At 70.0% G+C, this 114,796-nt stretch carries 104 protein-coding genes and 1 pseudogene (2 of these 105 only partly in view); 65 read left to right on the forward strand and 40 right to left on the reverse strand.

Going from position 1 to position 114,796, the window contains the following annotated elements; translation table 11 throughout:
* The 5 genes from OHB49_RS31450 to OHB49_RS31470 all read left to right on the forward strand — a co-directional run.
* Positions 1–188, forward strand: partial view of an MHYT domain-containing protein gene (locus OHB49_RS31450; RefSeq protein ID WP_329164324.1) — the final stretch only. 700 nt of this gene lie to the left of the window's left edge; 188 of the gene's 888 nt are visible here — the last part of the coding sequence; the start codon falls outside the window, past its left edge; its stop codon occupies positions 186–188.
* Between the two features lie 40 nt (positions 189–228).
* Positions 229–2,349: an excinuclease ABC subunit UvrB gene (uvrB, locus tag OHB49_RS31455; protein WP_329164325.1), complete on the forward strand. Its 2,121-nt coding sequence runs from the start codon at positions 229–231 to the stop codon at positions 2,347–2,349.
* A 132-nt stretch (positions 2,350–2,481) separates the two neighbouring features.
* Positions 2,482–3,060, forward strand: coding sequence for a TerD family protein (locus OHB49_RS31460; RefSeq protein ID WP_030919738.1), 579 nt, complete (start codon positions 2,482–2,484; stop codon positions 3,058–3,060).
* Between the two features lie 172 nt (positions 3,061–3,232).
* Positions 3,233–5,194, forward strand: a complete 1,962-nt coding sequence (locus OHB49_RS31465; RefSeq protein WP_329164326.1) for a TerD family protein — start codon at positions 3,233–3,235, stop codon at positions 5,192–5,194.
* A 253-nt stretch (positions 5,195–5,447) separates the two neighbouring features.
* Entirely contained in the window at positions 5,448–6,449 is a 1,002-nt protein-coding gene (locus OHB49_RS31470) for a TerC family protein (protein WP_030974724.1), read from the forward strand.
* A 49-nt stretch (positions 6,450–6,498) separates the two neighbouring features.
* Here the strand turns inward: OHB49_RS31470 and OHB49_RS31475 are convergent, their stop codons facing one another.
* Entirely contained in the window at positions 6,499–7,155 is a 657-nt protein-coding gene (locus OHB49_RS31475; RefSeq protein ID WP_313936733.1) for an MBL fold metallo-hydrolase, read from the reverse strand.
* A 10-nt stretch (positions 7,156–7,165) separates the two neighbouring features.
* The gene (locus tag OHB49_RS31480; RefSeq protein WP_030974721.1) at positions 7,166–7,855 is read right to left on the reverse strand and encodes a maleylpyruvate isomerase family mycothiol-dependent enzyme; all 690 of its coding nucleotides are present in this window, start codon (positions 7,853–7,855) and stop codon (positions 7,166–7,168) included.
* Positions 7,856–8,030: 175 nt separating this feature from the next.
* On the opposite strand from OHB49_RS31480, the gene uvrA reads away from it, so the two are divergent.
* Together uvrA and OHB49_RS31490 are read left to right on the forward strand one after the other, a co-directional pair.
* The gene (gene uvrA, locus OHB49_RS31485; RefSeq protein ID WP_030974719.1) at positions 8,031–11,054 is read left to right on the forward strand and encodes an excinuclease ABC subunit UvrA; all 3,024 of its coding nucleotides are present in this window, start codon (positions 8,031–8,033) and stop codon (positions 11,052–11,054) included.
* A gap of 255 nt (positions 11,055–11,309) precedes the next feature.
* A complete protein-coding gene (locus OHB49_RS31490) occupies positions 11,310–11,735 on the forward strand; it encodes a Rieske (2Fe-2S) protein (protein ID WP_030974717.1) in 426 nt (141 codons plus the stop codon).
* Positions 11,736–11,776: 41 nt separating this feature from the next.
* Here the strand turns inward: OHB49_RS31490 and OHB49_RS31495 are convergent, their stop codons facing one another.
* Together OHB49_RS31495 and OHB49_RS31500 are read right to left on the reverse strand one after the other, a co-directional pair.
* Positions 11,777–12,703, reverse strand: a complete 927-nt coding sequence (locus tag OHB49_RS31495; protein ID WP_329164329.1) for a hypothetical protein — start codon at positions 12,701–12,703, stop codon at positions 11,777–11,779.
* A gap of 130 nt (positions 12,704–12,833) precedes the next feature.
* Positions 12,834–14,072, reverse strand: a complete 1,239-nt coding sequence (locus OHB49_RS31500; RefSeq protein WP_329164330.1) for an IS256 family transposase — start codon at positions 14,070–14,072, stop codon at positions 12,834–12,836.
* A gap of 364 nt (positions 14,073–14,436) precedes the next feature.
* On the opposite strand from OHB49_RS31500, the gene uvrC reads away from it, so the two are divergent.
* The 10 genes from uvrC to pgi all read left to right on the forward strand — a co-directional run bounded on the left by uvrC (position 14,437) and on the right by pgi (position 25,494).
* Entirely contained in the window at positions 14,437–16,473 is a 2,037-nt protein-coding gene (uvrC, locus tag OHB49_RS31505; protein ID WP_329164332.1) for an excinuclease ABC subunit UvrC, read from the forward strand.
* Positions 16,470–17,480 carry an RNase adapter RapZ gene (rapZ, locus tag OHB49_RS31510; protein WP_329164334.1) on the forward strand — a complete coding sequence of 337 codons (1,011 nt, stop codon included), beginning with the start codon at positions 16,470–16,472 and terminating at the stop codon, positions 17,478–17,480. Before uvrC ends, rapZ begins: the two co-directional genes overlap by 4 nt.
* On the forward strand, positions 17,477–18,511 hold the full coding sequence (locus OHB49_RS31515; protein ID WP_030974710.1) for a gluconeogenesis factor YvcK family protein: 1,035 nt from the start codon (positions 17,477–17,479) through the stop codon (positions 18,509–18,511). Before rapZ ends, OHB49_RS31515 begins: the two co-directional genes overlap by 4 nt.
* A complete protein-coding gene (gene whiA, locus OHB49_RS31520; protein WP_030919772.1) occupies positions 18,502–19,491 on the forward strand; it encodes a DNA-binding protein WhiA in 990 nt (329 codons plus the stop codon). The genes OHB49_RS31515 and whiA overlap by 10 nt, the downstream gene beginning before the upstream one ends.
* 261 nt (positions 19,492–19,752) lie before the next feature.
* A complete protein-coding gene (gene gap, locus OHB49_RS31525) occupies positions 19,753–20,760 on the forward strand; it encodes a type I glyceraldehyde-3-phosphate dehydrogenase (protein WP_030919775.1) in 1,008 nt (335 codons plus the stop codon).
* Between the two features lie 108 nt (positions 20,761–20,868).
* Positions 20,869–22,080 carry a phosphoglycerate kinase gene (locus tag OHB49_RS31530; RefSeq protein WP_329164336.1) on the forward strand — a complete coding sequence of 404 codons (1,212 nt, stop codon included), beginning with the start codon at positions 20,869–20,871 and terminating at the stop codon, positions 22,078–22,080.
* Positions 22,081–22,086: 6 nt separating this feature from the next.
* A complete protein-coding gene (tpiA, locus tag OHB49_RS31535; RefSeq protein ID WP_030974707.1) occupies positions 22,087–22,863 on the forward strand; it encodes a triose-phosphate isomerase in 777 nt (258 codons plus the stop codon).
* A gap of 123 nt (positions 22,864–22,986) precedes the next feature.
* Complete coding sequence (gene secG, locus OHB49_RS31540) at positions 22,987–23,223, forward strand: preprotein translocase subunit SecG (RefSeq protein WP_078852826.1); 237 nt, start codon at positions 22,987–22,989, stop codon at positions 23,221–23,223.
* A 109-nt stretch (positions 23,224–23,332) separates the two neighbouring features.
* Positions 23,333–23,668 carry an RNA polymerase-binding protein RbpA gene (locus tag OHB49_RS31545; protein ID WP_078852825.1) on the forward strand — a complete coding sequence of 112 codons (336 nt, stop codon included), beginning with the start codon at positions 23,333–23,335 and terminating at the stop codon, positions 23,666–23,668.
* 155 nt (positions 23,669–23,823) lie between these two features.
* Positions 23,824–25,494 (forward strand): glucose-6-phosphate isomerase, encoded by a 1,671-nt coding sequence (gene pgi / locus OHB49_RS31550; RefSeq protein WP_329164339.1) that lies wholly within the window; start codon positions 23,824–23,826, stop codon positions 25,492–25,494.
* 257 nt (positions 25,495–25,751) lie between these two features.
* Here the strand turns inward: pgi and OHB49_RS31555 are convergent, their stop codons facing one another.
* The 6 genes from OHB49_RS31555 to tkt all read right to left on the reverse strand — a co-directional run bounded on the left by OHB49_RS31555 (position 25,752) and on the right by tkt (position 32,777).
* Positions 25,752–26,111 carry a VOC family protein gene (locus OHB49_RS31555; RefSeq protein ID WP_030974701.1) on the reverse strand — a complete coding sequence of 120 codons (360 nt, stop codon included), beginning with the start codon at positions 26,109–26,111 and terminating at the stop codon, positions 25,752–25,754.
* A gap of 80 nt (positions 26,112–26,191) precedes the next feature.
* Complete coding sequence (gene pgl / locus OHB49_RS31560) at positions 26,192–26,974, reverse strand: 6-phosphogluconolactonase (RefSeq protein ID WP_030974700.1); 783 nt, start codon at positions 26,972–26,974, stop codon at positions 26,192–26,194.
* Positions 26,971–27,987: a glucose-6-phosphate dehydrogenase assembly protein OpcA gene (opcA, locus tag OHB49_RS31565; RefSeq protein WP_329164342.1), complete on the reverse strand. Its 1,017-nt coding sequence runs from the start codon at positions 27,985–27,987 to the stop codon at positions 26,971–26,973. The genes pgl and opcA overlap by 4 nt, the downstream gene beginning before the upstream one ends.
* Positions 27,984–29,516, reverse strand: a complete 1,533-nt coding sequence (gene zwf, locus OHB49_RS31570) for a glucose-6-phosphate dehydrogenase (RefSeq protein WP_030974690.1) — start codon at positions 29,514–29,516, stop codon at positions 27,984–27,986. Before zwf ends, opcA begins: the two co-directional genes overlap by 4 nt.
* A 5-nt stretch (positions 29,517–29,521) precedes the next feature.
* Complete coding sequence (gene tal / locus OHB49_RS31575) at positions 29,522–30,640, reverse strand: transaldolase (protein WP_329164344.1); 1,119 nt, start codon at positions 30,638–30,640, stop codon at positions 29,522–29,524.
* Positions 30,641–30,674: 34 nt separating this feature from the next.
* Positions 30,675–32,777, reverse strand: a complete 2,103-nt coding sequence (tkt, locus tag OHB49_RS31580; RefSeq protein ID WP_030974685.1) for a transketolase — start codon at positions 32,775–32,777, stop codon at positions 30,675–30,677.
* A 400-nt stretch (positions 32,778–33,177) separates the two neighbouring features.
* Between tkt and OHB49_RS31585 the strand changes: the two genes are divergently transcribed.
* Entirely contained in the window at positions 33,178–34,131 is a 954-nt protein-coding gene (locus OHB49_RS31585; RefSeq protein ID WP_329164346.1) for a heme o synthase, read from the forward strand.
* A 95-nt stretch (positions 34,132–34,226) separates the two neighbouring features.
* Positions 34,227–34,586 carry a hypothetical protein gene (locus OHB49_RS31590; RefSeq protein WP_030974683.1) on the forward strand — a complete coding sequence of 120 codons (360 nt, stop codon included), beginning with the start codon at positions 34,227–34,229 and terminating at the stop codon, positions 34,584–34,586.
* Positions 34,587–34,836: 250 nt separating this feature from the next.
* Here OHB49_RS31590 and OHB49_RS31595 read toward each other — a convergent pair whose 3' ends face one another.
* The 4 genes from OHB49_RS31595 to OHB49_RS31610 form a co-directional block, all read right to left on the reverse strand.
* Complete coding sequence (locus OHB49_RS31595) at positions 34,837–35,259, reverse strand: hypothetical protein (protein ID WP_329164348.1); 423 nt, start codon at positions 35,257–35,259, stop codon at positions 34,837–34,839.
* A 209-nt stretch (positions 35,260–35,468) separates the two neighbouring features.
* On the reverse strand, positions 35,469–36,476 hold the full coding sequence (locus OHB49_RS31600) for a COX15/CtaA family protein (RefSeq protein WP_329164349.1): 1,008 nt from the start codon (positions 36,474–36,476) through the stop codon (positions 35,469–35,471).
* Between the two features lie 79 nt (positions 36,477–36,555).
* Entirely contained in the window at positions 36,556–37,323 is a 768-nt protein-coding gene (locus OHB49_RS31605) for an ABC transporter permease (RefSeq protein WP_030974677.1), read from the reverse strand.
* Positions 37,320–38,246: an ABC transporter ATP-binding protein gene (locus tag OHB49_RS31610; RefSeq protein WP_329164351.1), complete on the reverse strand. Its 927-nt coding sequence runs from the start codon at positions 38,244–38,246 to the stop codon at positions 37,320–37,322. The genes OHB49_RS31605 and OHB49_RS31610 overlap by 4 nt, the downstream gene beginning before the upstream one ends.
* A gap of 136 nt (positions 38,247–38,382) precedes the next feature.
* Between OHB49_RS31610 and OHB49_RS31615 the strand changes: the two genes are divergently transcribed.
* From OHB49_RS31615 to OHB49_RS31655, 9 genes are all read left to right on the forward strand, one after another.
* Positions 38,383–39,123, forward strand: coding sequence for a helix-turn-helix transcriptional regulator (locus OHB49_RS31615; protein WP_329164353.1), 741 nt, complete (start codon positions 38,383–38,385; stop codon positions 39,121–39,123).
* Positions 39,120–40,541 carry a Fe-S cluster assembly protein SufB gene (gene sufB / locus OHB49_RS31620; RefSeq protein WP_030974671.1) on the forward strand — a complete coding sequence of 474 codons (1,422 nt, stop codon included), beginning with the start codon at positions 39,120–39,122 and terminating at the stop codon, positions 40,539–40,541. The genes OHB49_RS31615 and sufB overlap by 4 nt, the downstream gene beginning before the upstream one ends.
* A gap of 59 nt (positions 40,542–40,600) precedes the next feature.
* Entirely contained in the window at positions 40,601–41,782 is a 1,182-nt protein-coding gene (gene sufD, locus OHB49_RS31625; protein WP_329164356.1) for a Fe-S cluster assembly protein SufD, read from the forward strand.
* The gene (locus tag OHB49_RS31630) at positions 41,782–42,099 is read left to right on the forward strand and encodes a bifunctional 3-phenylpropionate/cinnamic acid dioxygenase ferredoxin subunit (protein WP_030919832.1); all 318 of its coding nucleotides are present in this window, start codon (positions 41,782–41,784) and stop codon (positions 42,097–42,099) included. Before sufD ends, OHB49_RS31630 begins: the two co-directional genes overlap by 1 nt.
* 7 nt (positions 42,100–42,106) lie before the next feature.
* Entirely contained in the window at positions 42,107–42,871 is a 765-nt protein-coding gene (gene sufC / locus OHB49_RS31635; protein ID WP_030919835.1) for a Fe-S cluster assembly ATPase SufC, read from the forward strand.
* Complete coding sequence (locus tag OHB49_RS31640) at positions 42,868–44,124, forward strand: cysteine desulfurase (protein WP_030974668.1); 1,257 nt, start codon at positions 42,868–42,870, stop codon at positions 44,122–44,124. Before sufC ends, OHB49_RS31640 begins: the two co-directional genes overlap by 4 nt.
* A 10-nt stretch (positions 44,125–44,134) precedes the next feature.
* Positions 44,135–44,590 (forward strand): Fe-S cluster assembly sulfur transfer protein SufU, encoded by a 456-nt coding sequence (sufU, locus tag OHB49_RS31645; protein ID WP_037852851.1) that lies wholly within the window; start codon positions 44,135–44,137, stop codon positions 44,588–44,590.
* Positions 44,587–44,925 carry a metal-sulfur cluster assembly factor gene (locus OHB49_RS31650; RefSeq protein ID WP_030974666.1) on the forward strand — a complete coding sequence of 113 codons (339 nt, stop codon included), beginning with the start codon at positions 44,587–44,589 and terminating at the stop codon, positions 44,923–44,925. Before sufU ends, OHB49_RS31650 begins: the two co-directional genes overlap by 4 nt.
* A 374-nt stretch (positions 44,926–45,299) precedes the next feature.
* Positions 45,300–45,665, forward strand: coding sequence for a VOC family protein (locus OHB49_RS31655; protein WP_329164357.1), 366 nt, complete (start codon positions 45,300–45,302; stop codon positions 45,663–45,665).
* A gap of 55 nt (positions 45,666–45,720) precedes the next feature.
* Here OHB49_RS31655 and OHB49_RS31660 read toward each other — a convergent pair whose 3' ends face one another.
* Positions 45,721–46,743: a hypothetical protein gene (locus OHB49_RS31660; protein WP_329164358.1), complete on the reverse strand. Its 1,023-nt coding sequence runs from the start codon at positions 46,741–46,743 to the stop codon at positions 45,721–45,723.
* A 275-nt stretch (positions 46,744–47,018) separates the two neighbouring features.
* Here OHB49_RS31660 and OHB49_RS31665 point away from each other — a divergent pair, with 275 nt between their 5' ends.
* A complete protein-coding gene (locus tag OHB49_RS31665) occupies positions 47,019–47,339 on the forward strand; it encodes a DMT family transporter (RefSeq protein WP_030974663.1) in 321 nt (106 codons plus the stop codon).
* On the forward strand, positions 47,339–47,875 hold the full coding sequence (locus OHB49_RS31670; protein ID WP_030974662.1) for a TetR/AcrR family transcriptional regulator: 537 nt from the start codon (positions 47,339–47,341) through the stop codon (positions 47,873–47,875). Before OHB49_RS31665 ends, OHB49_RS31670 begins: the two co-directional genes overlap by 1 nt.
* 83 nt (positions 47,876–47,958) lie before the next feature.
* Here OHB49_RS31670 and OHB49_RS31675 read toward each other — a convergent pair whose 3' ends face one another.
* On the reverse strand, positions 47,959–48,828 hold the full coding sequence (locus OHB49_RS31675; protein ID WP_329164360.1) for a winged helix-turn-helix transcriptional regulator: 870 nt from the start codon (positions 48,826–48,828) through the stop codon (positions 47,959–47,961).
* Between the two features lie 99 nt (positions 48,829–48,927).
* Between OHB49_RS31675 and OHB49_RS31680 the strand changes: the two genes are divergently transcribed.
* Both OHB49_RS31680 and dapD read left to right on the forward strand, forming a co-directional pair.
* A complete protein-coding gene (locus OHB49_RS31680; RefSeq protein ID WP_329164361.1) occupies positions 48,928–50,175 on the forward strand; it encodes an MFS transporter in 1,248 nt (415 codons plus the stop codon).
* Positions 50,176–50,266: 91 nt separating this feature from the next.
* Complete coding sequence (dapD, locus tag OHB49_RS31685; protein WP_329164363.1) at positions 50,267–51,253, forward strand: 2,3,4,5-tetrahydropyridine-2,6-dicarboxylate N-succinyltransferase; 987 nt, start codon at positions 50,267–50,269, stop codon at positions 51,251–51,253.
* Here dapD and dapA read toward each other — a convergent pair.
* Complete coding sequence (gene dapA / locus OHB49_RS31690; protein WP_329164364.1) at positions 51,250–52,134, reverse strand: 4-hydroxy-tetrahydrodipicolinate synthase; 885 nt, start codon at positions 52,132–52,134, stop codon at positions 51,250–51,252. The two genes, dapD and dapA, sit on opposite strands and share 4 nt — an antisense overlap.
* Before the next feature lie 285 nt (positions 52,135–52,419).
* Between dapA and OHB49_RS31695 the strand changes: the two genes are divergently transcribed.
* A complete protein-coding gene (locus OHB49_RS31695; protein WP_329164365.1) occupies positions 52,420–52,977 on the forward strand; it encodes a DUF4232 domain-containing protein in 558 nt (185 codons plus the stop codon).
* 15 nt (positions 52,978–52,992) lie between these two features.
* Here OHB49_RS31695 and OHB49_RS31700 read toward each other — a convergent pair whose 3' ends face one another.
* Complete coding sequence (locus OHB49_RS31700) at positions 52,993–53,436, reverse strand: GNAT family N-acetyltransferase (RefSeq protein WP_329164367.1); 444 nt, start codon at positions 53,434–53,436, stop codon at positions 52,993–52,995.
* Positions 53,437–53,600: 164 nt separating this feature from the next.
* Between OHB49_RS31700 and OHB49_RS31705 the strand changes: the two genes are divergently transcribed.
* From OHB49_RS31705 to OHB49_RS31725, 5 genes are all read left to right on the forward strand, one after another.
* Entirely contained in the window at positions 53,601–54,308 is a 708-nt protein-coding gene (locus OHB49_RS31705; RefSeq protein ID WP_329164369.1) for an antibiotic biosynthesis monooxygenase, read from the forward strand.
* Positions 54,309–54,610: 302 nt separating this feature from the next.
* A complete protein-coding gene (locus tag OHB49_RS31710) occupies positions 54,611–56,068 on the forward strand; it encodes a hypothetical protein (RefSeq protein ID WP_329164370.1) in 1,458 nt (485 codons plus the stop codon).
* A gap of 196 nt (positions 56,069–56,264) precedes the next feature.
* A complete protein-coding gene (locus OHB49_RS31715; RefSeq protein ID WP_030974647.1) occupies positions 56,265–57,734 on the forward strand; it encodes an alkaline phosphatase PhoX in 1,470 nt (489 codons plus the stop codon).
* A gap of 488 nt (positions 57,735–58,222) precedes the next feature.
* Positions 58,223–59,803 (forward strand): TROVE domain-containing protein, encoded by a 1,581-nt coding sequence (locus tag OHB49_RS31720; RefSeq protein WP_329164372.1) that lies wholly within the window; start codon positions 58,223–58,225, stop codon positions 59,801–59,803.
* Positions 59,804–59,881: 78 nt separating this feature from the next.
* On the forward strand, positions 59,882–60,112 hold the full coding sequence (locus OHB49_RS31725) for a hypothetical protein (RefSeq protein WP_014156926.1): 231 nt from the start codon (positions 59,882–59,884) through the stop codon (positions 60,110–60,112).
* A gap of 120 nt (positions 60,113–60,232) precedes the next feature.
* Here OHB49_RS31725 and OHB49_RS31730 read toward each other — a convergent pair whose 3' ends face one another.
* The 3 genes from OHB49_RS31730 to OHB49_RS31740 form a co-directional block, all read right to left on the reverse strand.
* Positions 60,233–61,426, reverse strand: a complete 1,194-nt coding sequence (locus tag OHB49_RS31730) for a TerD family protein (protein ID WP_329164373.1) — start codon at positions 61,424–61,426, stop codon at positions 60,233–60,235.
* 64 nt (positions 61,427–61,490) lie between these two features.
* A complete protein-coding gene (locus tag OHB49_RS31735) occupies positions 61,491–61,724 on the reverse strand; it encodes a hypothetical protein (RefSeq protein ID WP_329164374.1) in 234 nt (77 codons plus the stop codon).
* Between the two features lie 49 nt (positions 61,725–61,773).
* Positions 61,774–62,583 carry an NAD-dependent epimerase/dehydratase family protein gene (locus tag OHB49_RS31740; protein WP_329164375.1) on the reverse strand — a complete coding sequence of 270 codons (810 nt, stop codon included), beginning with the start codon at positions 62,581–62,583 and terminating at the stop codon, positions 61,774–61,776.
* A 263-nt stretch (positions 62,584–62,846) separates the two neighbouring features.
* On the opposite strand from OHB49_RS31740, the gene OHB49_RS31745 reads away from it, so the two are divergent.
* Positions 62,847–63,824 carry a 5-dehydro-4-deoxyglucarate dehydratase gene (locus tag OHB49_RS31745; protein WP_030974637.1) on the forward strand — a complete coding sequence of 326 codons (978 nt, stop codon included), beginning with the start codon at positions 62,847–62,849 and terminating at the stop codon, positions 63,822–63,824.
* Positions 63,821–65,002 (forward strand): hypothetical protein, encoded by a 1,182-nt coding sequence (locus tag OHB49_RS31750; protein ID WP_329164379.1) that lies wholly within the window; start codon positions 63,821–63,823, stop codon positions 65,000–65,002. Before OHB49_RS31745 ends, OHB49_RS31750 begins: the two co-directional genes overlap by 4 nt.
* Here OHB49_RS31750 and OHB49_RS31755 read toward each other — a convergent pair.
* Positions 64,985–66,217: an MFS transporter gene (locus OHB49_RS31755; protein WP_329164381.1), complete on the reverse strand. Its 1,233-nt coding sequence runs from the start codon at positions 66,215–66,217 to the stop codon at positions 64,985–64,987. The genes OHB49_RS31750 and OHB49_RS31755 overlap by 18 nt on opposite strands.
* Positions 66,218–66,443: 226 nt before the next feature.
* Between OHB49_RS31755 and OHB49_RS31760 the strand changes: the two genes are divergently transcribed.
* From OHB49_RS31760 to OHB49_RS31810, 11 genes are all read left to right on the forward strand, one after another.
* On the forward strand, positions 66,444–67,103 hold the full coding sequence (locus tag OHB49_RS31760) for a GntR family transcriptional regulator (RefSeq protein WP_030974630.1): 660 nt from the start codon (positions 66,444–66,446) through the stop codon (positions 67,101–67,103).
* Positions 67,104–67,135: 32 nt separating this feature from the next.
* The gene (locus OHB49_RS31765) at positions 67,136–68,038 is read left to right on the forward strand and encodes a dihydrodipicolinate synthase family protein (protein ID WP_030974628.1); all 903 of its coding nucleotides are present in this window, start codon (positions 67,136–67,138) and stop codon (positions 68,036–68,038) included.
* Positions 68,035–69,771, forward strand: coding sequence for an L-arabinonate dehydratase (gene araD / locus OHB49_RS31770; RefSeq protein ID WP_030974626.1), 1,737 nt, complete (start codon positions 68,035–68,037; stop codon positions 69,769–69,771). The genes OHB49_RS31765 and araD overlap by 4 nt, the downstream gene beginning before the upstream one ends.
* Positions 69,772–69,903: 132 nt before the next feature.
* Positions 69,904–70,833, forward strand: a complete 930-nt coding sequence (locus OHB49_RS31775; protein ID WP_030974624.1) for a carbohydrate ABC transporter permease — start codon at positions 69,904–69,906, stop codon at positions 70,831–70,833.
* Entirely contained in the window at positions 70,830–71,741 is a 912-nt protein-coding gene (locus tag OHB49_RS31780; protein WP_329164385.1) for a carbohydrate ABC transporter permease, read from the forward strand. The genes OHB49_RS31775 and OHB49_RS31780 overlap by 4 nt, the downstream gene beginning before the upstream one ends.
* 111 nt (positions 71,742–71,852) lie before the next feature.
* Complete coding sequence (locus OHB49_RS31785; protein ID WP_329164386.1) at positions 71,853–73,028, forward strand: Gfo/Idh/MocA family protein; 1,176 nt, start codon at positions 71,853–71,855, stop codon at positions 73,026–73,028.
* Positions 73,025–73,864 (forward strand): PmoA family protein, encoded by an 840-nt coding sequence (locus tag OHB49_RS31790; RefSeq protein ID WP_329164387.1) that lies wholly within the window; start codon positions 73,025–73,027, stop codon positions 73,862–73,864. The genes OHB49_RS31785 and OHB49_RS31790 overlap by 4 nt, the downstream gene beginning before the upstream one ends.
* Positions 73,861–75,441: a glycoside hydrolase family 43 protein gene (locus OHB49_RS31795; protein ID WP_329164388.1), complete on the forward strand. Its 1,581-nt coding sequence runs from the start codon at positions 73,861–73,863 to the stop codon at positions 75,439–75,441. Before OHB49_RS31790 ends, OHB49_RS31795 begins: the two co-directional genes overlap by 4 nt.
* The gene (locus OHB49_RS31800; RefSeq protein ID WP_329164391.1) at positions 75,438–76,781 is read left to right on the forward strand and encodes an ABC transporter substrate-binding protein; all 1,344 of its coding nucleotides are present in this window, start codon (positions 75,438–75,440) and stop codon (positions 76,779–76,781) included. Before OHB49_RS31795 ends, OHB49_RS31800 begins: the two co-directional genes overlap by 4 nt.
* Positions 76,782–76,993: 212 nt before the next feature.
* Positions 76,994–78,316, forward strand: coding sequence for a pectate lyase family protein (locus tag OHB49_RS31805; RefSeq protein WP_329164392.1), 1,323 nt, complete (start codon positions 76,994–76,996; stop codon positions 78,314–78,316).
* A gap of 87 nt (positions 78,317–78,403) precedes the next feature.
* A complete protein-coding gene (locus tag OHB49_RS31810; RefSeq protein WP_329164394.1) occupies positions 78,404–79,468 on the forward strand; it encodes a pectinesterase family protein in 1,065 nt (354 codons plus the stop codon).
* 354 nt (positions 79,469–79,822) lie between these two features.
* Here OHB49_RS31810 and OHB49_RS31815 read toward each other — a convergent pair whose 3' ends face one another.
* From OHB49_RS31815 to OHB49_RS31825, 3 genes are all read right to left on the reverse strand, one after another.
* Positions 79,823–80,668, reverse strand: a complete 846-nt coding sequence (locus OHB49_RS31815) for a pectate lyase (protein WP_329164396.1) — start codon at positions 80,666–80,668, stop codon at positions 79,823–79,825.
* A gap of 93 nt (positions 80,669–80,761) precedes the next feature.
* Positions 80,762–81,472 carry a hypothetical protein gene (locus OHB49_RS31820; protein WP_329164398.1) on the reverse strand — a complete coding sequence of 237 codons (711 nt, stop codon included), beginning with the start codon at positions 81,470–81,472 and terminating at the stop codon, positions 80,762–80,764.
* Positions 81,472–82,038, reverse strand: a complete 567-nt coding sequence (locus OHB49_RS31825; RefSeq protein ID WP_329164399.1) for a SigE family RNA polymerase sigma factor — start codon at positions 82,036–82,038, stop codon at positions 81,472–81,474. Before OHB49_RS31825 ends, OHB49_RS31820 begins: the two co-directional genes overlap by 1 nt.
* 233 nt (positions 82,039–82,271) lie before the next feature.
* Here OHB49_RS31825 and OHB49_RS31830 point away from each other — a divergent pair, with 233 nt between their 5' ends.
* Positions 82,272–83,696 carry an NCS2 family permease gene (locus tag OHB49_RS31830; protein ID WP_329164400.1) on the forward strand — a complete coding sequence of 475 codons (1,425 nt, stop codon included), beginning with the start codon at positions 82,272–82,274 and terminating at the stop codon, positions 83,694–83,696.
* A 123-nt stretch (positions 83,697–83,819) separates the two neighbouring features.
* Here the strand turns inward: OHB49_RS31830 and OHB49_RS31835 are convergent, their stop codons facing one another.
* From OHB49_RS31835 to OHB49_RS31845, 3 genes are all read right to left on the reverse strand, one after another.
* Complete coding sequence (locus tag OHB49_RS31835) at positions 83,820–85,271, reverse strand: peptidoglycan D,D-transpeptidase FtsI family protein (RefSeq protein WP_329164401.1); 1,452 nt, start codon at positions 85,269–85,271, stop codon at positions 83,820–83,822.
* Positions 85,272–85,376: 105 nt separating this feature from the next.
* Positions 85,377–85,898: a GNAT family N-acetyltransferase gene (locus OHB49_RS31840; protein WP_329164402.1), complete on the reverse strand. Its 522-nt coding sequence runs from the start codon at positions 85,896–85,898 to the stop codon at positions 85,377–85,379.
* A 3-nt stretch (positions 85,899–85,901) separates the two neighbouring features.
* Positions 85,902–86,672 (reverse strand): IclR family transcriptional regulator, encoded by a 771-nt coding sequence (locus tag OHB49_RS31845; protein WP_030919961.1) that lies wholly within the window; start codon positions 86,670–86,672, stop codon positions 85,902–85,904.
* 155 nt (positions 86,673–86,827) lie between these two features.
* On the opposite strand from OHB49_RS31845, the gene OHB49_RS31850 reads away from it, so the two are divergent.
* From OHB49_RS31850 to OHB49_RS31885, 8 genes are all read left to right on the forward strand, one after another.
* Entirely contained in the window at positions 86,828–88,348 is a 1,521-nt protein-coding gene (locus OHB49_RS31850) for an aldehyde dehydrogenase (NADP(+)) (RefSeq protein ID WP_329164404.1), read from the forward strand.
* Positions 88,345–88,947: a DUF1349 domain-containing protein gene (locus OHB49_RS31855; protein WP_329164405.1), complete on the forward strand. Its 603-nt coding sequence runs from the start codon at positions 88,345–88,347 to the stop codon at positions 88,945–88,947. The genes OHB49_RS31850 and OHB49_RS31855 overlap by 4 nt, the downstream gene beginning before the upstream one ends.
* Positions 88,948–89,166: 219 nt before the next feature.
* Complete coding sequence (locus tag OHB49_RS31860) at positions 89,167–89,637, forward strand: GNAT family N-acetyltransferase (RefSeq protein ID WP_329164406.1); 471 nt, start codon at positions 89,167–89,169, stop codon at positions 89,635–89,637.
* Positions 89,638–89,779: 142 nt separating this feature from the next.
* Positions 89,780–92,242, forward strand: coding sequence for a Tox-REase-5 domain-containing protein (locus tag OHB49_RS31865; protein ID WP_329164408.1), 2,463 nt, complete (start codon positions 89,780–89,782; stop codon positions 92,240–92,242).
* 56 nt (positions 92,243–92,298) lie between these two features.
* Positions 92,299–93,021, forward strand: a complete 723-nt coding sequence (locus tag OHB49_RS31870) for a hypothetical protein (protein WP_329164409.1) — start codon at positions 92,299–92,301, stop codon at positions 93,019–93,021.
* Positions 93,018–93,545 (forward strand): hypothetical protein, encoded by a 528-nt coding sequence (locus OHB49_RS31875; RefSeq protein ID WP_329164411.1) that lies wholly within the window; start codon positions 93,018–93,020, stop codon positions 93,543–93,545. Before OHB49_RS31870 ends, OHB49_RS31875 begins: the two co-directional genes overlap by 4 nt.
* Positions 93,546–93,694: 149 nt before the next feature.
* Complete coding sequence (locus OHB49_RS31880; protein ID WP_329164412.1) at positions 93,695–94,414, forward strand: DsbA family oxidoreductase; 720 nt, start codon at positions 93,695–93,697, stop codon at positions 94,412–94,414.
* A gap of 109 nt (positions 94,415–94,523) precedes the next feature.
* Positions 94,524–95,585, forward strand: a complete 1,062-nt coding sequence (locus tag OHB49_RS31885; protein WP_329164413.1) for an aminotransferase class V-fold PLP-dependent enzyme — start codon at positions 94,524–94,526, stop codon at positions 95,583–95,585.
* Positions 95,586–95,589: 4 nt separating this feature from the next.
* Here the strand turns inward: OHB49_RS31885 and OHB49_RS31890 are convergent, their stop codons facing one another.
* Entirely contained in the window at positions 95,590–96,084 is a 495-nt protein-coding gene (locus OHB49_RS31890; protein WP_329164414.1) for a MarR family winged helix-turn-helix transcriptional regulator, read from the reverse strand.
* Between the two features lie 172 nt (positions 96,085–96,256).
* Between OHB49_RS31890 and OHB49_RS31895 the strand changes: the two genes are divergently transcribed.
* Positions 96,257–97,324 carry an alkene reductase gene (locus OHB49_RS31895; protein WP_329164415.1) on the forward strand — a complete coding sequence of 356 codons (1,068 nt, stop codon included), beginning with the start codon at positions 96,257–96,259 and terminating at the stop codon, positions 97,322–97,324.
* A gap of 4 nt (positions 97,325–97,328) precedes the next feature.
* Here the strand turns inward: OHB49_RS31895 and OHB49_RS31900 are convergent, their stop codons facing one another.
* Genes OHB49_RS31900 through OHB49_RS31915 form a run of 4 tightly spaced genes read right to left on the reverse strand, consistent with a single transcriptional unit; the run spans position 97,329 to position 101,538 of the window.
* Positions 97,329–98,390 carry a LacI family DNA-binding transcriptional regulator gene (locus OHB49_RS31900; RefSeq protein WP_329164417.1) on the reverse strand — a complete coding sequence of 354 codons (1,062 nt, stop codon included), beginning with the start codon at positions 98,388–98,390 and terminating at the stop codon, positions 97,329–97,331.
* Between the two features lie 42 nt (positions 98,391–98,432).
* A complete protein-coding gene (locus OHB49_RS31905; RefSeq protein ID WP_329164418.1) occupies positions 98,433–99,299 on the reverse strand; it encodes a carbohydrate ABC transporter permease in 867 nt (288 codons plus the stop codon).
* Positions 99,296–100,222 (reverse strand): carbohydrate ABC transporter permease, encoded by a 927-nt coding sequence (locus OHB49_RS31910; protein WP_329164420.1) that lies wholly within the window; start codon positions 100,220–100,222, stop codon positions 99,296–99,298. The genes OHB49_RS31905 and OHB49_RS31910 overlap by 4 nt, the downstream gene beginning before the upstream one ends.
* Positions 100,219–101,538, reverse strand: coding sequence for an ABC transporter substrate-binding protein (locus OHB49_RS31915; RefSeq protein ID WP_329164422.1), 1,320 nt, complete (start codon positions 101,536–101,538; stop codon positions 100,219–100,221). Before OHB49_RS31915 ends, OHB49_RS31910 begins: the two co-directional genes overlap by 4 nt.
* 180 nt (positions 101,539–101,718) lie before the next feature.
* On the opposite strand from OHB49_RS31915, the gene OHB49_RS31920 reads away from it, so the two are divergent.
* On the forward strand, positions 101,719–103,764 hold the full coding sequence (locus OHB49_RS31920) for a beta-galactosidase (protein WP_329164424.1): 2,046 nt from the start codon (positions 101,719–101,721) through the stop codon (positions 103,762–103,764).
* Positions 103,765–103,813: 49 nt separating this feature from the next.
* Positions 103,814–105,382 (forward strand): glycoside hydrolase family 53 protein, encoded by a 1,569-nt coding sequence (locus tag OHB49_RS31925; protein ID WP_329164425.1) that lies wholly within the window; start codon positions 103,814–103,816, stop codon positions 105,380–105,382.
* Positions 105,383–105,405: 23 nt separating this feature from the next.
* On the opposite strand, the gene OHB49_RS31930 is transcribed toward OHB49_RS31925, so the two are convergent.
* The 6 genes from OHB49_RS31930 to OHB49_RS31955 all read right to left on the reverse strand — a co-directional run bounded on the left by OHB49_RS31930 (position 105,406) and on the right by OHB49_RS31955 (position 111,243).
* A complete protein-coding gene (locus tag OHB49_RS31930; protein ID WP_030974560.1) occupies positions 105,406–106,422 on the reverse strand; it encodes a VOC family protein in 1,017 nt (338 codons plus the stop codon).
* Positions 106,423–106,534: 112 nt separating this feature from the next.
* Positions 106,535–107,428 carry an ectoine hydroxylase gene (thpD, locus tag OHB49_RS31935; RefSeq protein ID WP_030974558.1) on the reverse strand — a complete coding sequence of 298 codons (894 nt, stop codon included), beginning with the start codon at positions 107,426–107,428 and terminating at the stop codon, positions 106,535–106,537.
* Positions 107,429–107,431: 3 nt separating this feature from the next.
* Positions 107,432–107,830, reverse strand: coding sequence for an ectoine synthase (locus OHB49_RS31940; RefSeq protein ID WP_030920010.1), 399 nt, complete (start codon positions 107,828–107,830; stop codon positions 107,432–107,434).
* 104 nt (positions 107,831–107,934) lie between these two features.
* Positions 107,935–109,203, reverse strand: a complete 1,269-nt coding sequence (gene ectB, locus OHB49_RS31945; RefSeq protein ID WP_030920014.1) for a diaminobutyrate--2-oxoglutarate transaminase — start codon at positions 109,201–109,203, stop codon at positions 107,935–107,937.
* A gap of 93 nt (positions 109,204–109,296) precedes the next feature.
* Positions 109,297–109,827, reverse strand: coding sequence for a diaminobutyrate acetyltransferase (gene ectA / locus OHB49_RS31950; protein ID WP_329164427.1), 531 nt, complete (start codon positions 109,825–109,827; stop codon positions 109,297–109,299).
* 309 nt (positions 109,828–110,136) lie between these two features.
* Positions 110,137–111,243: a pyridoxal-phosphate-dependent aminotransferase family protein gene (locus OHB49_RS31955; RefSeq protein WP_030974554.1), complete on the reverse strand. Its 1,107-nt coding sequence runs from the start codon at positions 111,241–111,243 to the stop codon at positions 110,137–110,139.
* 105 nt (positions 111,244–111,348) lie between these two features.
* Here OHB49_RS31955 and OHB49_RS31960 point away from each other — a divergent pair, with 105 nt between their 5' ends.
* Both OHB49_RS31960 and OHB49_RS31965 read left to right on the forward strand, forming a co-directional pair.
* Positions 111,349–112,449, forward strand: coding sequence for an amidohydrolase family protein (locus OHB49_RS31960; protein WP_329164429.1), 1,101 nt, complete (start codon positions 111,349–111,351; stop codon positions 112,447–112,449).
* 336 nt (positions 112,450–112,785) lie between these two features.
* Positions 112,786–113,739, forward strand: a complete 954-nt coding sequence (locus OHB49_RS31965; RefSeq protein WP_329164430.1) for an SCO1860 family LAETG-anchored protein — start codon at positions 112,786–112,788, stop codon at positions 113,737–113,739.
* A gap of 139 nt (positions 113,740–113,878) precedes the next feature.
* Here the strand turns inward: OHB49_RS31965 and cobC are convergent.
* Positions 113,879–114,796, reverse strand: a pseudogene (gene cobC, locus OHB49_RS31970) (Rv2231c family pyridoxal phosphate-dependent protein CobC) (it continues 660 nt past the right edge of the window).

A 114,796-nucleotide genomic window follows, 5' to 3' on the forward strand; every position in this document is an offset into this window, starting at 1 on the left:
TCGTGATGTTCGATCCCTTGATGGTGATGGGCGACCCGGACTGGACCGACCCGGCGGGACACGGCACCCATGGCGGCCGGGCCCCCGGCATCCCCGTCCAGCGGCAGGTCCCGCGGTTCGGCACCTACGCCGACCCGGCGTCCTTCCAGTCGCAGCGTCAGCACACCCCGCCGTCGCGCGACCGGTGACCGGACCCCGGTTGTCAGTGGGGGGTCGTACGGTGGTTCCATGCGGCCCGTTTCGAAGATCGAACGTTCGGTGGCGCCTTTCGAGGTCGTCAGTTCCTACCAGCCCAGCGGCGACCAGCCCGCGGCCATCGCCGAGCTGGAACGGCGTATCCGGGCAGGTGAGAAGGATGTCGTGCTGCTCGGCGCGACCGGCACCGGGAAGTCGGCGACCACCGCCTGGATGATCGAGAAGCTCCAGCGCCCGACCCTCGTGATGGCGCCGAACAAGACCCTCGCGGCCCAGCTGGCGAACGAGTTCCGCGAACTGCTCCCCAACAACGCCGTCGAGTACTTCGTCTCGTACTACGACTACTACCAGCCCGAGGCGTACATCCCGCAGTCGGACACGTACATCGAGAAGGATTCGTCGATCAACGACGAGGTCGAGCGGCTTCGCCACTCCGCGACGAATTCGCTGCTCACCCGCCGTGACGTGGTCGTGGTCGCCTCGGTCTCCTGTATCTACGGCCTCGGTACGCCACAGGAGTACGTGGACCGCATGGTCCCGCTCAAGGTGGGCGACGAGATCGACCGCGACCAGCTGCTGCGCCGCTTCGTGGAGATCCAGTACACCCGCAACGACATCGCGTTCACCCGGGGCACCTTCCGGGTGCGCGGCGACACCATCGAGATCTTCCCGGTCTATGAGGAGCTCGCCGTCCGCATCGAGATGTTCGGTGACGAGATCGAGGCGCTCTCCACCCTCCATCCACTCACCGGCGAGGTCATCAGCGAGGACAACGAGCTCTATGTCTTCCCCGCCAGCCACTACGTGGCGGGACCCGAGCGCATGGAGAAGGCGGTCAACGGCATCGAGCAGGAGCTGGAGCACCGCCTCGCCGAGCTGGAGAAGCAGGGCAAGCTGCTGGAGGCCCAGCGGCTGCGGATGCGCACCACGTACGACATCGAGATGATGCGCCAGATCGGCACCTGCTCCGGCATCGAGAACTACTCGATGCATATGGACGGCCGCGAGCCCGGCACCGCCCCCAACACCCTCCTCGACTACTTCCCCGAGGACTTCCTGCTCGTCATCGACGAGTCGCATGTCACCGTGCCGCAGATCGGCGCGATGTACGAGGGCGACGCCTCCCGCAAGCGCAGCCTCGTCGAGCACGGCTTCCGGCTGCCGTCCGCCCTCGACAACCGCCCCCTGAGGTGGGAGGAGTTCGTGGAGCGGATCGGCCAGACCGTCTATCTCTCCGCCACCCCGGGCAAGTACGAGCTGTCCCGCGGCGACGGGTTCGTGGAGCAGATCATCCGCCCCACCGGCCTCGTCGACCCGGAGGTCGTCGTCAAGCCCACCGAGGGCCAGATCGACGACCTGGTGCACGAGATCCGCAAGCGCACCGAGAGGGACGAGCGGGTCCTGGTCACCACCCTCACCAAGAAGATGTCCGAGGACCTCACGGACTACTTCCTGGAGCTGGGCATCCAGGTCCGTTATCTGCACAGTGACGTCGACACGCTGCGCCGTATCGAGCTGCTGCGCGAACTGCGCTCCGGTGAGTACGACGTACTGGTCGGGATCAACCTCCTGCGCGAGGGGCTCGACCTGCCCGAGGTGTCCCTGGTGGCCATCCTCGACGCCGACAAGCAGGGCTTCCTGCGCTCCGGGACGTCCCTCATCCAGACCATCGGCCGCGCGGCCCGCAATGTGTCCGGCCAGGTCCATATGTACGCCGACAAGATCACCCCGGCGATGGAGAAGGCCATCGACGAGACCAACCGCCGCCGGGAGAAGCAGATCGCGTACAACACCGAGCGCGGCCTCGATCCGCAGCCGCTGCGCAAGAAGATCAACGACATCGTCGCGACGATCGCCCGCGAGGAGATCGACACCGAGGAGCTGCTCGGCACCGGCTACCGCCAGGGGAAGGGCGACAAGGCCCCGGTCCCCGCACTCGCGGGCAAGGCGGGTAAGGCGGCCGGCGCCAAGAAGGCCGGCGCGGTGGTCACCGACCGGCCCGCGACCGAACTCGCCGGGATCATCGAGGAGATGACCGACCGGATGCGGGCAGCCGCCGCGGACCTGCAGTTCGAGGTGGCCGCCCGACTGCGCGACGAGGTCGGCGAGCTGAAGAAGGAGCTGCGCCAGATGCGCGAGGCGGGCCTGGCCTGACCTGCCGTACCGGCGTGTGTTGCAGGACCGACACAAAAACGGGCCAAGGCTGCTGCGCCTTCGGCGGGACTGCGTAGGGTGCTGGGAAACCGCGCACGGACGGATGCGGGGCAAGGGGAGAGGGGACAGCGCGTGACGGTCAACATGACCAAGGGTCAGGCCATCAGCTTGCAGAAGAGCGACGGGGGGACCCTGACCGCGGTACGGATGGGACTCGGCTGGCAGGCGGCGCCGCGCCGCGGTCTGTTCGGCTCGCGCACGCGGGAGATCGACCTGGACGCGTCGGCGGTGCTGTTCGCCGACAAGCAGCCGGTCGACGTGGTCTTCTTCCGCCACCTCGTCAGCGACGACGGGTCGGTCAAGCACACCGGCGACAACCTGGTCGGCGGTGCCGGTTCGGGCGGCGACGACGAGGCGATCCTCGTCGACCTGCAGCGGGTGCCGGTCCACATCGACCAGATCGTCTTCACGGTGAACTCCTTCACCGGTCAGACGTTCCAGGAGGTGCAGAACGCCTTCTGCCGCATCGTCGACGAGACCAACGGCCAGGAGCTTGCCCGCTACACGCTCGACGGCGGCGGTCAGTACACCGCCCAGATCATGGCCAAGGTGCACCGCGTCGGCGCCGGGTGGCAGATGACGGCCCTCGGCAACCCGGCCAACGGCCGTACGTTCCAGGACCTGATGCCGGCGATCCTGCCGCACCTGTAGGCACGGCCGGACCGATCGGGTCCGTATCGGTACGCGCAGCTCCCGGAGGCATCGGCCGCCGGGAGCTGCACCACATGCGCTGCACCACATGCACCGCGCGGCACGGCATCGCGCGGCACGGCGGATCGTGGCAGCGGCCCGCGCAACATCAACTCGTCGAGGGGACAGGGCAATGACGGCCGAGCTGGTCCGGGGGCAGAACCACACCTTGCCCCAGACCCGTCTGGAGATCCGGGTATCGGCCGGTACGCCCGTCGTGGCCGGTGCCACGCTCGGCGACGAGCGGGGTACCGTGCACGGCATCGAGTGGATCGCCCACCCGGGCTCGCCCCAGCTGCCCGGACTCGAAGTCTCCAAGCAGGCCGCCGCCGACCACCGGCTGGCCGTGGACCTCGACGCCGTGCCTGCCGCGGTGCACCGCGTCACCGTGCTGCTGGCCCTGCCCATGGAGGTTGGCGGTCCGGTCAGATTCGGCGCGGTCGCCGCGCCCTTCGTCGCCGTCACCGGCCTCGAAGGCACCGAGATCGCCACCTTCACCCTCACCGGCCTGGATGCCGAGTCCGCGGTCGCCGCCCTGGAGCTCTACCGTCGGCAGGGCGACTGGAAGGTCCGCGCGGTCGGCCAGGGATATGCGGGTGGTCTGGCCGCGATGCTCGCCGACCAGGGGGTGACCGGAGCGGCGGAACTGGCCCGGTCGATCCACGAGGCGGTCGCCCGGGGCATGGCCCGCTCGGTCGCGCCGCCCCCGCCCCGCACCCCGGAGGGGGACCGGGTCCGCCACACTGCGGCGATCGGCGAGCCGGCCCCGCCCGTCGCCCCGCCGGCCGGCCCCGCGCCCACCCGGCCCACAGCTGCCACGGGCCCCACCACGGACTCCACCGCGGGGCCGAGCGCGGGTCCCGCCACGGGTCCCATCAGCTACGCGCACCCACGCCGCCAGGCGACTGCGCCCCCGCCGCCCCCGCCCACCGCACCGCCCGCCGAACCTGGCCGGCCCGCGCAGCCCGTCGCCGGGGACGCGACCGGCTGGTCCATGGAGGAGCGCCTCTACAACCAGGTCTGGGGCATGTTCGAGGACCTGGCGCGCACCACTGCCGCGTACCGCAGCGCCGTCGACTTCGCCGAGTCCCGCATGGACCAGGAGCTCGACCGGGCGCTGTCCGATCCGCGCAACAGGATCGGCGGGGCGGGCGACCGGGCCCGCCAGGAGGCCCGCGCCAAGCGTGACCAGCTGACCGACCGGGCCCGTGAGGCGCTCGACCGCGATCTCGCGCAGCTCGCCGCCGAGTCCGCCGTCGTCGAGCCCGCGCTCCCCGCCGCGTTCGCAGCCTGGGACAACCCCGTGTGGCATGCCTACCGCGTCCCCATGGAGATCCCCATGGCCCTGCGGATCGGCGACCTCCATCTGGCCGAGAACTCCGACCTGCACATCCCCTTGCTCGTACGGCTGCCGCTCGAGCGCGGCATCTGGGTCGACAGTGGGCGCACGGCATCCGAAGCCGCGGCTCTGACCGATACGGACCGGCTCCGACGTCTCGCCATGGACAACGCGGTAGCGCACGCCGCCCGGCTGCTCGCCGTCTACCCCGCGGGCGAGTTCTCCGTCCATGTCATCGACGCCGCGGGCTCGGCGGCGGCAGCCCTCGCGCCTCTGGTGAATTCCGGTGTGCTCGCCGGGCCGCCCGCCGCTGGTGCCGGGGGAGTGGCATCGGTCCTCGCCCGTCTGACCCGACGGGTCGATCTGGTGCAGATGGCGATCCGGGCCGGCGCGTCCGACTCGCTCCCGCCGGACCTGGACACAGCCGAGCAACTGCTGATCGTCAACGACTTCCCGCACGGCTTCGACGACCGGGCCGTCACCCAGTTGCGCTATCTGGCCGACGAGGGGCCCTCGGTCGGCGTTCATCTGCTGATGGTCGCGGACCGGGAGGACGCGAGTGCCTACGGGCCGGTGCTCGATCCGCTGTGGCGGTCCCTGCTGCGGATCACTCCGGTCGCCGACGACCACCTGGCCGACCCCTGGGTCGGCCATGCCTGGACGTACGAGCCGTTGGGGATGCCGGCCGGCAGCCGGGTGCTGGAGCAGGTCCTCGCCCAGGTTGCCGCTGCCCGGCGCACCGGCCGCCGACCGTAGGGCAACGGTCTCTCAGGCAACCCCTGACCTGGTCTTTTGAGTGATCTTTACCCGTCGCTTTACCTTTTCTTGGTATTCCCTGTACTGTTTCTTGGACGGAGGGGAGTATTCCCATACGCGGCGTGCCCGTCAGTACGGACTGTGACCGGTCCCGGGGCGTCGGCCCGTGGTGCGCATCCCGTGCGCCCGGGTGGAAGAGACCTCCGGCAGCGACGACGCTGATCAGTAGCCGTAGCGAACTGCCGGAGGCGCAGTGGACGTTTCAGGAACCCTCTGGGTGCTGACCATTCTTGGTCTGTCAGCCCTTATTGCCATCGACTTCTTCATCGGGCGCAAGCCACATGACGTGACGACGAAGGAAGCCGGAATCTGGACGATCGTCTGGATCGCGCTGGCCGCGCTCTTCGGGCTCGGCCTGCTGTTCTTCGGCGAGAGTCAGGCGTCGGGCGAGTTCTTCGCCGGCTTCATCACCGAGAAGTCGCTCAGTGTCGACAACCTCTTCGTGTTCGTCCTGATCATGGCGAAGTTCTCGGTGCCCTCCCACCTCCAGCAGCGCGTGCTGCTGGTCGGTGTGCTGATCGCCCTGGTGCTGCGAGCGATCTTCATCGCCGCCGGCGCCGCGGTCATCGCGAACTTCTCGTGGGTCTTCTACATCTTCGGCGCGTTCCTGATCTACACCGCCTGGAAGCTCATCCAGGAGGCGCGGGCCGACGAGGAGGAGGACGAGTTCGAGGAGAACCGTCTCCTCAAGTCGATCGAGCGCCGCTTCGGTGTCGCCGACAAGTACCACGGCACCAAGCTCTTCATCAGGAACAACGGCAAGCGCGTCCTGACCCCGCTGATGGTCGTCATGCTCGCCATCGGCACGACCGATGTGCTGTTCGCGCTGGACTCGATCCCCGCGATCTTCGGTCTGACCCAGGACCCGTACATCGTCTTCACCGCCAACGCCTTCGCGCTGATGGGGCTGCGGCAGCTGTACTTCCTGATCGGCGGTCTGCTGAAGAAGCTGGTGCACCTCAGCTACGGGCTCTCGGTCATCCTCGGCTTCATCGGCGTCAAGCTGGTGCTGCACGCCCTGCACGAGTCCGGGGTGCATGTCCCCGAGATCTCGATCCCCGTCTCGCTCGGCTTCATCTGCGGGGTGCTGGTGATCACCACGATCACCAGCCTCATCGCCAACAAGAAGCAGGAGGCGGCCGAGGCCGCGGAGGCCGACCGGGCGGCGGAGAAGAGCTCCAGCATCGACGCCTGATCCGGGCGGGGGGCAACAGGGGCGGGCGGCAGAGCCGCCCGCCCTTCCCTCACCAGCCGCGTGCGCGCCACTCGGGCAACTGCGGTCGCTCGTCACCGAGCGTCGTGTCGTGACCGTGGCCCGGATAGACCCAGGTCTCGTCGGGCAGCTGGTCGAAGAGCTTGGTCTCCACATCGTGGAGCAGGCTCGCGAAGGCCTCGGGGTCCTTGTGCGTGTTGCCGACCCCGCCGGGAAAGAGGCAGTCCCCGGTGAACAGGTGCGGAGCGCCGTGCGGATCGTCGTAGACGAGCGCGATGGAGCCCGGGGTGTGGCCGACCAGATGGCGGGCGGTCAGCGTGACCTGCCCCACCCGGATCGTGCCGTTGTCGTCGACGAGCACGTCGGTCGGGACCGGGATGCCCTCGGCGTCGTACCGACCGGCGTAGGTACGCGCACCGGTGGCCGCCACCACCTCGGCCAGCGCCTGCCAGTGGTCGCCGTGCCGATGAGTGGTGACGACGGACGCGATGGAGTCGTCACCGATCAGCCGCAGCAGGGTTCCGGCCTCGTTGGCCGCGTCGATCAGGAGCTGCTCGCCGGTGGCCCGGCAGCGCAGCAGATAGGCGTTGTTGTTCATCGGGCCGACGGCGACCTTGGAGATCATCAGATCCGTCAACTCGTGTACGTCCGCACGTCCGCCGACCTTGACCGCTCCGCTGTACGTCATGCGCCTCAGCCTATAGCGGGGGCAGTACGGGGAGGTGGCCACCGTCCACGGTGAGTGCGGACCCGTCGCGGCGCCCGGAGAGCCAGCCCAGCAGCTCCGGCGCCGTGCCACGGACCACGACGGGGCCGCCTTCCGCGCCGCCGCCCGTGGTCCAGAACCTGCCGTCGTCGGCGGCCACACCCGTGGACACGACCTCCGGGTGCCGGCCGAACCGCTCCGCGAGGAAGTCGATCTCGCGGCCCACGAACTCGTCCGGCAGGTCCTCCAGCTCGTAGCCGATGCCCAGGTCGACATGGTGCAGATCGACCTCGATCCAGCGGCGGAAGGGGACGCGGGATGCCGAGTCCGTCACGCCGTTGCGCATCGTGATCGTGCGCGACCAGTCCGCCGGCTCGGCGGCCGCGGCCAGGAAGCGGGCGGCGCTCTCGCGCACATCGGCCAGCTGTTCGGCGAGCGGCCGGGGTGCGTCACGCTCGATGTCGCGATCGCGGGTTTCGCTGTCTGCGTACATCGGGCGGCTCTGGAGAACATTTACGAGCGCGTCGGCGTTACGAGATAGGTGCGCAAGAACATGGCCCCGGCTCCAGCCGGGCAGCCGCGACGGCTCGGCGACTGTGACGTTGTCCAATTTGCCCGTTGCGCTGAGGAGCCGATCGGTCGCTTCACGTACGGCTTCCAGGTCGTGCGCATGATCAATCATGTGGCCGAGCCTAGCGTCGCCACTCATTCGGGTGAAGGAGATATCGGCCGTCCGTAAATCGAATGCGCGTGCTATACGCTCGGACTCGAAAGCTTCGTACATCGCTGTGGCGCCCCCCATACCCTGGGACGGGGGCTCAGTTCCCCCACTTCTCTCTAGAAAGGTGCGGACCGGCGTGGTCGACCGTCTCATCGTCCGTGGCGCTCGCGAGCACAACCTCAAGAACGTCTCGCTCGACCTCCCCCGCGACTCCCTCATCGTCTTCACCGGGCTCTCCGGGTCGGGCAAGTCATCGCTGGCGTTCGACACGATCTTCGCCGAGGGCCAGCGGCGATACGTGGAGTCGCTCTCCTCGTACGCCAGGCAGTTCCTCGGCCAGATGGACAAGCCGGACGTCGATTTCATCGAGGGCCTGTCGCCCGCCGTCTCCATCGACCAGAAGTCGACATCGCGCAACCCGCGCTCGACGGTCGGCACGATCACCGAGGTCTACGACTACCTCCGGCTGCTCTTCGCCCGGATCGGCAAGCCGCACTGTCCCGAGTGCGGCCGGCCGATCTCCCGCCAGTCGCCGCAGGCCATCGTCGACAAGGTGCTCGCCCTGCCCGAGGGCAGCCGCTTCCAGGTGCTGTCGCCGCTGGTGCGCGAGCGCAAGGGTGAGTTCGTCGACCTCTTCTCCGATCTGCAGACCAAGGGCTACAGCAGGGCCAGGGTCGACGGCGAGACCATCCACCTCGCCGAGCCGCCCAAGCTCAAGAAGCAGGAGAAGCACACCATCGAGGTGGTCATCGACCGCCTCACGGTGAAGGACAGCGCCAAGCGCCGGCTGACCGACTCGGTCGAGACCGCGCTCGGTCTCTCCGGCGGCATGGTCGTGCTCGACTTCGTCGACCTCCCGGAGGACGACCCCGAGCGTGAGCGGATGTATTCCGAGCACCTCTACTGCCCGTACGACGACCTCTCCTTCGAGGAGCTGGAGCCGCGCTCCTTCTCCTTCAACTCGCCCTTCGGCGCCTGCCCCGACTGCACGGGTATCGGTACGCGGATGGAGGTCGACCCGGAGCTGATCGTCCCCGACGAGGAGAAGTCCCTCGACGAGGGCGCGATCCACCCCTGGTCGCACGGCCACACCAAGGAGTACTTCGGGCGGCTGATCGGCGCCCTCGCCGACGCCCTCGGATTCCGTACGGACATCCCGTGGGCCGGACTGCCGCAGCGCGCGAAGAAGGCCCTGCTGCACGGCCACAAGATCCAGACCGAGGTCCGCTACCGCAACCGCTACGGGCGCGAGCGCGCCTACACCACCCCGGCCTTCGAGGGTGCGGTGCAGTTCGTCAAGCGGCGGCACTCCGAGGCCGAGAGCGACTCCAGCCGGGAGCGCTTCGAGGGCTATATGCGCGAGGTGCCCTGCCCGACCTGTGAGGGCACGAGGCTGAAGCCGATCGTCCTCGCGGTGACGGTGATGGAGAAGTCCATTGCGCAGGTCTCCGCGATGTCGATCAGCGAGTGCGCCGAATTCCTCGGCCGGTTGAAGCTGAACGCCCGCGACAAGAAGATCGCCGAGCGGGTGCTGAAGGAGGTCAACGAGCGGCTGAGATTCCTGGTCGACGTCGGCCTCGACTACCTTTCGCTCAACCGTGCTGCAGGCACCCTGTCCGGCGGCGAGGCGCAGCGCATCCGGCTCGCCACCCAGATCGGCTCCGGCCTCGTCGGCGTGCTGTACGTGCTGGACGAGCCGTCCATCGGGCTGCACCAGCGCGACAACCACCGGTTGATCGAGACCCTGGTCCGCCTCCGTGACATGGGCAACACGCTCATCGTCGTCGAGCACGACGAGGACACCATCAAGGTCGCCGACTGGGTCGTCGACATCGGCCCCGGCGCCGGTGAGCACGGCGGCAAGGTGGTCCACTCCGGATCACTCAAGGAGCTGCTGGCCAACGACGAGTCGATCACCGGCCACTATCTGGTCGGCAAGAAGTCCATTCCGATGCCCGACATCCGGCGCCCGGCCGACCCGACCCGTCGGCTCACGGTGCGCGGAGCCCGGGAGAACAACCTCCAGGACATCGACGTCTCGTTCCCGCTCGGTGTACTCACGGCGGTCACCGGTGTCTCGGGCTCGGGTAAGTCGACGCTGGTCAACGACATCCTCTACACCCACCTGGCGCGCGAGCTGAACGGCGCCAAGTCGGTCCCCGGGCGGCACACCCGGGTGGACGGCGACGACCTGGTCGACAAGGTGGTGCACGTCGACCAGTCGCCGATCGGCCGGACACCCCGGTCCAACCCGGCGACGTACACCGGCGTCTTCGATCATGTCCGCAAGCTGTTCGCCGAGACGATGGAGGCGAAGGTGCGCGGTTATCTGCCGGGCCGCTTCTCCTTCAACGTCAAGGGCGGCCGATGCGAGAACTGCTCCGGCGACGGCACGATCAAGATCGAGATGAACTTCCTGCCGGACGTGTACGTCCCGTGCGAGGTCTGCCACGGGGCGCGGTACAACCGGGAGACCCTGGAGGTCCACTACAAGGGCAAGTCCATCGCCGAGGTGCTGGACATGCCGATCGAGGAGGGCCTGGAGTTCTTCGAGGCCGTCCCGACGATCGCCCGCCATCTCCGTACGCTCCACGAGGTGGGCCTCGGATACGTCAGGCTCGGCCAGTCCGCGCCGACGCTCTCCGGCGGTGAGGCGCAGCGCGTGAAGCTCGCGAGCGAGCTGCAGAAGCGCTCCACCGGCCGCACGGTCTACGTCCTGGACGAGCCGACCACCGGACTGCACTTCGAGGACATCAGCAAGCTCATCAAGGTGCTGTCCGGGCTGGTCGACAAGGGCAACTCGGTGATCGTCATCGAGCACAACCTCGATGTCATCAAGACCGCGGACTGGGTCATCGACATGGGCCCGGAGGGTGGCAACGGCGGTGGTCTGGTCGTCGCCGAAGGCACACCGGAGCAGGTCGCCATGGTCCCGGCGAGCCACACCGGCAAGTTCCTGCAGGGCGTCCTGGACCCGGTCCGGGTGAGCGAGGCGGCAGTGCCGGCGGCACGCAAGCCGGTACGGAAGGCGGCGGCGAAGACGGTGGCCGCCAAGTCGTCCCCGGTGAGGAAGACGGCGACGGCGAAGACGGCTTCGGGCACGGCGGCTGCGGCGAAGAAGCCCGCAGCGAAGAAGGCGACCCGCACGCGCAAGGCCTGACCCGCGCGGTGTCGAGAGGGCGGTTCCCGGACGGGAGCCGCCCTCTCGCGTAGGGCTGTGACCAGGCGCGATCGTCGAGGACCGGCCCGGCCGCAAGGCTGTCCCTCTCCGCCGGTATCGTCACTTCTGTCACGGATGCCCGTGGTGCCTGTGGTGCCTGTGGTGCTCCTGGTATCCCCGGAGTCTCCTGGTACCCCGGTATCCGGCGCTTCCCCGACGCCCCTCGCCCTACCCCTCACACCCTGTGGAGTCCGCATGTCCGGCCAGCCCGCCCGCCGTACCGTGCTGAAGGGTGCCGCTCTCGCCGGTGTCGCCGGGCTGGGAGTGGCCGCCTGTTCGACCGAGTCGAAGCTCGGGCACGCCGAGACGCCCACGCCGACCGCCCCCGTCGAGCTCGGCGCCGCGGACGAGGTGCCGGTCGGCGGATCCAAGCTCTACCGCGAGCAGCGGGTCGTCGTCAGCTGTCCGGCCAAGGGTCAGTACAAGGCGTTCAGCGCCCAGTGCACCCACGCGGGCTGTCTGCTGGACAAGGTCGAGAAGAACGAGGGGAACTGCCCCTGCCACGGCAGCCGCTTCGACACGACGACGGGCGAGGCGGTGCACGGCCCGGCGACCGTGCCGCTGCCCTCCGTCCCGGTCAGGGTCGAGAGCGGAAAGCTGATAGCCGGTCCTGACGCCTGACGCCTGACGCCTGACGCCGGGCGACCGGGGACCAGCGGTCGTCACTCCCAGTCCCAGTCGATGCCGACCAGGCCGGGCCGCACCCCCTGCTCCACCAGGTGCACGGTCCGGTGCCGGCCGGTGAGCGTGAGGTCCGTACGGCCGCCGCGCGGAGCCCCCACCGAAGCCTGGGCGAACCGTCGGCACCGTACCGGCAGCGCATCCTCGTCGAAGTGCACCTGCAGCACGTACTGTCCGCCGCCGAAGCTGAAGCCGCGCACGTACTCGCCGCACGGTCCGCCCGTACCGTCGTCGAACCCGTAGCCGAAGAGGTACGTCTCACCCGCCCGCAGCCGGGTGTCGAAGAGCAGCTCGGCGACGAGCACCCCCGCCTCCCGGTTCCAGCGGACCCGGCCCGTCCGGCAGTTCTCCCGGGCCGCCACCTCGACCCGCGCGGGGTCGCAGCCCGGATCGCCGCGGTACACGGCGAGGTAGCGGTCGATCCCGTCGCGGTGCGCGCGCACGACGTGCTGCGATTCCCGGCGCCGCAGCTCCCGGCCGGACCCGATCCGTACCCGCTCCTGGTGCCCCACCGTGTGCAGCCCGCCGTCGGCCGGTGACTCCAGCGCGTCGAGCAGCCGCTCCACCGCGCCGGACGCCTCCATCAGGGAGCGGTACGAGCGACCGGCCGGTCGCTCGGCGTCCGCACGGGCATCCCCGGCGCCGAGCAGCCGGAGCAGCGAGTTCCCCGGCAGTTCCAGCACCTCCTCCAGCGCTTTCACCGCCCGCAGGGACTCGGCGCGCTGCGGGCGCCGGGCTCCCTGCTGCCAGTAACTCAGGCTGGTCACGCCGACCTTCACCCCACGGTGTGCGAGATGGTGCTGCACCCGCTGGAGCGGCAGCCCACGCACCGAGAAGGCGGTGCGCAGCGCCAGATGGAACGGACCGGTGTGCAGCACCTGCGCCAGTTCGGCCTCGGTGCGGTGCATGACGTGCCTCCAGTGAACGTTCACGGCACGGGGCGGGGAGACCGTGCCGATGGGAGCGGGACGGGCAGGTGGCGGTCACGTCCGCTGGAGTGGTGTATCGACGGCCACTCGGTGATCTCGTTTTGAGAGGCTATGCGGTGAGTTCGGTGTGCAGGGTGGTGTCGTCGGTTTCTGACTCGATCGGGTGGAGGCGTGCCTTGGCAAGGAGGTCGAGGCCCATGTAGCGGCGGGCCTCGGTCCATTCGTCGTTCTGCTCGGCCAGGACCGCGCCGACCAGGCGGATCACGGCGGTGCGGTCGGGGAAGATGCCGACGACGTCGGTCCGGCGGCGGATCTCCTTGTTCAGCCGTTCCTGCGGGTTGTTCGACCAGATCTGCCGCCAGAGCTCGCGCGGGAAGCCCTTGAACGCGAGCAGGTCGTGCTGGGCTGTGTCCAAGTGGGCTGCTGCCTTCGGGAACTTGGCTTCCAGAGCGTCGAGGACGTGCCGCATCTGGGCTGTCACAGCGTCGGTGTCGGGTTGTTCGAACACGGTCCGCAGGAGTGTGGCCACCCAGGGCTGGGCCGACTTCGGAACTTGGCTCAGCAGGTTGCGGGCATAGTGCGTTCGGCAGCGCTGCCAGGACGCGCCGGGCAGGGTGGCGCCGATGGCGTCGACGAGGCCGGCGTGGGCGTCGGAGACGACGAGCTGGACGCCGGACAGGCCCCGGGCGATGAGGGAGCGCAGGAAGGCGATCCAGCCGGCGCCGTCCTCTGCCGTGGCCACGTCCAGGCCGAGGATCTCGCGGTGCCCGTCGGCGTTGACGCCGACTGCGACCAGGGCGTGGACGTTGATGATCCGGCCGCCTTCTCGGACCTTCTGGGTGAGGGCGTCGACCCAGATGAAGGTGTAGGGGCCGGCGTCGAGCGGCCGGTTGCGGAAGGCGGTGACCTGTTCGTCGAGGTGCTTGGCCATCGCGCTGACCTGCGATTTCGACAGTTGGGTGACGCCGAGGGACTCGGCGAGTTTCTCGACCCGGCGGGTGGAGACACCGAGGAGGTAGGCGGTGGCGACCACCGAGATGAGGGCCTGCTCGGCCCGGCGGCGGCGTTCGAGGAGCCAGTGCGGGAAGTAGCTGCCGGACCTGAGTTTGGGGATGGCGAGTTCGACGGTGCCGGCGCGGGTGTCCCACTCGCGTGGGCGGTATCCGTTGCGGTGGTTGACGCGTTCGTCGCTGACCTGCCCGTATTCGGCGTTGCAGAGGGCGTCGGCCTCCGCGGACATGAGCGCGTCGGCGAACGTCTTGACCATCGCGCGCAGCAGATCGGGACTCGCCGCGACGAGGTTGTTCTCGGCGAGGGCGTGCAGGGGCAGACTGTCGGGTGCGGTCATCGTGCTGATCTCCTTCGAGGCTTCGACACTTCGAAGATCAGCCGGTGGCCGTTCGTCTATGCGGGCCTCATCCCGATGCCGGAGCAAACCCCCAGATCAGGTCGAACCCGTACACCACTTCCCTGGACGTAACCCAGGTGGCCGGGGGCGGACCGTTCACGCATGCCGCCACACCGTTCACACGGCGCTGTTCCCCCGCATTGAAGCGTGTTGACCCGTTCCCGACAACGGTTGATGCTCGTTGAACGGTGACGGCGCCCGCCGGCCCCGTGCTCCGGGGCGCGCTCCCCCACCCCGCACCCCGGAGCACGGCATCACCCCGGAGGACACCGCACTGTCACCGCCCGCAAGTAGGGTGGGCACCATGGCAGACCCCTCCAGCTACCGCCCCAAGCCGGGACAGATCCCCGACTCCCCGGGGGTCTACAAATTCCGCGACGAGCACCGCCGGGTGATCTACGTCGGGAAGGCGAAGAGCCTGCGCCAGCGCCTGGCCAACTACTTCCAGGACCTGGCCAATCTCCACCCGCGCACCCGCACGATGGTCACCACGGCCGCCTCCGTCGAGTGGACCGTCGTCGCCACCGAGGTCGAGGCGCTGCAGCTGGAGTACTCCTGGATCAAGGAGTTCGACCCCCGGTTCAACGTCAAGTACCGCGACGACAAGAGCTATCCGTATCTCGCGGTCACGCTGAACGAGGAGTTCCCGCGCGTCCAGGTCATGCGTGGTGCCAAGAAGAAGGGCGTGCGCTACTTCGGTCCGTACGGGCATGCCTGGGCGATCCGCGAGACCGTCGACCTGATGCTCCGGGTCTTTCCCGTCCGTACGTGCTCCGCCGGTGTCTTCAAGAACGCCGCGCGGACCGGCCGCCCCTGCCTCCTCGGCTACATCGGCAAGTGCTCGGCGCCCTGCGTCGGCCGGGTCACGCCCGAGGAGCACCGCGAATTGGCGGATGACTTCTGCGACTTCATGGCCGGCCGCACGGGCACGTACATCCGCCGGCTGGAGAAGGACATGATGGCGGCGGCCGACGAGATGGAGTACGAGCGGGCGGCTCGGCTCCGCGACGACGTGGAGGCCCTCAAGCGGGCCATGGAGAAGAGCGCCGTCGTCCTCGCCGACGCCACCGACGCCGACCTGATCGCGGTCGCCGAGGACGAGCTCGAGGCCGCCGTGCAGATATTCCACGTCCGCGGCGGCCGGGTGCGGGGCCAGCGCGGCTGGGTCACCGACAAGGTCGAGGCGGTTGACACCTCGGGCCTCGTCGAGCACGCCCTGCAGCAGCTGTACGGGGAGGAGACAGGCGACTCCGTCCCCAAGGAGGTCCTCGTCCCGGCCCTTCCGGAGGACCCCGAAGCGGTCTCCCAGTGGCTCGCCGGCCGCCGGGGTTCCCAGGTCAGCCTGCGCATCCCGCAGCGCGGCGACAAGAAGGACCTGATGGTGACGGTCCAGCGCAACGCCCAGCAGGCCCTGGGGCTGCACAAGACCAAGCGCGCCTCCGATCTGACGACCCGCTCCCGCGCCCTGGAGGAGATCGCCGAGGCGCTGGGCCTCGATACGGCTCCGCTGCGCATCGAATGCTTCGACATCTCCCATCTCCAGGGCGACGACGTGGTCGCGTCCATGGTCGTCTTCGAGGACGGTCTGGCCCGCAAGAGCGAGTACCGCCGCTTCCAGATCAAGGGCTTCGAGGGGCAGGACGATGTCCGCTCGATGCACGAGGTGATCGGCCGCCGCTTCAGGCGCTACCTCCAGGAGAAGGAGCGGACGGGGGAGTGGGAGGAGAGTCCGGCACCCTCCGGAGCCGTACCGGCCCCGGAGACCGCCGCCGGGGACGGCGACCCCTTCGACAACGAGCCCCGTGAGGACGACGGCCGCCCCAAGCGGTTCGCCTACCCGCCGCAGCTCGTCGTGGTCGACGGCGGCCAGCCGCAGGTCGCCGCGGCCAAGCGGGCCCTCGACGAGCTGGGGATCGACGACATCGCCGTCTGCGGCCTCGCCAAGCGCCTCGAAGAGGTATGGCTGCCCGAGGACGACGACCCCGTGGTCCTGCCCCGCTCCAGCGAGGGCCTCTACCTCCTGCAGCGCGTCCGCGACGAGGCCCACCGTTTCGCCATCACTTATCAGCGTGCCAAGCGGGCCAAGCGCATCCGCTCGAGCCCGCTGGACGCGGTCTCCGGCCTCGGCGAGACCCGGAAACAGGCGTTGATCAAGCATTTCGGCTCCGTGAAGAAGCTGAAGCAGGCGACAATCGACGAGATCTGCGAGGTTCCGGGGATAGGCCGCAGGACGGCGGAATCAGTGGCTGTCGCCCTCGCCTCGACCACCCCGGCCGCGCCCGCCGTGAATACGGCGACAGGAGAGATCATTGAAGAGGACGACGGGGGCAGCACGTCATGACTGAACACGAACACGAGCAGGAACACGAACACGAGCAGGAGAGCGCGCACGACGGCACGGACGGCGCGCACGACAGCACGGACCGAGCAGACGGAGCAGGACACGTGAGTACGGGCACCACGACCGAGACGGGCGATGCCGCCGCGGCCATCCCCGAGCTGGTGATCATCTCCGGCATGTCGGGCGCCGGACGATCCACCGCCGCCAAGTGTCTGGAGGACCTCGGCTGGTTCGTCGTCGACAACCTGCCGCCCGCCCTGATCCCCACCATGGTGGAGCTCGGCGCCCGGTCCCAGGGCAATGTCGCCCGGATCGCCGTCGTCGTCGACGTGCGCGGCCGCCGCTTCTTCGACAACCTGCGGGAGTCCCTCGCCGATCTCGCGGCCAGACACGTCACCCGGCGGATCGTCTTCCTGGAGTCCTCCGACGACGCGCTGGTCCGCCGCTTCGAATCGGTCCGTCGGCCGCACCCCCTCCAGGGCGACGGCCGGATCGTCGACGGCATCGCCGCCGAGCGCGACCTGCTGCGCGAGCTGCGCGGCGACGCCGACCTGGTGATCGACACCTCCAGCCTCAACGTGCACGAGCTGCGCGCCAAGATGGACGCCCAGTTCGCCGGTGACGAGGAGCCGGAGCTGCGCGCCACGGTGATGTCGTTCGGCTTCAAGTACGGCCTGCCGGTCGACGCGGACCTGGTGGCCGACTGCCGCTTCCTGCCCAACCCGCACTGGGTCCCCGAGCTGCGCCCGTTCACCGGACTCAACGAGGAGGTCTCGGCGTACGTCTTCAACCAGCCGGGCGCCAAGGAGTTCCTCAACCAGTACACCGAGCTGCTCCAGCTGGTTGCCGCGGGCTACCGACGTGAGGGCAAGCGCTATGTGACGATCGCCGTCGGCTGCACGGGCGGCAAGCACCGCTCCGTCGCGATGTCGGAGAAGCTGGCAGCCCGGCTCGCCGCCGAAGGGATCGAGACCGTCCTCGTCCACCGGGACATGGGGCGCGAGTGACCAGCCGCAATCTGCGCCTGCGGCGGCTGCGCAGAGCCACCTCCGCGCTCTCCGCCCGCAAACGTGGCGCCCAACCCAAGGTCGTCGCACTCGGCGGCGGCATGGGCCTGTCCGCGTCGCTCGCCGCACTGCGCCGGATCACCGGCGATCTCACCGCCGTGGTCACCGTCGCCGACGACGGCGGCTCCAGCGGCCGGCTCCGTGAGGAGCTCGGCGTCCTGCCGCCCGGCGACCTCCGCAAGGCGCTCGCCGCACTCTGCGGTGACGACGACTGGGGTCAGACCTGGGCACAGGTCATCCAGCACCGCTTCCAGTCCAAGGGCGATCTGCACGAGCACGCGGTGGGCAATCTGCTGATCGTCGCCCTCTGGGAGCAGCTCGGCGACCATGTCCAGGCCCTGGACCTGGTCGGCAAGCTCCTCGGCGCGCACGGCCGGGTGCTGCCCATGTCCGCCGTGCCGCTGGAGCTCCAGGCGCTCGTACGGGGCCACGACCCGGCCCGCCCGGACGCCGTGGACACGGTGCGCGGCCAGGCGACGGTGGCACTGACCCCCGGTGAGGTGCAGTCCGTACACCTCGTCCCGAACGACCCGCCGGCCGTCCCGGAAGCGGTCGAGGCGGTACTCGACGCGGACTGGGTGGTGCTCGGCCCGGGATCCTGGTTCTCTTCGGTGATCCCGCATCTGCTCGTACCGGAACTGCTCGACGCGCTCGTCGCGACGAAGGCCCGTAAGGTCCTGTCGCTGAACCTGGCACCGCAGCCCGGCGAAACTGATGGCTTCTCTCCGCAGCGTCATTTGGAGGTTTTGGGACGACACGCCCCTAAACTCGCCCTGGACGTGGTGCTGGCCGACGAAGCCGCCGTGCCCGATCGCGAGTCCCTCGCCGATGCCGCCAAGCGGCTCGGCGCCGCGGTCGAGCTGGCGCCGGTGGCCTCACCCGACGGCGTTCCGATCCATGATCCGGAGCTGTTGGCCGCCGCGTACGACCGTATTTTTCGGATGCATGGAAGGATCGGCCCATGGCGATGACGCCAGCGGTGAAGGACGAAATCTCTCGGCTTCCCGTGACCCGGACCTGCTGCAGGAAGGCAGAGGTTTCGGCGATTCTTCGGTTCGCGGGCGGGCTGCACCTGGTGAGCGGCCGGATTGTGATCGAGGCGGAGCTGGACACCGCGATGGCGGCGCGTCGGCTGAAGCGGGACATTCTCGAGATCTTCGGGCACAGCTCGGAGCTGATCGTGATGGCCCCCGGCGGGCTGCGGCGCGGCTCCCGCTATGTCGTAAGGGTGGTGGCGGGCGGCGATCAGCTGGCCCGCCAGACCGGGCTGGTGGACGGTCGCGGCCGGCCCATCCGCGGGCTGCCGCCGCAGGTGGTCTCGGGGGCCACCTGCGACGCCGAGGCCGCCTGGCGCGGTGCCTTCCTGGCCCACGGCTCGCTCACCGAGCCGGGCCGCTCCTCCTCGCTGGAGGTGACCTGCCCGGGCCCGGAGGCGGCGCTCGCACTGGTCGGCGCGGCCCGCAGGCTCTCCATCGCGGCGAAGGCCCGCGAGGTGCGCGGCGTGGACCGGGTCGTCGTCCGCGACGGCGACGCGATCGGCGCCCTGCTCACCCGGCTCGGCGCCCATGAGTCGGTGCTGGCCTGGGAGGAGCGGCGGATGCGTCGTGAGGTCCGGGCCACCGCCAACCGGCTCGCCAACTTCGACGACGCCAACCTGCGCCGCTCGGCACGGGCCGCGGTGGCCGCAGGCGCCCGGGTGGGACGCGCCCTGGAGATCCTGGGCGAGGAGGTGCCCGAGCACCTCGCGGCGGCCGGACGGCTGCGCATGGAGCACAAGCAGGCCTCCCTGGAGGAGTTGGGTGCGCTCGCCGACCCGCCGCTGACCAAGGACGCGGTCGCCGGCCGGATCCGCCGGCTGCTGGCCATGGCCGACAAGCGGGCCCAGGACCTCGGTATCCCGGGGACGGAGTCCACGCTCAGCGAGGAGCTCGCTGACGGCCTGGTGGGCTGAGGCGGAACGGGGTCGAATCCCGGCCGAAGGCGGAACGCGCTCCGGACCCGGGGATGTTGACACTCCGTAATCGTCACTGCATCCGAGGCCGAGTAACCGGAGGTCCGTACTCCTACTGGGGAGTACGGGCCTTTGCGGCGCTTCCGGGCCCGCACGATGTCACTCCAGGGCCCACGGAGAGGTAGGGTCGGAGGCGGTCGGGGACATCCCATACAACTCGCCGGCGTCGAAACCCGGCGTACCTAACGAGGAGATCGGTTCGTGACGATCCGCGTAGGCATCAACGGCTTTGGCCGCATCGGTCGTAACTACTTCCGCGCGCTGCTGGAGCAGGGTGCGGACATCGAGATCGTGGCTGTCAACGACCTGGGTGACACTGCGACCACGGCCCACCTGCTGAAGTACGACACCATTCTGGGTCGTCTGAAGGCAGAGGTCAGCCACACCGCCGACAGCATCACCGTCGACGGCCACACCATCAAGGTGCTCTCCGAGCGCAACCCGGCCGACATCCCCTGGGGTGAGCTGGGCGTCGACATCGTCATCGAGTCGACCGGCATCTTCACCAAGAAGGCCGACGCCGAGAAGCACATCGCGGGCGGCGCCAAGAAGGTCCTCATCTCGGCTCCGGCCAAGGACGAGGACATCACCATCGTGATGGGCGTCAACGAGGAGAAGTACGACGCGGCCAACCACCACGTCATCTCCAACGCCTCCTGCACCACCAACTGCGTCGCGCCGATGGCCAAGGTTCTGGACGAGAACTTCGGCATCGTCAAGGGCCTCATGACGACGGTCCACGCGTACACGAACGACCAGCGCATCCTGGACTTCCCGCACTCCGACCTGCGTCGCGCCCGCGCCGCGGCGGAGAACATCATCCCGACCACGACCGGTGCCGCGAAGGCCACCGCTCTGGTGCTCCCGCAGCTCAGGGGCAAGCTCGACGGCATCGCGATGCGTGTCCCGGTCCCGACCGGCTCCGTCACCGACCTGGTCATCACGCTGGAGCGCGAGGTCACCCGCGACGAGGTCAACGCCGCCTTCCAGAAGGCCGCCGAGGAGGGCCCGCTCAAGGGCAAGCTCGTCTACACCCAGGACCCGATCGTGTCCTCGGACATCGTCTCGGACCCGGCTTCCTGCACCTTCGACTCCCTGCTGACCATGGCAGAGGGCACGCAGGTCAAGGTCATCGGCTGGTACGACAACGAGTGGGGCTACTCCAACCGCCTCGTCGACCTGACCGTCTTCGTCGGCAGCCAGCTCTGACCGTCGAATCGGCAGGCACCTCGATGTGAGCAAGGGGCTCGGACAGCGCAACGCAGCGCCGTTCGAGCCCCGTTGCATGCTTCCTCGCCCTCCAAGGAGTCCAGCAAGATGAAGACGATCGACGAACTTCTCGCCGAAGGGGTCACCGGCAAGCGCGTATTCGTCCGCGCCGACCTCAACGTGCCGCTGAGCGGCACCACCATCACCGACGACGGCCGTATCCGCGCCGTCCAGCCGACCGTGGAGAAGCTCGCCGCGGCCGGTGCCCGGGTCATCGTCGCCTCGCACCTGGGCCGCCCCAAGGGCGCCCCGGACCCGGCCTTCTCCCTGGCCCCCGCCGCCGCCCGGCTCGGCGAGCTGATCGGCGCCGGCGTGGCCTTCGCGACCGACACGGTCGGCGAGTCCGCCCGTGCCACGGTCGCCGCGCTCACCGACGGCAAGGTCGCCGTCATCGAGAATCTCCGCTTCAACCCCGGCGAGACGTCGAAGGACGACGCCGAGCGCGGCGCGTTCGCCGATCAGCTCGCCGAGCTCGCCGATGTGTACGTGGGCGACGGCTTCGGAGCCGTCCACCGCAAGCACGCCTCGGTCTTCGACCTCCCCGCCCGGCTGCCGCACGCCGCGGGCGACCTGATCGCCACCGAGGTCGGCGTCCTGAAGAAGCTCACCGAGGACGTCGCGCGCCCGTACGCCGTCGTGCTCGGCGGCTCCAAGGTCTCCGACAAGCTCGGCGTCATCGACCACCTCCTGGAGCGGGCCGACCGCATCCTCATCGGCGGCGGCATGGCGTACACCTTCCTCAAGGCCCAGGGCCACGAGGTCGGCAACTCCCTCCTGCAGGAGGACCAGATCCCGGCGGTGCTGGAGTATCTGAAGCGGGCCGAGGAGAAGGGCGTGGAGTTCGTGCTCCCCGTCGACGTCGTGGTCTCCGAGCAGTTCCCCGACCTCAAGACCAAGGCCCCGAGCCGGCACACCACCGTGCCCGCGGATGCCATCCCGGCCGGTGTGATGGGTCTGGACAACGGACCCGAGACCAACAAGCTGTACGCCTCGAAGCTCGCCGACGCCGTCACCGTCTTCTGGAACGGCCCGATGGGCGTCTTCGAGCACCCCGATTACGCCGAGGGCACCCGGGCAGTCGCCCAGGCCCTCGTCGACTCCGAGGGCTTCAGTGTGGTCGGCGGTGGCGACTCCGCCGCGGCCGTCCGCATCCTGGGCTTCGACGAGAACGCATTCGGCCACATCTCGACCGGTGGCGGCGCCAGCCTCGAATACCTCGAGGGCAAGACGCTTCCCGGCCTCGCCGCACTGGAGGACTGACCTTTCATGAGCACCCGTACCCCGCTGATGGCGGGCAACTGGAAGATGAACCTCAACCACCTCGAGGCCATCGCACACGTCCAGAAGCTCGCCTTCGCCCTGGCCGACAAGGACTACGACGCCGTCGAGGTCGCCGTCCTGCCGCCCTTCACCGACCTGCGCTCGGTGCAGACGCTGGTCGACGGCGACAAACTGAAGATCAAGTACGGCGCCCAGGACATCTCGGCGCACGACTCCGGCGCGTACACCGGCGAGATCTCCGGTCCCATGCTCGCCAAGCTGAAGTGCACCTATGTGGCCATCGGCCACTCCGAGCGGCGCCAGTACCACCACGAGACCGACGAGATCGTCAACGCCAAGATCAAGGCCGCGTACAAGAACGGCCTCACCCCGATCCTGTGCGTCGGCGAGGAGGAGTCGGTCCGCGAGGAGGGGCGCCACGTCGCGTACACCCTCGCGCAGGTCGACGGCGCGCTCAAGGAGATCCCGGCCGAGCAGGCCGAGTCCATCGTGATCGCGTACGAGCCGGTCTGGGCCATCGGGACCGGCAAGGTCTGCGGCGCCGACGACGCCCAGGAGGTCTGCGGGGCGATCCGCGGCCGGCTCGCCGAGCTGTACTCCCAGGAGCTGGCCGACGCGGTCCGCATCCAGTACGGCGGCTCCGTGAAGTCGGGGAATGTCGCGGAGATCATGGCGAAGCCCGACATCGACGGTGCCCTGATCGGTGGCGCCGCTCTCGACGCCGACGAATTCGTCAAGATCGTCCGCTTCCGCGACCAGTGAGTATGCGGTAGCGCGGATCCGTCGTACCCTTGCGGGGGCCGAGGAGGTGCGTCCTCCCGGCCCCCGTTGTCCGTCAGATCCGTTAGAGCAGTCCAAGGGAATTCCGGAAAGTAGGGACCAGCCGTGGTTATGGGGTTCTCGATCGCCCTGATCGTCTTCAGCCTGCTGCTGATGCTGCTGGTGCTGATGCACAAGGGAAAGGGCGGCGGCCTCTCCGACATGTTCGGTGGCGGTATGCAGTCGTCCGTCGGTGGCTCGTCGGTCGCCGAGCGAAACCTCGACCGGATCACCGTGGTGGTCGGTCTGGGATGGTTCGCGTGCATTATTGTGCTTGGTCTGCTGATGAAGCTGGACAACTGACCCGTCGTCCGCGATTCCCGGTGAGGGTGTAACTCCTTTCACTGGACGCGCGTTGGGCCTTACGTAGACTGGGGCATCTTCGAGCACCATCACGCAGGGAGTTACGACCGTGGCAAGTGGCAACGCGATCCGGGGAAGCCGGGTCGGAGCGGGGCCGATGGGGGAGGCCGAGCGGGGCGAGTCCGCGCCGCGCCTCCGCATCTCCTTCTGGTGCTCGAACGGGCACGAGACGCAGCCGAGCTTCGCCAGTGACGCGCAGACACCGGAGACTTGGGACTGCCCGCGCTGTGGTTTCCCGGCCGGCCAGGACCGGGACAATCCGCCGGACCCGCCGCGCACCGAACCGTACAAGACGCACCTCGCGTATGTACGCGAGCGGCGCAGCGATGCGGACGGCGAGGCCATCCTCGCCGAGGCCCTCGCAAAACTCCGGGGCGAAATCTAAGAGTTGTTCACCGGCCGGTCACCCCCAGGGTGCCCGGCCGGAGTGCATTTGTCGGCGCCGCAGCTCTCTGTCGCCTCGTCCACCCCTCTGATCAATTAAGTTGGAGGGGCAGCGGGGCATGTGCAGGCACGAGAAGAAGTGGGCTGATATCCGGGATGAACGCACAAAGCCGAACCAAGCTCAATCAGACGCCCGAATGGACCGCTCTCGGCAAGCACCGTGAGCAGCTCGGCCAGACCCATCTGCGGCAGCTTTTCGCGGACGATCCCGAGCGCGGCACCGGATATACCCTCCGGGTCGGCGATCTGTATCTCGACTACTCCAAGCACCTGGTCACCGACGAGACGCTCCGGCTGCTGCGCGAGCTCGCCGATGCCACCGGTGTCGCCGGGCTGCGGGACGCCATGTTCCGTGGCGAGAAGATCAACACCACCGAGGACCGCGCCGTCCTGCACACCGCGCTGCGCGCCCCGCGCGACGCGGTCATCGAGGTCGACGGCGAGAACGTGGTGCCCGCCGTACACGCCGTGCTCGACAAGATGGCGGCTTTCGCCGACCGCATCAGGTCGGGGGAGTGGACCGGTCACACGGGTAAGCGGATCAAGAACGTCGTCAACATCGGCATCGGCGGCTCCGACCTCGGTCCCGCGATGGCGTACGAGGTGCTGCGCTCCTTCACGGACCGCTCGCTCACCGTCCGCTTCGTGTCCAACGTCGACGGCGCCGACCTGCACGAGGCCGTCCGTGACCTCGACCCGGCCGAGACGCTCTTCGTCATCGCGTCGAAGACGTTCACGACGATCGAGACCATCACCAACGCCACCTCCGCCCGCAACTGGCTGCTGACCGGACTGCGCGCCGACCAGGACGCCGTCGCGAAGCACTTCGTGGCACTGTCGACGAACGCCGAGAAGGTCGCGGAGTTCGGCATCGACACCGCCAACATGTTCGAGTTCTGGGACTGGGTCGGCGGCCGCTACTCGTACGACTCCGCCATCGGCCTCTCGCTGATGATCGCCATCGGCCCGGACCGGTTCCGCGAGATGCTCGACGGCTTCCACCTCGTCGACGAACACTTCCGCACCGCCCCGCCGGAGGCCAACGCCCCGCTGCTGCTCGGCCTCCTGGGCGTCTGGTACGGCGCGTTCTTCGATGCCCAGTCGCACGCCGTGCTGCCGTACAGCCACTATCTGTCCAAGTTCACCGCCTACTTGCAGCAGCTGGACATGGAGTCCAACGGCAAGTCCGTGGACCGGGACGGCCAACCCGTCGAGTGGCAGACCGGGCCGGTCGTCTGGGGCACGCCCGGCACCAACGGGCAGCACGCCTACTACCAGCTGATCCACCAGGGCACCAAGATCATCCCGGCCGACTTCATCGGCTTCGCCGAGCCGGTCGCCGACCTGCTGCCCGGGCTGGTCGCCCAGCACGATCTGCTGATGGCCAACTTCTTCGCCCAGACCCAGGCGCTCGCCTTCGGCAAGACGCCGGACGAGGTCCGTGCGGAGGGCGTGGCCGAGGAGCTCGTGCCGCACAAGACGTTCCGGGGGAACCACCCCACGACCACGATCCTGGCCGACCGGCTGACACCGTCCGTCCTCGGCCAGCTGATCGCGCTGTACGAGCACAAGGTCTTCGTCCAGGGCGCCGTCTGGAACATCGACTCGTTCGACCAGTGGGGCGTCGAGCTCGGCAAGGTCCTCGCCAAGAAGATCGAACCGGTGCTGACCGGGACGGCGGCATCGGCCGCGGCGGGGGGCGGCGAGCAGCTGGACAGTTCGACCGCCGCGCTGGTCGCCGCGTACCGCACGCGCAGGGGTCGCTGAGCCGGACGACCCAGGGGGAGAGGGCGGGGCGGCTCCGGCCGCCGAACAGCACACCGGACCCGAGCGACGTCGGCCGGCGGCGGCCGGGAAGCCGCTGACCGCGGCGGCCCCGGGCGTGGCGTTGTGCCGTCCTCTTCCCCGTCGGCGGCTCGTACGGCGCCTGCGGGCCCCCAGAGGGGCATCGGCCTCGCCTGCGAGGCGGTACCAGGGCGCTGGAAACCTTCCCGGGGCGGCACCCGGCCGACCGCCCGACCAGGTCAGCCGTGCGTCGTGTCGATGACGCAGAATCGGTTGCCCTCGGTGTCCGCGAGCACCACGAAGTCCGGGTCCTGCGGATACAGGTGCCAGTCGACCCGGGCCGCCCCGAGCGTGAGCAGCCGCTCCACCTCGGCGTCCTGTTCCTCGGTGTACAGATCCAGATGGACCCGGGGGACCTCCTGCACGGGGGACTCGCTCAGCCCCAGGGACAGCCCGACACCCTGCCCGTCGGCCGGCACCAGGACCACCCAGTCGTCCGTCGCCGGCTCACGCTCCACATGACCGAGCGCCGCCGTCCAGAAGGCGGCCGCCCGGCGGACGTCCGACGCACCCATCACCACGGTTCCGATACGCACCATGGCCGGAGCCTTTCACGGCGAAGGCCCGGTCCGCTCCTGAGAGCGGACCGGGCCCGACGTACAGCAGTGCTGACGACCGCTCAGGGAGAGGCCGGCGGATACAGTGCGCGCGGCAGCCGGGAGGCCGCCGCAGCATCCAGAAGCCACAGAGTGCGGCTGCGTCCATACGCGCCCGCCGCCGGGGCCTGGATCTCCCCGGCGCCCGACAGCGCGATCTCCGCGGCCTCCGCCTTGTCCTCGCCCGCCGCGAGCAGCCACACCTCGCGCGCCGCCCGGATCGCGGGCAGCGTGAGCGAGACCCGGGTGGGCGGCGGCTTGGGAGCCCCGTGCACACCGACGACGGTGCGCTCGGTCTCCCGTACCGCGGGCAGCTCCGGGAAGAGTGACGCGACATGCGTGTCCGGGCCCACGCCCAGCATCAGCACATCGAACGTCGGCACCGGGCCGTGGTCCTCCGGACGGGCCGCGGCGGCCAGTTCGTCGGCGTACGCGGCCGCGGCGGCGTCGGCGTCGTTGCCGCAGGGGCCGTCCGACGCGGGCATCGCATGGACCAGGGACGGGTCCAGCGGCACCGAGTCCAGCAGAGCCTGGCGGGCCTGCGTGACATTGCGGTCCGGATCGCCCTCCGGCAGGAACCGCTCGTCGCCCCACCACAGTTCGAGTCGCGACCAGTCGATCGCGTCCCGGGCGGGTGCCTCGGCGAGAGCGGCCAGCAGGCCGTTGCCGTTGCGTCCGCCGGTGAGTACCACCGAGGCGTGACCGCGCGCGGCCTGGGCGTCCACGATCTTCGTGATCAGCCGGGCCGCGGCGGCCTGCGCCATCAGCTCCTTGTCGCGGTGCACGACAAGTTGAGGGGCGCTCACTTCGCTGCCGCCTTCTTCGCCGCAGTCTTCTTCGCGGCTGCCGGTGCGGCGGCGGGCTTCTCCGGATCGGCTGGCTTCGGCTCCGCCGCGCCGCCGAGCCGGTCCACGCCGTACTTCACCGCGGACGCGTAGATGTTGTCCGGGTCGAGACGCCGCAGTTCCTCGGCGAGCAGCTCGGCGGTCTCCCGTCGCTTGAGCGCCACCGCACGGTTCGGCTGCCCCTCCATGCAGAGCGTGGCCAGCGAACCGTCGGGCCGGTCCAGGACGATGGTGCCGCCCTTGGTCTGCATCCGCACGGCCGTCAGACCGGGACCGTCGGAATTCGTACGCTCCACCGGCACGTCCAGCCGGTCCGCGAGCCACATGGCGAGCAGCTCACAGCTCGGGTTCTCGGACTCGCCCTCGACCGTGGCAGAGACGACATCCACGGGCTTCTGGTCGAGTGCGGCCGCGAGCATCGAGCGCCACGGCGTGATGCGGGTCCAGGACAGATCGGTGTCGCCCGGGGTGTACGACTTGGCGCGCACCGCGAGTTCGGCGCTCGGGTGCTCCGCCGAATACGCGTCCGTGATCCGGCGCTGGGCGAGTGCGCCCAGCGGATCATTGGCCGGGTCCTCGGGCGCGCCCTCGGGCCACCACACCACGACCGGGGCGTCCGGCAGCAGCAGTGGCAGGACCACCGACTGGGCGTGGTTGGCAAGTTCACCGTGCAGTCGCAGCACGATGGTCTCGCCGGAGCCCGAGTCGGAACCGACCCGTACCTCGGCGTCGAGCCGTGCGTCGCGCCGGCTGCGCGGCGAGCGGCTGACCCGCTTGATCACCGCGATGATGCGCGAGGGGTGCTCGCGCGAGGAGTCGCCGGCCGACTTCAGAGCGTCGTACGCGTTCTCCTCGTCGGTGACGACCACCAGGGTCAGCACCATGCCGACAGCCGGGGAACCGGCGGCACGACGGGCCGACACCAGTGCCTGGTTGATCTTGCTGGAAGTGGTTTCCGTGAGATCGATCTTCATGGCCGACGCCAGCTCCGTCCGTCTCGTGCGAGCATCTCGTCCGCCTCGGCCGGACCCCAGGTGCCCGCCGCGTACTGCGCGGGCTTGCCGTGCTTGTCCCAGTACTCCTCGATCGGGTCGAGGATGTTCCAGGAGAGTTCGACCTCCTGGTGGCGGGGGAAGAGGTTGGCGTCGCCGAGCAGCACATCGAGGATGAGCCGCTCGTACGCCTCCGGGCTGGACTCCGTGAAGGACTCGCCGTAGGCGAAGTCCATCGTGACGTCCCGGACCTCCATCGAGGTGCCGGGGACCTTGGAGCCGAAGCGCACCGTGACACCCTCGTCCGGCTGCACCCGGATGACCAGGGCGTTGCCGCCCAGCTCCTCCGTCGCACCGGACTCGAAGGGCAGGTACGGCGCGCGCTTGAAGACGACCGCGATCTCGGTGACCCGGCGGCCGAGCCGCTTTCCGGTCCGCAGGTAGAACGGCACGCCCGCCCAGCGGCGGTTGTTGATCGTCAGTTTGATCGCGGCATAGGTGTCGGTCTTCGACTTGGGGTCGATACCGTCCTCCTCGAGGTAGCCGAGCACTTCCTCGCCGCCCTGCCACGCGTGCGCGTACTGGCCGCGCACGGTGTGCTTGCCGAGGTCCTCCGGCAGCTCCACCGCCGTGAGCACCTTGAGCTTCTCGGTCACCAGGGCCTTCGGGTGGAAGGAGCCGGGCTCCTCCATCGCCGTCAGCGCCAGCAGCTGGAGCAGGTGGTTCTGGATGACGTCACGGGCTGCCCCGATGCCGTCGTAGTAGCCGGCCCGGCCTCCGATGCCGATGTCCTCGGCCATCGTGATCTGGACATGGTCGACGTACGACCGGTTCCAGATCGGCTCGAACATCGTGTTGGCGAAGCGCAGCGCCAGGATGTTCTGGACCGTCTCCTTGCCCAGGTAGTGGTCGATCCGGAAGACCTCGTTGGGCGGGAACACATCGTGCACGAGCTGGTTGAGCTCCTGCGCGCTGGCGAGGTCGTGGCCGAACGGCTTCTCGATGACGGCGCGCCGCCAGGACCCCTCCTTCTGGTCCGCCAGCCCGTGCTTCTTGAGCTGCTGGACGACCTTCGGGAAGAACTTCGGCGGCACGGACAGGTAGAAGGCGAAGTTGCCGCCGGTGCCCTGTTCCTTGTCGAGGTCCTGGATGGTGGCCTTGAGGGTCTCGAAGGCATCGTCGTCGTCGAAGTTGCCCTGGACGAAGCGCATCCCCTGGATGAGTTGCTGCCAGACCTCCTCACGGAACGGCGTACGCGCGTGCTGCTTGACGGCGTCGTGGACCTCCTGCGCGAAGTCCTCGTCGTGCCACTCACGGCGCGCGAAGCCGATGAGCGAGAAGCCAGGTGGCAGCAGGCCGCGGTTGGCCAGGTCGTAGATGGCAGGCATCAGCTTTTTACGGGACAAATCGCCCGTGACGCCAAAGATGACCAGGCCCGACGGCCCCGCGATACGCGGGAGCCGGCGGTCCTGGGCGTCACGGAGCGGGTTGGCTCCGGGAACACCAGACAAAGTGGTCAGCCCTCCGAAGGGGCGAGGCGCTTGAGCTCCGCCTCGGTGGAGTTGAGCAGGTCGATCCAGGACGCCTCGAACTTCTCGACGCCCTCGTCCTCGAGGAGCTGTACGACGTCGTCGTAGGAGATCCCGAGCTTCGCGACCGCGTCGAGCTCGGCCCGCGCCTGGGCGTAGGTGCCGGCGATGGTGTTGCCGGTGACCTCCCCGTGGTCGGCCGTGGCCTCCAGGGTGGCCTCGGGCATGGTGTTCACCGTGCCGGGGGCGACCAGGTCGACGACGTACAGCGTGTCCTTGTACGCGGGGTCCTTCACGCCGGTGGAGGCCCACAGCGGACGCTGCCTGTTGGCCCGCACCTTGTCCAGGGCGGCCCAGCGGTCGGAGGAGAAGACCTCCTCGTACGCCTCGTAGGCCAGCCGGGCGTTGGCGAGCGCCGCCTTGCCCTTCAGCGCCTTGGCCTCGTCGGTGCCCACGGCGTCGAGCCGCTTGTCGATCTCGGAGTCCACGCGGGACACGAAGAACGAGGCCACCGAGTGGATCTTGGAGAGGTCCAGGCCCGCGGCCTTCGCCTTCTCCAGGCCGGCCAGGTAGGCGTCCATGACCTCGCGGTAGCGCTCCAGCGAGAAGATCAGCGTGACGTTGACGCTGATGCCCTTGCCGATGACCTCGGTGATGGCCGGCAGCCCGGCCTTCGTCGCCGGGATCTTGATGAGCGTGTTCGGCCGGTCCACCAGCCAGGCCAGCTGCTTGGCCTCGGCGATCGTGGCGTGGGTGCGGTGGGCCAGCCGCGGGTCGACCTCGATGGAGACCCGGCCGTCCTGGCCGTCCGTGGCGTCGAAGACCGGCCGCAGGATGTCGGCGGCGTCACGGACGTCCGCCGTCGTGATCATGCGGATCGCCTCGTCGACGGTGACCTTGCGGGTCGCGAGGTCGGTGAGCTGCTGCTCGTAACCGTCGCCGTGCGAGATGGCCTTCTGGAAGATCGACGGGTTGGTGGTGACGCCCACGACGTGCTGCTGGTCGATCAGTTCGGCGAGGTTGCCGGACGTGATCCGCTTGCGCGACAGGTCATCGAGCCAGATCGCCACGCCCTCGTCGGAGAGGCGCTTGAGTGCGTCTGTCATGAGAATTGCATCTCCTACTAGTCGTATAACGGCGTCAGCGCGTGACGTTGGCGAGCGATTCCCGCGCTTCGGCGGCCACGTGCTCGCCGGTGAAGCCGAACTCGCGGAAGAGGACCTTGGCATCGGCCGAGGCACCGAAGTGCTCCAGCGACACGATCCGGCCGGCGTCTCCGACGTACCGGTACCAGGTCAGGCCGATGCCCGCCTCGACGGCGACGCGGGCCTTCACGGACGGCGGCAGAACGCTGTCCTTGTACGCCTGGTCCTGCTCCTCGAACCACTCGACGGACGGCATCGACACGACCCGGGTCGGGATGCCGGCGGCCTGCAGCTCCTCGCGCGCCTCGACGGCGAGGTGCACCTCGGAACCGGTGCCGATCAGGAGGACCTGCGGCTCCGCGCTCTGCCCGTCGGCCCCTTCGGAGTCGAAGAGCACGTAGCCGCCCTTGGCCGCGTCCTCGTTCGCCTCGTACGTCGGCACGCCCTGGCGGGTCAGCGCCAGACCGTGCGGGGCGCCCTTGCCGAACACCTTGGTGTAGCGGCGCAGGATCTCGCGCCAGACGATGGAGGTCTCGTTGGCGTCGGCCGGGCGGACGATGTTGAGGCCCGGGATGGCGCGCAGAGAGGCCAGGTGCTCCACCGGCTGGTGGGTCGGGCCGTCCTCGCCGAGACCGATCGAGTCGTGCGTCCACACGTACGTCACCGGCAGGTGCATCAGCGCGGACAGACGCACGGCGTTGCGCATGTAGTCGGAGAACACCAGGAAGGTGCCGCCGTAGATCCGGGTGTTGCCGTGCAGTGCGATGCCGTTCATGGCCGCGGCCATGGCGTGCTCGCGGATACCGAAGTGGATCGTTCGGCCGTACGGGTCCGCGCCCGGCAGCGGGTTGCCCGCCGGGAGGAACGACGACGTCTTGTCGATCGTGGTGTTGTTCGATCCGGCGAGGTCGGCGGAGCCGCCCCACAGCTCGGGGATGATCTCGCCGAGCGCCTGGAGCACCTTGCCGGAGGCGGCACGGGTGGCGATCGCCTTGCCCGGCTCGAAGACCGGAAGCTTGTCCTCCCAGCCCGCGGGCAGCTCGCCCGCCGAGATCCGGTCGAACTCGGCGGCGCGCTCCGGGTTGGCGGTGCGCCACGCGGCGAACTTCTTCTCCCACTCGGCCTTGGCCTCGCGGCCGCGGTCCAGCGCCTCACGGGTGTGCGAGATGACCTCGTCGGAGACCTCGAAGGTCTTCTCCGGGTCGAAGCCCAGCACCTTCTTGGTCGCGGCGACCTCGTCGTCGCCGAGCGCGGAGCCGTGCGACGCCTCGGTGTTCTGGGCGTGCGGGGCCGGCCAGGCGATGATGGAGCGGGCCGCGATGAACGACGGACGCTCGGTCTCGGCCTTGGCCGCCTGCAGCGCGTTGTACAGACCCACCGGGTCCAGGTCGCCGTTGGGCAGCTGGGCGACGCGCTGGACGTGCCAGCCGTACGCCTCGTACCGCTTCAGGGTGTCCTCGGAGACCGCGGTCTCCGTGTCGCCCTCGATGGAGATGTGGTTGTCGTCCCAGAGCAGGACCAGGTTGCCGAGCTTCTGGTGTCCGGCCAGCGAGGACGCCTCCGCGGAGATGCCCTCCTGCAGGCAGCCGTCACCCGCGATGGCCCAGACCATGTGGTCGAACGGGGAGGTGCCGGGGGCCGCCTCCGGGTCGAACAGGCCGCGCTCGTAGCGGGCGGCCATCGCCATGCCCACGGCGTTGGCGACACCCTGGCCCAGCGGGCCCGTCGTCGTCTCGACACCGGTGGTGTGGCCGTACTCCGGGTGCCCGGGGGTCTTCGAACCCCAGGTGCGGAACGCCTTGAGGTCATCGAGCTCCAGGCCGTACCCGGCCAGGTAGAGCTGGATGTACAGGGTCAGGCTGGTGTGGCCCGCCGAGAGCACGAACCGGTCGCGGCCCGTCCAGTCCGCGTCGGCGGGGTCGTGCCGCATCACCTTCTGGAAAAGGGTGTACGCGGCGGGAGCCAGGCTCATAGCCGTACCCGGGTGGCCGTTTCCGACCTTCTGTACGGCGTCGGCGGCAAGGACGCGGACAGTGTCCACGGCCCGCTGGTCCAATTCGGTCCACTGGAGGTCTGTGGTGGTCGGCTTGGTGCTCACCCTGAGTCAGGGCTCCTCTCCACTGTTGTAAACCGGTGACTGTGACCGCACCGGACATTGTCGAGCCTACCCCCGACGGAACCCGCAATTTCCGGGTGCTTTCCAGGGTGCAGGCGACCCGCGAAGTTCGCCTCCCGTATGAGCGGGAGGGCTCACTTCTGCGCTACTCCGATGAGCGCGACCGGCCACTTCTGCGCTACTCCGATGAGCGTCACTCCTTACTTATGCGCCTCTCCTGAGCGGCCCGTCCGCGCCGCTCAGGCACAGCACTTCTGTGCCACTCCAACACGACCCCACCCCCGCGAAGAACGGCCTGTCCCCAACGTCTACAGTGGTCTGGTTCGCGCAAGTCTTCACTGGGCCTTCATGCCCGGAGCTTGCTGGGATTTCTCTGTCAGGGGTGTGCGTGACGGCCGTCGAGTCCCGACCCGCAGGGGTCGCCTTGACTCCGAGCCCAGGGGGCCATCGCCCGTTCGGGGCCCGTGTCAAGGCATTCGTGGCGCTGACCAAGCCGCGGATCATCGAGCTGTTGCTTATCACCACTGTTCCGGTGATGTTCCTGGCCGCTCAAGGTGTGCCCGACCTGTGGCTCGTACTCACCACCACCATCGGCGGATATCTTTCCGCGGGCGGTGCCAATGCGCTCAACATGTACATCGACCGGGACATCGACGCGTTGATGGACCGTACGTCGCAGCGCCCACTGGTGACGGGCATGGTGAGCCCGCGCGAGTGCCTGGCCTTCGGCATCGCCCTCGCGGTGGTCTCGACGGTCTGGTTCGGACTGCTGGTCAACTGGCTGTCGGCCGCGCTGTCGCTCGGTGCGCTGCTCTTCTACGTCGTCGTCTACACGATGCTGCTGAAGCGCCGCACCGCACAGAACATCGTCTGGGGCGGCATCGCGGGCTGCATGCCGGTCCTCATCGGCTGGTCCGCCGTCACGAACTCGCTGTCGTGGGCCGCCGTCATCCTCTTCGCCGTCATCTTCTTCTGGACGCCGCCGCACTACTGGCCGCTGTCGATGAAGGTGAAGGACGACTACGCCCGGGTCGGCGTCCCGATGCTTCCGGTCATTGCCTCCAACCGGGTGGTGGCCCGCCAGATCGTCATCTACAGCTGGGTGATGGTGGCCGTCTCGCTGCTGCTGACCCCGCTCGGCTACACCGGCTGGTTCTACACCTCGGTGGCGCTGTTGACCGGCGGGTTCTGGCTCTGGGAGGCACACGGCCTGCAGAACCGGGCCAAGGCCGGCGTGTCCGGTGCCAAGCTCAAGGAGATGCGGCTGTTCCACTGGTCGATCACCTATGTTTCGCTGCTGTTCGTCGCCGTCGCGGTGGACCCCTTCCTGCGCTGACACCGCTTCCGCTCCTGCCGACGGGCGGGCGACGTGGCCCATGCCACGTCGCCCGCCCGTCGCCAGTTGATCTACCCGTCGGTAGCATCCGTTGCATGGCAGAGACGGCAGACACCCAGCAGGTTGACGACAGCAAGCAGGCCGCCCGCGCGGAGCGCAGGGCAGCCAGGCTCGCCAAGCAGATCGGCGCCTTCGCCAAGGCGCACGGCGGCGCCGAGGGGCAGCTCGCGTACATCGGGCAGATGGGCACCCGCATCGTCCTGGTCGGCGGGGACGGCGGCTGGGGCGACCTCGTCGCACCGTCGTACGCGGTCGCCGAGAGCGCCACCGCGAAGGCCGGGATCACGATGCACGAGTCCTTCGACGGCGAGTTCGCCGCCAAGGTCCGCACCGGCCCCTACGAGTGGACGCGGATGGCCGGGATCCAGGTCGGCGGCCCGTCCAACAAGGCCTGACCGGCCGCCCGGGCCGCATCCGACGGCGTGCGGGGCGCACCCCGGTGGCGCAGGAGCAACACCTGACACCGGGTTCACCCGTTAGGACGTGTACACACACGTCGTCGCAGGGAGCCCCGGATGTCGCGTGGCATCGGTACGCGACCAAGCGCCGTCCGCCACCCAGCACCCGGCCGAGCGCATCGCGGAACTGCCGCGATGATCGCCTCCGGCAATGCGCGCAGGGTGTACGGGCTGGTGTGAAGGGCGGTCAGCCCTTGTCCTTGTCGGGGGCCTTCCCGTGGGCTTCGGCAGCCGGAGCGAAGCGGGCTCCCCGTTTCTCGGCCCAGCCGCGAAAACCGGACATGTGGGTGGGGGCCGAGAAATGACCCGGGTCCTCTCCCGTGCCCGTGCGCAGCAGTACGTACTGGCACCCCTGGCAGTGCTTGAGGTCCGGTCCCTGGGTACCCCCGGTCGCGTACACCCGATCCGCGAAGCGGGCTGCGCTGTCACGTTTTTGCATCGCGGTCCGGACCGAGGCGCGGGCGATCGTGGCCCCGAGCGGGATCAGGACGATCATCAACGCGAGTCGGCGCCACGAAAAGTTCGCGAACAGGACGATCAGACCGATGACGACGACCAGCGAGGGCAGCTCGGTTCCGACGCGGGGCAGCTCTGCCCGCGGGACGGGCATCTCGCACTTTCCGCTCTCCGCGAGCGAAAGACCACGGTGAAAGCACCGGACGCGGTCCTGTCCCGTACACGAACCCATGTCCCACCCCAGAGACCGGACGAACGATCTGTGACGGCCTTCATGGTGGGGCCGGAAGGCCGTGTTCCTTGAAACCGTGACGGGAAATGGCCGAAAGGGGAGGGGAAGCGAGCCGATCGCCGCCCTTGCGCTCAGCCGGCGGCCGCGGGCTCCGGCTGTTCGGCGGCGGGGACGGAGGCGACGGCCGAGGGGCGCTCGCGCAGCGACAGCAGGACCCGCAGGACCGCGATCCACACCAGGCACGAGCCGAGCATGTGCAGCCCGACCAGGATCTCCGGGGTGTCGGTGAAGTACTGGACGTAACCGATCACGCCCTGCGCCATCAGCACCAGGAAGAGATCACGGGTGCGGCGCTGCGGCCCGGCCGGCGCGTCGACGGCCTTCAGTACGAACCAGAGCGCCACCGTCAGCGCCACCACGACCCACGCGAGATCGGCGTGCAGCTGCGCGATCATCTTCCAGTCGAGCGGGATGCGGTGGACGTCGCTGGAGTCGCCCGCGTGCCGTCCGGCACCCGTGACGACCGTGCCGACCGCGATCAGCAGACCGGCCGCGATCGTCAGCAGCCAGGTCAGCTGTGAGACCGCCTTGCCCACCAGCGGACGGGGCTCGGCGTCGCCCTCACGGACCCGCTGCCAGGTCAGCACGGCGACCGTGAGCAGCGCTGTGGAGAGCAGGAAGTGCGCCGCGACGGTGTACGGGTTGAGGCCGACCAGCACCACGATGCCGCCGAGAACCGCATTGCCCATGACCACCCAGAACTGTGCCCAGCCGAGCCGGGTGAGGCTGCGCCGCCACGGCTTCGCCGAGCGGGCGGCGATGATCGTCCAGCCGACCGCCGCGCACAGGACGTACGTGAGCATCCGGTTGCCGAACTCGATGGCGCCGTGGAAGCCCATCGCGCTGGTCGCGGTCAGGGACTCGTCGGTGCACTTGGGCCAGGTCGGGCAGCCGAGGCCGGAGCCGGTGAGCCGGACGGCGCCGCCGGTCACCACGATGAGCACGGCCATCACGACGGCCGACATCGCCGCCCGACGGACCGTCCGGGGGGACGGAGTCCAGCGTTCGGCGATGCAGAGAAGCGGGTTCCGCGTGGCTTGAGCGACTGCGGCTCGGGTCAGCTTGGGCACGCGCACCATCGTAAGCGGCGGCTTGTGCAAGCTTTCACGAGGGGGACGAGTTACCCCGAACCGTCGGGCCGGAGCGGTCCGTCCGCGGTCATTCCCAGCGGAAGAACTTCGCCGCCGCGCCCAGCCCGAGCACCGCCCAGACCGCGAGGATCCCGAGATCCCGCCACGGCATCGAGGCGCCGTGCTGGAGCACGTCCCGCAGTCCGTCCGACAGGGCCGCGATCGGCAGCAGCCCGAGCGCCGACTGCACCGCGTCCGGGAACCTGTCCAGCGGCACGATGACCCCGCCGCCGACCAGCAGCAGCAGGAAGACGAGATTGGCGGCGGCGAGGGTCGCCTCCGCCTTCAGCGTTCCGGCCATCAGCAGCCCGAGCCCGGAGAAGGCCGCGGTGCCGAGTACGAGGAGCAGCAGGACGGCGAACGGGCTGCCGTGCGGTGACCAGCCGAGCGCGAACGCGATCGCGGTCAGCAGCACGACCTGCAGCACCTCGGTGACCAGCACGGAGAGGGTCTTGGCGGTCATCAGAGCCCAGCGGGGCAGCGGTGAGGCACCGAGCCGCTTGAGAACGCCGTAGCGCCGCTCGAAGCCGGTGCCGATCGCCTGGCCGGTGAAGGCGGTGGACATGACGGCGAGCGCGAGAATGCCGGGCGCCAGGAAGTCGACGGACCTGCCCGCGCCGGTGTCCACGATGTCGACCGCGCTGAACAGCACCAGCAGCAGCGTCGGAATGATCACCGTCAGGAGCAGCTGCTCGCCGTTGCGCAGCAGCATCCGCGTCTCCAGCGCGGCCTGCGCACCGATCATGCGGGGCAGCGGGGCGGCACCGGGCCGCGGGGTGTACGTACCGGCGCTCATGCGCGCAGCTCCTTGCCGGTCAGTTCCAGGAAGACGTCCTCCAGGGTGTGGCGCTCGACGGAGATGCCGTCCGGCATCACGCCGTGCTGCGCGCACCAGGAGGTGACGGTGGCCAGCAGCTGCGGGTCGACCTGGCCGCTGATGCGGTATGCGCCGGTGGTGAGCTCGGCCGCCTGCGTGCCGTCGGGCAGCGCTTTCAGCAGCGAGCCGAGGTCGAGACCGGGGCGGCCGGTGAAGCGCAGGGTGTTCTCGGCGCCGCCGCGGCAGAGCGTCTCCGGGCTGCCCTGGGCGATGACCCGGCCCGCGTCGACGATGGCGACATCGTCGGCGAGCTCCGCGGCCTCGTCCATGAAGTGGGTGGTGAGGACGACCGACACACCGTCGGAGCGCAGTTCCCGTACGAGATCCCAGGTGGAGCGGCGGGCCTGCGGGTCGAGGCCCGCGGTCGGCTCGTCCAGGAACACCAGCTCGGGGCGGCCGACGACGGCCATCGCCAGGGCGAGCCGCTGCTGCTGGCCGCCGGAGAGCCGCCGGTAGGTCGTACGGCCGCAGCTGCCGAGGCCGAGGCGCTCGATCAGGGCGTCGACGTCCAGCGGGTGGGCGTGGAGTTTCGCCATGTGGCGGAGCATCTCGTCGGCGCGTGCTCCGGAGTGGACACCACCCGACTGCAGCATCACGCCGATCCGGGGGCGGAGCGCGGCCGCGTCGGTGACGGGGTCGAGGCCGAGGACGCGGACGGTGCCCGCGTCGGGCCGGCGGTAGCCCTCGCAGGTCTCGATCGTGGTGGTCTTGCCGGCGCCGTTCGGGCCGAGGACGGCGGTGACCGTACCGGTGCGTATGCCCAGGTCGAGGCCGTCCACGGCGGTCTTGGTGCCGTACCGCTTCACCAGGCCACGGATCTGCACGACCGGCTCGTTCTTCATGGCCGGTAAGTCTAGGCAGCGGCCCGGCGGGCGAGTCCCCCGGGGCCTGATTAGGTAACCCTAAGTGACGAACTCCACCATTGATCGTTTCGGACCGTGGTTGTCACGGCCGGAGGAATTACGCAACAATGGCGTTGTGAAATACCAGGGCGAGGCTCCGCAGGAGGAACTCGCGACCGGCGAGCGCTCGACGCGCAACCGGGTCGCGCGCTCCATCCTGGACCACGGCCCGTCCACCGTCGCCGATCTGGCGAAGCGCCTGGGACTGACCCAGGCCGCCGTCCGCCGCCATCTGGACGCCCTCGTCTCCGACCGTGTCGTCGAGGCCCGCGAACAGCGGGTGTACGGGGCGCGGACCCGAGGCCGTCCGGCCAAGGTGTTCGCCCTGACCGACTGCGGCCGGGACGCCTTCGACCAGTCGTACGACAAGCTTGCCGCCGACGCTCTTCGCTGGATCGCCGAGACCGCGGGCGACGAAGCGGTCGTTGCCTTCGTCCGCGCCAGGGCGGCTGCCCAGTCGGTGGCCTACCGCAAGACGATCGACGCGGCAAACCCCGAGAAGCGCACAGAGGCGCTGGCCAAGGCCTTGTCGGCCGACGGGTACGCTGCTACGGCGCGAAGCGCGCCGGGCCCCCAGCAGGGCGAGCAGCTGTGCCAGCACCACTGCCCGGTCGCACATGTCGCCGAGCAGTTCCCGCAGCTGTGCGAGGCGGAGACGGAGATCTTCTCCAGCCTGCTCGGGACCCATGTGCAACGTCTGGCCACCATCGCCCACGGCGACGGGGTGTGCACGACGTTCGTACCGCGCGGCGGACCCGCAACCGCACAGACCACCACATCAGCATCTGCAAGCACTGCCGGGAGGAACCCCGCATGACGCTCCCCACGGAGACTGCCCACCCTGAGCTCGAGGGTCTGGGTACGTACGAATTCGGCTGGGCCGACTCCGACGCGGCAGGCGCGGCGGCCAAGCGCGGCCTCTCCGAGGCTGTCGTACGCGACATCTCGGCAAAGAAGAACGAGCCCGAGTGGATGCTGAAGCTCCGTCTCAAGGGGCTTCGCCTGTTCGACAAGAAGCCCATGCCGAACTGGGGCTCGGACCTGTCGGGCATCGACTTCGACAACATCAAGTATTTCGTGCGGTCCACCGAGAAGCAGGCGGAGTCCTGGGAGGACCTGCCCGAGGACATCAAGAACACATACGACAAGCTCGGTATCCCGGAGGCGGAGAAGCAGCGCCTGGTCGCCGGTGTCGCCGCGCAGTACGAGTCCGAGGTCGTCTACCACCAGATCCGTGAGGACCTGGAGGAGCAGGGCGTCATCTTCCTCGACACGGACACCGCGCTGAAGGAGCACCCGGAGCTCTTCAAGGAGTACTTCGGCACCGTCATCCCGGTCGGCGACAACAAGTTCGCCTCGCTGAACTCGGCCGTGTGGTCCGGTGGCTCGTTCATCTACGTGCCGAAGGGTGTCCAGGTCGACATCCCGCTGCAGGCCTACTTCCGTATCAACACGGAGAACATGGGCCAGTTCGAGCGGACGCTGATCATCGTCGACGAGGACGCCTACGTCCACTACGTCGAGGGCTGCACCGCGCCGATCTACTCCTCGGACTCGCTGCACTCCGCCGTTGTCGAGATCATCGTGAAGAAGGGCGGCCGCTGCCGCTACACGACGATCCAGAACTGGTCGAACAACGTCTACAACCTGGTCACCAAGCGCGCCGTGGCGTACGAGGGCGCGACCATGGAGTGGGTCGACGGCAACATCGGCTCCAAGGTCACCATGAAGTACCCGGCCGTCTACCTGATGGGCGAGCACGCCAAGGGCGAGACGCTCTCCATCGCCTTCGCGGGCGAGGGCCAGCACCAGGACGCCGGATCCAAGATGGTCCACATGGCGCCGAACACCTCCTCCAACATCGTCTCCAAGTCGGTGGCGCGAGGCGGCGGCCGTACCTCGTACCGCGGTCTGGTCGAGATCGGCGAGGGCGCTGCGGGCTCCAAGTCCAACGTGCTGTGCGACGCGCTCCTGGTCGACACCATCTCCCGCTCCGACACGTACCCGTATGTGGACGTCCGCGAGGACGACGTGTCCATGGGTCACGAGGCCACCGTCTCCAAGGTCTCCGAGGACCAGCTCTTCTACCTGATGAGCCGCGGTCTGACCGAGTTCGAGGCCATGGCCATGATCGTGCGCGGCTTCGTCGAGCCGATCGCGCGCGAGCTGCCCATGGAGTACGCGCTCGAGCTCAACCGGCTGATCGAGCTGCAGATGGAGGGTTCGGTCGGCTAGCACAGCCTGACGACCGAATACCCCGACTTTTGACAGAGAAAGCGAGCACTACGACAGCCATGGCTGAGGCTCAGAACATTCCGGCGGGGTCCACCACCACCGGGTCCATCGCGGTGGCCGCCGAGTCGACCGTCGCCACGCGCATGAGCGCGCCCCCGTCCTTCGACGTAGCGGACTTCCCGGTCCCGCACGGCCGCGAGGAGGAGTGGCGGTTCACGCCGCTGGAGCGGCTGCGCGGGCTGCACGACGGCACCGCCGTCGCGACCGGTGGCGCCGTCAAGGTCGCGGTGGAGGCCCCCGAGGGCGTCACCATCGAGACCGTCGGCCGTGACGACGCCCGGCTCGGCCGGGCCGGCACGCCGGTGGACCGCGTCGCCGCCCAGGCGTACTCGTCCTTCGAGCAGGCCTCGGTCATCACGGTCGCCAAGGAGGCCGTGCTCTCCGAGCCGATCCGGATCGCCGTGCACGGCGAGGGCGGTGTGGCCTACGCCCACCAGGTCGTCGAGCTGGGAGCCTTCGCCGAGGCCGTCGTCGTCATCGACCACACCGGTGACGCGGTCGTCGCCGGCAACGTCGAGTACGTCCTCGGTGACGGCGCGAAGCTCACCGTCGTCTGCGTCCAGGACTGGGACGACACCGCCGTCCACGTCGCCCAGCACAACGCGCTGATCGGCCGGGACGCCACCTTCAAGTCGATCGTCGTCACCTTCGGCGGTGACCTTGTCCGGCTCCACCCGCGGGTCGCCTACGCGGGCACCGGTGGCGAGGCCGAGCTCTTCGGTCTGTACTTCACCGACAAGGGCCAGCACCAGGAGCACCGCCTCCTGGTCGACCACAACACCCCGCACTGCAAGTCCAACGCCGTCTACAAGGGCGCGCTGCAGGGCCAGGACGCGCACGCCGTCTGGATCGGTGACGTCCTCATCCAGGCCAAGGCCGAGGGCACCGACACGTACGAGATGAACCGCAACCTGGTTCTCACGGACGGTGCGCGGGTCGACTCCGTGCCGAACCTGGAGATCGAGACCGGCGAGATCGTCGGCGCCGGTCACGCCTCCGCCACCGGCCGCTTCGACGACGAGCAGCTCTTCTACCTGATGTCCCGCGGCATCCCGGCCGAGGAGGCCCGCCGACTCGTCGTGCGCGGTTTCTTCGCCGAGCTCGTCCAGCAGATCGGTCTGCCGGACGTCGAGGCCCGTCTGCTCGACAAGATCGAGGCCGAGCTGAAGGCTTCCGTCTGATGGCCTTCGTCAAAGTCTGTGCGCTGAGCGAGCTGGAGGAGGACACCCCGAAGCGGGTGGAGCTCGACGGTACGCCGGTCTCCCTGGTCCGCACCGAGGGCGAGGTGTTCGCGATCAACGACATCTGCTCGCACGCGAACGTCTCACTGTCCGAGGGAGAGGTCGAGGACTGCATGATCGAGTGCTGGCTGCACGGCTCCAGCTTCGACCTGCGCACCGGCAAGCCGTCCGGCCTTCCCGCGACGCGCCCCGTCCCCGTATACCCCGTCAAGATCGAAGGGGACGATGTGCTCGTCTCCGTCACCCAGGAGTCCTGAGTCACCCATGGCAACGCTTGAAATCCGCGACCTGCACGTCTCCGTCGAGGCCGACAACGCCACGAAGGAGATCCTCAAGGGCGTCGACCTGATCGTGAAGCAGGGCGAGACCCACGCCATCATGGGCCCCAACGGGTCCGGCAAGTCGACCCTCGCGTACTCCCTCGCGGGTCACCCCAAGTACACGATCACCAGCGGCACGGTGACCCTGGACGGCGAGGACGTCCTGGCGATGACCGTCGACGAGCGCGCCCGCGCCGGCCTCTTCCTGGCCATGCAGTACCCGGTCGAGATCCCCGGTGTCTCGGTCTCCAACTTCCTGCGTACCTCCGCCACCGCCGTCCGCGGCGAGGCGCCCAAGCTGCGTACCTGGGTGAAGGAGGTCAAGGAGACGATGGCCGACCTCCAGATGGACCCGGCGTTCGCCGAGCGCAACGTCAACGAGGGCTTCTCCGGCGGTGAGAAGAAGCGCCACGAGATCCTTCAGCTGGAGCTCCTCAAGCCGAAGGTCGCGATCCTCGACGAGACCGACTCCGGCCTGGACGTCGACGCCCTGCGCGTCGTCTCCGAGGGCGTCAACCGGGTCCGCGAGACCGGCGAGGTCGGCACACTGCTGATCACGCACTACACGCGGATCCTCCGTTACATCAAGCCCGACTTCGTACACGTCTTCGCCAACGGCCGTATTGCCGAGTCCGGCGGCGCCGAGCTCGCCGACAAGCTGGAGAACGAGGGCTACGAGGCATATGTGAAGGGTGGCGCTTCCGCGTGACACAGCTGCCGGGCCTCCTCGACACCGAGGCGATCCGCAAGGACTTCCCCCTGCTGGATCGTACGGTCCACGACGGGAAGAAGATCGTTTACCTGGACAGCGCGGCGACTTCGCAGAAGCCGCGCCAGGTGCTCGACGCTCTCAGTGAGTACTACGAGCGGCACAACGCCAACGTCCACCGAGGTGTGTACACGATCGCGGAGGAGGCCACGGCGCTGTACGAAGGCGCCCGTGACAAGGTCGCCGCGTTCATCAACGCGCCGAGCCGCAACGAGGTGATCTTCACCAAGAACGCCTCGGAGTCGCTCAACCTGGTGGCGAACATGCTCGGCTGGGCCGACGAGCCCTACCGGGTGGACCACGAGACCGAGATCGTCATCACGGAGATGGAGCACCACTCCAACATCGTGCCGTGGCAGCTGCTCTCGCAGCGCACCGGCGCGAAGCTGAAGTGGTTCGGCATCACCGACGACGGCCGCCTCGACCTGTCCAACATCGACGAGATCATCACGGAGAAGACGAAGATCGTCTCCTTCACGCTGGTCTCCAACATCATGGGCACGATCAACCCGGTCGAGAAGATCATCCGCCGTGCCCAGCAGGTCGGCGCGCTGGTCTGCATCGACGCCTCGCAGGCCGCCCCGCACATGGTGCTCGACGTGCAGGCGCTGCAGGCCGACTTCGTGGCCTTCACCGGTCACAAGATGGTCGGTCCGACCGGCATCGGTGTGCTCTGGGGCCGCCACGAGCTGCTGGAGGACCTGCCGCCGTTCCTCGGTGGTGGCGAGATGATCGAGACCGTGTCGATGCACTCGTCGACATACGCCCCGGCACCGCACAAGTTCGAGGCGGGTACGCCCCCGATCGCGCAGGCCGTCGGCCTCGGCGCGGCCGTGGACTACCTCTCGGCGATCGGCATGGACAAGATCTTCCAGCACGAGCACGCGATCACCGAGTACGCGGTGAAGCGTCTCCTGGAGGTCCCGGACCTCAAGATCATCGGTCCGGCCACCGCGGAGGACCGCGGCGCCACGATCTCGTTCACGCTCGGCGACATCCACCCGCACGACGTGGGCCAGGTCCTCGACGAGCAGGGCATCGCGGTCCGGGTCGGACACCACTGCGCACGGCCGGTCTGCCTGCGGTACGGAATTCCTGCGACGACGCGAGCGTCGTTCTATCTGTACTCCACGCCTGCCGAGGTCGACGCCCTGGTGGACGGTCTGGAGCATGTACGGAACTTCTTCGGCTGAGGGTTGACTGGTGAAGCTTGATTCGATGTACCAGGAAGTGATCCTGGACCACTACAAGCACCCCCACGGGCGTGGCCTGCGGGACGGCGACGCCGAGGTGCACCACGTCAACCCGACGTGCGGCGACGAGATCACGCTCCGGGTGAGATACGACGGCGAGACCATCGCCGACGTGTCGTACGAGGGCCAGGGCTGCTCCATCAGCCAGGCCTCCGCCTCCGTGCTGAACGAGCTGCTGGTCGGCAAGGAGCTGGGCGACGCGCAGAAGATCCAGGAAACCTTCCTGGAGCTGATGCAGTCGAAGGGCCAGCTGGAGCCGGACGACGCGATGGAGGAGGTGCTGGAGGACGCGGTCGCGTTCGCCGGCGTCTCGAAGTACCCGGCCCGGGTCAAGTGCGCGCTGCTGAGCTGGATGGCGTGGAAGGACGCGACGGCGCAGGCGCTGTCCGAAGGGAAGACGGCATGAGCGACAACGAGACTCTCACCACCAAGCCGGCCTCCGAGGAGGAGGTCCGCGAGGCCCTGTACGACGTCGTCGACCCCGAACTGGGCATCGACGTCGTCAACCTGGGCCTGATCTACGGCATCCACATCGACGACGCCAACATCGCCACCCTCGACATGACGCTGACGTCCGCGGCCTGCCCGCTGACCGATGTCATCGAGGACCAGGCGAAGTCCGCGACCGACGGCATCGTCAGTGAGCTGCGGATCAACTGGGTCTGGATGCCGCCGTGGGGCCCGGACAAGATCACGGACGACGGGCGCGAGCAGCTGCGTGCCCTCGGCTTCAACGTCTGAGTCACATGCATGGCCGAACGGCCCCCGGCGGAAGCCGGGGGCCGTTCGGCGTTGTTCGTCCGCCGTACGCATGGTGTGTGCCCGCCGTAGGCGCGGGAACCGGAGCGCCGCGTCCGCCGCCGTGCAGAACTCCGCCGACACGCGCTACCTCACCGGGCCCTCGGACGCCTCGGCCGCCGTCGAGGAGAGGTAGGCGGCCGACAGAGGCGGTCATCGGCACGCCGATCGGGGGACGGTACGGAGGCGAAGGACCTCGACCACGCCGAGTGGAAGAAGTCCCGTTCCGTCTGGTTCACCGTCAGCAGCTGACGAACGGGCACGGCTTCGCGTTTTTTCATGGGAAACGGCCATGTCCACCGGGCAGACTGGTGGGCATGGCCGTTTCCTTTTACTCCATCGTCGTCGACGCCCACGATCTGCCGTCGCAGGCCCGGTTCTGGTGCCGGGTGCTCGACTGGAAGATGCTCTTCGAAGCCGACGACGAAATCGTCATCGGCGCCGACAAGGACGCCGTGCCCGGTATCACTTTCGTCCCCGTACCGGAGGGGAAGGCGGTGAAGAACCGGCTGCACATCGATCTCGCCCCCGATGACCAGGCCGTGGAGGTCGCGCGGATCATCGGCCTCGGGGCCACCCGGGCGGACGTCGGCCAGCGCGCCGATGCGAGCTGGGTGGTGCTGGCAGACCCCGAGGGGAACGAATTCTGCGTGCTGAGCCCGAAGAACTCGCTCATCGACTGAGAGCCGCCTGCACCCGAAACCGGGTCGGGCCCGTGAGCGCGGGCCCGACCCGCGCTCACGGACCGAACTGCGGGGGTACGGCAGCGGCTTCGGCGAGCACCGGGCCCAGGTTCTCGTTGCGCATCCGGCGGTCGACGTACAGCAGACCGGTCACCAGCTGCGGGAACGTCGCCGAGACGAGCTGGCTGACCAGCTGTCCCAGCAGCGTCGCCACCAGGTAGCCGCTCATGGCGACAACGACCGCTGCCGCATTCGGGTCGGAGCCCAGGCTCTCCATGCCGATCACGCCGGGGAACATGCCGAGGATCGAGAACGGCAGCTGGATGATGTAGCTCGCCACGGCAGCCATGAGCATGGCCAGCAGCGAGATGCCGAAGATCCGCCACCAGTCACCGCGCACCAGCTGCGACGAGCGGCGCAGCGCGGCGATCGGGCGCTGCCCCTCGAAGACCGCGGCCGCGGGGGCCAGCGAGAACTTCACCCAGAGCCAGATCGCCAACGGGGCGGTGGCCAGAGCGCCCAGGATGCCCAACGAGATCGCCACCCCGCTGCCGGATCCGCTGTCCAGGGTGATGAAGGCGATCATCATGGCGATGAAGGCGACCATCATGAGCACCATCGGGATCACCGCGACCAGGGAGGTCAGGAGCACCGTGCCGATCACGGCCGGGACCCGCGCCCAGGCCCGGCGCCAGATGATGCCGAAGGTGGTCGGCCGGCCCAGAACCGCGTCCTGCAGAACCGCCGGAACCGTCGCATACATCATGGCCGTGGCGGTCATCAGCGCCAGGACGGCCACCAGCCAGACGGCGCCGAAGGCGATCACCAGCGGAACGATGTCCTCCGTGCGCGGGCTCTCCTCCGAGGAGAGCTCTATGACCCGGTGCAGAGGGTCACTGACCGCGGAGTACGCGATCGCGACCGCCGCCCCGACCACGACCAGTGCCCCGCCGTACACGGCCGCGCCCACGCCGAACAGCTGCTTCCAGTAGCGGCCCATCGTGGAGAAGGCTCCACCGAGTATGTCCCCGAGGCCGAGGGGCCGAAGTGGTATCACCCCGGGCTTCGGCGGCGGCATCCAGCCGCCGCCCCATCCCGGTGGCCCGGGAGGCCCCCCGTACGGCGCTCCTCCGTACGGTGCGCCGCCCCCGGGCACACCGCCGCCCCACCCTGCGTCCTGCGCCACTGCTGCTCCGTCGTCTGTTGTCGTTGCTGTGTACCGGTCGGGACACCGTAGCGGTCCGGACCCGGGAGCGGGTCCCGGCCGGCGGCACAGGCCGCTGCGGGCCGGGCATTCCGGGTCGGGCCAATCGTTGTGTACAGATGTACGCAACGATGCGTACACTCGTACACATGGGATACGGGCTGCTGGCCGCGGCCATCGCGGCGGAGGTGGCCGGGACGACGGCCATGAAGTACAGCGAGGGCTTCACCCGGCTGTGGCCCTCGCTCATCACCGTCGCCGGCTATCTGCTGGCCTTCTCGCTGCTCGCGCAGACACTCAAGACACTGTCCATGGGCACCGCGTATGCCATCTGGGCCGGGATCGGCACGGCCGCGGTCGCCACCATAGGCATCCTGTTCATGGGGGAGTCCGGCAACCCGGTCAAGGTGGCGGGCATCGCCCTGGTCATCGCCGGTGTGGTGGTGCTCAACCTGGGCGGAGCCCACTGATGGCCCGCCGCTACGACCCCGAGCGACGCGGTCGCATCATCGACGCGGCGATCCGGGTGGTGGGCGCCAAGGGCATCGCCGGGCTCAGCCACCGCTCCGTCGCCGCCGAGGCCGATGTGCCGCTCGGCTCGACGACGTATCACTTCGCCTCGCTCGACGAGCTGCTGATCGCCGCGCTGCGCCGGTCGAACGAGAACTTCGCCCGCGCCATGCGGGAGAGCGAGGCGCTTCTCGCGCCGGACGCGGACCTCGCCGAGGAGCTGGCCCGGCTCCTGGGGGAGTGGTTCTCCGGCGGGCGTGGGCGACCGGAGCTGGAGTACGAGCTGTATCTTGCGGCGCTGCGCCGGCCCGCGCTGCGGCCCGTCGCCGCCGAGTGGACGGACGGTACCGCCGAGCTGCTCGGCGGACGCACCGACCCGGCCACCGCGCGGGCGTTGACAGCGCTGATGGACGGGATCTGTCTGCAGGTGCTGCTGACGGGCGGGACGTACGACGCGGCGTACGCGCGGGAGATGCTGGCCCGGATCATCGGCTGACCCGGGCCGGCCAGGCAGGGCGGCTCCGAGGTGGGTGGGCGTCGGCGCATCGCTCATCGGCAGGCCGGGGGCGACCGGCCGGTTCAGCCGCCGACCGCCGTCAGTGCCGCCCGCACGCTCGCCTCGATGTCCGTGATCGGATACAGCGCCTCGCGGACCGTCCGGTCCCGGTCCACCACCAGCGTCAGCCGCTTCAGCCGGCTGACCCCGGCGACCCGGAACGTCGGCAGGCGCAGCGCTGCCGTCAGCTCCAGCTCCGCGTCGGACAGCAGCGGGAAGCGCAGCCCCTCCGCGTCCGCGAACGCCCGCTGCTCGTCCGGGCGTTGGGTGGAGACTCCGTGCACGCTCGCCCCCGCCGCCGTGAACTCGGCCAACTGGTCGCGGTACGTACAGGATTCGAGGGTGCAGCCGCGCGCGCCCGGGATCCCCGCCCAGCCGGGCGGATAGGCGTCCCGGCGGGCGTAAGCGCCCGGAAAGCAGTACAGGACGGTGTACGGGGTGTCGGCGACCGGGTCGCTCAACACGCCGTAGCTGTCGAGGAGTTCCAGCTCGGGCAGGCGTGTGCCCACCAGTGCGTGCACCCGCGCCGCCTCCCGGGACGCCTCCGTGGTCGTCGCCATCGTCTCTCCGTCTCCCGTAACCCAGGTGTCGCCCCAGTCCTGGAGCGCGATCAGCACAGGCAGCAGTGCCCGACCGCGCGGGGTGAGCCGGTACTCGTACCGGGCCGGGCGGTCCTGGTACGGCTCCCGGGTCAGAACTCCCGCGTCGACCAGCAGGCGCAGCCGCTCGGCGAGCACCTTGCGGGACATGCCCAGCTCCTGCTGGAGCGCGTCGAAGCGGTGCACCCCGCGCGCGGTGTCCCGCACGATCAGCAGGGTCCACCAGTCGCCGACGACATCGAGGGCCTGGGCGATCGCGCAGTCGGCGTCGGCCAGGCTGGTGCGCTGCGGCATTGCTTCGTCTTCTTCCGTTCTTTTCCCATGGATTGACCCGCGGTAAGCATGCTGCCATAGTCCGTTCCCAAGGGGAACTCACTGGGGAGGGTGCTGGGGATGGGGATGCTGCGGAACGTGCCGCGGACGGTGCGGCTGTTGGCCTTCGGCGCCTTCCTCAACGGAGTCGTCAGCTTCACCTTCGTCTATCTCTTCGTCTATCTGACCGGACCGCGCGAACTGACCGTCCCGCAGGCAGGAGTGATCGCGGGCATCGGCGGGGTCGGCCTGGTCGCAGGGAACTTCACCGGCGGCTGGTTCGGCGACCACTACGGCCACCGCCGGATGCTCCTCGCGGGCGCGCTGGTGAGCGGCGCGGCGCTCGTCACCCTGCCGCTCCTGCCGGTCGCTGCGATGTACGGGGTGCTGCCGCTCGCGCAGTACGCGGCCGGCGTCGTACGCGCCGCCAACTCCGCACTCGTCGCCGTCTCCGTGCCCGAGGGTGGCCGACGCCAGAGCTTCGCCGTGATGCGCGCCGGCAGCAACGCGGGCTTCACCGTCGGCCCACCGCTCGGCGCGCTGATCGCCGCCCACTTCTCGTACGACTGTCTGTTCGTCGTCGACGGCCTCGGGACGCTGCTCTTCGCCGTGTACGCAGCGAAGGTGCTCCCGGCCCGCGGCAGCGTACACACCCGGCCGGCCCACAACCCCGACGCGCCCGGGCTCCTGCGGGAGCTGCGGGCAAGGCCGGCGGTGCCGGTGCTGCTCGCCGCGATCCTCTGCGTGGACCTCGTCTATCGGCAGCAGTACTCGACCCTGCCGGTCTTCCTCGCCGACCACGGCCGCAGCACCCAGTTCTACGGCTGGCTGCTCGCCATCAACGGCGGCGTCATCCTCTGCCTCGAACTCCCCGTGACGCACGCGCTGCGCCGACGGGCGCCGCTGAGCATCGTCGGCGTCGGTCTGTTGCTGGTGGGGCTGGGGTTCGCGGCACTGATCCCGGGGGCGGGGGTGCTGTTCGCCGTCACCATGATGGCGTCGGTGACCGCGGGCGAGATCCTCTACAAGACCACCGCCACGGCATACGTCGCCGACCAGGCACCCGCCCATGCGCAGGGCCGCTTCCAGAGTCTGTACGCGGGCGCCTCCATCAGCGGGCAGGTGCTGGCGCCACCGCTCGGCGGCGCGCTCTACGCCACCGCGCCGGAGCTGCTCTGGCCGGCCTGTGCGCTGCTGGCGGGCGGCGCGGGCCTCGCGGTGCTGGCGGCGCGGCGGCTGAGAGGGCCCCGGGCGGGAACCGCGCGGGGGCCGGTGCGCGACGCGCCTGCCGGGCAGGCGCCACCCGTACGGCAGGCACAGTCCGGGTGACCGGATCGTGCGAGGGCGGCGGGGGCCGCGCGGTGACCGTCCGGCGAGACCGGTTGGCTCCGGCGGGGCCTCGCCGGTTAGGTTTCGTGTCATGACCGACACGACTTCTCGCACCACCGGCGCCGTCGCCGCCGGCCTCGCCACCATCGCCGGCGACGGTTCCGTTCTCGACACCTGGTACCCCGCCCCCGCGCTCACCGCCGAGCCCGGCCCGGCCGGAACCGAGCGGCTCACCCCCGACCTCGCAGTGAACCTGCTCGGTGAGGGTGCGGCCAAGGCCATCGGCGTGGACGCCCGCCGCGGTGTCGAGATCGTCGCCGTCCGTACGGTCATCGCCTCGCTCGACGACAAGCCGCTCGATGCGCACGACGCGTACCTGCGCCTGCACCTCCTCTCGCACCGCCTCGTCCAGCCGCACGGCCAGAACCTGGACGGCCTCTTCGGCCTCCTCACCAACGTCGCCTGGACGTCGCTGGGTCCGGTCGCCGTCGACGACCTGGAGCACGTGCGGCTGAACGCCCGCGCCGACGGCCTGCACCTCCAGGTCACCTCGGTCGACAAGTTCCCCCGGATGACGGACTACGTCGCACCGAAGGGCGTCCGGATCGCCGACGCCGACCGGGTCAGGCTCGGCGCGCACCTCGCCGCCGGTACGACCGTCATGCACGAGGGCTTCGTCAACTTCAACGCCGGCACGCTCGGCACGTCGATGGTCGAGGGCCGCATCTCCGCGGGCGTCGTCGTCGGCAACGGCTCCGACATCGGCGGCGGCGCCTCCACGATGGGCACCCTCTCCGGCGGCGGCAAGGAGCGCATCGTCATCGGCGAGCGCTGCCTGATCGGCGCCGAGGCCGGCGTCGGGATCGCGCTCGGCGACGAGTGCGTCGTCGAGGCCGGTCTGTACGTCACCGCCGGTACGCGCATCACGCTGCCGGACGGCCAGATCGTCAAGGCGCGCGAGCTCTCCGGCGCCTCGAACATCCTGTTCCGCCGCAACTCGGTCACCGGCGCCGTCGAGGCCCGCCCGAACAATGCGGTGTGGGACGGCCTGAACGACGTTCTGCACAACCACAACTAGCGTGTAGCTGCCAGGAGTTCCTCGTACGCCCTCCGCAGCCCGTCGGTCGCCTCGCGCCCGGCGGGCTGCAGTGGTTCCCGGACCGGGCCCGCGTCGAGCAGCGCCTTGACCGTCACGGTGCCGGGCAGACCCGACGCCATCATCAGCTCGGCCAGGGGCGCAGTCAGCCGATTGAGCCGGGCGGCCGCCGCGGTGTCCCCGGCGTCGAACGCGTCCAGGACCGCCCGCAGTTGCCGGGGCGCCACATTGGCGACCGTGCTGACATAGCCCGCCGCGCCCACCGCGTACAGCGGCAGGTTGAGCTCCTCGCAGCCCGAGTAGTACGCGAGCGAGGTCGCGCCCATCACCTTTGTCGAGCCGAGCAGGTCGTACGCGCAGTCCTTCACCGCCACGATGCGCGGGTGCTCGGCCAGCCGCAGCAGGGTCGCCGGCTCGATACGGGTGCCGGTGCGGCCGGGGATGTCGTACAGCATCAGCGGAATGCCGGTCGCGTCCGCGACGCGACCGAAGTGCGCCTCGACGGCGGCCTGCGGGGGTCTGCTGTAGTACGGCGTCACGACCAACAGCCCGTCCGCGCCGGCCTGTTCGGCCTGTTGCGCCAGCTGCACGGTGTGTCGGGTGTCCGCACTGCCGACCCCCGCGACGAGCGGTACGCCGTCGCCGACGGCTTCCCGGACCGCGCGCAGCAGTGCGGTCTTCTCGGCGCCGGTGGTGGTCGGGGACTCGCCGGTGGTTCCGCTGAGCACCAGGCCGTCGCAGCCGTCGGCGACGAGGCCGGCGGCATGCTTCCCGGCTGTCTCCAGGTCCAGGTCGCCGTCGGCGGTGAACGGAGTGATCATGGCGCAGAGGGCGCGACCGAAGGGGGCTACGGATGCTGTCATGTCCGAAGTGTCGGATGGCGGGACCGTAAAGGTCTACTTAGTTCTTCTTGGGGTGAAGGGGAAGGAGCGCTGAACAATGGTCGTACGAGCCCCGTCTGCGCTCTGGCATGATCGAACGCCTATGCGGCAGGCCGACACGGGGGCGGGTGCATGAGCATGCAGGAAACGGCGAGTACGGGGAACGGGACGCGCAGAGCGGTGGCGGCCGTGTGCTTGGCCGGGGCATTGACCCTGTCGCTGTCGGGATGTGCCGGATTGTTCGTGCCGGCGGGCGAGGGGGAGCCGGTGCCGACGCCGAGCGTCTCGCAGACACCCGGCCGGATGCACGCGGAGAAGCTGCAGCCGGGTGACCTGTCCACCGCCCCGCCCGCCACCGGCGACGTGCCCAGCCCAGCCCCGCCGCCGAGCGCCGCCAGCCGGGCCGACTGCCCGTCCTCCGGCCTCGTCGTGGACATGGGAGAGGTGCAGGCCGCACTGGGCCACCGGGCTGTGGGACTCACCCTCACCAACTGCGGCAGCAAGCCGTACCGGGTCGACGGCTACCCGTCCGTCCGGGTCCTGGACGCCCAGGGCGAACCGCTGCCGGTCAAGGTGAACCCGGGCTCCTCGTACATGGGAACCGACCCGGGTCCGAAAGAGATCATGCTGAAGCCGGGGAAGTCTCTGCACTCGCTGCTCGCCTGGGTCTCCACCGCGACCGGCGGCGACCTCATCGAGGGCGACGCGCTGGAGATCGCACCCGCCCCGGGGCTGGAGGCGCGCACCTTCCCGTTGCAGGGGAGCGACGTACGGCTGCTCGACGAGCTGAACATGACCGCCTGGCGCACCGCCTCGCCCCAGTAGCGCCGCCGGGGCGGCTCAGAGGGCGAGCTTGAAACCTTCGTGGCTGCGGTCGAAGCCCAGCGACTCGTAGAACCGGTGCGCCTCGGCACGCCGCTTGCTGCTGGTCAGCTGCACCAGCGCGCACCCCCGCAGCCGGGCCCGGTCGACGACCTGCTTCATCAGCTCCCGCCCCAGCCCACCGCCCCGCCGGTCCGCCCTGATCCGCACCGCCTCGATCAGCGCCCGCTCCTCGCCGCGCTTCCCGAGCCCCGGTATGTACGTGGCCTGCAGACAGCCCAGCACGGTGTCGCCGTCCACCAGCACGAGCATCTCGTTGCGCGGATCGCTCTCGATATCGGCGAAGGCTCTCTCGTACGCCTCGTCGACCACGACCGAGGCCGGCTCGACGACCCGGTTCTCGTCTGCGAGGAGCGCGAGGACGGCGGGCAGGTCGTCGCGGGTGGCGGTGCGAAGGATCACGCCCCGGAGTCTGGCACGGGCACCTGAGCGCTCAGCGGCCGGATACGGTCCGACCGCGCGGCCGGGCTCAAACGTGAAGCCGGTGGTTGACCTCGAGCGTGCTTGACGTATCAGGGTGTTCCTCAGCGGCGCACCGCAGGGGTGCCCCGGTGAGGAGGGCCGTCATGAGCGTGCAGTTCGAGTCCCGTCCCGATGTCGCCCGGGGCGACGTGGGCCTCGTCAAGGCCGGCACCTGGGACGTCGGCACCCCCGCGCGGCAGCGGCAGGCGGTCGAGGCCATCCGTGAGGCGTGGGGCAGCCGGGACTGGCCGCACCCGGGGCTGCTCTCCTACACCGTGCACGCCGGGGACGACGGGAAGACGCTGTTCCACTACTCGCAGTGGAGTGGTGAGGGCGCATATCAGGAGTTCTTCGCGAACGGACGGGATGCACGCAACGCCGACATCGATGCCGCCGTGCCCGGGATCCGCCGGCTCGGGCCGCACACGTACGAGCTCTACCGCTCCACGGCACCGAGCGACGGCGACGCCCGTGCGCCAGGATGCGTCGTGATCGTCGACGTCGAGTTCGACGGGCCGGACAAGGCGCGTCAACGGGACTGGGTGGACACCGTGTTCGAGGCGCTCGGTACGGACCCGGCGCCCGCCCCCGGCGGCATCTCCGGGCACTTCCATGTGAGCGTCGACGGGACCCGCGTACTCAACTACGCGGAATGGGCGAGCGCGCAGGCGCACATCGACGCGCTCGCCGCTCCCGGTGACGGCGTCGGGTCGAGGACACCGCAGTGGGAGCGGGTGCAGTCCTACCCGGGGGTGAGCGGCGGCGGTGTGCACCGTTACTCGCCGGCGCTCAGTCTGCGGGCGGCCGAGTAGCCGGCGAGGACCGGGGGCCACGGGCGCAAGCGCGACGCCTGCGGACCGGCGGTGGTTCGGGCGGACGACGCGGGAGGCCGCACGGCCTCCGGGGAGCGCGGGAGGCGGATGAGGGGTGTCGGACGCGTCGATTCCCGGGCTGTGCAGGGCAGTTGTCGAGGTGCGCCGGGTGACCGGCCGCCGTCCGTCGTAGGGGCCGAGTGGCATGGGCGAAATGCGTCTACGCTTGGTCGGCCTGGGACCACCACCCCCTGCGGGTCGGTCCGAGCCCGTACCCCCGTACGTCCGAGGAGAACCACCTGATGTCCGCAGAGCGCCCATTCCTGCCACCGGTACGGCTGCACTCCGAGGCGGAGCTGGCCCGGGACGCGCTCGCCGCGCCGCTGCTCGCCCGGGCCGTCCGGCTCGCCCGCTGGGCGGGACCCGGGACCCGGGTCGGCGCCGGCGGCGAGCTCGTCGAGGCGCAGCTGCCCGCCGCGGCCGAGCACCTCGGCCTGGCGGCGGACGAGGACGGTGCCGCGGAGGCCAGTGAGGCGTGGCGCCTCGCGGTCGACACCGGACTCCTCGACGTCCACGACCCGGAGGGCGACGACGCCGGAGACGACGCCGAGGGGACCGTCAGCGCGGGCGAGAACCTGGGGCTGCTGACCGGCGGCTCCCCGCAGGACGTCCTCACGATCTGGCTCGACGGCCTGGAGGCCGTGCACGCCGACGCCACCGCACCCGTCTTCGACGATTTCGCCGATCTCGTCGGCGAGGACGGCTCGATCGACTTCGACTCCCTGGAGTGGGACCCGGAGGCGGAAGCCGAATTCCTCGACGGCGTGCTCGGCAACCTGTATCTGCTCACGGTCGGCGACGGCAGCGAGGGCGAGGCTGCCGTACCGCTGCCCGCGCTCGCCGCGTCGATGATCGTGCCCGACGAGATGGGCGAGCCCACCGACGACATCCTGGAACAGGTGTCGGAGGCGATGATGCGCCTCGACGACCAGTTCCGGCTTCTCGAACCGATCGGCATCGTCGCCTACCGGCCGGTGGACGAGACGCTGCTCGTCGAGGAGGGCGAGGAGGCCCAGCCGCCCGCCGACGACGAGGACGTCAGCCGGTACGGCATGGTGCGGCTGACCCCCCTCGGCCTGTACGGCATCCGGGCCCGGATGCTGGAGGCCGGCGTCGATGCCCCGGCGATCGGCGATCTCGCTGACAAGGGCGCGGACACGCTCCTCGGCGGCATCGCGTACTACCCGGAGACGGCGGCGCGCAGCGAGGTCGAGCAGTGGCTCGCCCGCCGCGGCGCGGACGGGGCCGCGGGCGAACTGCTGGACGCGGCACGCGGCGCGGACCAGCAGGCCCCGTTGCGCAGGCTGCACTGTCAGCAGGCGCTCGCCCTGGTCGGCGCGGAGGCCGAGCCCGCGGTCCGTGCGGTGCTCGACGATGCGGAGCTGGGTGGCCTCGCCCGGGTCTGGCTCGCCGAGCGCGGCGCGGCGGATGTACCCGCGCCGCCGGAGTCGATGATCTTCTGGCTCGCCATCGACACGATCGCCGCCCAGCTGGAGGCGGAGGGTGATCTGGACGAGCTCCAGGGGCTGGTCGAGGGGCTCTCCGGCCAGCACAGCGGGTTCTTCGACGAGGCGTGGCGGGTGGCGCACCCGGCGACGGCGGACGTCCTGGAGGCGATGGGGCGGCTGCACAGCGACAAGCAGCAGGCGAAGGAAGCGCGGAAGGCGGCGTTCAAGGCGCGGTCGCGTTCGGGCGGCTGAGCGGGGCGGCCGGGCGCCGAGCCGTCGAGTCGGGCAGTCGGGCAGTCGGGCAGTCGAGCGGAGGGCGGCGGTAGCGACTCTGTGAAGGTTCACAGGAAGGATGTCGCTCGAAGACGCCTGCAGTTCAACTGGTGTTGGTGCGGGGGCGGGAGCGTGAGCCCGCAAACACCCGTCCCAGCAGCTCCAGGAGTTCGTGATGCCCTTCACGCGCAGGGAATTCACCAAGCAGTCCGCCCTCACCGGCGCGGGCATCGCCCTGACCGGTACCGTCGCCGCACTGGCCACCGCGCCTGGTGCCCTCGCCGCGCAGGAGTCCGGTCACGACCACGACGACCACCACGGTCATGACCACGGACACGGTCACAGCCACGAGCCCGGCTACGGTCCGCTGGTCTCCGACCCGAAGGGCATACTCGCGCTGCCCGCCGGATTCTCGTACCGCATCGTCACCCACAGCGGTGTCACCAAGCTGGAATCCGGCGAGTACACCCCCTCCAACCACGACGGCACAGCCGCCTTCGAGGGCCCGCGCGGCGTCACCCTGCTCGTCAACAACCACGAACTGAGCGGCACCCGGGCCGGCTGGGAGCACCCCGTCCCGCTCACCGAGGGCCTCGTCTACGACCCGATCGCCGCCGGTGGCTGCACCGTCGTGGAGACCCGCCGCGACGGCCGCACCGCCGAGTGGGTCGGCATCGCCGGCACGTCCACCAACTGTGCCGGTGGCGCCACCCCGTGGGGCACCTGGCTCACCTGCGAGGAGACCGAGGACAAGGCCGGCAAGAACGGTCTGCTCAAGGACCACGGCTACGTTTTCGAGGTCGACCCGTACGACGAGCGCGCCAACCGCGACCCGCGCCCGATCAAGGCGTTCGGCCGGTACGCCCACGAAGCTGTCGTCATCGACCCCAAGCTCGGCCACGCCTTCCTGACCGAGGACGCGGCCGGCCCCAACGGGCTGCTCTACCGCTGGGTTCCGCCGCACGGCTTCAAGCACGGCCGCGGCAAGCTGCGCACGCTCGCGGACGACGCCGGTGTCCTCCAGGCCACCAAGTGCTTCGACAAGAGCGGCAAGTTCGTCGACGACCTGTCCCGCGCCACGAAGATCGGCACGGTGTACGGCGTGGACTGGGTGGACGTCGTCGACCGCGACGCCAAGACCGTCTCCGTGCGCAAGCAGTTCGGTGACCAGGACGTCACCCGCGCCCGCAAGCTCGAAGGCATGTGGTGGGGTGACGGCGGCGTCTACATCGTCTCCTCGTTCGCCCGCGAGGAGAGCCCCGTCCAGCACGACGGCCAGGTCTGGTTCTACGACCCGAAGCGCCGCACGCTGACGCTGAAGGTGCTTCTCGGCGTGAACGCGGACCCGTCGAAGGACGGCGCCTTCGACGGCCCGGACAACATCACCGTCTCGCCGTACGGCGGTCTGGTCATCGCCGAGGACGGCGAGGGCGTCCAGCACCTCTTCGGGGCGACGGAGAGCGGCCGCACGTACCCGATCGCGCGCAACGACCTCAACGCGGGCACGGCCGAGGAGCCGGAGTACAGCGAGTTCACCGGCGTCACCTTCTCGCCCGACGGGAAGACGCTGTTCGCCAACATCCAGACGCCGGGCATCATGCTCGCCATCACCGGCCCGTGGAAGCGCCAGCCGAACCGGCACTGACGCACCGTCCGGACGCCCCGAAAAACCCTTCGCGCGTCCGGAGGCCGGTCTTCTAAGGTCCTGTCTGTGCCCAGGTGCGCAGGCAGGACCTACTTCCACTCTCAATGGGGATGTCGCGGGTTCGAGTCCCGTCATCGGCTTTCGAGCCGGTGTAGCTCAGGGGGTAGAGCACCTTCGTCGGTTCCGCCGACTGTGATCTCTGGGCACGTACAGCTTCAAGAAATTGCACGCACCTCCCGGTGCGCAGGCTACGGCTACTTCTTCGAAACAAGTTCCGCCGTCGCCGACCTTGATCTCGGGAGGCACAGCATCGGGTGCCCGGTGCGCAGGTGACGGATACTTCTCGGATCTGACGGTTGCGGGTTCAAGTCCCGCCCGGCCACGGCCGGTAGCTCAATGGGCAGAGCATCAGGCAAGCCCGTCGCCGACTCCTGATCTCGGGCACCCATGCGCTGTGTCTTCCCCCAATGAATTCGGGGGAATTCACCATGGCACGCTTCAACGTCCGTACCACCAAGGCGAATACGGCTTCGCCCGTGAAATCGACCGGGCGCACCGCGCCCACCCGTCAGGGCGGTCGCGGATATCTCCGGGAAAACCGTTCCGAACTCTTTCTGCTTGCCGTGGCCAATTTCGTCTCGCAGCAGACCTTTTACGAGAATGCCGAGCAGCGCGACAGCCGATTCGCCACGCTGGTACGCATCCTTGCGGTGGGCGACCCCGACTGGACCGCCGGACTGCTGGGATGGCTGCGCCGCGACGGCGGGATGCGGACCGCGGCGATCGTCGGCGCCGCCGAGTACGTGAAGGCCCGGCTCGACGCGGGGGCCGAGGACGGGCCGTCCAACCGGCAGGTCGTCGACTCCGTCCTGCTGCGCGCCGACGAGCCCGGCGAGCTGCTGGGGTACTGGACCTCGCAGTACGGCCGTACCGTGCCCAAGCCCGTCAAGCGCGGGATCGCCGACGCCGTACGCCGCCTCTACAACGGCAAGTCGCTGCTGAAGTACGACACCGCGTCCAAGGGCTACCGCTTCGGCGACATCCTGAACCTGGTGCATGCCGCGCCCGACCCGGAGAGGTCCTGGCAGGGCGAGCTGTTCCGCTATGCCCTCGACCGCCGGCATCACCCGGACGCGGCGGTTCCGCCCGCCTCGAACCGCACCCTCTCCGCCCACCGGGCGCTGATGGAGCTGCCGGTCGAGGAGCGGCGGGCCGTGATCACCGCGCCCGACGGGGCGGACCGGCTGGCCGCGGCGGGCATGACCTGGGAGGCCCTCGCGGGCTGGCTGCAGGGACCGATGGACGCGGCGGCATGGGAGGCGGTCATTCCGTCGATGAGGGCGATGGCACTCGTCCGCAATCTGCGGAACTTCGACGAGGCGGGTGTCTCGGACGAGGTCGCCGCGCAGGTGGCGGCGAAGATCTCCGACCCGGGCGTGGTCGCTGCATCGCGGCAGTTCCCGTTCCGCTACCTCGCGGCGTACCGGCACGCTCCGTCGCTGCGCTGGGCGTACCCGCTGGAGCAGGCGCTCGGCCACTCCCTCGCGAACGTTCCGGCGCTGCGGGGGCGGACGCTGATCCTGGTCGACCGCTCGGGCTCGATGTGGTCGCCGCTCTCGGACCGGTCGCAGCTGAACCGGGCCGACGCCGCCGCGATCTTCGGTGCGGCGCTCGCGCTGCGGGCCACCGATGCCGATCTGGTGGAATTCGGTACGAACAGCGCACCGGTGACCTTTCGCAGGGGCGAGTCCGTGCTGAAGATCCTGGACCGGTTCGGTGATCTCGGTGGCACCAACACCGCGGAGGCGGTCCGCCGGCACTACCGCGGCCATGACCGGGTACTGATCGTCACGGACGAGCAGGCGTCGTTCACGTATCGCGGTGATGCCACCGAGGCCGTCCCGGCGAGTGTGCCCGTGTACACCTGGAATCTGGCCGGATACCGGGTCGGGCACGCCCCGTCCGGAAGCGAGAACCGCCACACCTTCGGGGGTCTTTCGGACGCCGCATTCCGCATGGTGCCCCTGGTGGAGGCGGGGCGGGACGCCGACTGGCCCTGGAAACGCTGATTACGAATACGGCATCAGTGGGCCCTCAGGAGCGGTCGGGCATGGCGTCGGGCGTCCCGGAGGCGCATACTCAACGTAATGAAACAGTCAGCCGGATCCCGGCGTCACCTGCCTTCCAGTCCCTTCAACCGCCCGGCCCAGGCGGCCCCACCGGTCGAATGCTTCGATGTGGGCGACAGGGTGTCGCATGACCAGTTCGGACTCGGTCGAGTCCTCGCTGTCGAGGGCGACAACGACGCAGTGCTCATCGACTTCTCGGGGCGACAGGGGAGGATCCTGAGCCCGTACTCCAAGCTGACCAAGCTCTGAGAGGGACGACGAGCGTACGAAGCGTCCGTCCCGCACTCCCCTTCCGGGGCACCTGAGATCAAGCAGGTGCCCCGGAAGCCATTTCAGGTTGCGGGCTCCAGGAGCGCGCGCAGCGACCTTCTACAGCGCCTGTGCGGCGGGCTTGACCATGCCGCGGACCGTGCGCGACTTGACGAAGTCACCCATCGCCGTCATCTCCCACTCGCCGGAGAACTGCTTGATCAGCTTCGCCATCATCACGCCGGTCTGCGGTTCGGCGCCGGTCAGGTCGAAGCGGACCAGCTCCTCGCCGGACGTCGCGTCGATCAGCCGGCAGTAGGCCTTGGCGACCTCGGTGAACTTCTGGCCGGTGAACGAGTTGACCGTGAAGACCAGCCCCGTCGCCTCCGGGGGGATCCGGCCCAAGTCCACGACGATCACCTCGTCGTCTCCCGCGCCCTCGCCCGTGAGGTTGTCGCCGGAGTGCTTGATCGCACCGTTCAGGATGGAGAGCTTGCCGAAGTAGCAGCTGTCCAGATGGTTCCGGTTGGGGCCGTAGGCGATCACCGAGGCGTCGAGGTCGATGTCCTTGCCACGGAACGCGGGTTCCCAGCCCAGCCCCATCTTGACCTGCGAGAGCAGCGGACGGCCGCCCTTGACCAGGGACACCGTCTGGTTCTTCTGGAGGTTGACCCGGCCCTTGTCGAGGTTGATCTTGCCGGAGCCGGCGGGCGCCGGAGCGGCGGCGGGCGGGGCCGCGGGAGCGGCGGTCCGCGGGTCCACGGGGGCGGCGGCAGGCATCGGGGGTGCGACCGGGGCGGGCGGTGCGGCGGGCTCCTCGACCGAGACGCCGAAGTCCGTGGCGATGCCCGCCAGCCCGTTGGCGTACCCCTGGCCGACCGCTCGGGCCTTCCAGGCGCCGTTGCGCAGATAGACCTCGATGACCACGAGCGCCGTCTCGGCACCGAGACTGGGCGGGGTGAAGGTGGCGAGCACACTGCCGTCGTCCGCGTTGCGCACGGTGGCGGTGGGCTCGATGCCCTGGAATGTCTGCCCCGCCGCGTCCGGGCTCGCCGTGACGACGATCTTCTCGATGCCGGGCGGCACCGCGGCGGTGTCCACCACGATCGCGTCCGGCGCCGTGCCGCCGCCGGAGCGGTAGGTCACGCCCGGGCCGGTGGGCTGGTTGTAGAAGATGAAGTCGTCGTCGGAACGCACCTTGCCGTCGGAGGTGAGCAGCAGGCCCGAGACGTCGAGCCGCACCGGGGCGGCGACGTCCACCGCCACGCGGGCGGTGGAGAGAGGGATGTTCGAGCCGGGGGTCATAGCGGTCATGCCCGGGGTAACGAACGACCCGGCTTTGCCGTTCCCTTACCTTCGCGGGCTTGCTCCGTACAGATCAGCGCCCGCCGCGTGCCCGGTTGCGGGGGTGGTCGCGGGCGGTGCGCTCGTTGCCGTGCTTGTACGCGCCCGTCCAGCGCGCCATGACGAGCTGGGCGTCGCCGGACACCACTTCGGCCAGGAACTTCTCCGCCCGGCTGCCGCGCAGGGTGCCTGCCGGGCGGCCGTGATGGGTGATCGTGACGCTCGCGTCGCCATATTGCTCGTACTGGAATCCGGAAGGCTTCGGCATGGCCGTATGGTGCCCGCTCGCCCCGGATGCCGTCGCGCGAATTTTCGGACTAGTACGGCCAGATCGGCGGATGGGTGACGAAGTGGCCGCCGAGGTGGGCGTGGTCCGGGTTGGCCGGGTCGAGTTCGCCCTGTTCCGCGACGAGCTTCTCCGCGTACTGCTCGGAGTCGTCCTGCGGCTCGTACCCGAGCGACCGGGCCGTGGTCAGATCCCACCACAGGCGGGTGTTGTCGGAGGAGCCGTAGACCACCGTGTGCCCGACCTCGTCGGCGGTGAGTGCCGCGTGGAAGAGCCGGGCGCCGTCACCGGGGCTCATCCAGACCGACAGCATCCGTACGGACGTCGGTTCCATGAAGCAGGAGCCGATGCGCACGGAGACGGTCTCCAGGGCGTGCTTGTCCCAGTAGAGCTGGGCGAGATCCTCGCCGAACGACTTGGACAGGCCGTAGAAGGTGTCGGGGCGGCGCGGAGTGTCGATCGGGATCAGCGGGTCGCCGGGGAGCGGGCGGGGGGTGTGGCCGATGGCGTGGTTGGAGGAGGCGAACACGATGCGCCGGACGCCTTCCTCGCGCGCGGCCTCGTACAGGTTGTACGTCCCCTCGATGTTGGCCCGCAGGATCTTGTCGAAGGAGGCTTCCAGTGAGATGCCCGCGAGGTGGATGATCGCGTCGACGCCGCGCACGGCCTCACGCAGCGCCTCCTTGTCGCCGAGGTCGGCCGTGATCGCCTCCGGCTCGCCCTCGATGGGGGTGACGTCGAAGAGGCGGAGTTCGTAGCCGTACGCGGGCAGCAGGCCCCGCATCAGGGTGCCGAGGCCGCCGGCGGCGCCGGTGAGCAGGACGGTGCGGGGAGCGGGCATTCGCTGATCTCCTCGGTACATACGCGCGACACATCAAATCCATGGACGACATTCACATGCATGGACAAACTAAGAAGTGAGGGCGTGGCGCGTCAAGTGGTACGACCCTCCTGTGCGGGGGCGTCGGCTCTCGCCTCGACTCCGCCTCCGTGTCGCGAGTTCTCGTCTTGACCTGCCCCGCGTGGCTGCCTTAACTTGGTGGCGTTCATGAATATGGACGCCGATCAGAATTGTGCACGCCTGAATCCGCTCAGGGAGCGCCCGTGACCTCAGCCCCCCTTGCCGCCCGACTCACCCATGTCGCCGGGCCGCTCTTCTTCCCCGTCACCGCCTACGGGCCGGACGGCGGTGTCGATCTCGATGCCTTCCGCGCGCATGTGCGCGCCGGCATCGATGGCGGTGCGGCCGCCGTCTTCGCCTGCTGCGGCACGGGCGAGTTCCACGCGCTGACGCCGGAGGAGTTCCGTCTCGTCGTCGCCGCGGCGGTCGAGGAGACCGCCGGGGAGGTGCCCGTCGTCGCGGGCGCCGGGTACGGCACGGCCCTCGCGATCCAGTACGCGAAGCTCGCCGAGGAAGCGGGCGCGGACGGGCTCCTCGCCATGCCGCCGTACCTGGTCTTCGCCGACCAGGAAGGGCTGCTCGCCCACTACACGGCGCTGGCCGCGGCCACCTCTCTGGAGACGATCGTCTACCAGCGTGACAACGCCGTCTTCACCCCGGAGACCGTCGTCGCCCTGGCCCGGACGCCAGGGGTCATCGGTCTCAAGGACGGCTACGGCGACCTCGATCTGATGCAGCGCATCGTCAGTGCCGTCCGTACCGAGCTGCCCGGTCAGGACTTCCTGTACTTCAACGGGCTGCCCACCGCCGAACTCACCGGGCTCGCCTACCGTGGCATCGGCGTCACGCTCTACTCCTCCGCCGTGTTCGCCTTCGCGCCGGACATCGCCCTCGCCTTCCACCGGGCCCTGGACTCCGGTGACGACGAGTTCGCCAACGCACTGCTCGACCACTTCTACCGGCCGCTCGTCGAGCTGCGTGCCAAGGGCCGCGGCTACGCCGTCTCGCTGGTCAAGGCCGCCGTCCGGCTGGAGGGCCACGCGGTCGGCGAGGTCCGCACGCCGCTCACCGAGCCGCCCGCCGCGCACATCGAGGAGCTGGCCGGGATCATCGAGCGCGGCCGCGCCGTGCTGGAGAAGTACGGACAGGCCAGGACCGCGCCCGAGAAGCCCGCAGCATGAAGGCCTCCGCCTTCCTGTACCCGTGGGACATCGTCGGGGACCCGGACGCCGCCGCCCGTGTCGCGGACCTCGGCGTCGGGCAGGTGACGCTCGCCTCCGCGTACCACTCGACCCGGGCGCTGACCCCGCGTCATCCCGGCCGCCGGATCGTCACCGCCGAACACGCCGCGGTGCTGTACCCGGCGGACGCCGGTCGGTGGGCGGGGCGCGAACTGCGTCCGTACGCGCAGTCCTGGGTGGCCTCGGACGATCCGTACGCCGAGGCCGCGCAGGCGCTGACGGATGCCGGTCTGGAGGTGCACAGCTGGGTGGTGCTCGCGCACAACTCCCGTCTGGGCGCCGACCATCCGGACACCTCGGTGGTCAACGCGTACGGCGACCGCTACCCGTGGGCGCCCTGCATCGCACAGCCCGCGGTCCGCGCGTACCTGGTGGAGCTGGCGGGCGAGGCGGCGGTGCGCGGCGGTACGCGCGGCACCGAGCTGGAGTCCTGCGGCTGGTACGGCTTCGCGCATCTGCACGCCCACGACAAGATCGCGGGCGTCGGCCTCGGGGACGCGGCCCAGTACCTGATGTCGCTCTGCTTCTGCCCCCACTGCCGGGCCGGATACGGCGAACACGGCGTGGACGCGGATGAGTTGAGCCGGGCCGTGTGCGCGGCCCTGGAACCGGTCTGGGCAGGGTCCGGTTCCTCGGAGGCCGGCTGGTCCGGCGTCGAGAAGCTACTCGGCGCCGATCTCGCCGCCGCCACCCTGGAGTTCCGCGGCCAGGTCGCCCGCACGCTCCAGGAGTCCGCGGTCGCCGCTGTGCGGGCGGCGGCCGCGGAGAACTTCCAGGTGCTGCTGCACGCCGACCCCGCCACGTACCGCTCCGGTGCGAACGTGGGCGTCGACCCGCAGCACATCCTCTCCGTGGCCGACGGGGTGGTGCTGCCCTGCACCGGCGGTGACGCGGCGCGCGAGACGGTCCTCGGACCGTTCACCGACCGGTCCGACCGGGTGATCGCCGCCAACTTCACCGTGGTCGGTGGCATGGGCGGCAGCCCCGCCACGCTGGAGCGCGACGCCGCGCACGCGGCCTCGCTCGGCGCGAACCAACTGCGCCTGTATCACGCCGGGCTGGCTTCCGGCCCGGACCTGAGGACCGTCGCCGAAGCGCTGTCACGCCTCGGACGATGACGGAACCGGATCGGTGGGGACGGCCGACGGCCGTCCCCACCGATCCGTGATCAGCAGGGCCGCGGTCAGCAGCCCCGCCGCACCGATCAGCGGCAGCAGCACCCTGATGTCCAGCACCGCGATCAGCCCCGCGCCGAGCGCCAGCGCCACCGCGTTCGGCACCATCATCAGCGAGTTGGCGGTCGCTGTCGTACGGCCCAGCACGGCGTCCGGTGTCTCGCGCTGCAGCGCCGTCATCGCGGCGATCAGCACACACGGCAGACCCGCCCCGATCGCGGCGCTCGCAACCAGGGCCACCGCGTCGTACGGCAGCGCCCGCACCCCGACCGCCGCCGCGAACAGCGCGATCCCGGCCGCGCTGAACACCCGCTCGGGCAGCCGCCGCAGCAACGGACCGGCCAGCAGCCCGATCGCGATGGACCCGGCGCCCTGCGCCGCGTACAGCACACCCGCGTACGTGGGGGAGTGCCCGAGCCCGTCGTCCACGAGGGCGTAGACCGCCGCCCCGCTGAGCCCGGCACAGAGCATCGTCGCCGAACCCGCCAGCACCAGTGGCCGCAGCGCCGGCGAGCGCCACACCTGCCGGATCCCCGCGGCCAGTTCGCCACGCCGGTCCGTGCGGACGGGCCGGGCCGGCTCGCTCACCCGCAGCAGCGCGCAGACCCCCGCGGCCAGCGCGAACGACGCCGCGTCGAGCAGCGCCACGGCGCCGCCCCCGAACCGGGCGTACAAGCCGGCGCCGGTCAGCGGCGCGAGGAGCTTCATGCCCTCGGCCGCGATCATCCGGAGTCCGTTGAAGTCGCCGAGCAGCCGGACGTCCACGGTGTGCGCGACGAGCGCCGTCTCGGCCGCGTCCATCACGACGCCACTCACCCCGTAGAGCACGAGGACGGCGAAGAGGATCCAGATCCGTTCCGCCGAATCGACCGCGAGCAGCACGGTGAGCAGCCCCGCCATGGTGAGGTTCGCCCGGATCAGCAGCGGTTTGCGGCGCACCCGGTCGGCGAGCGTGCCGAGCGCGGGCCCGATCAGCGACGGAAGCCACATGGCGAACACGGCAAGCGCCGCCAGACTGTCCGACCCGGTCAGGGACTTGACCCAGATCCCCGCCGTGAGCCACATCGCGGACGTCCCGAACCCCGTGATGACGACCGCCGCCAGATACAGCCCGGCGTTGCGGTCTCGCAGCACCCTGCCCGCCGCCGACCCTGCCACAGCGCCTCCCGAACCCTGATGACCCGCACGTGTGTTGTGGGACTCATGCTGGCGACTGAGGACGTATCCGGACATCGGGCAGATGCCTTACATCGAGTTGCCGGAAGTTCTTTCGTCAGAAGCGTTGACGAAACATTTGCACCGGCTCTAGCTTCAACGCGTCGTACTTCGTACGTCATATATGAGACGCGATACGCGATACGCGAGATGCGAGAGCCCTTCACTCATGACCTTTGCGCCCACCCCGATTCCGTCCCGCACCCAGTACGTGCTGGAGGCGATCAAGCACGCGATCCTCACGGCGCAGCTGAGACCGGGGCAGGCCCTCGTCGAGACCGAACTCGCCGCACAGTTCGGGGTCTCCAAAACCCCGGTGCGTGAGGCACTCAAGACCCTTGCCGGTACCGGACTCGTCGTGATGAGCCAGTACAAGGGCGTCACCGTGCGGCTGGTCGACGCGGCGATGGCCCGTGAGGTGTACGACGTACGGCTGCTCCTCGAGCCGGAGGCGCTGCGCCGCTCCATCACCCGCAGGGCCTCGCTCGACGCGGCCCAGGAAGCCCTGGAGCGGGCCGACTCGGCCGGTGACAAGGCCGACCGGTCGCTCGCCAACCGGGACTTCCACCGGGCGCTGTACCTGCCCTGCGGCAACCCGTTGCTGGCCCGGATGCTCGACGAGGTCCGCGACCAGGCCGCACTCGTGTCGACGGTCGCCTGGGCGACCATCCCGTCCTGGGAGCGGGAGGCGGCCGAGCACCGGGAGATCCTGCGGCTCGCGCTCGCCGACGACGCTGACGCCGCGGCCGGCGCCCTGCACGACCACATCGCGTCGTTCGTCCGCCGCGCCTTCCCCGAGGGAGCACAGACCGAGGAGGGCGGGGCATGAACCACCAGCACACCGACGAAAGGCCTGTCCGCATGGACCTCACACCGCTGAAGGCGGCCCTCGCAGATGTCGTGGCGATCCCGGTGACCCCGTTCGCCGCGGACGGGACCATCGACACGGCGGCTCACCGCGGACTGCTGCGGCGGCTCCTCGACGGCGGCGTACGCATCCTCACCCCGAACGGCAACACCGGGGAGTTCTACGCGCTCACTCCCGAGGAGCGGCGCACCGTCACCGAACTGACCATCGACGAGGTGGGCGGACGCGCCACGGTCCTGGTCGGGGTCGGGCACGACGTGCCGACCGCCGTGGCCGCAGCCGAGCACGCACGCGACGCCGGCGCCGAGATGGTGATGGTCCACCAGCCCGTGCACCCGTACGTCTCGCAGGACGGCTGGGTCGACTACCACCGGACGATCGCGGAAGCCGTCCCCGGACTCGGCGTCGTGCCGTACATCCGCAACCCGCAGCTCGACGGGGAGCGTCTCGCCGCGCTCGCCGACAGCTGCCCCAATGTCATCGGTGTGAAGTACGCCGTCCCGGACGCCGCGCGGTTCGCGGCCTTCGCCCGGGACGCGGGCCTGGACCGGTTCGTCTGGATCGCCGGTCTCGCCGAGCTGTACGCCCCCGCCTACTTCTCCGCCGGGGCCACCGGCTTCACCTCCGGACTCGTCAACGTCGCACCCGGCGTCTCGCTCGCCATGCTGGAGGCACTGCGGGCCGGCGACCACCCGTCGGCGATGAAGGTCTGGGAGCAGATCCGCCGCTTCGAGGAGCTGCGTGCCGACCGCCAGTCCGCCAACAACGTGACGGTCGTCAAGGAGGCCCTCGCCTCGCTCGGCCTCTGCCGTCGCGATGTCCGCCCGCCCAGCCGGGTGCTGCCCGAGGAGCGGCGTGCCGAGGTCGCCGACGAGGTCGCCGGGTGGTCGATATGACGCGCGAGGACGGAAGGATCAGTTCCGAGGAGCTGCGCAGTCACCAGTGGTACGGGACGGACGGGCTGCGGTCGTTCAGCCACCGGGCGCGCACCCGCCAGCTCGGCTACCTCCCCGAGGAACACCTCGGCAAGCCGGTCATCGCGATCCTCAACACCTGGTCCGACATCAACCCGTGCCACGTCCATCTGCGTGACCGTGCGCAGGCGGTCAAGCGGGGCGTCTGGCAGGCGGGCGGCTTCCCGCTCGAATTCCCGGTCTCCACCCTCTCGGAGACGTTCCAGAAGCCGACCCCGATGCTCTACCGCAACATGCTGGCGATGGAGACGGAGGAGCTGCTGCGCTCCTACCCGGTCGACGGCGCCGTGCTGCTGGGCGGCTGCGACAAGTCGACGCCCGCGCTGCTGATGGGTGCCGCATCGGTCGACCTGCCGACCGTGTTCGTGCCGGCCGGGCCGATGCTGCCGGGGCACTGGCGCAACGAAGTCCTCGGCTCCGGCACCGACATGTGGAAGTACTGGGACGACAAGCGGGCCGGGCTCATCGGCGACTGCGAGATGGGTGAGCTGGAGAACGGGCTCGCGCGCTCGCCCGGCCACTGCATGACGATGGGAACGGCGTCCACCCTGACGGCCGCCGCCGAGGCGCTCGGTGTCACGGTGCCGGGAGCCTCGTCGATCCCGGCCGTGGACTCCGGGCACGACCGGATGGCGGCGCAGTCCGGACTCCGGATCGTCGAGCTGGTGTGGCAGCAGCGGAAGCTGTCGTCGATCCTCACCGCGGAGGCGTACGAGGACGCGGTCGCCACCGTTCTGGCGCTCGGCGGCTCCACCAACGCCGTCATCCATCTGATCGCGATGGCGGGCCGCTCGGGAGTGAAGCTCACCCTCGACGACTTCGACCGGATCGCCCGCACCGTCCCCGTGCTCGCCAATCTCCGCCCCGGCGGGAAGTACCTGATGGAGGACTTCCATTTCGCCGGCGGGCTGCCCGGGTTCCTGGCCGGGCTGACCGACGTACTGCACCTGGACAGGCCGACCGTCTCGTACGACACGCTCCGCGAGCAGCTCGACGGAGCGCTCGTGCACAACTCCGATGTCATCCGCGACCGCGACAACCCCCTCGCGGAGGAGGGCGGCGTGGCGGTCCTGCGCGGCAACCTCTGCCCGGACGGCGCGGTGATCAAGCACATCGCCGCCGAACCGGAACTGCTGCGGCACACCGGGCCGGCGGTCGTCTTCGAGAACTACCGGGAGATGCAGCACAGCATCAACGATCCGGCCCTGGCCCTCACGCCGGACCATGTGCTGGTGCTCCGCAACGCCGGACCCAAGGGCGGTCCCGGGATGCCCGAGTACGGGATGCTGCCGATCCCCGACTATCTGCTCAAGCAGGGTGTCCGGGACATGGTGCGGCTCTCCGACGCCCGGATGAGCGGCACCAGTTACGGGGCGTGCGTGCTGCACATCGCGCCCGAGTCGTACGTCGGCGGTCCGCTCGCCCTCGTCCGCACCGGTGACCTGATCACCCTGGACGTCGAGGCGCGACTGCTTCATCTCGACGTGCCGGAACAGGAGTTGGCGAGGCGCCGGGCCGCGTGGACGCCGCCGCCCACCCGGTACGAGCGCGGTTACGGCGCGCTGTACCACGACCAGATCACCCAGGCCGACCAGGGCTGCGACTTCGCCTTCCTGGCCCGGCAGGGCGAGGTGCCCGACCCGTACGCGGGCTGATCGCCCACCGAGAATTCCGGCGCACCGAGCGTTCGGCAGACCGAACGGCATGCGGAAAGCGCTTGCGCAATACACGCACCACCAGCACTCGCACCACCGATACCCGCACTTGCCAAAGAACGGAGACGTGTCATGGCCCAAGCCGCCGCTGTGGCCACACCGCCCAAGGTGCCCCGGCGCCGCTCCGCGACCCCCCGCCGGCTGCCGTATCTGCTGGTCGCCCCCGCGGGGCTGCTGATGCTGGGCTTCATCGCCTACCCGATGATCAGCGTCTTCTACTACAGCCTGCAGAACTACAACGTCACCAAGCCGTGGCGGAACGGCTTCGCCGGCTTCGACAACTTCACCCGGATATTCACCGAGGACGACCAGTTCTGGTCGACGCTCGGCTTCAGCGCCCAGTGGGTCGTCACTCAGGTCGCGCTCCAGCTGACCCTGGGACTCGCGCTGGCCCTGATCGTCAATCAGACCTTCATCGGGCGGGGCATCTCCCGCGCCATGGTCTTCTCGCCCTGGGCCGTCTCCGGCGTACTGACCAGCACCATCTGGATTCTGCTCTACAACTCGTCGACCGGCTTCAGCCGCTACCTCGCGGACGCCGGGATCGGCGACTACGGCACCTCCGTGCTCTCCGACACCGGCACCGTCTTCTGGGCCGCGACCGTCGCCGAACTCTGGCGCGGGGTCCCCTTCTTCGCCATCCTCATCCTCGCCGACCTGCAGTCCGTCTCCAAGGAGCTGTACGAGGCGGCAGCGGTCGACGGCGCCGGGCGGCTGCGGCAGTTCTTCCACATCACGCTGCCGCACCTCAGGGACGCGATCATCCTCTCCACGCTGCTGCGCGGCGTCTGGGAGTTCAACAACGTCGACCTGCTCTACACCCTCACCGGTGGCGGACCGGCCGGCGAGACGACCACCCTGCCGCTCTATGTCGCCAACACAGGCATCGAGGGCCACGACTTCGGCTACGCCTCCGCACTCACCACCGTCGCCTTCGTGATCCTCCTCTTCTGCTCGATCGTCTATCTGCGCCTGAGCAAGTTCGGAGGCGACCACAAGTGACTGCCGCACTCGCCGAGAAGCACACCGGAACCGTGCTGGAGCCCGTCCACAGCACCGAGCCGCCCACCGGGCACCTTCGCCGCGGGCGTGAGCGCGCCTTCGACGACGTACCGCGCTGGCAGATCTACGTACCACTCGGCATCTATCTGCTCTTCACCCTCGTCCCGTTCTACTGGATGTTCCTCTTCGCCGTACGGCCCACCGGATCCACCTCGCTCCTGCCGTGGCCGATGACGGGGGAGCACTTCTCCAAGGTCTGGACCGAGCGGAGCTTCGCCGTCTTCTTCCAGAACAGCATGATCGTCGGCGTCTGCACCCTGGTCGCCACGACGCTCGTCGCCCTGTCCGGTGGCTACGCCCTCGCCCGGTTCGACTTCCGGATCAAGAACGGCTTCATGCTCGCGCTGCTCTGCTCGCAGTTCATCCCCGGCGCGCTGATGCTCGTACCGCTCTTCGAGATCTTCAAGAACCTGCAGATGATCAACTCCCTCGGGAGCGTCGTCATCGCCGAGACGGTGTTCCAGCTGCCGCTCTCCATCATCTTGATCAGCGGCTTCATCAAGAACGTGCCGGTCAGTCTGGAAGAGGCCGCCTGGGTGGACGGCTGTTCGCGCTTCAGGGCCTTCTGCGCGGTGGTGCTGCCGCTGCTGCGCCCCGGACTGATCGCCGTCGGCTCCTTCGCCTTCGTGCACAGCTGGAACCACTTCCTGTTCGCCCTGATGTTCCTCAGCGAGCAGGACAAGCAGACGATCCCGGTCGGCCTGAACACCCTCATCGGCGCGGACAGCGTCGACCTGGGGGCGCTCGCCGCGGGCGGTGTGATCGCCGCGATCCCCGTGGTGATCGTCTTCGCCTTCATCCAGAAGTGGCTGATCACCGGCTTCAGCGCCGGTGCCGTGAAGGGCTGACAGCCGCCCCGTGACGCGCTCTCCCCACCCACCCGCACGCCGCCCGGTCGAGGAGGACTCCACGATGACCGCAACCCCACCCACACCCGCCGGACGCATGCGGAGGGCCGGATGAGCACGGTCCAGACGCCCGTCCCGGTCGTCCTCGCCGGCGCACGCGGCCACGGACGCTGGCACCTCGCCAACATCCGCCGCCTCCAGGACCAGGGCCTCGTCCGCCTTGCCGGCATCTGCGAGCTGACCCCGCTGACCGAGACCGAGCTCGCCCTCTTCGCCGGTGAACTCCCGTCCCAGTCAGCCGATTTCGGGGAACTCCTCGATTCCACCGGAGCTCGCGTCGCCGTCATCTGCACGCCGATCCAGACCCACACCGAACTGGCCCTGACCGCCGCCGCGCGCTCCGTCCACCTCCTGCTGGAGAAGCCGCCCGCCGCGACGTTCGCCGACTTCGAGCGGATGGTCACCGGCGTCCGGGCGGCCGGCATCGCCTGCCAGGTCGGCTTCCAGTCCTTCGGCTCGCACGCCGTGCCGGCCATCCGCGCACTCGTGGACTCCGGTGCCATCGGCGCCGTGCACGGCATCGGCGCCGCGGGTGCGTGGGTCCGCGACGACGCCTACTACCACCGGGCGCCCTGGGCCGGGCGGCGCAGGATCGGCACGGCCGACGTCGTCGACGGCGTCCTCACCAACCCCCTCGCCCACGCCGTCGCCACCGCGCTCGAACTCGCCGGCAGCGGGACGGCCGACGACGTGGCGTCCATCGAGACCGAGCTGTTCCGCGCCCATGACATCGAGGCCGACGACACCTCCTGCGTACGCATCACCACCACGCGCGGGCTGCCCGTCACCGCCGCCGTCACCCTGTGCGCCGAACAGGCCGGCGAGCCCTACGTCATCGTCCACGGCGACCGCGGCCGGATCACCTTCTGGTACAAGCAGGACCGGGTCCTGATCCAGCGCGCCGGACACGGCCCCGAGGAGGCCGTGCACGGGCGGACCGACCTCCTGGAGAACCTCGTCGACCACCTCGCGGGCCGGGCCGCACTCCTCGTACCGCCGCAGCGCACCGGCGCGTTCATGCGGGTCGTCGAAGCCGTACGGACCGCCCCGGAGCCCGTCGCCCTGCCCTCCGACGCCTGGCACACCGAACCCGCGACAGCCTCCACCGGGGCGCGCCGGGTGGTCCGCGGCATCGACGCCCTGGTCGCGGCGGGCGCCGACACCCTCACGCTCTTCTCCGAACTCGGCGCCCCGTGGGCGCTCCCCACCGAGGTGAGTTCATCGTGACCGCATCGACCGCGTCATCCGCACTCCTGAGCTGCGCCGGACGCCCCGTCGGCCGCTACACCTACCTGCCCGCCACCGAGGGCCGTCCCTACTTCCACCCCGTCACCACCCTTGCGGGCGTCCCGGTCACCGAGGAGCGCCCGGCCGACCACCTCCACCACCTGGGCACCTCGATCGCCGTCCCGGACGTCGCCGGGCACAACTTCTGGGGCGGACGCACCTTCGTACCCGGGCAGGGCCCCACCGCACTCGACAACCACGGGATCCAGCGCCACCTCGGCTGGAAACTCCGCGACTCCGACGGCTTCGTGGAGGAGCTCAGCTGGGTGGCGGACGACACCGAGCTGCTGCGCGAGCACCGCACCGTCGCCGTCGCCGAACTCTCCGGCACCGCCTGGGCGCTGGACTTCTCCTTCTCGCTCACCAACCGCGGCACCGACGACCTCTCCATCGGCAGCCCCGCCACCAACGGCCGCCCCGGCGCCGGATACGGCGGCTTCTTCTGGCGCGCCCCGAAGGAACCCGCTGCGCCCGCCGTGTTCAGCGGAGTCGGCGACGGTGAGGAAGCGGTCCACGGAAGGGTCGCCGACTGGGTGGCCATGACGGGCGACGGCTGGACCCTCGTCTTCGCCGGCGCGACCGACGAGACCCGGCGCGACCCGTGGTTCGTCCGGACCACCCAGTACCCGGGCGTCGGTTCCTCCCTGGCCGCCGCCGAGCGGCTGCCGGTCCCGGCCGGTGCCACCGTCGTACGCCGCGTGATCACCGTCATCGCCGACGGCCGGCTCGACCGGGCGACGGCCGCCGCATACGTCCGCCGGGCGGTGACCGCGTGAACCGTCCCTGGACCGCCGACCTCGGCGACGGCACCTACCGCAACCCGGTCCTGAACGCCGACTGGTCCGACCCCGACGTCATCCGGGTCGGCGACGACTACTACCTCACCGCGTCCAGCTTCGGCCGGGTCCCCGGACTGCCGCTGCTGCACTCCCGCGACCTGGTCAACTGGTCACTCGTCGGTCATGCCCTCGACCGCCTCGAACCCGCCGCGGACTTCGCCGTACCGCGCCACGACTGCGGGGTGTGGGCGCCGTCCATGCGGCACCACGCCGGCCGGTTCTGGATCTTCTGGGGCGATCCCGACCACGGCATCCAGCAGATCAACGCCGAGTCGGTGCGCGGCCCGTGGAGCACCCCGCATCTCGTCAAGGCGGGAAAGGGACTCATCGACCCCTGCCCGCTGTGGGACGAGGAGACCGGCGAGGCCTACCTCGTGCACGCCTGGGCGAAGTCCCGCTCCGGCATCAAGAACCGGATCACCGGCCACCGGATGAGCCCCGACGGACGCGAACTCCTCGACGAGGGCAAGACCCTGATCGACGCCGATCCGATCCCCGGCTGGTTCACCCTCGAAGGCCCCAAGCTCTACCGGCACGACGGCGAATTCTGGATCTTCGCCCCGGCCGGCGGGGTGACCACCGGCTGGCAGGGGGCGTTCCGGTCGCGCGAGTTCTTCGGACCGTACGAGGAACGGGTCGTCCTCGCCCAGGGACGCACCGACGTCAACGGACCGCACCAGGGCGGCTGGGTCCGAACCGCGGCAGGTGAGGACTGGTTCCTGCACTTCCAGGAGCGTGGGGCGTACGGGCGGGTGGTCCACCTCCAGCCGATGCGCTGGGGAGCGGACGGCTGGCCGGTCCTCGGCGACCACGGCGAACCCGTCCGCGTACACGCCAAGCCGGTCGCCCCCGAGCAGCCCGTCGAAGCCCCGGCGGCCGGCGACGAGTTCCCGGGCGGGCGGTACGGCAGGCAGTGGCAGTGGATGGCGAACCAGCGGCCCGGCTGGACCGTCGAGCACGCCGGGGACGGGCTGCGGCTCAGCTGCGTACGGACCGCGTACGCGCACGACCTGCGGGCCCTGCCCAACGTGCTGGTCCAGCGGCTGCCCGCCGAGACGTTCACCGTCGAGGTCGAAGTCGCCCTCGGCAGCGACGAGACCGGGGCCAAGGCGGGACTGGCCGTGCTCGGCGACGCCTTCAACTGGATCGGCCTCGAACGCGCCGAGGACGGCGGGATCCGCCTCGTGCACCGGTACGCCGAGACCGTCGCCGAACACGAACGGGACGCCGAGCACAGCCGCCCGGCTCCCGACGGCCGGGCCCGGCTCCGGATCGAGGTCACCACGGGCGCCCGCTGCCGGTTCTTCGCCGACACCGGCGACGGGACCGGGTTCCGGACCTCGGGGCAGCCGTTCGCCGCGACTCCATGGCGCTGGGTCGGCGCACTGCTCGGCCTCTTCGCCACCGCACCGGCCGGAAAGGGACCGGCCGGGACGGCCGGCTTCACCGGTTTCCGCATCACCGACCGAACCGCACCAGAACCGACAGAACCCAGAGAGAAGAGCCGACCATGAACATCTCGAAGACACAGCAGGGACGTGTCGCGGCAGCGATGTCCCTCGCGACGGTGCTCGCCCTCACCGCCACCGCCTGTGGTGACGACGGCAGCGGGGCGGCGGGTGCCGAAGGCAGCGGCAAGGGTAAGATCGTCTTCTGGGACAACAACGGCGGTGTCCGCACCGACATCTGGAAGGAGATCATCGCCGACTTCGAGAAGAAGTACCCGAAGATCGACGTCCAGTACGTCGGGGTGGCCGCCCCCGAGGCCCAGTCCAAGTACGACAACGCCATCCAGGGCGGCGGTCTGCCGGACGTCGGCGGCGTCGGCACGGCGATTCTCGCCGGGATGGCCGCCCAGAACGCGCTGGAGCCGCTGGAGGACCGGGCCGCCAAGTCCTCCCTGGACGGCAAGCTGAACGAGAGCATGGTCGGGTCGGTGAAGGCGGCCGGCGGCTCCGACAAGCACATGTACAACATCCCGATCTCCGCCAACAACGGTGTGCTGTACTACCGCACAGACCTGTTCAAGAAGGCGGACCTGGCCGAGCCGACCACCTGGGACGCGTTCTACGCGGCCGCCGACAAGCTCACCGCGGCCAAGAAGAACGAGTTCGGCTACACCATCCGCGGCGGCGCCGGCTCCATCGCGCAGGCGATGGACGCGATGTACGGGCAGTCCGGCATCACCTCCTTCTGGGACCCGAGCGGTGAGAAGACCACGCTCAACGACCCGAAGAACGTAGAGGCGCTGGAGAAGTACGCGGCCCTCTTCAAGAAGGTCACCCCGTCCGCCGACCTCAACAACGACTTCATCAAGATGGTCGCCCAGTGGGACTCCGGCACCATCGGCATGCTGAATCACAACCTGGGCTCCTACCAGGACCACGTGAAGGCCTTCGGCGTCGACAAGTTCCGCGGCATTCCGCAGCCCACCGGCCCCGGCGGCAAGCGGGTGCAGGTCTCCAACCCGGTCGACGGCCTCGGCCTCTTCAAGACCTCCAAGAACAAGGAGGCCGCCTGGAAGTTCATCGAGTTCGCCGCCTCCCATGAGGCGAACTCGAAGTTCAACGAGACGGCGGGCCTCATCCCGGCGAACACGGAGGCCTCCAAGGACGCCTGGATCTCCGAGGCCGAGCCGACCAAGCTCGCGGCCCAGGCCCTCACCGACGGTTCCACCACCATCGTCCAGCTCCCGTACTACCTGCCCGACTGGAACACCGTCAGCAAGGCCGACAACGAGCCCGAGTTCCAGAAGGTGCTGCTCGGCAAGACCACTGCGAAGGCCTTTCTGGACAAGATGGCCGACGAGCTGAACAAGGCCCAGGCGGAGTGGAAGGAACAGGGCAAGAGCTGACCCGGGACGACCGTTCACGCCACGGCCGACACCCCCGATGACCGGGGCCGGCGGCGGTCCGGGTCGCGCCCCGCCGCCGGTTCCTCGCTCCCGCGCGTTCCCTCTCCGCACGGCTTCCTGCACATCTCCTCGCGCGTCCGCTCGCACCTCTGCCACGCGCTCCCTTCCGCACGCGCCACCTTCGCCATACGTCTACGACCGAAGGAATCGCCATGCCCGTACGCACGTGTCATGCTCGCGCCATTGCCCTGGTGATGGGCTGCGCCTCGCTCGCCCTCGCCGTCTCCGTCCCCGCCCAGGCCGCCCCCCGTCACCAGGGCGTCGAGCGCGCCGTGCTCCCGGCCGGCGACGGCTGGGCCGCCTCGGACGGCTCCACCACGGGCGGCTCCCAGGCAACGCCCGACCACGTCTACACCGTCACCAACCGGGCCGAGCTCATCGCCGCCTTCGAGGACGCGGGCGACGCACCGAAGATCGTCAGGATCGCCGGGACCATCCACGGCAACTCCGACGCCGAAGGCACGCCCATCGGCTGCGAGGACTACCGGACCGACGGCTACACCCTGGACAAGTACCTCGCCGCCTACGACCCCGCGACCTGGGGAAAGGCGCTCCCGTCCGGTCCGCTGGAGGATGCCCGCGCCGCCTCCGCCGCCCTGCAGAAGGCCGCGGTCGAGGTCCAGGTTCCGTCCAACACCACGCTCGTCGGCGTCGGCGAGGACGCCACCGTCATCGGCGCCAGCCTGCAGGTGAACAACGTCTCGAACGTCATCGTCCGCAACATCACCTTCGAGGACACCTACGACTGCTTCCCGCAGTGGGACCCCACCGACGGGGAGACCGGTGCCTGGAACTCCGAGTACGACAATCTCGTCGTCACCGGATCCAGCCATGTCTGGGTCGACCACAACACCTTCAGCGACGGCGACCGGCCCGACGCCGACCAGCCGCGCTACTACGGCGAGCTGTTCCAGCAGCACGACGGCCTCTTCGACATCGTCCGCGGCTCCGACCTGGTCACCGTCTCCTGGAACATCCTGAAGAACCACGACAAGACCATGCTCATCGGCAACAGCGACAGCGCCGCCACCGCGGCGATCGACCGCGGAAAGCTCCGCGTCACCCTGCACCACAACCTCTTCCAGGACCTCAAGGAACGCGCACCCCGCGTCCGATTCGGCGCCGTCGACTCGTACAACAACCACTTCGTCGCCACGGCGGGTGCCGCCTACGGCTACAGCTACGGCGTGGGCATGGAGTCCCGGATCGTCGCCGAGCACAACGCCTTCACCCTCGCGTCGCAGGTCGACCCGGCGACCATCCTGAAGAAGTGGAAGGAGTCCCCGATCACCGCCGGGGACAACTACGTCAACGGCCGCAGAACCGACCTGATCGCCGTCCACAACGCGGGAGTTCCCGCGGAGCAGCTCACCCCGGGCGCCGGCTGGACCCCGGTCCTGCGCACCAGGATCGACAACCCGCGCGCCGTCCCGGGGCTGGTCGACCGTGGTGCGGGCGCCGGAAAGACCTGCTGACTCCCCTCTTCCGCACGGGGGCCGGGGCGCGCTATTCCGCTCCGGCCCCGCCCTCTGTTCCTCGAGCGCAACGGAGGCACCTCCCGCATGACTTCGCACCTCGCACGCCGGTCCGTCCTCAGCGGCGCCCTCGCCGCAACCGCCCTCGCCCTCGCCCCGCGGGCCTCCGCCGCCACTCGGCAGCAGATCCTGCACGTCGACCCGCGCGGCCGGGGCGACCACACCACCGTCCAGGCGGCGGTCAGTGCTGTCCGCTCGGACGGCTGGACGATCGTCCTCGCCCCCGGCGTCTACCGTGAGACCGTCCTCATCCCCCAAACCGCAACCAATCTCACCCTGCGCGGGACGACCCGCGACCCACGCGACACCGTGATCGTGTACGACAACGCCGCGGGTACGGCGAAGCCGTCCGGCGGCACGTACGGGACGACGGGCTCGGCCACGACCACGGTCCAGGCCGACGGTTTCACCGCGCGCGACCTCACCTTCGCCAACGACTGGCTGCGCGCGGATCACCCCGACATCACCTCCGGGACACAGGCCGTCGCGATCAAGGTGCAGGGCGACCGCTCGGCGTTCCTCAACTGCCGGTTCCTGGGCCACCAGGACACGTTGTACGCCGACTCGATGGGCCTGGGGATCTTCGCCCGCCAGTACTTCCGCGACTGCTACGTCGAAGGCGATGTCGACTTCGTCTTCGGCCGTGCCACCGCCGTCTACGAGCACTGCCACTTCCGCACCCTGGACCGTACCGACCTGACGGCCGCTCCCTACGGCTTTGTCTTCGCGCCCAGCACCGCGGTCGCGAACCCGCGCGGCTACCTGGTCCTGAACTCCCATGTCACCAGCGGCGCCCCGGTGGCCCACTACAAACTGGCGCGCCCATGGGTGCCGGGGTCGGACACCACGGCGAGACCGATGCTGACGGTCCGTGAGAGCGTCCTCGGCCCGGGCATCGACTCCGACGCCCCCTACATGAACATGCAAGACATCTATCCGTGGCAGGCCCAGCGCTTCGCCGAGTACCGGAACACGGGCCCGGGTGCGCGGATCAACGTCCCGGAGAACCGGCCCCAACTAACGGATGCCGACGCCCAGGTGCAGACCCGGTCCGCCTATCTGGGTGACTGGACGCCCTGGAAGGGGTGCTGAGACGCGCTGTCGCACTCTGCTGACAGGCTTGGCAGCGGGCTCGGCCAGTTCATCCAGGCGGCCGTGGACAACGTCTCCGGCGCGGACCGGACGGTCGTGCTCGATCCGGGGACGTACCGGGAGACGGCGACTGTCCCTGTGTGGATGACGTAGTTCGAGCCGTCGTCGCTGTAGCCGAAGGCTGCGGACGCCGAGGACAGCAGGCCGGAACCGGTGGCTGTCGCGACGTCGACGGCGCCTGCGCCGAGGACCCGGCGGCGGGTGAGACGCCACTTGCGGGGAGGGGAGTGCTCCAGGTAGGTGGGGCGGTGCGGCGCGACCGGGGAAGCCCGGTCGCGCCGTACCTGGGAACGGCTACTGGTAGCTGATGTCCGAGGCGGAGTAGCGGCAGTACGTGCCGTCCGGGCCGCTGCCCGTCTCGGTCGGCTCGTCACCCGTGTTGTTGCCCGTGTAGCGGACACACGGCTTGATCTTCTTGCTGCTGTCGCCGTGGATACGTACCGAGCGAAGCGTCGCGGTGTCCCCGTAGTTGGTGTTGATGCCGGCGATGGCACTGCCAGGGGCCGTGACATCGACATTGTTGACGGTGATGGTGCGCTTGTACTGGGTCGAGCAGTTGCCGCAGGAGCGGACCAGCTTGCCGAAGTCGGAGACCTGGAACCCGCCGGTGATGGTCAGGCTGCCCGCGCCGTTGAACTGGAAGACCTTGTCAGAGGCCTTCCGTGCGCCACCGCCGGTCACCGTGTACACGGCACTCGACGAGGTGCCCTTGAAGGACGCCGCGTCCTCGCCGACGTCCTCCCACCACACGTTCTGAAGTGTGCAACTGCCCGAGCAGTGAATGCCGTCGGCAGCCGGCGAGCCCAGGATGACGTTCTTCAGAACCGCCCCGTTCGCCAGCTTGAAGATCGGATCCTGGTCCTCGTCCTGGCCTCCGGTGCCGAGATCCCCACTTCCATAGAAGCGCTTCAACCCGCCGTCGTACGTCCCCGAGACCGCGATGGTCGCAGAGACGGGCTGGGATCCGTTCGGGGTGGGCCAGGCGGCGACCGCGGTGGTCGCCGCGCCGGCCGGCTGGACCGTCAGGCTCGTGACGACGGCGGCGCCGGTGAGAGCCAGTGCGGCGGTCAGGGCGGCATACATGCGGCGCCGGCCGGTGCGCCGCCGACGGTGGTGGCGGAGTGCGGCTCGTTCCTTCATCTCGATGTCCCGTTCCTCGGGGGTGGGGGAGCATTGCGCTCTCCGGTCGCCGCCGCCGGAGGAAGGGTTGCCGGGTCCGGGATTCTTTTCGGGTCAGTGGCCGGACGTGAAGTCGTCGCCCACGGACACCTGCTGCCCGGTGGTGCGGGCGGCACTCGCGGTGAAGTAGTCGCCGTCCGCGCCCCGGTCGCCCTCCGCGTGGTTGTACTGACCGGCGAACATGTGCGTACCCACCGGCACCGTGCGCCCCGGCTTCAGCGTCCACCGGTAGACGAGGAAGCCGCCCTTCTCCTGCGCCGAGGCGGTGAAGTCCTGCTCAGGCAGGGAGCGCCAGGAGCCGGTGGTGTCGACGCCGCCGGTCTGAGCGATGCGCAGTTCGACGGTGAGCGAGGAGAGCGGCTGCGTCGTCCTGAGCGTCACATTGCTCTGCGCCCAGTACGCGTTGCTGTGCGGGTCGACGGCGCCGTCCGCCCACAGCGGCCCGTCCTCGGTACGCAGCTCGGGCACGCGACCCGGCGCCGCCGGGGCCGAGACGGACGGGACCGGCGAAGCTGCCGGCTGACCGCCCCGCGTCTGCCCGCCGCCCGCCGAAGTGACGGCGTACGCCCCGGCGGTCAGCACGCCGCAGACCGCCGCCGTCGCCCCGACCACCCGCAGCCACGGCAGCGGGCCGCGCGGTGCGCGCGGAGTGCGGGCGGAAGGCGCCTCTGCCATTCCTCGTTCGAGCCGGGCCAGCATCCGCTCCCGGTCGGGGCGGTGCGCCTCGGCAGCCGTGCGCAGCCGCTCACGGAGCTTGTCGTCCATCAGTGCCTTCCTCCGTCGCGCTGCGCCGCGACAGCCACCTGCACCTGCGCGGCGGGCGTGTCGGGACCGAGCAGCCGCTGCAGCTCCGCCACGGCGCGTGAGGTCTGGCTCTTCACCGTGCCCACCGATATGCCCAGCACCAGCGAGGTGTCCCGCTCCGACAGGTCGAAGGCGTGCCGCAGCACCACGCACGCCCGCTTGCGGAACGGCAGTCTGCGCAGCGCCCCCTGGACGTCGACTATCGTCGACACATCCGGGTCGTCGACCGCGTATCCGCCCCCGCGCGGCGCCCAGAACAGGGCGATCCTGCGGCGCTCGCGCACGGCGCTGCGGATCCGGGTCCGGGCGAGGTTCGCGACGATGCCGCGCGCGTAGGCGACGGGATGGTCGGCGTTCCTGACCCGGTCCCAGCGGTGCCAGAGCGCCAGCAGCGCATCGGCCGCCAGATCGTCCGCGGCGTCGGCCTCACCGGTCAGCAGATGGGCGAGCCGGGCGAGTTCGGCGTAATGGGCCTCGAAGAACTCATGGAACTCGGCGGCAGCGGCATCGTCGACGACTGTGCCCACGGGTACCTCTCTGTGCACTCGATTCCCTGTACGCGCGTTGTCCCGCTGTGTACGTTCCCCGGTACCGCCCGCCGGGTGCGGACGGGGCGCGAGCGTACCAGCGCACCCCGGAAGCGCTTCGACTCGGGTGCGTGACCCCAGTAAGGCGTAACACAGCGAAAACCTGAAGACCCGGTGTCCGAAGGAACAATCCAGCTACCCACCGAGGGACCTTCAAGCACCCAGGAGCGCCCATGCCGGAAAGCACCGTGCAACGCAACGCCGTCGACCGCTACTTCGCCATCAGTGATCGCGGCTCGACCTTCGGACGCGAGATACGCGGCGGCTTCGCCACCTTCTTCACCATGGCCTACATCCTGGTCCTCAACCCGATCATCCTCGGCTCGGCCGAGGACAAGTTCGGCGCCCATCTCTCAGGTCCCCAACTCGTCACCGCCACCGCCCTGGTGGCCGCCGTGATGACCGCGATCATGGGGCTCGGCGGCAATCTGCCGCTCGCCATCGCCGCGGGACTCGGACTCAACGCCGTCGTCGCGTTCCAGATCGCACCGCTGATGAGCTGGCCCGACGCGATGGGCCTGATCGTCATCGAGGGGTTGCTGATCTGCGTCCTGGTCGTCACCGGGCTGCGCGAGGCCGTCATGCAGGCCATCCCGCCCGCCCTCAAGCAGGCGATCAGCGTCGGCATCGGTCTCTTCATCGCGTTCATCGGCTTCATCGACGCGGGCTTCGCCACCCGCATCCCCGGCGACACCGGTTCCGTACCCGTCCAGCTCGGTGGCACGGGGCAGCTCTCCGGCTGGCCGGTCCTGGTCTTCTGCCTCGGTGTGCTGCTGACCGTCGCACTGCTGGCCCGCAAGGTGAAGGGCGCCATCCTCATCAGCATCGTCGTGATGACCGTCGTCGCGATCGTCATCAACGAGATCGCCGACATCGCCCCGGCCGCCTGGGGCCTGACGGTTCCGTCCCTCCCCGGCGACGTCGTGGCCGCCCCGGACTTCGGCCTCATCGGCTCCTTCAGCCTCTTCGGGGCGTTCCAGCAGGTGGGCGTCGTCACCATCGTCCTGCTGGTCTTCACCCTGATCCTCAGCGACTTCTTCGACACGATGGGCACCGTCGTCGGCGTCTCCAACGAGGCCGGACTCCTCGACGAGCAGGGCAAGGTCCCGAACCTCGGCCGGGTCCTGCTCATCGACGGCGTCGCGGCCGTGGCGGGCGGCGCGGCCTCCGCCTCCTCCAACACGTCCTACATCGAGTCCGCGGCCGGCGTCGGCGAGGGCGCCCGCACCGGCTTCGCCTCCCTGGTCACCGGCGCGCTGTTCGCCGTCGCCCTGTTCCTCACCCCGCTCGCCACGGTCGTCCCGGCCCAGGCCGCCGCACCTGCCCTGATCGCCGTCGGCTTCCTGCTGATGGCGCAGGTCCGCCACATCGACTGGGAGCGCTACGAGGTCGCCATCCCGGCCTTTCTCACGATCGCCGTGATGCCCTTCACGTACTCGATCACCAACGGCATCGGTGCGGGCTTCCTCGCGTACGTCGTCATCAAGACCGTCCTTGGCAAGGCGCGCGAGGTGCACTGGCTGCTCTGGGGCACCTCGGCGCTGTTCGCGGTGTACTTCGCGATCGACCCGATCGAGCAGCTGCTCGGCGTGAAGTAGCGGCTGCGGCGGGGCGATCCGGCCGGTCGGCACCGAAGCCGCACAACGCGGCCGGTGCCGCCCCGCACAGCCCGTCGTCCGTCCGGCACGGGGCCCCGGCCGCCGAGCCGGACGGACGCTTCCTCACCTCTTGAGCGCCGCCTTCATCATCTTCTGCGCGATCGGCGCCGCCAGTCCGTTGCCGCTGACCTCGGAGCGCGCCGAGCCCGAGTCCTCGACGACCACGGCGACCGCGACCTCCTTGCCGGTGGATCTGTCCTTCGCGTACGAGGTGAACCAGGCGTACGGGGTGTTGCTGTTGCCCACTCCGTTCTGCGCGGTGCCCGTCTTGCCGCCGACCTCCGCCCCGTCGATCCGGGCGTTGGTGCCGGTGCCCTGCTCGACGACGGTGACCATCGCGCTGCGCAGCTGCTCGGCGGTCGAGGCGGAGACGACCCGCTTCGTGTCACCGTCCGCGAACTTCTGCAGGGCGTTGCCGTCCGAGTCCGTCACCTCGGACACCATGTGCGGCGCCGCCAGCTCCCCGCCGTTGGCGAGGGCCGCGGAGACCATCGCCATCTGCATCGGGGTGGCGGTGACCTCGAACTGGCCGATGCCGGTCAGCGCCGTCGACGACTTGTCCATGCCGGACGGATAGACGCTCTTCGAGGCGCGCACCGGGACATCCAGCTTCTCCGTGTTGAAGCCGAACTTCTCCGCCATCGCCCTCACCTTGTCCTCGCCGAGATCGGCGGCGACCTTCGCGAAGACGTTGTTGCAGGAGTACTGGAGCGCCGTGCGCAGGGTCGCGTTCTCGCAGGGGGCGGAGGCGCTCTCGTTCTTCAGGACCGTGGAGGTGCCGGGCAGCGTGTACGGGTCGGGGCTGTCCGTGCGCTCGTCGACCGAGCTGTAGAGGCCGTTCTCCAGTGCCGCCGACGCCACCACCAGTTTGAACGTCGAGCCGGGTGCCAGCGGCTGCCGCAGCGCCCGGTTGACCAGCGGCTTGTCCGGGTCGGAGAGCAGCTCCTGCCAGGTGTCGCCGTCCGACGTCCCGCTGATCTTCGACGGGTCGTACGAGGGGGTGGAGACCATTCCCAGGATCTGTCCGGTCCCGGGGTCGATCGCGACGGCCGCGCCCTTGTCGTCGCCGAGCGCGTCGTACGCCGCCTTCTGCACATCCGGGTCGATCGTCGTCAGCACACTGCCGGGCGCCGCCTGCTTGCCGGTCACCACGTCGAGGGGGTTCTTCAGGCGGTCGTCGGTGCCGTCGAGCACATGGCTGTAGATCCCTTCGAGCTGGGTGGCGCCGTACGCCTGCGAGCTGTACCCGGTGACGGCGGCATAGAGCTCGCCCTGTGTGTATGTGCGCTTGTACGCGAGATCGCCGGCCTGGGTCCCCTTCGATCCGGTGACCGGTGATCCGGCCACGAGGATGTCGCCGAGCGGCTGCGCGTACTGCGCGATGGTCTTCCGCCGGTTATGGTCGTCGTCCGCGAGGGCTCGGGCCTGGTACGCCTGCACCCAGGTCGCCCGCCCCAGCAGGGCGAGGACCAGCAGCAGACAGAAGACCGAAGCACGCCTGATTGTTCTGTTCATCCCGCTGGAGGGACGAGCGGGGCGGTCCGGCGCGTTCCCGTCCGTGCCGCTTCTCACCGATTTTTCAGACTGCCCGACCGGCCGCGGCCGGTCGGCGCGGACCCGTCACCGGGTCGCGGAGCGCCCTTCGTCCGTCCGGCCGGCCGGGGGCGCCAGGGTGAAGAGCAGCTCGTCGGTCAGCTCGCCGCGGGCGTGCGCGAAGCCCCGGTCCTCGCCCGTGACGGTGAAGCCGCACTTCTCCAGCACCCGGCGCGAACCGGTGTTGTCGGCCGCCGCCCGGGCGTGCAGCGGACGTTCGGGCACGGCGTCCAGCAGCGCCCGCAGCGCGGCGGTAGCGAGCCCGCGGCCCCAGTGCGCCCGGTCGATCCAGTAGGTGACCTGGCGGTCGCCCTCGGGCCCGTACACCCCGGCGTTGCCGACCACCGCGCCGTCGGCGAGCACCGTCCGCATCACGATCGTCCGGTCGGCCAGGAGCCGCCTCCAGTGGGCGTCGAACGCGGCCCGGTCGGTGGGGTCCTCGCTGGTGAACGCGGCCGTGCGGACGGACTCCGGATCGCACATGTACGCGTAGAACAGCGGCAGATCGCTGCCGCGCACCTCGCGCAGGGTCACCTCGGCCGCGCTCATCGGTCAGAGCCTCCGGGTGGCCAGCGTCAGACGGTCCCGCGCGTCGAAGAGCGCGTCCTTGACCATCTGCTCGTGCGCGGGAGTGAGCCGGGCGACCGGCACCGAGCAGCTGATCGCGTCGCGCGCCGGAGTCCGGTACGGGATCGCGATCCCGAAGCACCGCAGCCCCAGGGTGTTCTCCTCGCGGTCCACCGCATACCCCTGCTCGCGGATGACGTGCAGCTCCTCGATGAGCTTCTCGCGGTCGGTGAGGGTGTGCTCGGTCAGCGCGGGCAGCGTCTCCGGCAGCATCTTGCGGACCTGCTCGTCGCTGTGGGTGGCCAGCAGCGCCTTGCCGAGCGAGGTGGAGTGGGCGGGCAGCCGGCGGCCGACGCGGGTGAAGGGACGCAGATAGTGCTGGGACTGCCGGGTGGCGAGATAGACCACGTTCGTACCGTCGAGGCGGGCCAGGTGGATGGTCTCCGTGGTGTCGTCGGAGAGCCTGTCCAGCGTCGGCCTGGCGGCCGCGACGACCTCGTCGCCGTCGATGTACGAGGTGCCGACCAGTAGCGCCCGCACGCCGATGCCGTACCGCGTCCCCGTCGCGTCGGTCTCCACCCAGCCCAGCTCGACCAGGGTGCGCAGCAGCATGTAGAGGCTCGACTTGGGATAGCCCACGGCTTCCTGCACGGCCGCCAGCGAATGCATACCGGGCCGCCCGGCGAAGTACTCGAGCAGCTCCACCGTCCGTACCGCGGACTTGACCTGTGCCCCACCTGACTCGGCAACCGACATCGCCCTACGCCCCTTCCAGCCCACTTGCGAAACCCTGCGACTTCTTGCCAACACGGAACGCCCGGAAATAGAGTCCCTACATATTCACGATCAGGAACTCTGTTCAGAATACCGAACAACTTCTGATGTGTGGCAGTGGAGCGGAAGGAAACACGGTGGCAGCAGCACCAGTCTGGAGCGTCGACCCCCGCACCGGGAACCCGCGTGAGCAGGTTGCGGTGGAGGCTACAGCGGAGGAGGTCGACCGTGCCGTCAGGGCGGCACATGCCGTACGGGACTCGCTGGCCGACCGCACCGTACGCGCCGCCTTCCTGCGTACCGCGGCCGATCTGCTCGCCGAGGCCGGTGAGCACGTGATCGAGGCCGCCGACGCGGAGACCGCACTCGGCCCGGCCCGGCTCACCGGTGAGCTCGCCCGCACCGCAGCCCAGTTGCGGGCCTTCGCCGAGGTCGTCGACGAGGGCGCCTTCCTCGACATCCACATCGACCACGCGGACGCCACCCGGACCCCGCCGTGGCCCGACCTGCGCCGCTACAAGATCCCGCTCGGCGTCGTCGCCGTCTACGCGGCCAGCAACTTCCCGCTCGCCTTCTCCGTACCCGGCGGCGACACCGCCAGCGCCCTGGCGGCCGGCTGCCCGGTCGTCGTCAAGGCGCACCCCGACCACCCCGCCACCTCCGAGCTGTGCGCCTCCGTGCTGCGCCGGGCTGCCGCCAAGGTCGGCCTGCCCGAGGACGTACTGATCCTGGTGCACGGCTTCGAGGCAGGCGTCGAGCTGGTCAAGCACCCGCTCGTGGCCGCCGCCGGCTTCACCGGCTCGATCCGCGGCGGGAGGGCGCTGTTCGACGCGGCGGCCGCCCGGCCCACCCCGATCCCGTTCCACGGCGAGCTCGGCTCCCTCAACCCCGTCGTCGTCACCGAGGCGGCCGCCGCCGAGCGCGGCGAGCAGATCGGTGCCGGGCTCGCGGGCTCGATGACGATGGGCGCGGGCCAGTTCTGCACCAAGCCCGGCTTCGTCCTGGCCCCGACGGGCGAGACCGGCGACCGGCTGCTGAAGTCGCTGACCGACGCGGTCAGCGACAGCGAGGCCGCGGTCATGCTCGACCACCGGATGCGGGACGCCTTCGTCGCAGGTGTACGGGCCCGGGCCGAACTCCCGGACGTGGACGCCCCCGTCACCCCCGGCGCGAGTGGTGACCACACCGTCTCCGCCGGCTTCCTGACCGTACCGGCGCACCTGCTGGCGACCGAAGGCCCGCACGACACGCTCCTGGAGGAGTGCTTCGGCCCGGTCACCGTCGTGGCCCGGTACGCCTCCGAGGACGAGATCACCGCCGTCCTGTCCCGGCTCCCCGGCAACCTCACCGCCACTCTCCAGATCGCCGAGGAGGGCGCCGACGCCGACGCCCCCGGACTCCTCGCGGCCCTCACCCCGCTGGCCGGCCGGGTCCTCGTCAACGGCTGGCCGACCGGTGTCGCGGTCGCCCCCGCCCAGCACCACGGCGGCCCCTACCCGGCCACCACCTCCACCTCCACCTCGGTCGGCGCCACCGCGATCGAACGCTGGCTGCGCCCGGTCAGCTACCAGACGACACCGGAGGCACTGCTGCCGCCGGAACTGCGCGAGGACAACCCGCTGGGCCTGCCGCGCCGGGTGGACGGACGCCGCGCATGACGCCGATCCTTCCCGAACTCCCCTTTGAGCTGCGGTCGTTCGGACCGGAGGGGCAGTGGTCGTACGAGGGCGGTGTACTGACCGGACGGGCGGGCGTCCGCCAGGACCGGTTCGTACCGCCCGGTGGCGACGCCCTCGACCCCGCGAGCGACGCACCGCGCCTGCTCGGTGTGGCACCGGACGGCGACTTCCAGCTGATCGCCCGGGTGAACGTCGGCTTCGCAGCGGCCTTCGACGCCGGGGTGCTCTATCTGCACGTCGGCGAACGGGAATGGGCGAAGCTCTGCCTGGAACTCTCCCCGGCCGACCCCACCATCTGCACCGTCGTCACCCGCGGCCGCTCCGACGACGCCAACGCCTTCGTCGTGGACGGCGAAAGCTGCTGGCTGCGGCTCAGCCGCAACGGCAGCGCGTTCGCCTTCCACGCCTCGGCCGACGGCGAGAAGTGGACCTTCGTCCGCGTCTTCGACCTCGGCGACGCGGCAGCGGCGTCGATCGGCTTCCTCGTCCAGTCGCCGACCGGCGAGGGCTGCGAGGCGTCGTTCGACCGGATCGCGTTCCGCCCGACCGGGCTCGACGATCTGCGCGACGGCAGCTGAGTCGCCTCGCGTCCGCGCCCGTCCGCCGAGCGGACGGGCGCGGACGGGAGGCGGAACCGGGTGACAGCTCATGGCGGCGACCGCGCTCGGTGCTTCGGCGGCCACCCGGCCGCCGAGGCGGCTCCCGCCCGTCCGCGCACGATCGGCGCCGCCTTCTCGGACGGCCGCCGGGCGGACCGGCGTCGCAACCACGGGCCGACCCGTCGCGTCCCTCCCCTCATGATCAGAACTGCCACGCCCGCCGATCTCGACGCCGTCGTCCAGCTGCACACCGAGGCCCGCGCCACCTACTACCGGGGCCACCTCCCGGAGGAGGAGTACGCGGGTGCCGCCGAGGTCGGCCGCAGCCGCGGTGGCTGGTCCCGCGCCATAGACCGCCCGGACGCCACCGTGCTCTGCGCCGAGCGGGACGGGACCCTCGCCGGCATCGCGGCCTTCGCCGTACGCGACGGCGTCATGCACCTCACGCAACTCCACGTCTCCCCGTCCCACTGGCGTACCGGAATCGGCACCGAACTCCACACCGCCTGCGTCGACGCCTGGCGGCAGGCCGGAGTGGACAGCGCCCGGCTGGAAGTCTTCGTGCACAACACCCGCGCCCAGGCCTTCTACGCCGACCGGGGCTGGGCCCCCGATCCCGACCACCCGCACGTCGGCACCCATCTGGTCCTGCGCCGCACGGTGAGCTGACGGCCCCGCCCCCGCCAGAGCCTCACCACGGCTTCTTGGGACCGGAGTTGGGCCCTGGGGCCCAAGACTCCCACCCACAGCGCCCCTAGCCTGAACGGGCATCACTCTGCTTGTCGGCAGGTCTGGTTGGGGGAGACAAGGCATGTCCGCGATCGGTGGCATACCCGCATACGGAGGTGACGCTCCGGCGCCGGGTGAGGGGCGACGGGAGCTGCCACGGGCACTCGGAGCGGCCCGCATCCTGCTGCATGTCCTGTTCGGAGCCACCGTGCTGGGCGGCCTCGGGCTGTTCGGCTCCGCGCTCGCCGCGGACGCGATGGGCGGCGTGGTCATCGGCCTCGCGCTGTACGGGGCCGCGCCCGGAGTCCTGGGCTGGATTCTCTCGCGACGCGCCTGGACCGGCGGCAGGGGTGTATGGGGCGGCCTGATCGCCGTACAGGTGTGGCTGATCCTCGGCGGCCTCGCCAACGTTGCGAACGGGTCGGTGCACGGCTTCACCCAGGTGTTCCTGCCCGTACTGATCCTGGTGCTCCTCACCCGGACACAGAGCCGCGAGTGGTTCCGGCTGCCGGTGCGGGCCCGGGAGGACAAGCCCGAGTTCTCGCTCTCCCACATGATCACCTGGCGGCGGGACCGGGGGCAGACGGCTCTGGAGTACCTGGGCCTGGTCCTGATCGTCGTGGCGCTCATCGGCGCGCTGGTGCTGAGCGGAGTCGGCGGCCAGATCACGGACCGTCTCCAGGCGGCGATCTGCTCGCTCACGGGCACGTCGTGCGAGGTGGCGGGCACCGGCAGCGACACGGTCGGCGCCGGTAGGACCGCGGGCGGTACGGACGGGGGCGGTTCGGACGCGGGTGGCAGCGCCGTCGCCGGGGGTTCGGACTCGGGCGGCGCCGACAACGGCGGCGCCGTCGCCGGTGGCACGGATGCGGGATCCACCGGTGCGGGTGGTGCGAGCGGCAGCGGCGCGGGTGGTGCGAACGGTACTGGCGCGGGTGGTGCGAACGGCGCCGGCGGCTCCACCGCCGGGACAGCGAGCGGGGGCGCCGGCGGGGGCTCCGCCACCGGATCCGGCGGCGGCACCGGCGGACCCGACGGTCCGGGCACCGACACCTACCCCGAGACCAGCACCGAGCCCGAGGCCACGTACGACACCCCCGTCTCGGACGCGGACTCCGACGACTCCGGCGACTCCGGGAACGACGGGGACAAGAAGGAGGACTGCGGCGGCTGGGGCTTCTTCGGCTGTGCATGGGACCGCACCACGCAGGTCGTCAAGGGCCTCGCCGTCGACGGTGTCTGGGGCGATGTCACCGGCATCATCGACCTGTTCAAGCCCGAGACCTGGTCCGGCCTGGCCGATTACGGCAAGCAGCTGGGCGGCACGTGGATGCAGGACTCCAAGGACGCCGGGAGCAAGTGGGACAAGGGCGACTACTTCGGTGCGCTCGGCGACTGGGGCAAGGCCTCGGTCAACACCGTCGTGAAGGTCGGCGACGACATGTTCGTCGGCGACGAGGTGCGGGACCGCTGGAACAACGGCGAGAAGACGCGGGCCGTCACCGACGTCGTCTGGAACATCGGATCGCTCTTCATCCCCGGCTACGACGTAGCGAAGGTCGTCGGCAAGGCCAGCAAGCTCGGCAAGCTCGGCAAGGTCGCCGCGAAGGTGGCCGAAGCCGCCGAGAACGCCGGCAACGCCGCGCGCCGCGCCCGTAAGGCCGCTGAGGTCGGAGACATCGACGGTGTCCGCAAGGCGGCCAAGGAGGCCGACGAGGCGGCGGACGAAGCAGAGGATGCGGCGCGCAAGACGGGCTGCAGCATCGCCCTCGGCCCCCGGGTGCGCTACGGAGGCTACGGCGGGATCCCCGGGGCCGGAACCGGGGTGCTCGCGGCAGGGCCCCCGGACCATGTGATCCTCGCCGACGACGGCTGCGACAAGGCGGCCGAGGCCAAGGCGAAGGAGGCCCGGGAGCAGGAACGGGCCGCCTGGACGGACAAGAAGCGTGCCGAGGAGAAGGATCGCGCGGCCAAGGCGCTGGCGGACAAGAAGCCGTATCCCGATCCCAAGCGCAACGACACCTCCGACCCGCGCAACTACAACCCGCCGGAGTGGGCCGAGGATCTCAAGGACCCGGAGCTGGGGTCCGCCGACCTCGGCGACGGCTACTGGGCGAGCCGCGACCGCAACCCTCCGCCCAACTGGGAGAACGAGTCCTGGCTGCGCTACCAGGAACAGGTCACCGGCACCAAGCGCGGCAAGGAGTACGTCGTCGCGCACCCGGACGAGGGCGTGCCGCAGGTGGAGTACGACGGCTGGGACTCCGGTCGGCAGACGTTCCTGGAGGCCAAGAACGGTTACGAGAGCTACCTCTCCAAGAGTGACAAGAGCACGCTCACCGATTCCGGCAAGCAGAAGTTCGTCGACGAGGCTCAGCGCCAGATCGACGCGTCCGGCGGCCGTGCCGTCGAATGGCACTTCTCCAACCCGGAGGTGGCCAAGGCCGCCCGCAAGGCGTTCCGGGAGAAAGGTCTGCGGGTCAAGGTCGTCTACACCGCGCAGAAGACGGGGGACAGCACCAGGAAGCCCGGGGCTTTCGACTAGCGTGGACGGGGTGCTTGCTCGGGCCGGACCAGGGGACGGCAGATGATGGAGGCAACATGCGACGTGTGGTGCGGGGCTTCTGGGGGCCTCGGGTGGAGTCGGCCGAGGTGCTGGCCCGACGTTGGAAGCTGACCCTGGACCAGCTCGCCGGGCTTCTTCCGGCCGTCGGCTCCGGTTCGGTTGCGGGTGACACGCGGACGTGGCGGCAGATCCACTCGGGCGGGCCCGCCACCGATCTCCTGCAGGACGAGGAGTCCATTCTCGCCGCCCTGCACGCGGCCCAGGAAGCCCACGGCTGGTCGGCCCGTATCGGCTCCGGACTGCAACTCGTCCTCGCGGGCGAGCCGGACTGGAAGATCGAGGTCAGTGGGACCGGGGGCGGCACCTCGGAGTTCCTCCTCCAGTCGATGGTGATCGGCATCAAATCGCCGGACACCGCCGAGATCCCCGACGCCGAGCTCCTCACGGCTGTCGCCGAGGTGTGGGAGCCGGATTTCGGTGATGTGACCGATGACGACGTGCTCGACGCCCTGGAGGACGACGGCGGCTTCGCCGTCGGTGAGCCTTCCATCGGTTGGATCGGCTATCTCTCCCCAGGGCGTGCGGCTCTGCTGCCGGACGGCATGGCGGTCGCGCGCAAGGAACTGCGCGGTGGGGGCGTGCTCCTCGACGTCGCTCCGCGTGGCAACGTCAAGGACGTACTCCGGACCTACCTGCAGTTGCGGGACGCGGGTGCACTGCAGCCGCTGCCCAGTCCGATGGAGCGGGCCACGCTGTGACGGCCCGGATGGGCGAGGCGTTCGAGATCGATCGCGCGCTGTCCGACATCGAGACGCTGCTGGCCGGGCCGGTACCGGCGAGCGGACCGACGGACAGCCAGGGGGACCCGGTCACGGGGGAGTGGACCGCAACCTCGGGCGAGGGCTTCCGGATCCTTCCGCTCTGGGAGAGCGACAGCCTCGTCGGCGTGTACGCGCCCGAGTGGAATGACGCGGACGAAGCCGCCCGCGGGCATCTGGACGGCCTCGTGGCGGAATTGGACCGTCGGTGGGGTGCCCACCGCAAGGTGGGCATGCGGGTGCCGATCTTCCGGAAGATCGCGGACGAGCCCATGCCGCCGCTCTTCCAGGCACTGTGCGACGAGGACTGCCTCGGCGATCTGTCGGTGTGGGGGCCGGTGGCCGCCGGTCCCGGAGCCACGGACGTGTGGGTCGCGGCCTCCGTCAACCAGTGCGACGGCGACGCCCCGATGATCATCGTGGCCCTCGTCAGCGATCGCCCGATCGTCGAGCCGGACGAGTAGTAGCCGACGGCCCTCCGGCTCGGTCGGGAATGACAGGGTCCGGGGGCGTGTTCATGCAACGAGCGGAGGGTGCCTCCGTGCTGCCCTCACAACCGTGCCGGGGCCGCGGCACGATCCATCTGCACAACAGCCTGGAGAGAAGAAGAGTCATGCGCGTCGAGATCTGGAGCGACATCGCCTGCCCCTGGTGCTACATCGGCAAGGCCCGCTTCGAGAAGGGCCTGTCGGGGTTCGCCCATCGCGACGAGGTCGAGGTCGTGCACCGGTCCTTCGAGCTAGACCCGGGCCGCACCAAGGGCGACACCGCCCAGGTGATCGACATGCTGGCGCAGAAGTACGGGCGTACCCGTGAGGAAGCCCGGTCCATGGAGGCGAACGTCGCGGCCAACGCGCACGCCGAAGGGCTCGGCTACCGGACCGAGGGGCGCGACCACGGAAACACCTTCGACATCCACCGGCTGCTCCACCTCGCCAAGGCCCGCGGACGCCAGGACGAGCTGCTGACACTCGCCTACCGGGCGAACTTCGCCGAGGAGCGGTCCGTCTTCGACGCCGAGGTGCTGATCGAGCTCGCCCTCGAGGCCGGGCTCGACGGCGACGAGGCGCGGGCCGTGCTCGCCGACCCGGAGGCGTACGCGGCCGAGGTGCGGGCCGACGAGCAGGAGGCGTCCGAACTGGGCGCCAACGCCGTGCCTTTCTTCGTCCTCGACCGGCGGTACGGGATCTCCGGCGGCCAGCCCGCCGAGGTCTTCGCGCAGGCGCTGGAGCAGGCGTGGAAGGACCGTCCGCTGACCGCCATCGGCTCGGACGGAGCGGCCTGCGACGCCGAGGGGGCCTGCGAGGTTCCGCAGGCCGGCAGCCAGGGCTGACCCTGCGCCGCCCCGGTCGGCCGCTCAACTGCATCGATGAGCATTGCTTGGGGGTACCCCTCAATTCTTCGTGATTGACGATGAGTTGAGGGGCATTCAGGCTGGACGCATGGAGATCTCCTCGCTCACCCAGGCCGTAGCCGCCGAGTTTGCGCCCAAGTCCACGTATCTCAACACCTCCAGCTGCGGGCTGCTGCCCCGCCGCACCGTGGAGGCGGTGAAGACGCTCGCCGACGAGAATGCCGCGGGCACCGGTGCGGGCGCGGGCAGCTTCGACGCCGTGGACGCCGCACGGACCCGGTTCGCCGGGCTCGTCGGTGTCGGTCCCGACCGGGTCGCCACCGGCAGCTCGGTCGCCGTCCATGTCGGTCTGATCGCGGCCTCACTGGAGCCGGGTGCCGAAGTGCTGGTGCCCGAGGGGGAGTTCAGCTCGGTCGTCGGCCCCCTCTCGGTCCGTGGGGATCTGCGGATGCGGTACGCCCCGCTGGACGGCATGGCCGAGGCGGTGCGGCCCACGACCGCGCTGGTCGCCCTCTCCTCCGTACAGTCCGCCGACGGCCGGATCGCCGACCTCGAGGCGGTTCGCGCGGCGGCCGCCGCGCACGGCGCCCGGGTCCTCCTCGACGCCACCCAGTCCGCAGGCTGGCTGCCGCTGGACGCCGGAGCGTACGACTACACGGTCACGGGCGGCTTCAAGTTCCTGCTCTGCCCGCGCGGTACGTCGTTCCTCACCGTCACCGAGGAGGCGCAGGAGACCTTGTCGCCGCTGTACGCGAGCTGGGTGGCCGGCGAGGACCGCTGGAACAGCACGTACGGGCCCGTCGGCCGGCTCGCCGCCACCGCGCGCCGCTTCGACGAGGCGCCTGCCTTCCTCGCCTACCACGGTGCCGAGCGCTCCCTCGCGCTGATGGCCGAGATCGGCATCGACACCGTGCACACCCACAACACCGGGCTCGCCGCCCGGTTCCGTTCCGCGCTGGCCGGGATCGGTCACGAGCCGGTGCCCGGCCGGTCCGCGGTCGTCGCCGTGCCGGGGCTGGGAAGCCGCGAGTCGGCGCTGGCCCGGGCCGGCATCGAGGTGTCGGTCCGGGCCGGGAATCTGCGGGCGGCCTTCCACCTCTACAACACGCAGGCCGATGTGGACCACGCGCTGGAGGTGCTCGCGGGCTGACCGGTCAGCGGCTTTCCGGGCAGTTCTCGGTCTCCCGGGAGAGGTTCTCCTCGACCCTGGCCAGCAGCCGGGCCAGCTCGGTGCGCTCCGTCGCGTCCAGGCCGGCGAGCGTGCGCTCCTCCAGCTTCGTCCAGGCCCGCTCGACATCCGAGTGCAGCGCGCAGCTGTCCGAGCTGGCCTCGACCAGGACGGCCCGCCGGTCGTCCGGGTCGGGGCGGCGGCGGACATGACCGGCCTGTTCGAGCCGCTGGAGCATCTTGGTGACGGTCGACGGATCGAGGTCGACCGCCTTGATCAGCTCCGACTGGCGTGCCGCACCCGCGTCCCACAGGTACATCATCAGGAACTCCTGGCCGGGGTAGAGCCCGGCGCACCTGAGTGCCTTGCCGGCGGCGATCCGGTGCAGCCGGGCGACCCGTGAGACGGCGTGGCTGACCGGGCCGCCGCGGGCGGCGCTGGGCAGCTCGGTACAGACGGGGTCGACGGGTTCGGCCTTCATGGGGACTCCTCGGGGCGATGCTCCGGCCTGCGGCCTGTCCGGCGGATCGGTCCCTGGTCCGGGGCCGGTTCCGGCGCTCTCCACGAACTTTACCTTGGTCGGCCAATCAATGCGTTACAGTGGCGCAGGACGAAATGCTTGGCCGACCATGTAAATTTTCCTAGGGGTATTCATGACCACCGCATTCGACCCGATCGACCTGTCCGGCACCCAGCTCGTCAACCGCATCGCCATGGCCCCGATGACCCGCAGCCGTGCCGGTGACGGCGGTACCGCCACCGAACTCACCGTCGAGTACTACGCCCAGCGCGCCTCGGCCGGTCTCATCATCACCGAGGGCATCCAGCCGTCCGTCGTCGGCCAGGGCTACCCCTCCACCCCGGGTCTGCACAGCGCGGAGCAGGTCGCGTCCTGGCGCACGGTCACCGACGCGGTGCACGCCGCGGGCGGCCGGATCTTCGCCCAGCTCATGCACGCGGGCCGCATCGGCCACCCGGTCCTGCTGCCGGACGGACTGACCCCGGTCAGCGCCTCCCCGGTCAAGGCCGCCGGTCAGGTCTACACCCACGTGGGACCGAAGGACTTCACCGAGCCGCGTGAGCTGACCGACGCCGAGATCCGGCAGACCGTGGCCGACTTCGCCTCCGCCGCCCGCAACGCCGTCGACGCGGGCTTCGACGGGGTCGAGCTGCACGGCGCCAACGGCTACCTCATCCACCAGTTCCTCGCGCCCAACACCAACCTGCGCACCGACGAGTGGGGCGGCTCCGACGAGGCCCGCATCCGGTTCGCCGTCGAGGTGGTCAAGGCCGTCGCCGCCGAGATCGGCGCGGAGCGCACCGGGCTGCGCATCTCGCCCGGAAACTCGTACAACGACATCGACGAGCCCGCACCGGACGCCGCCTACACCGCGCTGGTGCAGGAGATCGAGCCGCTCGGCCTCGCCTATCTGCACGTCCTGGAGGCGAAGGAGATCCGCGAGCTGACCCTCGCGCTGCGCAAGCAGTTCTCCGGCACCTTCGTCATCAATGTGCTGACGGACGGGCCGACCGGACCGGACGACCACTCGGTGATCGAGGACGGGATCGCCGACATCATCTCGTACGGTGCGCTGTTCATCGCCAACCCGGACCTGCCCGCCCGGCTGAAGGCCGGCGGCCCGTTCAACACCCCGGACCCGTCCACCTTCTTCGGCGGGGACGCGAAGGGGTACGTCGACTACCCCGCGCTGGGAGCCTGAAGGCCTACGCCGAGTCCCGGCGCACCAGTTCGGTGGGGAGGATCACCGCGGCCGGCTCCTCCCCGCCGATCCGGGCCAGCAGTACCCGTACCATCTCGGCGCTGATCCGGTCCCACGGCTGCCGGATCGTGGTCAGCTCGGGCCGGGACGCGAGCGCCGCGGGCGAGTCGTCGAAGCCGCCGACCGCGACATCCTCCGGCACCCGCCGCCCGGCCTTCTCCAGTGCGGCCAGCACGCCCTGCGCCATCAGGTCGGAGGCGACGAACACCGCGTCGAGGTCGGGGGCCCGCTCCAGCAGCAGCGCGGCGGCCGCCTCGCCGCTCGCCCGGCTGTAGTCGCCCGGGACGATCAGCGCGTCGTCCGCGGGCAGCCCGCACTCGGCGAGCATCTCGCGGTAGCCCGCCAGCCGTTCGACGCCGCCGGGGGTGTCCAGCGGGCCGCTGACCGTAGCGATCCGGCGGCACCCCGACTCGTACAGATAACGCACCATGTCCCGGGCGCCGTCCCGGTCGTCGGCCGCCACATAGCTGACCTTCGAGCCCTGCCCGAGCGGCTTGCCGCAGGCGACGAGCGGGACTCCGGCCTCGTGCAGCCGGGCGGCGACCGGGTCGCCGGAGTGACTGGAGACCAGCAGCACCCCGTCCACATGACCGGCGATGTACCGCATGTTCCGGCGGCGTTCCGCCTCGGTCCCCGCGATCATCAGCAGCAGCGGGATGTCGTGCGCGGCCAGCGCGGCGGTGCAGCCCCGGAGCAGCACATTGAAGTTCGGGTCCTCGAAGAACCGCTCCTGCGGCTCGGTGAGCAGGAACGCCACCGAGTCGGAGCGGCCGGTGATCAGCGACCTGGCGTGCCGGTTCACCGTGTAGCCGGTCTTGCGGATCGCGGAGTTGACCGCATCGAGCGCGGCCGGACTGACGTTGTGCCCGCCGTTGAGTACCCGCGAGACCGTGCCGCGCGAGACCCCGGCCTCCCGTGCCACGTCGTGGATGGTCGGCGGCCTGCGGCGTCCCGTGCCGGACTGTCCGTGCCGTCCGGGCTGTCCGGGCTGTTCTGTGCGGCTCATGGTGCATGATCTTTCATCAATGGAAGCCCTGGCGGGGACCGGTCAGGACTTTACGGCGCCGGAGAGCAGGTCGAGGCTCCAGAAGCGCTGGATGACGAGGAACAGCGCGATCAGCGGGACGATCGCCAGCAGCGCGCCCGTAATCACCAGGGTATAGAGGGCCGGGGTGGTGGAGCCCTGCTGGAGCAGCGTGTAGAGGCCCAGGGTGACCGGGAACTTCTCGTCGTCACCGAGCATGATGTACGGGAGCAGGAAGTTGTTCCAGATCGCGACGAACTGGAACAGGAAGACGGTCACCAGACCCGGCAGCATCATCGGCAGAGCGATGGTGCGGAAGATCCGCCACTCGCTGCCGCCGTCCATCCGTCCCGCCTCGATCACATCGTCCGGTACGGCGGAGGCCGCGTAGATCCGGGCGAGATACACACCGTACGGGGAGAGGATCACCGGCAGCAGGACCGAGAGGTAGGAGTCCGTCAGGTCGGCCTCGGCCAGCAGCAGGTACTGCGGTACGGCGAGGATCACCGGCGGCATCAGCACCCCGGCCAGCAGGATGTTGAAGATGCTCTCCTGCCCGCGGAACCGGTACACGGCCAGGGCGTACCCCGATACCGCGGAGACGGCCGTGGACAGCAGGGCGCCGGCGCCGGCGTAGAACGCCGAGTTGGCCATCCACTTCCAGTAGACGCCGTCGCGGTACGCAGACAGATCGGCGACGTTCTGGCGGAAGCCGGTGCCCGGCAGGAACGTGAAGGTGGAGAACAGTTCGCTGCCGGACTTGGTCGATGCGACCAGCACCCAGGCGACGGGCAGCAGGCAGTAGAGCGCGCCGAGGAGCAGCGCGGCGGTCGGCACGAGCGCGAAGCGGCGCGGACCTGCGGGGGTGGATGCGAGGCGCGGCGTACTCATCGGGAACCTCCCTGCTGGGTACGGGAGTTGGCCGCCCTGAGGAAGCCGAAGGACAGGACCAGGGTGGCGACGGCGATGATGACCGCCTGAGCGGCCGCCGCGTAGATGTCGTTGTTGACGAAGGCGTCCTGGTAGACCTTCATCAGCGGACTCCAGGTGGTGGAGAGGGAGTTGGTGAGCGGCTTCAGCGTCGTCGGCTCGCTGAACACCTGGAGCGTCGCGATGATCGAGAAGAAGAACGTCAGGACCAGGGACGGCGCCACCATCGGGATCTTTATCCGGAGCGCGATCTGCAGCTGTGAGCAGCCGTCCAGCCGTGCCGCCTCGAACACCTCGGCCGGGATCGCCCGCAGCGAGGTGTAGATCACGATCATGTTGAAGCCGGTGCCGCCCCAGACCGCGATGTTGGCGAGGGCGAGATACAGCGGTCCGCCGTCGAGCAGATCGGGCTGCGGGAGCCCCGCCCGGTCGAGGAGGTAGTAGAAGGGGCTGACGTCCGGGAGATAGAGGAAGCCCCACATGAGTGCGGCGACGACGCCCGGGATCGCGTACGGCAGGAAGATCGCGAGCCGGGAGAAACCCCGCAGCCGGAGCCGGTCGGTGTCCAGGAGCAGGGCGAACAGCAGGGCGAGGCCGAGCATCACGGGGACGACGATCACGCCGTAGCCGAGGATACGCAACGCGCCGTGCAGCAGTTCCGAGTCGGAGAGCGCACCGGCGTAGTTGGCGAAGCCGGCCCAGATCTCCTCGCGGGCGCCTTTGCCCAGACCGAGCCCTTTGACCTCGGTCCTGCGGAAGCTGAGGTAGAGCGCGTACCCGATGGGAAGGGCGAAGAAGAGCAGGAAGAGCACGGTGGCGGGGGCCAGGAAGGCGTACGGGGCGCTCTTGACCCCGTACGCACCCCTGCGGCGTGCGCGTGTCACTCGGAGACCCCGAAGCCCTGCTTCTTGAGGTCGGCGACGGTGGCGTCCTGCATCGCGGTCAGGGCGGGCCCGAAGTCCGACCTGCTCTTGGCGGCTTCGGCGAAGTTGTCCTTGAAGGCGGTGTACGCGACGTTCACGTTCGGGCCCCAGGCGGCGGGGGCGGTGCCCTGCGCGATCTCGGCGGCCTTCGTGTAGAAATCGGGCTGGTTGGAGAAGTAGTCCGGGGCCTGGGCGAGCGCGCCGCCGGTCTGGGCGGCCGTGGCGGCGGGGTAGATGCCGCTCTCCTTGACCAGCGCGGCCAGCGCCTCGGAGTCCGTGTTCAGCCACTTCGCGAAGGTCGCGGCGGCGGCCTTGTTCTTGGAGTCGTTGGTGACGGCGGTGGAGGAGCCGCCCCAGCTGCCGGTGACGTTCTGGCCGGCCGTCCACTGGGGGAGCGGGGCCATGGCCCACTTGCCCTTGGTGTCGGGCGCCGCCGTGGTGAGGGTGCCGGGCGCCCAGACCGCGCTGACCCAGGCGATCTGCTTGCCGGTGTTGAGCGCCTTGTTCCAGGCCGGGGTGTACATCGGCTGGTTGTCGACGGCGCCTTCCTTCACCAGACCACCCCAGAAGTCGGCGACCTTCCGCGTGGCGTCGTCGTCGATGGCGACCTTCCACTTGTCGCCGCCGGTGGTCCACCACTTCGCCCCGGCCTGCTGGGCGAGGCCCGCGAAGAGACCGGAGTCGTTCGAGGAGAACGTGGTGAGGTCCTTGCCGGGCGCCTTCTTCTTCAGCGTGCGGGCCGTCTCGGCGAACTCGTCCCAGGTGGTGGGCACGGACAGGCCGTACTGCTTGAACAGGTCCTGGCGGTAGTAGAACATCAGCGGGCCGGAGTCCTGCGGCACGGCGTACAGGGCGTCCGATCCGAGGGTCGTCTGCTGCCAGATGCCGTCGGCGAACTTGCCCTTCGCGTCGCCCGCCTCCTTGGATATGTCGGCGAGCACATCGTTGGAGACCAGGGTGGGGAGCGCCTGGTACTCCGCCTGCACCAGGTCGGGGGCCTTGTGGGCCTTGGCCGCTGTGATGATCTTGGTGACCAGGTCGTCGCCCGACGCCTGCTTCTTCACCGTGACCTTGATGCCGGTCTTCTTGCCCTCGCCCGCGTTCCAGATGTCCGCGACCTTGTCCAGGCCGGGCGCCCAGGCCCAGTAGGTGAGTGAGACGGGACCGGATGCGGCCGGGCCGTCCCCGCTGTCGTCGTCCGACGAGCCGCAGCCCGAGAGCAGGCCGGTGGCGGCGAGTGCAGCGGCCGTGGACACCGCGACGATGCGGTACTTCATGGAATTCTCCCCTGACGAGAAGCGAGGGCGCAGCGCCGGGATGCGCTGTGAGCGTTCACAGTAGAGAAACGAATCCGACGCTTGTCAATGGTTGTTGCTGTGCGGTTATGTTGGATCTGCGCCACCGAGAGTGTGTGTGCACGTTCCCAGAAGTTGTACCAAAGAGCCCAGGAGATCCCCATGCCGCACACCGCGCCCGAGCCTGCCCCGCACGGTCTGCGCCGGCTCGCCTTCGGCGGCGACTACAACCCCGAGCAGTGGCCGGAAGAGGTCTGGCACGAGGACGTGGCCCTGATGCGGGAAGCCGGCGTGACCATGGTCAGCGTCGGGATCTTCTCCTGGGCGCTTCTCGAACCGGAGCCCGGCGGCTACGACTTCGGCTGGCTCGACCGGGTCCTCGATCTGCTGCACGAAGCCGGCATCCGCGTCGACCTCGGCACCCCCACCGTCGCCCCGCCCGCCTGGTTCTACCGCGCCCACCCGGAGGCCCTCCCGGTCAGCCGTGAGGGTGTCCGCTACGCCTTCGGGTCACGCGGCGCGATCTGCCACAGCAACCCCGCCTACCGGTCGGCCGCGGCGAACATCACCGAACAGCTCGCCCGCCGGTACGCAGACCATCCGGCGCTCGCCATGTGGCACGTCCACAACGAGTACGGCGTTCCGGTCAGTGCCTGCTACTGCGACAACTGCGCCGCCCACTTCCGCCGCTGGCTGGCCGGCCGCCACGGCGGCGTCGAGGCCGTCAACGAAGCCTGGGGCACCGCCTTCTGGGGCCAGCGCTACCGCAGTCTCGACGAGATCGACCCGCCCCGTGCCACTCCGACCGTCGCCAACCCGGCGCAGCGCCTGGACTACGCGCGCTTCGCCGACGCCACCATGCGCGAGAACTTCTGCAGCGAACGGGACATCCTGCACCGCCTCGCTCCCGGTATCCCGGTCACCACCAACTTCATGACCGCCCTCAGCCAGTGCGACTCCGTCGACTACTGGGCCTGGGGCCGCGAGACCGATCTCGTCACCAACGACCACTATCTGATCACCGACGGCCGCCGCACCCATGTCAACCTCGCGATGGCCGCCGACCTCACCCGCTCCGTCGCGGGTGGCGCGCCCTGGCTGCTCCTGGAGCACTCCACCAGCGGCGTCAACTGGCAGCCCCGCAACCCCGCCAAGCGCCCGGGCGAGATGGCCCGCAACAGCCTCGCCCATGTCGCGCGCGGCTCCGACGGCGCCATGTTCTTCCAGTGGCGGCAGTCGCGCAGCGGCGCGGAGAAGTTCCACTCGGCGATGGTGCCGCACGCCGGTACGGACTCCCGGGTGTGGCGCGAGGTCTCCGGGCTCGGCGCCGACCTCGGCCTGCTGAGCGGCATCCGCGGGACCCGAACCGCCGCGGACGCGGCCATGCTCTGGGACTGGCAGTCCTGGTGGGCGCAGAAGCTGGAGTGGCGCCCGAGCGAGGACCACGACGCCCGCGAGCGCGCCGACACCTTCTACGCCTCGATGTACGACCGCCACCTCACCGTCGACTTCGCCCACCCGGACGCCGATCTGTCCGGGTACCCGCTGGTCGTCGTCCCGGCTCTCTACCTCGCCACCGAGGAGACCGGCCGGAACCTCCGGAACTACGTCGAGAACGGCGGCACGCTCGTCGTCTCGTACTTCTCCGGCATCGTCGACACCCAGGACGCCGTGCACCCGGGGCCGTACCCGGGCGCCCTGCGGGACGTACTCGGCCTGACGATCGAGGAGTTCTCACCGCTCGGCGAGGGCGGGACGGTCCGCCTGATCACGCCCGAGGGCGCCGCCGAGGGCCCGGAGCTGACCGGAGACCTGTGGTCGGACGTGGTGATCCCGCGCGGCGCCGAGACCGTCTGGTCCTACGCCGACGGCATTCCCGCGGGCCGCCCCGCCGTCACCCGGCACCGCCTGGGCAGGGGCACCGCCTGGTACATCTCCACCCGGCTGTCCGGACCCCACCTCGACGCCGTCCTCGACCGGGCCTGCGACGACGCCCGGATCGCGCCGCGCACCGGCCTCCCGCACGACGTCGAGGTCGTACGCCGCACCGGCGACAGCGGCACGTACCTCTTCGCGATCAACCACACCGGGGACGACGCGAAGGTGCCGCTCGACGGCCCCGGCACCGAACTCCTCACCGGCGAGCACACCGCGGGCCGCCTCGCCGTCCCGGCGGGCGCGGTCCGGGTCGTACGCCTCGACGGCTGAGTCGCCCAAGCCCCGCAATTCCCGCGCAACGGTCGAAGGGACATCGACGATGTACGGAAAGACGCACGGAAAGCCACCTGGGCGGACGAGAGCGGCGGTGGTGTCGGCCCTCGCCGGCCTGCTGTTCGCCGCACTCCCCGCCCAGGCCGCCCACGCGGCCAACACCCCTGCCGACACCGGCTTCGAATCGGGCGGCACCGGCTGGTCGGCCTACTCGGCAGGCGGACAGACCGCCGCCTCCTTCACCGAGGCGGGCGGCCACAGCGGCAGCAACCGGCTGACCCACTGGTCCGCTTCGGCCTACAAGGTGGAGACCTACCAGTACCTCTCCGGGCTCGCCGACGGCACATACACCCTGAGCGCCTGGGTCCGCTCCAGCGGCGGTCAGAACTCCGCTTACATCGCCCTGCGCAACTGCGGGAGCGCCGAGCAGCGCACGGACCTGCCACCGACCGCGAACGGCGCCTGGATCCGTCTGGTCACCTCCGCCAAGGTGACCGGCGGAGCATGCACGATCAGCCTCAACTCCGATGCGCACGCGGGGGAGTGGGCCAACTTCGACGACATCTCCTTCACCTCGGGAACGACCGGCCTCACCGTCAAGGGCGGTGACCTCTCCACCCTCCCGAAGAACGAGGCGCACGGCGCGACCTACCGGCGCGCGACCGGAACGACCGGCGACGCGATGAGCATCCTCAAGGCTTCCGGGATGAACTACGTCCGCCTCAAGGTGTGGGTGGACCCCGCCGACGGATACAACGACAAGGCCCATGTCCTCGCCATGGCCAAGCGCGCCAAGGCCCTCGGCATGAAGCTGCTCATCGACTTCCACTACTCCGACAGCTGGGCCGACCCGGGCAAGCAGAACAAGCCGGCGGCCTGGGCCGGCCACACGTACAGCCGGCTGAGGACGGACGTCTACGACCACACGTACGACGTGCTGAACGCCCTCAAGGCGCAGGGCACCACGGCCGACATGGTGCAGATAGGCAATGAGATCAACGCCGGGATGCTCTGGCCGGAGGGCTCCACCGACAACTGGTCGCAGCTCGCGGGCCTGCTCACCTCGGGCGCGAACGCCGCGAAGGCGGTCTCGTCGAGTACGAAGGTCGCGCTGCACCTCGCCGAGGGCGGCGACAACGCGGGCACCCGCTGGTGGTTCGACAACGCCGTGTCGTACGGTGTGCCGTTCGACGTCATCGCGCTCTCGTACTACGGCTACTGGCACGGACCGCTGTCCGACCTCCAGACCAACCTCGACGACGCCGCCTCGCGGTACGGCAAGCCGGTGCTGGTCGCCGAGACGGCGTACGCCCACACGCTGGCGAACGGTGACACGCTGGCGAACAACATCGCGACACCGGACCAGCTGGTCACCGGCTACCCCGCCACACCGGCCGGTCAGGCGGCGAACCTGCGCGACGTCATGAACGTCGTCGAGGCCGTCCCGAACGGCCGCGGTCTCGGCGCCGTGTACTGGGAGCCCGCCTGGACCGCCGTCAGCGGCAGCGGATGGGACCCGGCAGACCCGGCGTCCGGCAACGCATGGGAGAACCAGGCGCTGTTCGACTACAACGCGACGCTGCTCCCGGCAGCGAGCTGGTTCTCCCACCGGTAGAAAGCAGGGAGTGTCCGCACAACCTAGACGGCATCGAGCGGCGCGCTGCGCCACTTCCACGAGGTGACGCGCTCCCGCCCGGGCAGCTCGGCGCGGCCGGTGGACCAGAGCAGGACGGCCCACCGGTCGGCGTCGTCCGGGGCGTCCGGGAACAGCCGGGCCAGCACGCGGTCGCACAGATCGGCGGGCGGCGCCCAGGAGATGTCCAGGCCCTGGACGACATCGTGGGTGTGGACCAGGGTCTCCACGATTCCCATGGCCGCGAAGCCTTCCGGGTCGGACACCCCGTACGAGTGGTAGGAGCGGACGTCCGCCGCGGTCGTCCGCACCATCGCCGTCAGCAGGGCGCCGCTCGCCTCCAGGGTCTGGAGCAGGCCGACCGGTCCTGCGTCGGGGTTCGCGAAGATCGAGTTCGCCGGGCCGCCCTTGCGGTCGGCTCCCCAGCGGAACGGGACCTCGCGGTCCAGCGGTGGCTTCCTCGGGCCCAACTGGGCTGCGTACGCGAAGAGATCGTCGTTCAGATGCTCCACGGTCTCCCAGGAGTCCCACTCCAGCGACCCGGCGGGTGCCCGCCAGTGGCCCTCAGGAACCTCGCGGAGGGCGGCGAGCGCGAGGTGGACCGCGGTGGTCACATCGTCCGCGGCGACCGGCAGCCGGGTCGCGGTCAGGGTGGCCCGCTCGACGGCGCTGCACTCCACACAGAACTCATTGCCCTCGGGGTCGGCGAGCGTCGCCCAGCCCCGGCCGTCGGGCCTGCGGTGGTCGCCGACGAGCGTGGCGCCGAGGGCGAGCAGCCGCTCGACCTCCTCGTCCCGGGTGCGGTCCTGCGGCTGGATGTCCAGGTGGACGCGGTTCTTGACGCTCTTGGGCTCGGGCACCGAAACGAACAGCAGCGCGGCACCGGGGGTCTCGACGAGTGCCTCGGGATCACCGGGCCTGTCGTCGTCCGACAGCCGGGCACCGAGCACCTCGGCCCAGAAACTGCCGAGCTTGTAGGCGTCGGCGCAGTCGAAGGTCATGTGACGTACAAGTGAGGTCATGGGACCAACTGTCGCCGTTGCCGGCCACCGGGGTCCACCAACTTTCGACAGGGGCCGGGACGACGAACGTCTTCCCGGCCCCTGTCACTTGCGGGCTCGGCCCGTCAGCGCCTCACCTCACCGGCGAGAAATCGCGCGCCCCGATGAACTCCGGGCGCCGCACCGGCGCCGCGAACGGTTCCTCGGCCGTGTTCTCCACGCTGTTGAAGACGATGAAGACATTGCTGCGCGGGTACGGGGTGATGTTGTCCCCCGAGCCGTGCATGCAGTTGCAGTCGAACCAGGTCGCCGAACCGGCCCGGCCCGTGAAGAGCTTGATGCCGTGCCGGTCGGCCATCTTGGTCAGCGCCTCGTCGGACGGGGTGCCGGCGTCCTGCATCTTCAGCGACTGCTTGTAGTTGTCCTTCGGCGTCTCGCCCGCACATCCGAGGAACGACTTGTGCGAACCGGGCATGATCATCAGCCCGCCGTTGGTGTCGTGGTTCTCGGTCAGCGCGATCGACACGGACACGGCCCGCATGTGCGGCAGACCGTCCTCGGCGTGCCAGGTCTCGAAGTCCGAGTGCCAGTAGAACCCCGAAGCGCCGAAGCCCGGCTTGACGTTGATACGCGACTGGTGGACGTACACATCCGAACCGAGGATCTGACGGGCCCGGTCCACCACCCGCTCGTCGTTCACCAGCCGGGCGAAGACCTCGCTGATCCGGTGGACCTCGAAGACCGACCGTACGTCCTGCGACTTCGGCTCGATGATCGACCGCTCATCGGCCCGCACCGCAGGATCGGCGATCAGCCGGTCCAGTTCGGCGTGGTACACAGCCACTTCGTCCGGCGTGATCAGCTCGTCGACGGTGAGGAAGCCGTCCCGCTCGAAACCCTGCAGATCCTTCACGGCGATCGGGCCCGGGGTGCCGGGAGCGGACCAGATGACCGGGTCCTGGCGGGGCGTGGTCATCTCGGCCGTGCGCCGGGTGGGATACAGGTCGGCGCGTACATCGGTGGTCATGGTTCAGCCCTCCTCGGTCAGTACCGGATAGACACCGTTCTCGTCGTGCTCCTCCCGCCCGGTGACGGGAGGGTTGAAGACGCAGACGCAGCGGAAGTCGGTCTTGGGGCGCATGGTGTGGCGCTCATGGCCGTCCAGCAGGTACATCGTGCCGGGGGTGATCCAGTGCGTCTCGCCGGTCTCGTCGTCGGTGAGCTCGGCCTCGCCCTCGACACACAGGACGGCCTCGATGTGGTTCGCGTACCACATCGACGTCTCGGTACCTGCGTACATCGTGGTCTCGTGGAGTGAGAAGCCCACCTTCTCCTGGGCGAGCACGATGCGCTTGCTCTCCCAGGTGCCGGAAGCGGCCTTCACATGCCGGTCGGTGTTCTCGATGTCGCTGAACGATCGGACGATCACGGTGAGTCGGAGCCTTTCTCTCTGCAGCGGTACTTCTGTACGGGCCTGCCCGGGGTGGACCCGGCCAGGCGGTCGGGATGTCGTGCGACCCCTCGGCCGGGCGGTCAGGCGGTGTCGCGGACCGCGCGGGCCAGCGTGAGCAGGCCCTCGTCCAGCTCTTCGGGAGTGATGGTCAGTGGCGGCAGCAGCTTCACGACCTCGCTCCGCGGGCCGGAGGTCTCCACCAGCAGCCCCAGCTCGAATGCGCGCGCACAGACCGCGGCGGCGCGCGAGACATCGGTGAACTCGAGCGCCTGGACCAGGCCGCGGCCGCGGGACTGCGCGCCGAGCCGGGCGTGTTCGTCGCAGATCGCGAGCAGCGCCTGCTCGACCTGCTCACCGCGGGCCAGCGTCTGCTTCTCCATCTGGCCGTCCGCCCAGTAGGCGTCGAGCGCGGCGGCGGCGGTGACGAACGCCGGGTTGTTGCCGCGGAAGGTGCCGTTGTGCTCGCCCGGGCCCCAGATGTCCAGTTCCGGGTTGAACAGGCAGAGCGACATGGGAAGTCCGTAGCCGCTGATGGACTTCGACAGGGTGACGATGTCCGGGGTGATGCCGGCCTCCTCGAACGAGAAGAACGCGCCGGTGCGGCCGCAGCCCATCTGGATGTCGTCGACGATCAGGAGCATGTCGCGGCGGCGGCAGAGATCGGCCAGCGCCCGCAGCCACTCGGGCCGCGCCACATTGATGCCGCCCTCGCCCTGTACCGTCTCGACGATCACCGCTGCGGGCTGGTTGAGACCCGAACCCTGGTCCTCGAGAAGCCGCTCGAACCAGAGGAAGTCCGGGACCCGGCCGTCGAGGTAGTTGTCGAACGGCATCGGTGTGCCGTGCACCAGCGGGATGCCGGCCCCGGCCCGCTTGAAGGCGTTGCCGGTGACGGCGAGCGAGCCGAGCGACATGCCGTGGAAGGCGTTGGTGAACGAGACGATCGACTCGCGTCCCTTCACCTTGCGGGCCAGCTTCAGCGCGGCCTCGACCGCGTTGGTGCCGGTCGGGCCGGGGAACATCACCTTGTACGGCAGGTCGCGCGGCCGCAGGACGACGTTGTGGAAGGTCTCGAGGAAGGCGCGTTTCGCGGTGGTCGCCATGTCCAGACCGTGGGTGATGCCGTCGCGCTCGATGTAGTCGATCAGCGCGCGTTTCAGCACCGGGTTGTTGTGGCCGTAGTTGAGGGATCCTGCACCGGCGAAGAAGTCGAGGTACGAGTGGCCGTCCTCGTCGGTCAGCCGGGCGCCCTGCGCACGGTCGAACACGGCGGGCCAACCGCGGCAGTAACTCCGGACCTCCGACTCCAGGGTCTCGAAGACGCTCAGGGCGGGCGGGGTGATGGTCACAGGGGATCTCCTGCTTGTGGGGGTGAGTCGGGCGGCGGTGAAACGGGGCGATTCGGCCGACGCCGGGCTGGGGCGTGTCAGCCGGGCCGCACCTCAGACGTGGAACGGACCGATGCGGTAGAGCACTTCCGGCAGATGTGTTCCCTCGGGGAACAACCCGCCGTCGAAGAGCACTTCGCGTTCCACAGCCGCGTCATGGCGGAGCGCATAGGAGGTGAACAGCCGGTCGGAAGCGGTGTTGTCCGGGGTGATGGTCGTCTCGACCCGGGCCAGGCCCTGCTCCGCGGCGACCCGCGCGGTCAGCGAGTCCAGCAGCTCGGCGGCCAGTCCGATGCCGCGATGGCCGTGCTCGACGGCCACCTGCCAGACGACGAGCGTCTCGGGGCGGTCGGGCCGGATGTATCCCGTCACGAAGGCGACCGGCTCGCCGGTCTCGTCGCGGGCGACCACGGAGGTCGCCGCGAAGTCACGGCACCACAGCAGGTAGCTGTAGGAGGAATTGAGGTCCAGGACCTCGGAGTCGCGGGCGATGCGCCAGATCGCGGCCCCGTCCTCCACTCGTGGGGTGTCGATGGTGATGAATTCGCTTCGGGCACGTGCAAAATCTGCTGGTGCGGCGGTCATGCGAATGGAATTTACCCAGCAAATTCGGAAATTGCATCGACGTAAGGGGTTGGGTGAAGTGAGCCGCTGTGTTATCACGCGGGCGCGCGCCCCGGCGCGAAACTTCTTCGATTTATTCCGTTTTGGGCCCTATTAATGCCGCAAATCGGCCACGTTGTGGAGTCGGTCACAGAGCTGTAACTCCCCGGAGACGCAACCGAATTGTGCCGATCGGCGTTGTCGAAACTTTGGCGTTTAGGCTCCGGGAGAGCGGGCACAAGAATGCGGGGAGCTGCTCTCGATAAAGCGGCTCCCCGCATTGATGAATTCTTATCGGTTCGGCCAGGTTTCCGAAACGGCCTTGCGGGCAGCTTCGAAGTCGACCTGCCGGCCCTCATCGGCCAGCGCCGACCCCAGAGCCGCGATCGAGGACTGCACCACGCCCCGCGTCGCATCCACACCGTAGTGATTGACCCGGATCATCTCCTTGGACAGGGCCCCACCGCCCGCGATCAGCGGCAGCGAGGGGTCGGTCGCGAGCGCCTTGGCGACCAGCCCGGCGGCGTCGACTCCCGCCGGGGCGCGCAGCGTCGTGGCGACCGGCGCCGCGTCCTTCGCCTCGTGGACATACGGCGCCAGGCCGCCGCCGAGCGCCACCGCGGCCGCCCGTGTGGCCGCTGCCGCCGCCGCGTGCCGGGCCATCAGCGCCTCCGGGCCCTCCGCCTCGATCCGCTCCAGGCACGCCTCGAGCGCCAGCATCTCCAGCTGCGCGGGGGCATGCAGGAGCGCCTTGCGGCCGCCGTCGATCCAGCGCTCCTTCCAGTCCAGGAGGGAGAGGTACGAGTGGCGCGGGGCCTCGGGGTTGGCGGCGATCCGCTCCCAGGCGCGCTCGCTCACCGACACCGCCGACACCCCGGCCGGGCCGCCCATCGCCTTCTGCGCGCCGATCACGCACAGGTCGACACCCCAGACGTCCGGCAGCAGCGGCTCGGCGCCCACCGAGGCGACGGCGTCCAGCATGAAGAGCGCCCCGTGGGCCCGGACGACCTCACCGATCTCGGCGACCGGGTTGGTGTTGCCGGTCGCCGCCTCCGCGTGGACCAGCGAGACGAAGTCGATCTCCGGGTGCGCGGCGAGCGCCTGCGCGACCTGGTCGGCGGTGACCGCCGTGTGGAACGGCACCGCCAGGTCGATCACATTGGCACCGCAGTCCCGCAGCCAGTTCCCGAAGGTCTGCCCGTACGGCCCCGTGACCACGTTCAGCGCGGTCGAACCGGGCCGGGCGCCGCCCCGGATGCAGCCTTCGAGAGGAAGCAGTGCCTCGCCCTGCATGATGACGACGTCCTGCTCGGTGGCGAGGAGACCGGCCACCCGCCGCTCGATGGCGGCGAAGTGCGCGGCGGTGAGCGGGGCGAGGTCGAGGAAGGGGTGCGTCACGGTGGTGCTCTCTTCGGATCGGGTCGGCCTGCGGTTCGGCGTACGAACAGCGCTTCCGTCGAGAGTACCCAGGGCCCCCCGGACACCGCCTCGTACAGTGCTGCCATGAGTGATCACAGGGCGCAGCCGGTGCTGCACGTGAAGGGGCGGGTGCTCGTCGGTCCCGACGACGTCAGGGACGAGCTGTGGGCGGTCGGCGGGCGGATCTCGTACGAGCGGCCGCCGGGCGCGGACGCGGCGGATACCGTCACCGGCTGGGTGCTGCCGGGTCTCGTCGACGCCCACTGCCATGTGGGGCTCGATCACCACGGCCCGGTCGACGCCGCCACGAGCGAGAAGCAGGCGCTCACCGACCGGGAGGCCGGCACGCTGCTCATCCGGGACGCCGGATCGCCCTCCGACACCCGGTGGATCGACGACCGCGAGGACCTTCCCAAGATCGTCCGGGCGGGCCGTCATATCGCCAGGACCCGCAGGTACATCCGGAACTACGCCCATGAGATCGAACCCGGCGACCTCGTCGCGTACGTCGCGCAGGAGGCGCGGCGCGGCGACGGCTGGGTCAAGCTGGTCGGCGACTGGATCGACCGGGACGCCGGTGACCTGACCGCCTGCTGGCCGCGCGGCGAGGTCGAGGCGGCCATCGCCGAGGCGCACCGGCTCGGCGCACGGGTCACCGCGCACTGCTTCGCCGAGGCCGCTCTCGTCGATCTCGTCGAGGCAGGGATCGACTGCATCGAGCATGCGACGGGCCTGACCGAGGACACCATCCCGCTCTTCGCCGAGCGTGGCGTCGCGATCGTCCCGACGCTGGTAAACATCGCCACGTTCCCGGACCTCGCGGCGGGCGGCGAGGCCAAGTTCCCGCGCTGGTCGGCACATATGCGGCAGCTGTACGAGCGTCGTTACGACACCGTGCGCTCGGCGTACGACGCAGGGGTGCCGGTCTACGTCGGCACCGACGCGGGCGGCTCGCTGGCCCATGGACTCGTGGCGGCGGAGGTCGCCGAACTGGTCAAGGCCGGCATCCCGGCGCGCGAGGCGCTCTCGGCGACCGCCTGGGGTGCCCGCGCATGGCTCGGACGGCCGGGGCTGGAGGAGGGCGCCCCGACGGACCTCGTGGTGTACGACGAGGACCCGCGGGCGGACGTACGGGTGCTGGCGGCGCCGCGCCAGGTCGTGCTGAACGGGCGCGTGATCGGCTGACGCCGCCGTGTCCCGGCGGAATGGGCGACACGTTGACAGCCAGTGACCGAACCGCCCCCGCGCTCGTTGCAACACTTCTGGTCATGCTCCGGTGCGGTTGCCCACACCGCACATGCGCTCGGGGATCGGGTGACGGTGAGGGACACCGAAGGAACAGACGTACCTCGATATTCGAATACAGGGGCGGAAACCCCCCTTTGGAGTGAACTCGCCGCAGCTGTCTGTCAGTTCACCCTCTGTGCGTAAAGATTCACGGAGTCGAGGCCACCGGCGCCCGCGATGTCCCCCATTGGGCGGCGCCGGTGGCTCCATGTCTCTTGTGGGGGTTCCACCATTTTGAACAGCAACACCTTCCGCCTGGCCGCCCTGGCGGTCGCCGCCGCTCCCGTCGCTCTGCTGGTCGCCGCCCCGGCGCACGCCACCGGAGCCACCACGACCACCGGTGGCGGGAAGGCGAGCGCGGTCGTGCTCCGTACCGCACTCGATGTATCGCTCCTGAGCAAGACCGTCGATGTGCCGCTCAAGACCACGCTGAACGAGGTGCACGCCCCGGCGAGCGCCGAGCAGACCGCGCTCCGCGTGCGGCTCGACGGCGTGAATCACGGGCGCCCGTTCAGCGTGCTGCGCGCCGACGTGGCCACGGCGAACGCGACCGTCGACAAGCACCGGGCGGAGGGTTACAGCAACCTGGCGAAGGCCCGTGTGCATCTGCCCGGACTGCCGCTGCTCTCGCTCATCGAGGTCGAGAAGGTCACCTCGAAGGCGGTCTGCGAGGTGGGTCGCAGGCCGGTCGCCGAATCCAACGTGCTGGGCCATGTCTCGGTCCTGGGCAAGCGGGTCACGCTCACCTCGGGCGGCACCACGCGGGTCGACGTGCCGGGTGTCGGCGAGGTGAGGCTCGACCTGTCGAAGACGCGGACCACGTCGCGCACGGCTGCGGCCACCGCGCTCCGCCTGGAGGTGTCGGTCAACCCGCTCAAGCTGAACGTCGCCGACGTCAAGGGGGAGGTCACGCTCGCCGAGGCGACCTGCGAGACCCCGAAGGGGCCCAAGCCCACGAAGCCGGCGGGCGGCAGCGACGGCGGCACCGCCGGTGGCGACAACGGCGACGGCGGCACCGATGTGAAGCCCCAGACCGGGACCGGGCACGCCCCGGCGGCGGTCGACACAAGTCTCGCGGAGACCGGCGGCAGCTCCACGACGCCCTACATCGCAGGTGGCGCGGCCCTGCTGCTGGCGCTGGGTGCGGGCGCCATGGTCGTGGCACGCAGGCGCGGCGCCCAGGACTGACGCGGCCCGGCCCGAGGGGGCCAAGGGGGCGTAGAAGCGGACGGACGAGCAACAGCGAGGCGGGGAGCGGTGTTCGCGTGATCTCACGCGAACACCGCTCCCCGCCCGTGCGTTGGATCAGCCGCCGGGCCCCTGGCCGTCAGCGGCCGACGAGCATCAGCGCCTGATCGAGCGCCTGCAGAAAGCGGTTGGTGGTCACCCGGTCGCGTACGGCCAGCCGCAGCCACTCGGGGCCGAGCCCCGGAAAAGTGTCGCCGCGCCGCGCCGCGAACCCCAGCGTCCGCAGCCGCTCCCGTACCTGCGCGCCCCGCTCCAGCCGGACCAGCACGAACGGTCCGTCGGTCGGCTCGGCCACCCGCACCTCGGCGAACTCCATGAGTCCCGCGACCAAATGGGCCCGGTCCACCGCGATCCGGTCCGCCGCGGCGGCCGCCTCGGCCAGCGCCCGCGGCTCCATGCAGGCCTCGGCCGCCGCCAGCGCCGGCGAGGACACCGGCCACAGCGGCTGGGCCTCCTGCAGTGCGCCGATGGTCTCCGGAGCGGCCAGTACGTAACCGATCCGCAGCCCCGCCAGCCCCCACGTCTTGGTGAGGCTGCGCAGCACGACGAGGCCGGGGATGTCCGTACGCCCGCACAGCGCCTCGCGCTCGCCCGGGACCGCGTCCATGAATGCCTCGTCGACCACCAGCGTCCGTCCGGGGCGCGCCAGTTTCTCCAGTGCGGCCGCCGGATGCAGCACCGACGTCGGGTTGGTGGGATTGCCGACCACCACCAGATCCGCCTCGTCGGGCACGGTCGCCGGATCCAGCCGGAAGCCGTCCTCGGCGCGCAGCAGCACCCGTCCCACCTCGTGCCCGGCCGCGCGCAGCGCCGCCTCGGGCTCGGTGAACTGCGGATGGACGACGACCGGCCGCCGGGCCGGCAGCGCCCGGGCGATCAGCACGAACGCCTCTGCCGCGCCCGCCGTCAGCAACACCCGCTCCACCGGCAGCCCGTGCCGCCGAGCGACCGCGGCCCGCGCCGGGCCCCCGTCCGGGTAGGCGGCGAGCGTGGCCAG

The sequence above is a fragment of the Streptomyces sp. NBC_01717 genome (genome assembly GCF_036248255.1).
Lineage (GTDB): Bacteria > Actinomycetota > Actinomycetes > Streptomycetales > Streptomycetaceae > Streptomyces.

Excerpts from the sequence above, each read along its gene's own strand:
- OHB49_RS31715 (WP_030974647.1), top strand. The coding sequence starts at position 56,265 with ATGCCCTTCACGCGCAGGGAATTCACCAAGCAGTCCGCCCTCACCGGC.
- OHB49_RS31830 (WP_329164400.1), top strand. The coding sequence starts at position 82,272 with ATGCCGGAAAGCACCGTGCAACGCAACGCCGTCGACCGCTACTTCGCC.
- sufC (WP_030919835.1), top strand. The coding sequence starts at position 42,107 with ATGGCAACGCTTGAAATCCGCGACCTGCACGTCTCCGTCGAGGCCGAC.
- pgi (WP_329164339.1), top strand. The coding sequence starts at position 23,824 with ATGAACGCACAAAGCCGAACCAAGCTCAATCAGACGCCCGAATGGACC.
- OHB49_RS31630 (WP_030919832.1), top strand. The coding sequence starts at position 41,782 with ATGGCCTTCGTCAAAGTCTGTGCGCTGAGCGAGCTGGAGGAGGACACC.
- OHB49_RS31605 (WP_030974677.1), bottom strand. The coding sequence starts at position 37,323 with ATGAGCGCCGGTACGTACACCCCGCGGCCCGGTGCCGCCCCGCTGCCC.
- OHB49_RS31820 (WP_329164398.1), bottom strand. The coding sequence starts at position 81,472 with ATGGACGACAAGCTCCGTGAGCGGCTGCGCACGGCTGCCGAGGCGCAC.
- OHB49_RS31705 (WP_329164369.1), top strand. The coding sequence starts at position 53,601 with ATGAGCGTGCAGTTCGAGTCCCGTCCCGATGTCGCCCGGGGCGACGTG.
- OHB49_RS31960 (WP_329164429.1), top strand. The coding sequence starts at position 111,349 with ATGAGTGATCACAGGGCGCAGCCGGTGCTGCACGTGAAGGGGCGGGTG.
- OHB49_RS31890 (WP_329164414.1), bottom strand. The coding sequence starts at position 96,084 with ATGAAGGCCGAACCCGTCGACCCCGTCTGTACCGAGCTGCCCAGCGCC.
- OHB49_RS31670 (WP_030974662.1), top strand. The coding sequence starts at position 47,339 with ATGGCCCGCCGCTACGACCCCGAGCGACGCGGTCGCATCATCGACGCG.
- whiA (WP_030919772.1), top strand. The coding sequence starts at position 18,502 with ATGGCGATGACGCCAGCGGTGAAGGACGAAATCTCTCGGCTTCCCGTG.
- OHB49_RS31800 (WP_329164391.1), top strand. The coding sequence starts at position 75,438 with ATGAACATCTCGAAGACACAGCAGGGACGTGTCGCGGCAGCGATGTCC.
- OHB49_RS31495 (WP_329164329.1), bottom strand. The coding sequence starts at position 12,703 with ATGCACCGCACCGAGGCCGAACTGGCGCAGGTGCTGCACACCGGTCCG.
- OHB49_RS31475 (WP_313936733.1), bottom strand. The coding sequence starts at position 7,155 with ATGACGTACAGCGGAGCGGTCAAGGTCGGCGGACGTGCGGACGTACAC.
- OHB49_RS31835 (WP_329164401.1), bottom strand. The coding sequence starts at position 85,271 with ATGAACAGAACAATCAGGCGTGCTTCGGTCTTCTGTCTGCTGCTGGTC.
- OHB49_RS31530 (WP_329164336.1), top strand. The coding sequence starts at position 20,869 with ATGAAGACGATCGACGAACTTCTCGCCGAAGGGGTCACCGGCAAGCGC.
- OHB49_RS31870 (WP_329164409.1), top strand. The coding sequence starts at position 92,299 with ATGCGACGTGTGGTGCGGGGCTTCTGGGGGCCTCGGGTGGAGTCGGCC.
- OHB49_RS31735 (WP_329164374.1), bottom strand. The coding sequence starts at position 61,724 with ATGCCGAAGCCTTCCGGATTCCAGTACGAGCAATATGGCGACGCGAGC.
- OHB49_RS31725 (WP_014156926.1), top strand. The coding sequence starts at position 59,882 with ATGAAACAGTCAGCCGGATCCCGGCGTCACCTGCCTTCCAGTCCCTTC.
- OHB49_RS31465 (WP_329164326.1), top strand. The coding sequence starts at position 3,233 with ATGACGGCCGAGCTGGTCCGGGGGCAGAACCACACCTTGCCCCAGACC.
- OHB49_RS31555 (WP_030974701.1), bottom strand. The coding sequence starts at position 26,111 with ATGGTGCGTATCGGAACCGTGGTGATGGGTGCGTCGGACGTCCGCCGG.
- OHB49_RS31930 (WP_030974560.1), bottom strand. The coding sequence starts at position 106,422 with ATGACCTCACTTGTACGTCACATGACCTTCGACTGCGCCGACGCCTAC.
- OHB49_RS31655 (WP_329164357.1), top strand. The coding sequence starts at position 45,300 with ATGGCCGTTTCCTTTTACTCCATCGTCGTCGACGCCCACGATCTGCCG.
- OHB49_RS31675 (WP_329164360.1), bottom strand. The coding sequence starts at position 48,828 with ATGCCGCAGCGCACCAGCCTGGCCGACGCCGACTGCGCGATCGCCCAG.
- OHB49_RS31490 (WP_030974717.1), top strand. The coding sequence starts at position 11,310 with ATGTCCGGCCAGCCCGCCCGCCGTACCGTGCTGAAGGGTGCCGCTCTC.
- OHB49_RS31500 (WP_329164330.1), bottom strand. The coding sequence starts at position 14,072 with ATGACCGCACCCGACAGTCTGCCCCTGCACGCCCTCGCCGAGAACAAC.
- OHB49_RS31925 (WP_329164425.1), top strand. The coding sequence starts at position 103,814 with ATGTACGGAAAGACGCACGGAAAGCCACCTGGGCGGACGAGAGCGGCG.
- dapA (WP_329164364.1), bottom strand. The coding sequence starts at position 52,134 with ATGACAGCATCCGTAGCCCCCTTCGGTCGCGCCCTCTGCGCCATGATC.
- OHB49_RS31885 (WP_329164413.1), top strand. The coding sequence starts at position 94,524 with ATGGAGATCTCCTCGCTCACCCAGGCCGTAGCCGCCGAGTTTGCGCCC.
- OHB49_RS31775 (WP_030974624.1), top strand. The coding sequence starts at position 69,904 with ATGGCCCAAGCCGCCGCTGTGGCCACACCGCCCAAGGTGCCCCGGCGC.
- OHB49_RS31600 (WP_329164349.1), bottom strand. The coding sequence starts at position 36,476 with ATGGTGCGCGTGCCCAAGCTGACCCGAGCCGCAGTCGCTCAAGCCACG.
- OHB49_RS31855 (WP_329164405.1), top strand. The coding sequence starts at position 88,345 with ATGACGCCGATCCTTCCCGAACTCCCCTTTGAGCTGCGGTCGTTCGGA.
- OHB49_RS31760 (WP_030974630.1), top strand. The coding sequence starts at position 66,444 with ATGACCTTTGCGCCCACCCCGATTCCGTCCCGCACCCAGTACGTGCTG.
- ectA (WP_329164427.1), bottom strand. The coding sequence starts at position 109,827 with ATGACCGCCGCACCAGCAGATTTTGCACGTGCCCGAAGCGAATTCATC.
- uvrB (WP_329164325.1), top strand. The coding sequence starts at position 229 with ATGCGGCCCGTTTCGAAGATCGAACGTTCGGTGGCGCCTTTCGAGGTC.
- OHB49_RS31810 (WP_329164394.1), top strand. The coding sequence starts at position 78,404 with ATGACTTCGCACCTCGCACGCCGGTCCGTCCTCAGCGGCGCCCTCGCC.
- OHB49_RS31880 (WP_329164412.1), top strand. The coding sequence starts at position 93,695 with ATGCGCGTCGAGATCTGGAGCGACATCGCCTGCCCCTGGTGCTACATC.
- OHB49_RS31730 (WP_329164373.1), bottom strand. The coding sequence starts at position 61,426 with ATGACCGCTATGACCCCCGGCTCGAACATCCCTCTCTCCACCGCCCGC.
- OHB49_RS31860 (WP_329164406.1), top strand. The coding sequence starts at position 89,167 with ATGATCAGAACTGCCACGCCCGCCGATCTCGACGCCGTCGTCCAGCTG.
- sufB (WP_030974671.1), top strand. The coding sequence starts at position 39,120 with ATGACGCTCCCCACGGAGACTGCCCACCCTGAGCTCGAGGGTCTGGGT.
- OHB49_RS31805 (WP_329164392.1), top strand. The coding sequence starts at position 76,994 with ATGCCCGTACGCACGTGTCATGCTCGCGCCATTGCCCTGGTGATGGGC.
- dapD (WP_329164363.1), top strand. The coding sequence starts at position 50,267 with ATGACCGACACGACTTCTCGCACCACCGGCGCCGTCGCCGCCGGCCTC.
- OHB49_RS31720 (WP_329164372.1), top strand. The coding sequence starts at position 58,223 with ATGGCACGCTTCAACGTCCGTACCACCAAGGCGAATACGGCTTCGCCC.
- rapZ (WP_329164334.1), top strand. The coding sequence starts at position 16,470 with ATGACTGAACACGAACACGAGCAGGAACACGAACACGAGCAGGAGAGC.
- OHB49_RS31750 (WP_329164379.1), top strand. The coding sequence starts at position 63,821 with ATGAAGGCCTCCGCCTTCCTGTACCCGTGGGACATCGTCGGGGACCCG.
- tal (WP_329164344.1), bottom strand. The coding sequence starts at position 30,640 with ATGACAGACGCACTCAAGCGCCTCTCCGACGAGGGCGTGGCGATCTGG.
- OHB49_RS31595 (WP_329164348.1), bottom strand. The coding sequence starts at position 35,259 with ATGCCCGTCCCGCGGGCAGAGCTGCCCCGCGTCGGAACCGAGCTGCCC.
- OHB49_RS31680 (WP_329164361.1), top strand. The coding sequence starts at position 48,928 with ATGGGGATGCTGCGGAACGTGCCGCGGACGGTGCGGCTGTTGGCCTTC.
- OHB49_RS31845 (WP_030919961.1), bottom strand. The coding sequence starts at position 86,672 with ATGTCGGTTGCCGAGTCAGGTGGGGCACAGGTCAAGTCCGCGGTACGG.
- OHB49_RS31660 (WP_329164358.1), bottom strand. The coding sequence starts at position 46,743 with ATGCCGCCGCCGAAGCCCGGGGTGATACCACTTCGGCCCCTCGGCCTC.
- OHB49_RS31865 (WP_329164408.1), top strand. The coding sequence starts at position 89,780 with ATGTCCGCGATCGGTGGCATACCCGCATACGGAGGTGACGCTCCGGCG.
- OHB49_RS31610 (WP_329164351.1), bottom strand. The coding sequence starts at position 38,246 with ATGAAGAACGAGCCGGTCGTGCAGATCCGTGGCCTGGTGAAGCGGTAC.
- OHB49_RS31665 (WP_030974663.1), top strand. The coding sequence starts at position 47,019 with ATGGGATACGGGCTGCTGGCCGCGGCCATCGCGGCGGAGGTGGCCGGG.
- sufD (WP_329164356.1), top strand. The coding sequence starts at position 40,601 with ATGGCTGAGGCTCAGAACATTCCGGCGGGGTCCACCACCACCGGGTCC.
- OHB49_RS31895 (WP_329164415.1), top strand. The coding sequence starts at position 96,257 with ATGACCACCGCATTCGACCCGATCGACCTGTCCGGCACCCAGCTCGTC.
- OHB49_RS31815 (WP_329164396.1), bottom strand. The coding sequence starts at position 80,668 with ATGAAGGAACGAGCCGCACTCCGCCACCACCGTCGGCGGCGCACCGGC.
- uvrC (WP_329164332.1), top strand. The coding sequence starts at position 14,437 with ATGGCAGACCCCTCCAGCTACCGCCCCAAGCCGGGACAGATCCCCGAC.
- OHB49_RS31915 (WP_329164422.1), bottom strand. The coding sequence starts at position 101,538 with ATGAAGTACCGCATCGTCGCGGTGTCCACGGCCGCTGCACTCGCCGCC.
- OHB49_RS31765 (WP_030974628.1), top strand. The coding sequence starts at position 67,136 with ATGGACCTCACACCGCTGAAGGCGGCCCTCGCAGATGTCGTGGCGATC.
- OHB49_RS31905 (WP_329164418.1), bottom strand. The coding sequence starts at position 99,299 with ATGAGTACGCCGCGCCTCGCATCCACCCCCGCAGGTCCGCGCCGCTTC.
- thpD (WP_030974558.1), bottom strand. The coding sequence starts at position 107,428 with ATGACCACCGATGTACGCGCCGACCTGTATCCCACCCGGCGCACGGCC.
- OHB49_RS31840 (WP_329164402.1), bottom strand. The coding sequence starts at position 85,898 with ATGAGCGCGGCCGAGGTGACCCTGCGCGAGGTGCGCGGCAGCGATCTG.
- araD (WP_030974626.1), top strand. The coding sequence starts at position 68,035 with ATGACGCGCGAGGACGGAAGGATCAGTTCCGAGGAGCTGCGCAGTCAC.
- tpiA (WP_030974707.1), top strand. The coding sequence starts at position 22,087 with ATGAGCACCCGTACCCCGCTGATGGCGGGCAACTGGAAGATGAACCTC.
- OHB49_RS31900 (WP_329164417.1), bottom strand. The coding sequence starts at position 98,390 with ATGAGCCGCACAGAACAGCCCGGACAGCCCGGACGGCACGGACAGTCC.
- OHB49_RS31650 (WP_030974666.1), top strand. The coding sequence starts at position 44,587 with ATGAGCGACAACGAGACTCTCACCACCAAGCCGGCCTCCGAGGAGGAG.
- opcA (WP_329164342.1), bottom strand. The coding sequence starts at position 27,987 with ATGAAGATCGATCTCACGGAAACCACTTCCAGCAAGATCAACCAGGCA.
- OHB49_RS31920 (WP_329164424.1), top strand. The coding sequence starts at position 101,719 with ATGCCGCACACCGCGCCCGAGCCTGCCCCGCACGGTCTGCGCCGGCTC.
- OHB49_RS31740 (WP_329164375.1), bottom strand. The coding sequence starts at position 62,583 with ATGCCCGCTCCCCGCACCGTCCTGCTCACCGGCGCCGCCGGCGGCCTC.
- OHB49_RS31710 (WP_329164370.1), top strand. The coding sequence starts at position 54,611 with ATGTCCGCAGAGCGCCCATTCCTGCCACCGGTACGGCTGCACTCCGAG.
- OHB49_RS31785 (WP_329164386.1), top strand. The coding sequence starts at position 71,853 with ATGAGCACGGTCCAGACGCCCGTCCCGGTCGTCCTCGCCGGCGCACGC.
- OHB49_RS31480 (WP_030974721.1), bottom strand. The coding sequence starts at position 7,855 with ATGATTGATCATGCGCACGACCTGGAAGCCGTACGTGAAGCGACCGAT.
- OHB49_RS31590 (WP_030974683.1), top strand. The coding sequence starts at position 34,227 with ATGGCAGAGACGGCAGACACCCAGCAGGTTGACGACAGCAAGCAGGCC.